Here is an 87856-nt window from a genome sequence, read left to right as displayed (position 1 = left end):
GGATCGACGGATCTGACTTCCGCTGGGGCTCAATGGAGGCGACGGCATGATGCAAACCGCTTACCAACATTGATCCCACTGGGAGCGTCCGAAGCGTGGACGATGGTCTGGAAGAAGCCGCAACTGACTGCTGCGCCCCGAGCGCGCCCAAAAGCGAGGCTCTCCATGCCTGTCCGACCAATGCGTGCAGCGTGCCGTGATTGATGAGCCGACTGCGGAAAGAAGCGTGACCCGCGCAAACGACGTTTCCGAAACCGAACCATCGGAGATCGGCCCTTGACATCACCGCCCAATTAAAGAAGCGAGTCGTTATGACCTCCACGCGGCGTATCCGCAATCGCTCGTTGCTCGACCCGACCGGATCGAAGTCGCGGAGCGTGTCCGATTCGACGGCACGGTCCAGACCCGTCTGGACGAGGACGCCGTGCTCAAGGCGCTTTCACAGCTACGAAACCGCGACGTCGAGGCAGTGGTAGTTGGTTTCCTGCACGCGCACGTTAATCCTGCCCACGAACTGCGGGTGCGCGAATTATTGGAAGGTACGGGTTGGCGCGTGTACACGGTTCTTTCGCACGAAATCCTGAACTCCGAAGGAGAATACGACCGGTTCTCGACGGCAGCGGTCAACGCCTATGTAGGCCCGCGGCTTAACGGCTATTTCAGCCGATTTGAGAATCGCATGCGTGAGGCGGGAGCCACGTTTCCGATCATGATCATGCAGTCGACCGGAGGCCTCCTGCCGATCGACCAGGCCGGCGCCTACGCAGTCGGATGCGTGACCAGCGGACCCGCTGGTGGGGCGATGGCTAGCGCCTTGTACGCTCGCTTAATGGACGCCCCTCTGGTTGTCACATATGACACCGGGGGTACCACAACGGACATCTCGCTGATCGAGGCCGGTACGCCTCTCGAGCGCCGCAAAACCGAGCACGAAGAATTGAAGATAGCGGTGCCTTCGATCGACATCAGCGTCGTGCCACTCGGCGGCGGGAGTATCGCGCGGCTCGATTCCGGCGGCATCCTGACGCTTGGTCCCCAAAGCGCGGGAGCCGATCCTGGGCCGGCCTGCTATGCACGAGGAGGCACGCTCCCCACCCTCACTGACGCGAACCTGGTGCTGGGGCTGCTCTCACCAAAGACTTTCCTCGGTGGCCGGATGGGACTGAGCATGGAACTCGCCCGCGCGGCGGTCGAGACTCTCGCCAGGCCGTTGGAGCTAAGCATCGAACGAACGGCTTTGGCGATTCATGCGCTTGCCAATGTACGCATCGCAGAGTCAGTACGAACCGCCACGCTTAAAAAAGGAATGGATCCCCGCGATATGACACTCCTGTCGTTTGGAGGAGCGGGAGGTGTTCACGCAGCTTCAGTTGCCAGAGAGCTGTCCATCGGGCGGGTGGTCATTCCCCGCGAGGCGTCCGTTTTTTCCGCTTTGGGGTTTCTGTCAGCCGACGTGCGCCTCGACGAGCAGCTTCCGATTGGAGCGCAGCTCGGCGCCGAAGCGATCCCCAAGCTCCTGGCTGCCCTGGATAAGCTGAAAGATGTTGCCGCCAGGCGTCTTGAGGCGTGTGGCTTTGGGCCCGAAAGGTCTCGCCTCACGCTTTTCGTAGACTGCCGCTACAAACGCCAGACCTCAACTCTTGAAGTTGCGATTCCTGCTGATATAGCCGACGCGGACCTTGCCGAGTTGATCCGCCAGTCTTTCAGTCAGCGATATCAGCAGTACTTTGGCCACATCCATGCGGACGAGGAGCCGTTCATCGACGTGTGTCGGGTGTCAGCCTATGGTGTCGTTGGTCAGAACAATCGGCTGGACGAGGGAGGGAGTGCAGGAAACAGTCTGCCGCGTCCTGGCGGCTTTTCAGAAACGCGCGACATCTTCATGGACGGTTGGTCTACCGTGTCCGCTCATTGGTTTGACGAACTCCTGGTCGGCACAAAGATCTCCGGACCGGCAATTATCGAGTCCGCTACAACGGCGATTCTTGTGCCGTCTTTCGTGGTTGCAAACGTGGATCGTCTCGGCAGCCTTGTGATCGAACAAACAGCAAAGGGAGGTCGCTCCTAATGGATGCAAACTCGAATACAGTTGACCCGCTAACTCTCTCGGTCGTGCGACACAAACTGATCTCTGTTGCCGAAGAGGTCGTGGAAGTGATGACCCAGACCAGTTTTTCGCCGATTCTCAATCAGTCGCGCGATTTTTCGTCCGCAGTCCTGAGCGGAAAAGGCGAAGTCCTGGCGCAGGCTGAGAGAGTGCCAATCCACATGGGTGCGCTGTCATTCGCCGTGCAGGCGATGATTGAGGCCTTCGACGGAGAGGTTCGCAACGGCGACGTTATCGTTTGCAACGACCCATATTTCGGTGGTAGCCATTTACCTGACGTCACACTTGCAGCACCGGTCTTTGTCGACGGCGTGCTCACGATGTGGATTGCGAACCGGGCTCACCAGGGCGATATTGGCGGAATCTCTCCTGGCGGTTACAGCCCCTCCGCAACGGAAATCTGGCAGGAAGGGCTTCGGATCCCGCCAACAAAAATGGCAAGCGGCGGAGAACTTCGGACGGATTTCGTGCGCATGCTTTGCGTCAACTCGCGCACCCCCGACGACATGCGTGGCGACATGATGGCCCAACTGGCGTCCGTACAGCGAGGGGCTGCACGAGTGAGCGAGCTTTATGCGCGCTACGGTCTGCCGACAATGGAGGCAGTCTGCACTGAAATCCTGAACGCGGGTGAACGCTCCATGCGCCGCCAGTTCGGCGAATGGAAACGAGGCACATTCGAAGGAGTTAGCTATCTGGACCCGTTCACGTCGAACGATGATCCGGTGCCAGTTAAAGTAACAGTGACTCTTGATGGAACGTCCGCTGCCGTGGATTTCAGCGAATGCCAGGACCAGTTCGGTAACTTCATCAACAGCCCCTTGGCAAATACCATTGCCGCAGTCAATGTTGCCTTCATGTACCTCAGCGAAGCGCGCGAATCTCTCAATGACGGTAGTTCCAGAGCTGTCTGCGTCAAGACTCGCAAAGGAAGTTTCGTCGATCCTAGACCTCCCGCAGCAGTGGCCGCATGCACGACCCTGACTGCAAGCGTGATCATTGAAGCAGTGATGGATGCGATGGCCGAAGCTGTGCCTCACCGTGTCGTTTGCGGCTTTGCCAGAAGATTTCGAGTCGCCATCAGCGGAACAGACCGCGCTGGGCGTTCTTTCATCTGGCACAGCTTCGCGAACCGGGGTGGTGCAGGAGCTCACCAGGGCGGAGACGGCTGGTCCAACATTGGCGTTGTTCACAACCCGGGCGGCGCACCGTCTCCGAGCGTCGAGCGCACAGAATCGGCTTACCCATTTGTGGTGGAGGCCTATTCGCTCCGTCCGGACTCCGCGGGGACTGGGCAGTTCCGCGGCGGGCTCGGAGGTGTATATGCAATACGCTACGAGGGAACCACGCCAGCGCGCATCACGCCCACAGGAGACGGTGAAGTGATTGCACCGTACGGCCTTCGTGGCGGACAACCGGGTGCAGTGCATCACTACACCATCGAACAGGGCGGGAAGACGGCCACCTTAGGCAGCAAAGACGCAAACGCGACCCTGATGCCCGGAGCGGTGCTGACGCTGCGTTCAGCGGGAGGAGGAGGATTTGGCGATCCGAAACTCCGTGAGCCGTCCCTGGTGAAACAAGATCTCGAATATGGCTACGTAACCGGCTAAGTCCCGGTCGAGTATGTGCAGATGCCGGCCAGAGTATGGCCGGCTTTTACCTAAAGATTCGAAATGAAGAAGGTATTTTTCTTAATGCAATTGGCGTGCTAACAAACGTGCGAAGCATTTCAATTGCCGTGTCACTGCGACCACGCCACAGCGCGTCGCGCACCTTGACAAGGAGACGCCCTATCGCCGGATAATTTCCGGTAGGTTAGAAAAACAGCTGTACGCTCAAAGGGAAGATCGTATGGCGTGCATCTTCATGCTGATACGGAACCAGTCAAGAATCCTGGGTGACACCTGAGGGGCTATCGTGTGACCAGCGAGCGCATTCCACGAGCACTATCCGAAATCACGTCGATTATGGTCGATGGAACCCAGCCGCATTGGTCGAGCGCACCCGCCACCTGAACCCGCGTCAAGCTCGGACACTGCAAGGCAGACACAAATCTCCGGGCCATTTGACCGTCGCGCTCGCAGCGCTGCCAGGAGTTGACGACCTTCGGCAGAGACAACCCGAAATCGGCGCGGGTGGCGCCATTCACTGGACGTTTAACGGAGCCAACGGGGACTGTCTCGTCCGTTCCCTGTCGTTGCAAAAAAATTTTCCAACGCAGTTCCATGGCCGTCTCCCCAGTAGGTCAACCACTGCAGTTTAGACCAGGCGTGCCTCCCCCAGATTCTGTCCACTCGCAACGACATGGCCAGCGGCAATTCTGAACACCAACAGCAGCTGGCAAAACTGGAAGCGTGTCTGGGCGTTCCCGTACTCACCCGCGTAGGCAACCGGCTGTTTTTCACGCCCGTCGGCGAGACACTGACTAAGCGCGCTCGCGAGGTGTTTCATGAGCTCGAGCAGGCGCGTTTCGAAGTGGATGCGTTGACAAGCGGCATATCCCGAAAGATTTCCGTCGGCGCGGTCGCGACGGTGATGCCCGTCTTCGCGCCCGAACTCGTGATCGAACTGAAAAAGCGTGCGCCGCATGTGAACTTGAGCTTTTAGGAGGCGACCAGCGACCGGCTATTTCCGATGCTCACTGCCGGCGCGCTCGATTTCGCCTTGAGCCGCACTGCCCCGCCGCGCGCCGAAGCGGCGGCCTTCGCTTCGCATGCCGTTCTCGACAATCCATCGTGATGGTGTGCGGGCGCGATCGTCCGCGCGCTGTGCGCCGCACGATCGGCCCTGCTGACCTCTCCGGACTGCCGTGGATTCTGCCGCCGTGCGGAAGCGCTAGGTTTCTCGCGCCCGAGGCGTGGATGCACGCGCGCGGACTCGAGCTTCCCGATGGATGCGTGCAATCGATCTCGTTGCAAGCCAATGAAGCGATGATCGCGGCGTATCGGTTTCTCGCGTTGATGCCACTCGCAGTGGCGCGTCATGGCGTGAATAGGGAGAAGCTCGCAATCCTTCCGTTGGAAGGGACACGTTTTCTCGAGACAGTGCAACTGTTCTATATCGAGACAGTTGAAAAGCAGCTCTCAACATTGCTGCTGACGCAGGAGGCTGAGCCTCGCAATGGAGCGCGACTGGGTCGGGCAATCCGGCAACTCCGTCGCGGACAGCGGCTGACCCGGCGCGGCCGCTGACAGGCGACGACACGCGGCATGAGCCGGCTGTGAGTCACCAGCTTACCAAGCGAGGAAAACGTCATTGACAGCGCAAGTGCGTGTAAATTCGGATCCAGTGGCTTGCGACCCGCCACCGCGTCTTCGAATCGGTCGCCATCGAGTAAGTCCTGCAGTCTTACAGGAGCCGGTATGAACACGAAGCACAACAAAAGAGAACATCTCGAAGCCGCAGCGTCACATCACGAGAAGGCAGCGCGATATCACCGCGAGGCGTCGCGTCATTTCGAGGCCGGCAAAGACTATGCTCACGCCGCCCTCCAGTCGATGATGGCCCAAGGCCACACGTTGCACGCGATCGCTCAGGCACACGATGCCGGTGCACACAGCGCCAGTACCCCGCCGGCAACGCCTGCATCGGCCGGCTCTGGCAAAAGCAGTGAGATCGCGGCAAAACATCATTCAACGGCAGCGGAGCTTCACGACCAGGCCGCGCAGCATATGCGCCACGCCGTCAAGCTCTTCGATCAGGACCGCAGTGCAGTCGCCCACGACGCGCAGCTAGCGCTCTCCCTTGCACTGCGTGCCTTGTCCCATGGCAACGAAGCAGCCAAGCTATTTGTGAACGTCGCTTCCGTCGGAGCTTCCTGAGTGATGTTGTATGAACTGAAACCGTCACATTGTGTCTGACCGAGTGTTTCGGATGGAGCGGTTCCGTTGGTCTCGCTTATTGAGCATAGCGAAGGCTGAGCCGCTGCCTTCCCCGGCACCGGCGCCATATAGCATTGGGTTGTCTTGCAAATCGGGGGCGCAGACCAGCCATAAAAGATCCGCGCACGGCAAAATCCAGCGTTCCACTCACCCGGGCTATGCCTTTTCGTCCAGCCAGTCTGCCGCAATGGACTTCGCATGAGCGACGGCCTCGTGCGCGTTAAGGAACACGCCGAGCTGTTCCCAATTCTCTTCGGCCGCGTAAGTCCCCTTCATACCGAGTGCCCTTTGCACGCGTAACTGCGCCGAGTACCTGCCGTCCTCCAGTGGTCGAGCAGTTGCGATGACTTTGTGCGGGAGACCTGATCTCTCCGGCTGAATCAACTCGACAGGACCGCCCGGCACGCCAATGTTCTTCAGCTCGTTCCTCACTTTGCAGTCTGGGCAGTAGAAGCACCACCCCTCGTTCTCGCGAATGGATCCGACCTGCCCGCGGGCCAGCACGGCACGACATTCGACGTTTTCGCAGATGAACGGCATAGCAGTCTCCGGAGTTGTTTGCGAGAAAATCCTAGCATGAGCACCATCGCCCAACCATCGGCATTGTTGCCGTGCCTGTTCCGCGTGCTAGCGGCCGAAATCAAGCCCGGCGCGTTGTCTAAGCGGCCGGTTTCGGGCAGGCCTGAACTCTCGACCCCGAAAGCGGCATGTAGCCCGGTCGGCGGCGTGCGCGCGTTTGTCACTCTTACACGCTTCCCAGGAAAACCCTCAAGCGCGGGTGGGGGTGATCGCGGTACGCGGGCGCAGCGTTGCCATGATCAAGTACATTCCGCCGCCGATCAGCACGCCGAAGAACCACCCATAGCTATTCCACCAGACCGGCAGCAGGTTGGTGAAGTTAGGCAGGAAGGTAGAAAACACGCTGCCGACCGCGGCGGAGACCAACGCGTTGACGTTCCAGCCGCCTTCGTAGCGGTACTCGCCGTGCTCCTGGTAGAGCGCCGCGACGTTGATGTTGCCCTTGGCCACCAGATAGTAGTCCACCAGGATGATCCCGAGCAGCGGACCCATCGTGGCACCGATGGCGTTGACGAAGTGTGCGGCGTTGCCTTCCCACGGCGCAAATGGGTAGAGCACCAGCGCGATGATCGCGGCGATGTAGCCGCCCTTCTTGAAGCTTATCTGCCGAGGGAACACGTTGGAAATGTCGAACGCCGCCGACACGAAATTGGCGACTACGTTGATGCCCAGCGTGGCGACCGCGAAGGTCAGCGCCGCGATGAATGCCAGCAACCAGCTATCGAACTTGGCCGAGATCTGCTCGGGGTGCAGCAACACTTCGCCGTAGACCTTGAAGGCAGCGATGGTGGTAACGCCGGCGACCAGTGAGAACGCGATGAGGTTGACCGGCAGGCCCCACAGATTTCCTTTCTTCACTGCATCGCGGTTCTTCGCGTAGCGTGAAAAGTCGCAGAAGTTCAGGTACAGCGCCGCGAAGTAGGTGATCCAGGTCGCACCCACTGCCATCAGCGCCCAGAACGAGCCGGGCTCGCCGCTGACGCCGGCATCGCGGGTCTTCTCGAGCAGCACGTTCATCGGAATGCCATGGTCGAACGAGAAGCCTCCGGCCTGGACGCATAGGCCGATCGCCAGGATGAGCATCGCGAGCCACACCGCCGGACCGGCTTAGTCCTGGAATTTGCGCACGGTTTCCATGCCCTTCTGGATGATGAGCAACTGCAGCGCCCAGATGATCGCATAACAGATGACCTCCAGCCCGGAGTGGCCGAGGAAATGCGTCCCCTTGTGGAACGCCATCATGCTGTCGCTGCGGATCAGCAGCGCGACCACCGCACCCGATGCGGCAGCCGTCTGTGCGCCGTACCAGAAGCAGGCCACCACGGCGCGAACCAGTGCTGCCAGGTTGGCGCCCCAGACCCCGAAAGAGGCGCGCGCCAGCACGGGGTAAGGCACGCCGGTCTTCTCGCCGGCGAAGCCAATCAGGTTCATCAGCGCGAAGATCACCAGCGAGCTGAGCCCGATCGCCAGCAGGAAGTTTATAAAGCTACCGCACAGCAGGAACAGGCTCGCGGCGAGGTAGTAGCCCCACAGGCTGTGCACGTCCGAGGTCCAGACGTTGAAGATGCTGAAGGCACCCCAGTTGCGCTGCCTGGCGGGCGCGAGATCTTCGTTATAGAGGCCGGAGGAAGGATCGCGGATTTCCATCTGTCATCTCCTTTGATCACGTCGAACCAAGGAAGCACCGCCGGACACACCTGGGCGGAGATGCCCCGCGTTTGAAGCCAGCTGGCATGCAGCATACTGTATGTCCTTTGGCGCAGCGTCTCGAATGGGTTAACCCTGATCGAGACGTATGCTGGCATCCCTTTGTCTTCATGGTCTTCACAGAACGGGATACAGGTAGACGGATAACACGTCTTAAGAACCCTGCACCTGCTCTGACGCCGTCACATCCAGAGTAGAAGGCCATTTGATACGTGACTGGCAGATGTGTGGCGGCAAAACAAAGTATTTGCCGTGTGCGCCGGCCCAAGCGAACGCAGTTGCGTTATTGGCGACGCTTTGACAGCGTTTCGCACTGGCGAAGCTGTCGGCTACTTGTTGCAGAAACAGCTAGACAGAAGAGTGCGACTTCATCAAATCGAATATCGATTCTGTGGGCCACGGACATATTGCGTTTTCGCGATCTCAAGTAGCCTCTCGCGAAATTCGTCAAATGCCACAAGTACCGACTGTTCGTCGGATCCCAGTGCCGGTTGCAGGCCTTTTAGCGTTGCGCTGCCGACCTGAAACGTGATTTCCCGGGAATCGTCATATCCCAGTACGCAGCAGCCATACGGGGCTTCCGCGGGCACCGGCACGTTATCGGCCATGGCGCTGCCCTCGCAACACACTGTGCTCGATCGAGAGCTAGGGCCGTTCCGCGACCCCGCAAGTCTAAATGGACGTTCGAAGGGGCTTACAAAATCATGCTAAAGAAAAATATGTCGGCAGCCGTTAAAACGATCAGCGCTCAATATCGGCCGTCAGAAGCGGCAAACCGGTGATAATCGCCTTCCCGGTATGGACTTCTAGTTCGCTTGAGCGTGCGCGACGCGGGCTACGCGAAGACCATCAATAAACGTCGAAAATAAAAAGCCACCGCGATCGACCATGAGACCAGAAATACTGGGGCACGCAAGCGCGCCCACCATCCCGAGCAGCTCTGCTGACACGGCGGTCGTATCGCTTCCATTACCCGTCGTTCAACTGACGCCAAAACAGTTGAAAGTCGAGATTGCGTTGCGTGTCTGTACCGCGACCGCGCTTTCTATATTTCTCGCTTCCGCGATTGTCCAGTTGATGAAGGATCCTTCGCGAATCACCTTGCTGCTTTTTGCATTCACCGCGCTCCTGGACATGGGATTGGTCGTGTCCACCCGCATCGCGCGCGAGCGGGACTGGGCGCCACTCAGCATGGTGATGACTATGTTCGGGACCTTCTATTACGTCGCCTTTCGATTGGAGCCAGGCACTCATCTAATTCCTGAAGTGGCAGCCGCCGGATTGCAAATCACCGGCTGGGTCATCCAAATCAGTGCAAAGCTCGCGCTGCGGCGCTCATTCGGGCTTCTGCCCGCAAATCGAGGAGTTGTTGTACGCGGGCCTTATCGCGTAGTGCGCCATCCGATGTACATCGGATATTTGATTACAGACGTCGGCTTCCTACTTCCGAACTTCGGAATTCAGAATGTCATCCTGATCGCATTGCATTTCGGCGTGCAGGCTTGCCGAATCATTCGGGAGGAACGTGTGCTCTCGAAGGACCGCAGTTATCGCGAATACATGAGCCGCGTCCGGTATCGGTTGATCGTTGGTGTGTTCTGAGAATGCCGGCGAGGAGCAAGCAGGCTGCAAGCTGATTCGCTCGAGCCACGTTGCCAGGGATGCGACGATCCCAAGCAAGCGCATGGGCCCGGTTTGCCTGATAGTCTGGAGATCCGCTATTTCGCCGGATTTGCCTACTGATGGTGGACGACGCCCGTCCAAGCGCGCTGGCCACCGAACGGAATATTCGCGTGATCGATTCTCACACAGCGTTTTCCAGATCATCAAATATCTTACGAGCAGGAGTTCATCACGTAATTGCAATCTCATTTGAACTGTCCAAAATCTCATTTAAAGCGGCGGGATCTCAACTATTGAGTCGTCTTATGGCAAAGACAGTGGCGGCGGACGGTTCCCTTCCGACCCTTCTGTACCGGACATCATCCTTAAATCCGTACAGGTACTGTACCGGCAACGCTCGCTAGAATGCTCCAAAGTCCCCGCCCGACCCCGGAGTCCGTCATGTCTTACTTCACGCTCAGCGCGCTGCCCGCCGGCATTCTGTTCGCCCTCGTCACCACCATCACGCCGGGCCCGAACAACACGATGTTGCTGGCCTCGGGCGTCAACTTCGGTTTTCGCCGCACGCTGCCGCATCTGTCGGGCATTAGCGTCGGCGTGGTGCTGTTGATGCTGTCGGTAGGTATCGGCCTCGGCGAAGCCTTCATTCATTTTCCGGTGCTCTACATGGTGCTGGAAGTCGCGAGCGTCGCTTACCTGCTCTATCTCGCGTGGAAGATCGGCACGTCCGGCGAATTGAAGGTACGGCAGGGCGAGCGTCGTCCGATGAAGTTCTACGAAGCCATCGCTTTCCAGTGGGTCAATCCGAAGGCGTGGATGATGGTGCTGACCGCCGCCACCACGATTCACCTGAGCGAGAGCTACAGCATGAACGCGATTGCAATGGCTGCGGTGTTCTATGTGATCGGCTTTCCATGCATCTGCCTGTGGGCGGGTTTCGGCACTGCGATGCGCCGTGTGCTGTCCGATCCGAAGCGTCTACGCGTGTTCAACATCGCGATGGCGCTGCTGCTGGTGTGCTCGCTCTATCCGATCGCACTGAAGCTGATCGACGCAACGAGCGCCTGAGCACCTGAATGCCCGAACGCGGCTAGATCGCTCCACGCCCTACCTGTTCGATGAAGCGCCACAACGCGTCGTCGGTCGAATAGGGGGCGTTGAAGCGGAACCATGCACTCGGCGCGTCGTCGGGACGAAAGTAGGAGCCGGGCGCGAGCCAGATGCCGTGCGTGAGCGCGGCGGTCGCAACGTCGCCAGCGCGCGTGGGATCGACAGGCAGGCGCGCCCACAGAAAAAGCCCCGCTCGCGGGCGATGAAACACTTCGAGCCCAAGCGAATCCAGCCGCTCCTCGACGGTTGCATGCGCGAGCTTCAGCCGCTCGTTCACGGCTTCCACGTGACGTGCGTAGCGCCCTTCGAGCAGCACCTTGTCGACGATCCGCTCGATCGCTTCCGACGACGTCAGCCCCACCGCCATCTTCGTGCGCGCCAGTTCGCGCAGCACCGCGCGCTCAGCGACCACGTAGCCGCAGCGTAGGCCCGGGGTGACCGTCTTCGAAAAACCGCTGACGTACAGCACGCGCTGCAACCCCTCCATCGCGGCAAAAAGCGGCGCGCCGGGCGGCGCGAGTTCGCGGCTCACGTCGTCCTCGATCACCCACATGCGCTGACGTTCGGCGATCTGCAGCAAGCGAAACGCGGCCGACATGCCGAAAGTCGCGCCGGTCGGATTCTGCAGCGTCGTGTTGACGAAAATGGCCTTGGGCTTGTGCTGCGTGACGAGCGTTTCGAGCACATCGGTATCGACGCCTGCGGGCGTGCGCGGCACGCCATGCACGACAAGCCCCGCGAGCTTGAGAATTTGCAGCAGATTGCAATAACCCGGATCTTCGACGATCACGGAGTCACCCGCGCGCAGCAACGTACGCACGATCAGATCGAGCCCCTGCGTCGCGCCTTGCGTGAGCAACACATTGGAGACGTCGACCGGCAAGCCGCGCCGGTCGAGCTGCTCGGCGATCCGCTCGCGCAACGGCGCGAACCCGTATGGATGACCGTAATCGCCGAGCCGCGCCGCCGGCACACGGCTCATCGCGCGCAGCGCGTGTTGCAGACCTGTTTCGTTGATCCACTCGTTCGGCAGCCAGCCCCCGCCTGACTTGATCGGCACCGAATGATCGGCGAACACGTCGGACAGCAGCCATGTCGCGGTGAGGCTCGGCGGCTGCCAGTCGGTCACCGCGGCCCGCACGGGCGACGAGCGCGCCGCCACCCGATACCCGGAGCCGCGCCGCGCGACCACGAGCCCCATCGACACGAGACGGTTGTACGCCTCGGTGACCGTGAACGTGCTCAGTTCGTGACTCTGCGCCAGTTGCCGCACCGACGGCAACAATGCGCCCGCGCGCAGCGACTGCGCCTCGATAGCCTGGGCGAAGCCTTGCACGACCTGGTCGACGAGTGTCGGGGCGGCGCGCCGGTCGCGCTCAAGGTTCAATTCGATCATGGTCAGGACGAAAAAGCCGGCCGCGGCGAACGGCCCCGAGTGAATGACACGGAATGAAGCGCGCGGCAATCTGCTGTTCGACGCCCCACCCGCGCGATGCCGTCGACACAGTTGCCGCGAATCCACCAACACAGTTAGCGCGACACTGCGCCAACTGTTTATGCCGCCATTAAACCGCGAACGCTACAGTTTTGGCTATGCCCACGGAAAGTGCCTTGGGGACGCCCGAACCATACGCTCGGGCGCCCCACAGGAAGTGTCCTTGGGGAAACCACTTCGAGGAGAAACCCCCATGACTTCGCGCCCCGTCATCGACGATCTGTCGTCTTTCTGGATGCCCTTTACCGCGAACCGCCAGTTCAAGGCCGCGCCGCGCCTGCTGGAATCGGCGAAGGGCATGTATTACCGCAGCACGGACGGCCGCGAAGTGCTCGACGGCTGCGCGGGTCTGTGGTGCGTGAACGCGGGCCACGGCCGCGATGAGATCGTCGCCGCGATCACGCAGCAACTCTCCACGCTCGACTTCGCGCCGACTTTCCAGATGGGCCACCCGCTCGCATTCGAAGCGGCCACGAAGGTCGCCGAACTGATGCCTGATGGCCTCGACCGCATCTTCTTCACGAACTCGGGTTCGGAATCGGTCGACACCGCGTTGAAAATTGCGCTCGCCTATCACCGCTCGCGCGGCGAAGCGCAGCGCACACGTCTGATCGGCCGCGAGCGCGGTTATCACGGCGTGGGCTTTGGCGGAATTTCGGTCGGCGGCATCGCGCCCAATCGCAAGACCTTTTCCGGCGCCTTGCTGCCGGCGGTTGATCACCTGCCACACACGCACAACCTCGAACACAACGCTTTCTCGAAGGGTCCGCCGGCTTGGGGCGCGCATCTCGCGGAGGAACTTGAGCGCATCGTCACGCTGCACGACGCGTCGACGATTGCGGCCGTGATCGTCGAACCGGTCGCCGGCTCGACGGGCGTGCTGATTCCGCCGCAAGGTTATCTGCAAAAGCTGCGCGAGATCTGCACGAAGCACGGCATCCTGCTGATTTTCGACGAAGTCATCACGGGCTTTGGCCGCATCGGCAAGGCCACGGCGAGCGAATACTTCGGCGTCACGCCCGACCTGATCACAATGGCCAAGGCGATCAACAACGCGGCGATTCCGATGGGCGCGGTCGCGGCAAGCCGCACGGTGCACGACACGATCGTCAACGCGGGCGCGCAAGGCGCAATCGAGCTCTTTCACGGCTACACATACTCCGCGCACCCGGTTGCCGTTGCCGCGGCCATCGCCACGCTAGACCTGTATCGCCGCGACGGACTGTTCGAGCGCGCCGCATCGCTCGCGCCAACTTTCGAAGCCGCGGCTCACTCGCTGCGCGGCGCAAAGCACGTGAAGGACATCCGCAACCTCGGCATGATCGCGGGCATCGAACTCGAATCACGCGACGGCGCGCCGGGCGCACGCGCCTATGAAGCATTCGTCAAATGCTTCGAAGCGGGCGTGCTGGTGCGCTTCACCGGCGACATCCTCGCGTTCTCGCCGCCGCTCATCATCAATGAAGAGCAGATCGCGCACATCTTCAAGACGGTCGGCGACGTGCTGGCTACCGTGCAGTAAGCCGCATCGGAACAAGACCGGCTCAATGATGCGCGCGCGCAGCCCGCGTCTGAGCCGCCTTCTTGGCCGCAGCCGAACGGCCGGCCGCACCCTTGGTCGCAGCGGCTTTCTTTGCTGCCGCCGAGCGGCTCGCCGCCGGACGCTTCGCTGCCGCCGACTTTGCCTGTTTCGACATCGCCGAGTGCGATGCGCCCGCCTTGCTTTCGCGCTTCAGTACGTTGGTGGTGGTACGTGAGCGCTTCGCCGTCGACTCCTTGCTGGCCGTCTTTTTTGCAGCACCCTTCTTCTGTCCCGCGGCGCTGTCCTTTTCCGCCTTCTTGCGCGTAGCCTCGCTCGCGGTGCCCTTCTTCGGCGCCTTCAGATCGACGCCCGCGCGACGCGCTTCCGAGAGGCCAATGGCGATCGCCTGCTTGGGCGACCTGACGCCGTGCTTGCCGGCGCGCACCTTGTCCACCTGCTCCTTGACGAACTCTCCAGCTTGCGTGCTCGCCGACTTGCCGGCGCGTTTGTCGGCTTCGGCACGCCTCACGGTTTTCTTTTCGGGCATGACAGTTCTCCAATTGACTGTGGCCCATGTCATTCAGCAATGCTTGTGCCGGGGTCCTAACGCGACTTGCCAGGACTCGCGCCGTTCACGTGGACGGCGTATGGTGTCGTCAAGGGTCGGCGCTTGACCGGCCCGAACGGGAGATATCCATGAAGATCCCCACCGTGCGCGCGGGCGCGCATATCGAAGGCGTGCATTGGATCGCCGAATACGCGGAAGATGTCCACGAGATTCGCATCTTCCGCGAGGGGCAGGAAATCGACGTGCACGACGCGCCTTCGTCCCTGTTCGGCGACGAAGAGAACGCAGGCTCGAAAAGTACCGCCGATCATCGCGCGGTCGAGGCAGCCGTGCTGGCGTATCTGAGGCGCTTTGTGGCCGAGCACGACGCCGAGGAATAGTGCCTTCACCTATGCGCGGCCGCCGGTGAAACGTCCGGCGAACTAGCGCCTCGCAACGGCATCGGCGTCGGCTTTCGTGGACGCCTGCGGCATGGGCCGCCGCAGGCGTGGCGGCACGCTAGCGCCGCAAGAACAGGCTTATTCGGCGGGCCGCAGCTTCTTCACCTCGGCGTCAGAAGGCTGCACGCTCGCGCCGTCGATGTAACGATACGACGTCATCACGCCCTTGCCGTCCTTCACACCGGTCACGCCGACGTAAGCGCCCATCGTCGACTGATTGTCCTGCGCGCGATAGGTGATCGGCCCGAACGGCGTCTCCACGCCAAGGCCCTTGAAAGCCGCCGCGAGCTTGTCGGTATCGACGGAACCGGCCTTTTTAATGCCGGCCGCAATCGACATCAGCGCCGAATAACCGACCACCGAGCCGAGCCGCGGATAGTCGTGATACTTCGCCTGATAGGCGTCGACGAACTTCTTGTTGGCCGGCGTATCGATCGAATACCACGGGTAGCCCGTCACGATCCAGCCCGTCGGCGCTTCGGCGCCCAGTGGATCGAGATAATCCGGCTCGCCCGTCAGCAGCGAAACGACGCTGCGGTCCTTGAACAAACCGCGGGTGTTGCCCTCACGCACGAACTTGCCGAGATCGGCGCCGAACAGCACGTTGAAGATTGCGTCGGGTTTCGCATCGGCGATCGCCTGCGTGACGGCGCCCGCATCCACGTTGCCGAGCGGCGTAGCCTGTTCGGCCACGAACTGCACGTCAGGCTGCGCGGCGCTCAACAGCTTCTTGAAAGTCGCGACCGCCGATTGCCCGTACTCGTAGTTCGGATAGACGAGCGCCCAGCGCTTCTTCTTCAGTTTGGCGGCTTCCGGCACGAGCATCGCAACCTGCATATACGTGGAAGGACGCAGACGGTACGTGTACTTGTTGCCGTCGGCCCAAACGATCTTGTCGGTCAACGGTTCGGCGGCGAGGAAAAATATCTTCTTCTGCTTCGCGAAGTCGGTGAGCGCGAGTCCCGTGTTCGACAGGAAACCGCCGAACAACAGTTGCACCTGTTCCCGCGCGATCAATTCCTGTGCGACGCGAATCGTGTCGCCGGGGTTGCCGTTATCGTCGCGTGAAACCACTTCGAGCTTTTTGCCGAGCACGCCGCCCGCGGCGTTGATCTGTTCGAGCGCAAGATTCCAGCCGTTCTTGTAAGGCCCGAGAAAGGCGGGCTGCGCCTTGTAGCTGTTGATTTCGCCGATCTTGATGGTCTGCTGGGCGTTCGCGCCGAAGGCGGCGAACGACAGCACCGTCGATAGCGTAAGGCGAGAGATCCATCCTGCGCGCGTAGTCATGCGTTTCTCCGTATCAAAGGGATTGCGGGAATGCGTTGGTTTTCTATCAGGCGTAGCAGCGGCGCTCAAGCGAACTGTTGGCCGGTCGCTGCGTTGCGCGCTCACTCGATGCGCGGCATTGCGCGAATCCGGGCGACGCTCGCGGCGACGTCCTGCCAGGCCGGCTTGCCGCCCGCGAACTGCTGGCGCAGATACGACACGAGTTCGGCGACCTGGGCGTCGTTAAAACTGTCGCGGTAAGCCGGCATCGTACCGAGTTCGGGCCGCGCAGGCGAGCCGATGCCGTCGAGTATCACGCGGATCAGATTATCGGGCGTCGCGCTGTGCACATTCGTGTTGAGCGCGAGCGACGGATGCGCGCCGAACAACTGCGGCCCGCTGCCCGTGTGATGACACGCGGCGCATGCGCCGTCAAAAAGCCGCGCGCCGACGCCGGCCGGCATGCCGGTAATCGCGCTCGCGTGTTCGTATTGACGCGCCATCGCGGCGGCATCGACATTGGCTTCCACAGGGTTGAGCGACGCGAGATAGTTTGCCATCGCGCGAATATCGCTGTCGGGCAACGCAGCGAGGTCGGCGACGACGGGCGCCATCGGCCCCGCCGCGACGCCGTGCAGCGGCGCGTGGCCAAAGCGCAGGTAGCTGAACAGTTCATCCTCGGTCCAGGGCACCGGCGAGTTCGAGAGCGACGACAACGCGGGCGCTTCCCAGCCTTCCGCACTGCCGCCGCCCATGAACGCCGCGCCGGTTTTCTCGGCGCCGAACGCGTTGCGCGGCGTGTGGCACGCGCTGCAATGCCCGAGACCGTTGACGAGATACGCGCCGCGATTCCATTGCGCGCTTTGCGTTGGGCTCACGACGAAGGTATTGCGTCCGAGAAAGAGGCCGTTCCATGCGGCCATCAGCGGACGCGCACTGAACGGAAACGGCAGCTTCGTTTCCGGTGGGCGAAAGCGCACCGGCGTTGGCGACATCAGGTACGCGTAGAGCGCCTTGAGGTCGTCGTCGGAAGTGTTTTTGAACGACGTGTACGGAAACGCCGGATACAGCCGATGTCCGTCACGGCTAACGCCCTCGCGCATCGCGCGAACAAACGCTTCGAGCGACCATGAGCCGATGCCGGTCTGCACATCGGGCGTGATATTGGTGCTATAGACAGTGCCGAACGGCGTCTCGAGCGGCTTGCCGCCGGCGTTCGGCACACCGTTGCGCGCGGTATGGCACACCGCGCAATTGCCGAGTGACGCCAGCAATTTGCCGCGCGCGATCAATTCCGGCGCGAAGGTACTCGCGAGCGGCGGCACAATCGGCGCAATGGCCTGCGGCGCCAGCGACAACGCACCAAGCCAGCCCGCCGCGCCTGCTGCAAACGCGCCCAGAAAACCGAGCCGCCAGCGCTTTTTCTTTCGCGCTGCGGCGTCTTGAGCCTGAGCATCCGCGAGCGCCGCGCGGATCGTTTCCGGCGTGAACGGGGGCCTGCGAAAACGCACGCCGGTCGCGTCGTACAACGCGTTGGCAATCGCCGCCGCGCCGGGCAGCGACGCCGACTCGCCCGCGCCCATCGGCGGCTCGCCGTGACGCGGCATCATCACGACATCGATGACAGGCACTTCACGGAACGTAAGGATCGGGTACGCGCCCCACTCCTGGCTCGTCACCGCGTTCCGGTCGAACGTCACGCGTTCTTTCAACGCGCGGCTCGTCGCCTGAATCACGTTGCCGTGAATCTGATGACGTACACCGTCCGGGTTGATCGTCGTGCCGTTGTCCTGGCCGACCACCACGCGCGTCACCGCGAGTTCGCCGCTTCGGCGATTCACTTCCACATCGGCGACCCACGCGCACCACGCCGCGCCGAAGCCAGGAAACTTGCTGTGCACATAGCGCGCGTAGGCAATGCCACGGCCGCGCGCGATGTCGCCTTCTTCGCCATGCCCGTTTGTTCCGGGCTCGCGCGGCTGCCAGCCGGCACGCTCGGCGACCGCCTTGACGAGCTCGACCGCACGCGGATCGCTCAGATGCTTCAGACGAAACTCGACCGGATCGGCGCCCGCTTCCACGGCTAGTTCGTCGATGAACGACTCGTGTGCGAATGTATTCGGCAACGCGGACACACCGCGCAGCCACGACGCCCGCACGATCGGCGGCGTGTCGTCGCAAACCACGCGCATCGCCCGATAGTCGTACGGCGGCATGGCCGTGCGGTCGCCCATTTCGAACACCTGCGGCTGAGCGGACAGCGTGCCGGTGAGCAACAACGCCAACGTAGGCGCGTCGTTCGACGGATAACGTGTCGCGAAGTCGTAAGCCGCGAGTTCGCCTTCGGCACTCAACGCGCCGCGCACGTCCATCAATTGCGCCGCGCCCTTCGGCTCCCATGCATGTTCGTCCTCGCGCGACAGTTGCACGCGCACCGGCGCGCCGGTCGCACGCGAAAGCAGAGCGGCGTCGGCGGCGACATCGTCTGCGCAATTGCGGCCGTAGCAGCCGGCCGCATCCATCCTCACGATGTCGATGTGCGCTTCGTCCATCGACATCAGCAATGCAAGGTCCGCGCGCAGCGAATGCGGATTCTGCGTGCCCGACCATACCTTCAACGCGCCCTCGCGATGATCGGCGACCGCGCACGAAGGGCCAATCGACGCGTGCATCTGAAACGGCCATACGTAGGTACGATTCAGCGTGCGAGCCGGGTCGCGCGAAAGCGCCGCATCGACATCGCCATCGATCACGAGGTCGCGCCGTTTCGCCGGATTCGCACGCAACGCGGCTTCCACTTCGTCGCTGGTTTCGAGCGGCGGCAACGGTTCGGTGGCTTTCCATTGCACATTGAGCCGCTTCGCGGCCTCCTGCGCGACTTCCTCACGCTCCGCCACAATGCCGACAAAGTCGCGTATCACCACCACCTTGACGATGCCCGGCAAGTCGCGGATCGACTCTTCGTCGACATGCAGCAGGCTATTGCCGACGAAAGCGCCCTGCGCGATCCCCGCATACGGCGGACGCACGACGCGGCCATGCAACATGCCAGGCACGCGCACATCGTGCACGAAGCTCAATTCGCCCGTTGCCTTCGCGGGAATATCGACGCGTGGCGTGCTCTTGCCCACGACCTTGTAGGTGTCCGGAGATTTCAAAGGCGCGTCGGTAGCGAGCTGTAATTCGATGCGCTGCCCCGCGATCAAGTCGCCATAGCCGACGCGTTTTGCTGCCTCGACGGCGCTGCCGTCGTCGCGTTGGAACACGATGCCGTCACGCACATCGAGCTTGTCCACGCCGACCCCGAGCCGCGTCGCTGCTTGTGCAAGCAGCCATTGACGCGCCTGCGCCGCCGCATGCCGCAACGGCACTGCCGTTATCTGCATCGTGGCGCTTGCAATCGTCGGTCCCTGATTCGGCGTTTCGCTAGTGTCGCCGAGTACGATCGACACGCGCGTCAACGGCACGTCGAGTTCTTCTGCGACGATCTGTGCAAGCGCGGTGCCGATGCCAGTGCCGAGATCGACGTGGCCGTTGAACGCGATCACGCTGCCGTCGTCGCGCACGGCAAGAAACATATCGGGCTCGGTCGGCACAAACGACGATCGCGCGCCAGGCTGACCGACAGCTGGCTTCACCGGCGCTTGCGGCGCACGCGTGACGATCAGCACGCTCTGCGCGTCATACAACTGCTTGCGCGATGGTGCCGCGGCCCGACGATCCACACTGAAGTCCGGTCCTGTCATACGCGTGCCCCTTCAGGACCATTTTTCTGTATCGCCAGCAACTCAGCGGCGCGCTGCACAGCACGCACGATTTCCACATGAGTGCCGCAGCGGCACAGATTGCGCGACAACTCGCGTTGAATTGTTTCGACACTCGGATGCGGATCGCGATCGAGCAGCGCCTTCGCCGTCATGATCATGCCGCTCAGGCAATACCCGCACTGCGCGGCCTGTTCTTCGATAAACGCCTGTTGCACCGGATGCAGCGCGGCACGCGTGCCCAGTCCTTCGAGCGTCGTGATCTCGTGGCCTAACGCTACTCTCGCAGTCGTCACGCATGCACGCGTCGGCGTGCCGTCGAGCAGCACGGTGCATGCGCCGCATTCGCCGAGTCCGCAGCCGAATTTCGGACCGTTGAGTGCGAGGTCGTTGCGCAGAAGGTACAGCAACGGCGTGTCCGCGGCGGCGCTGACAAGATGCGTCGCACCGTTGACTTTCAGCGTGAGCGGTGCCGGCCCGTTCATGAGCGTACCGTCCGCGCCAAATCGCGCGTGCTCACAGCACTACCGGCACTTCAGTCGCGGGCGGTGTATTACGACTGCGCCGGCAGCGGATCAAGCCGTCGATCATCACCATGCCCACGCCCGGAATATCGCCGAGCTGCACGCTTTCGAGCAGCGTGTCGGCAGCCGTGTGTTGCGCGCGGTCCATGAAGACGAGATCGGCGGGACGACCCACTTCGATCAAGCCCTGGCGCAAGTTGCGTTGACGCGCGGTGTTTCCCGTCGCGAAACAGAACGCGATTTCGGCGGGCACATCCGCGAGACTGGAAATGAGCGCGATCATCCGCAGAATGCCGAGAGGTTGCACGCCAGATCCCGCGGGACTGTCGGTGCCGAGAATGATCCGGTGCGGGCATTTCAATTCCACGGCATGACGCGCCGTCAGCAATGCGATGCGTTCGTTGCCGTTATGGACTATTTCGAGCGCGCGGCTCGACTGCTCGCATAAATCGCACACGTGCCGGTAAGACAGCGACGTATGTCCGCCGTTGATGTGACCGATCACGTCAGCATCAGCCTCCAGCACAACGTCGCGATCGATCAGCCCCGAGCCTGGAATCGATGGGCCGCCCGTATGAATCGTGCTCTGAATGCCGTATTTACGCGCCCACGCGACCATCTGCGCGGCTTCCTCGCCGGCCTTCACGCTGCCGAGCCCGACTTCGCCGAGCAGCTTCACGCCCGCTTCCGACAGCTCCTTGAAGTCCTCTTCGACCATGCCTTTTTCGATCACCGGCGCGCCCGCCATCACCTTGACGCCGCCGCCGACACCCGCGCCGCGCATGCCTTCGAACGAGCGCTGCGCAGTGATGGCCAGCGCCTTTAAGCCAAGCACATCTTTCGGACGACCAGGTAAATGCACTTCGCCGGCGGAGATCATCGTCGTGACGCCGCCGTTCAAGTTCGATTCGATCCAGCCCATCTGATTCTGGCGCGGCGTCCAGTCGCCGAACACGGGATGCACATGCGAGTCGATCAGACCGGGCGCGACCGTCGTGCCCTTGCAATCGATGGTGGTGCGCGCGCCCTCCAGGTCGCAGTCTTTTTCCTTGCCAACCGCGACGATCACGCCGTCTTCAATCACCAGCGTGTTCGCGTCCATAATCGGCTGATCGATGTCGCCGGATAACAGCAGCCCGATGTTCGTTACCGCGACCTTGCCCGACAAGCCTGTCAACGTCTCTGCTGCCATCTGCTTCTCCTTTCGCAACGACTGTCCGAACCGCACGCTGAATCGCGCGTTGATCAAACGCTCAGATAAGCGCGCCTCACTGTTTCGTTCCTTGCCAATTCGCCGATGGTGCCGCTAAAGCGGATCTGCCCTTTTTCAAGCACATACGCGCGGTCGCTGACTAGTTCCGCGAAGTGCAGGTTCTGTTCGGATAACAGAATGGACAGCCCTTCGCGCTTGAGTTCCAGAATCATGTTTGCCATCTGTTCGACGATCACAGGCGCCACGCCTTCGGACGGTTCATCGAGTAGAACGAGGTACGGATTGCCCATCAACGTGCGCGAGACAGTGAGCATCTGCTGCTCGCCGCCGCTCATCTGGCCGCCGGGCCGTTTCGGCATTTCGCCGAGGTTCGGGAACAGACGAAACAGCTTTTCCGGCGTCCATTGCGGCGCTCCCTCGCGTGGCGGCTGGCGCCCAGCGTCCAGATTCTCCATGACCGTTAGATCGGCGAACACGCGCCGGTCTTCAGGAACGAAGCCCATGCCCATACGCGCGATCTTGTACGGCGCGAGCGCCGTGATGTTCTGCCCGCGAAATTTGACCTCGCCCTGGCGGCGCGGCAGCAGGCCCATTACCGCTTTCATCGTGGTCGATTTGCCCGCGCCGTTGCGACCCATCAACGCGACGACTTCCCCGCGCCCGACTTCCAGGCCGACATCGAAAAGAATATGAGCGCGGCCATAAAATGCGTTGAGGCCCGCGACTTTCAGCATCGGCTCGCTCATTGCAGCGCTCCTCCAGCTGCGTGGCCACTCGCCATGTCGTGCAGCGGCGCGTGCGGCTGAAAGGTCTTGCCCGTGCCGAAATACACTTCCTGCACACGCGGGTCGTTGCGGATCGTATCGCCATCGCCCTCGGCGATCAGTTTGCCGCGCGCGAGCACGATCATGCGGTCGGCGTAGGCGAACACCACGTCCATGCTGTGCTCAGTGAACAGCACGCCGATTTTCTGCTCGATGACGAGCCGCTTGGTCAGCGCCATCAATTCGTTGCGCTCCTTCGGCGCCATGCCGGCAGTGGGCTCGTCCATCAATAGAAGCTTCGGCCTGTTTGCAAGCGCTATGGCAAGCTCGACGCGCTTCACGTCGCCATACGCGAGCACGCCGCACGCGCGTTTGGCGTCGGCGGACATGCCAACCTGTTGGAGCAGCGCGAAGGCTTCGTCGGCATAGCGCGAGCCTGCGGGCTTCCACAGGCCGAAGGTTTTACGTTCGCGTGAGACAAGGGCCATCTGCACGTTTTCGAGCACCGTCATTGAATTGAAGGTCGCCGCGATCTGGAATGTACGGCCCACGCCGAGCCGCCAGATGTCGCGCGGACGCATGCCGACGAGTTCGTGTCCGTCGAAACGGATAGAGCCGGACGAAGGAGGCAATTGTCCGTTGACCATGTTGAAGCAGGTGGACTTGCCGGCGCCGTTCGGACCGAGCAATGCGAGAAGCTGGCCGGCTTCGAGCGTGAACGAAACGTCGTCGACCGCTTTCAGACCGCCGAACGATCTGGACAATCCGGCTACATGCAGCAAGCTCATAGCCCCTCCTTGATCGCAGTGCGTTGCGACGGCTGTGCGGCGTTGCTCTCAACGTTGTCGGCAGTGTCGTCGCCGAAGCGATCGCGGATAAAGCCCACGATGCCCTGCGGAAATGCAATCACCAGCAACAGAATTGCGAAGCCCAGCAATGCCTGCCAGTAATCGGTCTGCCGCGCGACGGTGTCCTGCAACCATGTGAACACGGCTGCACCGACAATCGGCCCGGTGAGCGTCTGTAAGCCGCCGAGCAACACCATCACGAGGCCATCGACGGAACGGCTCACGCTGATCACCTCCGGCGAGATCGTGCCTTTGGAGAACGCATACAGCGATCCGGCGAGTCCACAGAAGAGCGACGCGATCACGAAGGCCGCCCATTGCACGCGCTTAACGTCAATGCCGATGGCTTCCGCGCGCAGCACGGAATCGCGCGACGCCCGCATTGCATAACCGAGCGGCGAGAACAGCATGCGGCGCAAGAGCCATACGCCGATCACCGCACATACAAGCGTCAGGTAATAAAAAGCCACCGGCGACGACAGCCAGTTAGACGGCCACAAGCCCAGAATGCCGTTGCTGCCGCCCGTCACGTCGTCCCACTGAAAGACGACCGACCACACGATCTGTGCGAACGCGAGTGTCAGCATCGCGAGATACACGCCAGAAAGACGCACGCAGAACCAGCCGAACACGAGCGCGCCAGCGACGGCCAGAAGCGGGCCGAGCAGCAATGCGGCTTCCATCGGCAGATTCAACACTTTGAGGAACAGCGCCGCGCCATATGCGCCGAGCCCGAAATACGCAGCATGGCCGAACGAATGCATGCCGCCCGGCCCCATGATGAAATGCAGGCTCGTCGCGAACAGCACGGCAATGAGAATTTCCACGAACAGCACCGGCATATACGGAAACGCATTCGCCGTGAGCGGCGCGAGCAACAGGATTAGCAGCGCAATCGCGGCGAGCCATTTAAGCCGTTTGCCTGCGGGACGCAGAGGCGTTTCGGGCGCAGCCATGCCGCGCACCGCGGCACTCGCGCGACCGAGCAAACCCCAAGGCCGCACCACGAGCACGACTGCCATTACGACGAATTCCGCAACCAGCGTGAAGCGGCTCAACGAAAGACCGACGCCGAAAACGGTCACATGCCCTATGCCGATGCACAGCGCCTTGATCTCCGCGATGATCAGCGCGGCGACGAACGCCCCTGGAATCGAACCCATGCCGCCGACCACCACGACCACGAACGCATTGCCTATCGTCTCGAGATCGAGCGAGAGATTCGCCGACATACGCGGCCCTTGCAGCGCGCCGCCCAAACCCGCGAGAAATGCGCCGACGAAAAACACGCCTGTAAAGAGCCACGCCTGATTGATGCCGAGCGCGCCGAGCATCTCGCGATCCTGAGTCGCGGCGCGCACCAGCGTGCCCCAGCGCGTGCGCGTCAACGCATACCAGAGCAGCAGCAGAACCACAGGGCCGATCACGATCAACGCGATGTCATAGGTCGGCAGCGGATGGCCGAGGAAATTCACCGCGCCCGCAAGATGCGGCGCACGCGGTCCGAACAAGTCTTCCGGTCCCCATAGCCACAACGCGGCGTCGCGAAAAATCAATACGAGCGCAAACGTGGCAAGAAGATGGAACAACTCCGGCGCTTGATAAATGCGCCGCAACACGATCACCTCGACGAGCGCGCCGAGCACTGCCACAACCAGCGCGGCAGCCAGCACCGAAAGCCAGAAGCCGCCCGCCGTGTGCCCAAAACGGCTCGCGATGCTGTAGGCGATGTAGATGCCGAACATGTAGAACGAGCCGTGCGCAAAGTTGACGATGCGCGTCACGCCAAAGATCAACGACAAGCCCGCGGCGACGAGAAACAGCGTCGACGCATCGGCGAGTCCGTTGACCAGTTGTACCAGCAAATTCGAAAGCATCGAGACCCTCGGCAGCTTGCTGTCGATCCACGCGCAACCGCGCATGAGGTTCGAACAGCAGACGTTGCGGCGCGTGCGGCACCATGCTCGCACGCATCAACGGCAGCACACTACCTGAAAGAAAGTCCCTTTGGGGACCAACGAAATAACCGCATGCAACCTTCAGCGCAATCCATCTTCGCCCTTGATCTCACTCGCCTGCAATCCGCCGACGCGCGGCAACGGCCTGCCCGAAGCCGTCACGGCGACCGCGACCACGATTTCATTCGCGCGCGGCGCGTCCGACACCCGCGCCTCGATTGCATCGAAATGACTGCGCACGAAAGCGGCGTCCTTGTGGCCGAGCGGCACGTCGATGGCGGTGCCGAGCGTGCCCATTTTTTTTGCCGACGGCACGAGCGCCGCGCCTTTTTGGACCGCCGCGCGCAGCGGCGCGCCGAGCTTCGGATGCAGAATCGCGGCGGCGTGTTCGAGTTCGCCCGCCTCGCCGACAATTGCGGCCTTGCCATAGCTTTGCGCGTCGCCGGGCTCGATGCCGAGCGCTGCGACGCACCGGTTGCCGAGCAGCGCACCCAGTTCCTCGCCGGCTTCGATCAGCGCGTCGAGCTTCGCTTCATAGCGGCCCGCGTACGGATTGTCGATCACCGCAATCGCCACCGCGCGACGTGCCGGCGGATCGACGTTCTGACCCATTTCAATGCGTGTTTCGTCCACTTGCACGACCAGCTTGCGAAGCTTGATTGCCATTTCGCTCTCCGAGTTTCGATGCCTGCGTTGCTCTGTGTTTCCAATTCACCCGTCGCAATCTTCAGCGTCGTTCAGCGCAAGCCGTCCTTGCCCACAATCGCTTCTTTCGCGAGCCCGCCGACGCGCGCATGCACGCGCTGGCCCGTGCTCATCGCGAGGATGTAGACCACCTCGTCGGCTGCGGGTGCGCCGGGCACACGCACCTCGATGGCGTCGAAATGGCTGCGCACGTAGCTTGCGTTGACGTGCGTAAGCGGCACGTCGAGCGCGGTGGACGGTGCGCCCACTTTTTTCGTCGAAGGCACGATTGCGTTGGTCGGTACGCCGTTTTTCTCCAGCAGTTCGCGCATTGCATAACCGCCGGGCACATGCCACAACGCGCCGTGTTCGAGCTCGCCGCGCGAGCCGACAACCGCGCCCTTGCCATAGCTTTCGATCGACGCATGCGGAACCGCCATCGCCGCGAGCAACCGTTGCGCCATGTCGAAGCCGATGGGTTTGAGCGCTTCCATCGCGTGTTCGATTTTCGCTTCGTAGCGGCCGGCGAACGGGTTCGTCATCACGGCGGCAATCGCGCCGCGTCGCAGCGGCTGCGCCGGCGCTGGGCCGAACTCGTGGAAGATGTCCTCGACGTGCGTCAGCACGCGGCGTATTTCGAACACGGAGCCTCCGTTGTTGTGTGAGCGCGATGCGAGAGCAACGCGCTTTTTTCATGCATACCGGCGATTCGCACGCGTCCTTGCAAAAACAATGCGGCGCCTTCTATCAACCCTCGATCGAGCAAACGCCGTGCGGCTTCCACGCCGCGTGCAAGCGCGAAATCGATCAGCGGCTGCGGCAGCGAAGGGACATCGACGGTAACAAGCCGGTCGCCCAGATCGGCGTCGTCCTTCAGCGACGATGCCGGCATGCGTACGATGCCTTCATGATCGAGGTTCACGGCGTTGGCAATCATCGTTGCGGCCGCGTCGGCGCTTGCCGCGTTGCGTGCGAGCACCGTCACACTATCCGCAATGCCGAGACTGAAACTGCGGCCGCGCCAACCGCTTGTGGCAATGCCGCGAATGGGCATGCTCGCGTCGATCGTGAGATTGGCGTCGAGCGCCTGACCGTCTGCGAACTGCATTTTTTCGAGCGATTGCGAGAGGTCCGCAAACACACCGACGTGGTATTGCCGACCCTCGGTCAAATAAAGTGCAATGTCGCCGCCATTATTGATGAACGCGCGAGAGATGCCTTCGCGTGCGAATGCGCCTATCAGTTCGTCTGCGACGCTGCCTGCAACGGCTGCCATCGGCGTGACAAAGCGCGTGCGATGAGGATGACACGCGGACCACATGCGACGCGCAACGTGACCTTGCAGCGCACAATCATCAAGCGATGCTTCGGCTCGCACCGGCTGCCGAAGCGTTTTCAATTCACCCACCAGTTCCGGCAATACGCTGACGAACCGCGACCAGCACGCCTCATAGGCGGCTTGCAGCGCGGCGGGCTCGCCGTCGGCGCTCAGGATCAGGTCAATCGGCCCATGCTGCCAATGCCAGCGGGTCGCGTCGATGGGGGTGCGGGTCGGGTTCATTGCGCTGCGGCGTGCATGGTTGCGTATGTGTTTGCCGGGGTCATGGCGTTATGTGACAGCGTGGTTAGCCGAGCATCGGCGGCATCGCAGGCGGCCACGGATTGTCGGGATTGCGGGCCAACACGCGGCGCGCGAGCGGCGCGCCTTCCGTATGCTCGGGACCGTTCGCCAACACACTCTCCAATGACCGCACTGCATCGAGATGGCCGCCGAGGTCGCGATATGCGTCATATGTCATGGTGAACTCGATCGGCGCGACAATCGCGGGCGTCGGCACTGTACCGAACGACCGGTCGGGCATGCGCGCTACGTCGACCATCACAGTGATGCCGCCGCCTGGCCACACATAAGCCGGTGCGCCGCCGCACGTCACGTTGACAAGCTTCCGCTTGATGGCTCGCGTGAGCAGCACGGGGTTCTCGGTCGCCCCCGCGCGCAGACTGCCGCCCGCTCCGCCGAGAAACAACACGGTGGCAAGCGACGGCTCGCAGTTTTCGCCGATTCGCTCCACCGTTCTGCGCACGGCAGCCGGCATTTCGGCCATGCGCGGCACGAGATCGCGATCGAGTTCGTACCACTGCGCATGTTCGCCTGTTGTCGACACCATTAGCAGACGCATGCCGGGTTTCGCGACCGCGGGATCGAACCCTTCGATAATTGCAAGCGGGTCCTGAATGTCCGTGCCGCCCCAGCCAATGCCCGGATTCGCCACCTGAAAATATCGGCCGGGCGTCGACTTGCGTCCGCGAATCCTGATGCCCGAGCGCGTCATGCCGAGGCAGCGCCCTGCCTGATGTTCGGTCAGCACGCCGGTAATGTGATCGTCCACCACCACCACTTCATCGGCATGACCGAACCATTGTTTAGCGAAGATACCGATAGTCGCGGAACCGCAGCCAACACGCATGCGCTGTTCTTCTACACCGTCGACAACCGGCGCGGCGCCCGCGCGAATCGCGAGACTCGCGCCGCCGTCTATGCTCAATTCCACCGCCTGCTTGTTGCCGAGCGCGAGCATCATGTCGCACGTCACGCGGCCTTCTTTCTTGCTGCCGCCGGTCAGATGATGCACGCCGCCGAGACTCAACATCTGCGAACCGTATTCGGCCGTCGTCACATGGCCGACGATCTCTCCCTGGCAACGCACGTTCGCCTGCTCGGGACCGAGAAAGCGGTCTGTGTCGATTTTTACCTTGAAGCTGCAATAGCTGAAGATGCCTTCGGTGACGACCGTAATCATGTCGACGTCGTCGAGTTTCGAGGCAACGATAAACGGTGCCGGTTTGTAGTCGGGATAAGTAGACGATGCGCCTACGCCGGTCACGAAAAGCGCCTCGTCGGCGACATGCTCCTGCGCTTGCGACGACGCAGCGAATTCGACCGTGGAATCCGCACTGTTTGCGCGCGACAGGAATACCACGGGATCGACGCGAATCAGCCGTCCGTTCGCGTTCGCATAGCGATCGCACGCACCGGTGCGGCCTTCCGATATCTGGCAGAGCACCGGGCAGGCATTGCATTCGATCTTGTTCGACGCCATTCGCTCGCTGCGCGGCGCCGCCTTCTCGAGCACGGTGGGACCGGGCGTCGAGGCGGTTTCGCCGTCGACGCGCTCCGCACCGAAATCGACCTTCGTATGCTCTGTCATGGCGGGGTTCCCATACGACGACATTACAATCGGTCCAGCCCGGCTGACGAATAGCCCTTGTTTCAAGGTACTTTCGTGTGACTCGCGAATTTCATGTTGCGGTCACTTACCGTTCGTGTAGTATCCGCTACACCAAACTTGTTGAAAATCTACTCGATCAAAATAGACTGCGCAATGTGTTTCCCATCGGCATACAGATGGTGCAACGCGTCATTGAAGCACTGACACGAGCTCCGATCGGCTTTCAATTTACGCCGAAGCTGGCCGGCGCGCAGCGCTCGCAACATGCAGGCGCCGCATGCAACGCCCACTGTATGATGAGAGCGTGCGTGCCCCGCCGAGCCGTGCGCGGAAANNNNCAAGCCGGTTTCAACGACGCCAACAAAGAGATATCAGACCGCCATGAGTTCCACCGCCGCTCGCAAGCCGGGAGCCACCGGCATCCGCGCGAAACAGGCGCAAGACACGCGCGCCAAGATACTGAAGGCGGCGATCAAGGTCTTCGCGAAGCAAGGCTATGCAAGCGGGCGCGTCGAAAGTATTTCAAAGGCTGCACGCTCGCACGACCGCATGATCTATTACTACTTCGGCAGCAAGGAACAGTTATTCGTCGAAGTACTCGAAACGATCTACACGCAGTTCAACGAAGCGGAGAGCAAGCTCGATCTCGATCTGGACGATCCGGTGCACGGGCTCGAACAGATGGTCGAATTCGTCTGGCAGTATTACCTCGATCATCCTGAGTTCGTTACGCTGCTGTCGAGCGAGAATCTGCATCAAGGCAAGCACGCGAAGAAGTCTTCGAAGCTGAAGGAGATTTCCGGCTATGCGATTTCAGTCGTGCAAAAACTGTTGGATGCGGGCAAGGCGCAAGACGTTTTTCGCGCCGACGTGAAGGCACGCGACGTGTATCTAATGATCGCATCGCTCGGCTATTTCTATAACGCGAACCAGTACACGTTGGGCGCGTTTCTCGGCGAGCCGCTGATGGACAAGGCGGCGCTCGCACATTGGCGCGAAGTGATCAAGGACACGGTATTGCGCGCAGTGCGGCTGCAATTGCCAACGGATGCGCACGCTAGTGCGAATGCGAAAACCGATGCAATCGACGAAAGCGAGCCGGCACGCCCCGCAATGTAAAAACGCGCGCCGTGATAACGGCGCGCGNCTTATTGTCAACGCATGACTACATGCGGAAAAACTCACGGCTTTGCAGCGGCGTCTTCCTCGCGGAACAGCTTGTCGGCAAGATGGAACGCGGAGTTCGCCGCCGGCACGCCGCAATAAATCGCGGTTTGCAGCAACACTTCCTTGATCTGCTCGCGTGTCACGCCATTGTTTTTCGCGGCGCGCAAATGTAATGCAAGTTCTTCACTGCGATTTAACGCAACCATCATCGCAATGGTTAGCAGGCTGCGTGTGTGCCGCGGCAAACCATCGCGCGTCCAGATTTCGCCCCACGCATAACGCGTGATCAGATTCTGAAACTCGTCAGTCAGCTCAGTGCGATTGGCAAGCGAGCGGTCCACGTGCGCATCGCCCAACACTGCACGGCGCACTCCGAGCCCGGCTTCGTAGCGGTCTTCGTCGTTCATTTGGGCTCCGTCAAAAAGTCGATGACTGTCTTCGTGAAAGCATCGGCCTTCTCGATGTTCGAAATATGCGAGGCATCAAGCTCGACATAACGTGCACCAGAAATCGCCTGCGCCAGTTCGCGGCCTTGCGCGGGCGTCGCGGCGACGTCGTGCGTGCCGCTGATCACCAGCACCGGCAGCTTGATGCCGTGCGTTTCGGGGCGCAGGTCAGTGGCGTCGATCGCGTCGCAATTGGATGCGTAACCTTCCTTGTCCGTATGCACGAACACGTCGCGGATCATCGCCAGCACCACCGGCTCGCGCTCGATGTAGTCGGCGGTGAACCAGCGCGGCAACACTGCGTCGGAGAGCGCGAGCATGCCTTCGGTGCGAGCGCGCGCGGCGCGCGGCACCCATACCTCGGGTGAGCCGATTCGTGCCGCCGTATTCGCGAGCACCATGCGCTCAAAACGATTCGCATGACGCGCGGCCAACGCGACGCCTGTCAGTCCGCCCATCGACACGCCGCAAAAATTCGCGCGCGCGATCTTCAGCGTGTCCATCAGGCCAAGCACGTCGCCGCTCAGCTGCTCGATTGTGTACGGGCCTTTCGGTGCTTCCGAATGGCCGTGACCGCGCGTGTCGTAGCGCAACACGCGAAAGTGCTTCGACAGCGCCGCGACTTGCGGCGTCCACATGGACAGATCGCTGCCGAGCGAATTCGACAGCACGATCCACGGCGCGTTACCGTGACGGTTGCCGTCGATTCGATAGTGAAGCTCCGTGCCGTTGACTGCGGCGTAAGGCATGCCGGTTACTCCTTCGAAGGGGCGCGCTGCGAACGCGCGGTATGAAGCGCCAGCGCGGCGTCCACATAAGCGTGCGCCTGGCCGACGTATTGAGCGGGATCGAGCAGTTGTTTCAGTCGATCGATCGAAAGATGTTGGCTCACGGCTGCGTCTGCTGACAGCACGTCGAAAAGCGTCTGGCCGTCGCGAATCGCCGCTTTGGACGCGCGCTCCACGAGGTGATGCGCGTCGAGCCGCCCGATGCTGTCGCCGAGCGCGAGCATCACCGCTTCACCGAGAATCAGGCCGTGCGTAACGTCGAGATTCGCGGCAAGGCGGGGCACGTTCACGTTCAGCCCGGCCGCGATCTGCTCGATGTTCGCGAGCGCGCCGCCCGCCAGCCGCGCTAGATCGGGGAGCGCGTCCCATTCGGCTTGCCAGCCGCCAAGCGCGCGTTCGTGTTCCTGCACCATGCCGGCGAACACGGTCGCAACGAGCCCCGGTGCGCGCGTCGCGGCGGTCAGCACCGCAGCGCAGCCAACCGGATTGCGCTTATGCGGCATCGTCGACGATCCGCCTTTGCCCGCAGCGGCGGGCTCGGCGAGTTCGTCGATTTCGGTTTGCATTTGCAGCGAAATGTCGCGCGCGATCTTGCCGAGCGTGCCGATCAGCATCGCGAAGAACGATGCGGTTTCCGCGATCCGGTCACGCTGCGTATGCCACGGCAAGGTAGGCACAGTGAGGCCGAGTTCTTTCGCGAGCGCTCGCGTGACTTGCGGTGCTGCATCGCGCAGGCTCGCCAGCGTGCCGGCCGCGCCGCCGAATTGCAGCACCAGTACACGAGCATGCAATGCGTCGAGCCGCTCGCGGTGACGCAGCAACGCATCGAGCCACTGCGCGAATTTCAGGCCGAGCGTGATCGGCAACGCCTGCTGCAACCACGTACGGCCGATCATCGGCGTCGCGCGATGCGTGGCCGCAAGTTTCGCGATCGCGTCGCAAGTGGATTGCAAGCCGCTGTCGAGCAGATTGAAGGTGTCGCGCAGTTGCAGCACCGTTGCGGTGTCGATGATGTCCTGGCTCGTCGCGCCCCAGTGCACGTATTTCGACGCTTCGGCGTCGGCCGCTTTCACGCGCGCGGTAAGTTGCTTGACGAGAGGGATCGCGAGATTGCCGCCAAGCGCGGCGTCGCGGCAGAGCGCATCGGCGTCGAGTTGATCGGCGCGGCAGGCGGCTTCAATTGCCGGCACCGCCGTGTGGGGAATCACGTTGTGCGCTGCCGATGCGCGCGCGAGCGCCGCTTCCACATCGAGCATGCGTTGCAGCGTGGCATGCGGCGCCCAGATGTCGTTCATCGGCTGCGTGCCGCAAAGAAGGCCGGTCAGGCGGCCGCTGGAGTCGAGCATGATGACGTCGATGATCGGATGATTCTGTTGAATGTAGCACTGCGCGCGGCACTGCGGGGCACGCGGCGGCACGCGGAGCGCCGCGCTGATACATCACAGCCCGCATCAAACTCCGTCGGCGCGCATCGCGCATCGCGCACGCCGCGCTCACACAGCGCGTGCGGCCTGCGTACCGTCGATCAGCGGCACGCCCGTGAGTTTCAGCAGCGCATCGAAGTCGATGTCCGAGAAAATCTCGCGCACCACGAGGCCCTGGTCGGTCACATCGATCATGGCGAGATCCGTGTAGATGCGATCGACGCAAGCGACGCCCGTCACCGGATACGTGCATTCGGCGGCGATCTTGCTCTCGCCCTGCTTGGTCAGATGTTCCATCATCACATAGACCTGCTTCGCGCCGATGGCGAGGTCCATCGCGCCGCCCACAGCCGGAATTGCATCCGGCGCGCCGGTGTGCCAGTTCGCGAGGTCGCCCTTGGCCGAGACCTGGAATGCGCCGAGCACGCAGAAGTCGAGGTGGCCGCCGCGCATCATCGCGAACGAATCGGCGTGGTGGAAAAACGCGCCGCCTGTCAGCAGCGTGACATGCTGCTTGCCGGCGTTGATGAGTTCGTCGTCTTCCTCGCCCTTCGCGGGCGCAGGGCCCATGCCGAGCAGACCGTTTTCGCTGTGCAGGAAGATTTCCTTGTCGGCAGCGAGGTGGTTCGCCACCAGCGTCGGCACGCCGATACCAAGGTTCACATACGCGCCTTCCGGAATATCCAGTGCAACGCGCTTGGCCATTTCATCGCGGGTCAGTTTCTTCATGTCGGTCTCCGGTTCAGGCGGCAGCGTCGCGCGGATTGGGCTGCGGGGCATGTGCCGCTTGCGGCACTTCGATCACGCGCTGCACGAAAATGCCCGGCGTCACGATGTTTTCCGGATCCAGTGCGCCGAGCGGCACGACTTCCGACACCTGCACGATGGCGGTTTTCGCCGCGCTTGCCATGATCGGCCCGAAATTGCGGGCCGTCTTGCGATAAACGAGGTTGCCCCAGCGATCGCCCTTATATGCCTTGATGAGCGCGAAATCCGCATGCAGCGGCGATTCGAGCACATAGTGCCTGCCGTCGATCAATCGCGTTTCCTTGCCTTCCGCGAGCTTCGTGCCGTAGCCGGTCGGTGTGAAGAATCCGCCGATGCCCGCACCCGACGCACGAATGCGCTCAGCCAGATTGCCCTGCGGCACGAGTTCGAGTTCGATCTCGCCGGCGCGGTACAGCGCGTCGAACACGTACGAATCCGTCTGGCGCGGAAACGAGCAGATGATCTTGCGCACGCGCTTCGCCTTGAGCAGCGCCGCGAGGCCGATGTCGCCGTTACCGGCGTTGTTATTGACGATGGTGAGTTCGCGCGCGCCCTGCTCGATCAGCGCGTCGATCAGCTCCGACGGCATGCCGGCCGTGCCGAAGCCGCCGATCATGACGGTCGCGCCGTCGTGGACATCGGCGACGGCCGACTGAAGTGACTCGAAAATCTTGTTGATCATGTCGAATTTCCTTGTGAGGCGCTGCGCACGCCGGCCTTCGCCGTGATGGCAGCCTTCGCGGGCAGTCTCCAGGCCAATGCGGGCGGCAGCAATCCTGTGTCCCAGCAGGCCGGCGCTTCCTGCCAGTTCGCCACCGGTTGGTTCGTTGACTCGGCGCGCCGATCCTGCTTAAGGCAAACCACCTGTCAACTCGCTGCGCGTTGTTCGTTTAGCGAACAGTCATTCGATTAGCGAACGATTCGGCGATTATGGTTGCGCTTCGGCTGCATTGTCAAGGCGCGGACTTTCCCTTAATCATAGGTTGCTGCCGCACAAGGTGCGCGCCTGTTGGCCGTCCTCGGACGCCTTTGGTTTCGAAAGAAAAGGAAACCCCACTATCCCGCGCAACGATTCTTCGGCTACCCTTTATCGACATATCGAATAGCCTCATAGGCCTCGCCGGTCGGAAAGCATGTCGGACACCAACCTTGATTTAAACCTGATCCCGTACCTCGTTGCGATGGAAGACACCCGCAACGTCAGCCGCGCGGCCGAGCAGCTCGGTGTGAGTCAGCCGCGCGTGAGCACGGCGCTCGGGCGGCTGCGCGAGTATTTCGACGATCCGCTGTTCGTACGCACGTCCAAAGGCATGGAGCCCACGCCTCGCGCGCTCGCCATCCTGCCCGCCGCGCGCGACGCGCTTTTGCGCATCGAGAAAGGCATGCTCGACGCGCAGGAGTTCGACCCGGACACGAGCACGCATACGTTCTCGATTGCGCTTTCCGACGTCGGCGAGATCGTCTTTTTGCCACGGCTCCTGCAACTCTTCGCCGAATGCGCGCCGCATGCGAACCTGCGTTCCGTGTCGCTGTCACCGGCGCATGTCGAACGCGGGCTCGAATCGGGCGACGTCGATCTCGCCGTCGGCTATTTCCCGGATCTCTCTGGCAATAACTTCTTTCAGCAGCGGCTCTTCACACACCGCTTCATCTGCCTGATGCGCGCGGGTCATCCCCTTTCAAAGACGCCGCTCACGCTCGCGCAATACGTCGCGTCGGGGCACGCGGTCGTGCGCGCCGAAGGACGCAGCCAGGAAGTCCTCGAACAGTATCTGGTGAAAAAGCGCATCAAGCGGCGCGCGGTGCTGGAAACGCCGCACTTCATGAGCCTGCCGTTCATCCTCGCGCGCACCGATCTGATCGCGACCGTGCCGCATGCGATCGGCTTCGCGTATGTGTCGGAACATGCGTCGATCACGCTCGTCGAACCGCCGCTCCCGCTGCCGCGCTTCGATTTGCGGCAGCATTGGCATCGCAAGTTTCATAACGACCCACGCGGAAGCTGGCTGCGCGGCGTGGTCGCGCAACTCTTCAATGACGCACTGGACGAGTGGCCGAAATGAAACCGTCAGCCCCGCGACGTCGAAAGGGGCATCGGCACGATCCTGTGTAAACATGGAACAATGACTGTACTCATGAACCCGCGCGCTCCATCCTGGCTCGACGCGCGATCCCGGAGGAGCGACGGATGACCATCAGCAAGACAGAACAAAGCACACCCGCGGCCACAAACGGCCGGCCGAGCCGTGAAGAAGCCGAAGCAGCCGTTCGTGTGCTGCTACGTTGGGCCGGCGACGATCCACAGCGCGAGGGCCTCGTCGACACACCGGCGCGCGTGGTGCGCTCGTATGAAGAGTTCTATGCGGGCTATCAGGTCGATCCTCGGGAAATCCTCGCTCGCACATTCTCCGAGGTGGATGGTTACGACGAGATGATCGTGCTGAAGGACATCCGCTTCGAAAGCTATTGCGAACACCACATGGTGCCGATCATCGGACGCGCGCACGTTGCGTATTTGCCGCAGCATCGCGTGGTCGGCATCTCGAAGCTCGCTCGCCTCGTCGACGCATTCGCGAAGCGCCTGCAGATCCAGGAAAAGATGACGGTGCAGATCGCCGATACGTTGAACGATGTGCTGCAACCGGCAGGCGTCGGCGTGATTCTCGAAGCCGCGCATCAGTGCATGTCGACACGCGGCGTGCACAAAGCCGGCGTGACGATGGTCACGTCGCGCATGCTCGGCACGTTCCGCACGGACCCGTCCACGCGCCGCGAGTTTCTGTCGATAGTCGGCAATCCCGGCGCCGTGGCCGTGCCGAACACGTAAGAACAGAGTCAGCCGAACGCGCGCGGCACGACGCGTGCCTCATGCCGCCTTGCGCGCGCTGAGCGTTTGCCCGAACGTCGCGAGCATCACAGCACCCAGCACGCAGGCAACTCCCGCGAGTTGCGCCCCGCTAACCGGCTCGCGCAACAGCAGCGCAGCCAACGCCAAGGCGCTGACCGGCACGAGCGCGGTCGTCAAGCCGGCCTCCGCGCCGCTGACGCGCGCGGCGCCCTCATACCAGAGAACGAAACCGACCACGGTCGGCACCAGCGCGTAATACAGCACCCCGCTCACGGCGCTGACGTCGAGCGGCATGCCCCACGGTCTTTCGAAACAGGCCGGCACGATCGACACGACAAAGCCGATGCCGCACATCAACGCCGACAGCGGCAGCGGCGCCACCGGCGTGCGCAGCTTGCGATTGAGCAGAATAAAAAGCGCCTCGCAGACAATCGCACCAAACACCAGCGCGTTGCCGAGGATAGAACCGCCTGCATGCGGCGCAGCGCTCTCGCCGGGATGCACGGTGCAGGCAAGCACGCCCGCCGTGGCCAGACCAATCGCACCGAGCAGCGCCGGTGACGGCCGTTCGCCCAACGTCAGCATCGCGACCACCGCCGACACGGCCGGCAACGTGCCCGCGATCACGCCGGCATCGCCGGCCGAGGCGAGTTTCATACCGCTGATGAGCAACACCGTATAACCGACGCTGCCCGCCGCGGCTTGCGCGATCACCAGCGCGATATCGCGCCGGTCGAGGCGCGGCCAGCGCACGCCGCGCCAGCGCATGATCAGCGCGAACAGCGGAAACGCAATCGCGAAACGCAGCGCGGTCGCGCTGAACGGCGGCAATCCCGCCGCAATGGACTTGCTTACCACCACCGTGCTGCCGACGCCGATCATCGCCAGCGCGCAGCACATATAGCCGATGTACCGTGAATTCATCGTGCATCTCCGATGCAAAGGGACGAGCACGCAGCTTAAATAGGCGGTAGCAGGCAGTCTTGAACGAAATTGCAGCGCGTTGCACCGTGGCCCCCGCTCGCGATCCATCGAGTATCCTGATTGAAGGGAAAGCCCGAGCGCGACGGGAACGGTCTTTGCATCAATGGACCGGCCGGGCAACAGTAGCCGCGCCGTCAGTTTCCCAACAAAAACAGGAGCCGCTCAATTGGTAGAGTTTCCGTCGTCGGCGGTATCCACTTGGGGCGGCGCGGTCGTCTTCGGCAACGTGCTGTTGACGCGCCTCGGCGTGCCGATTCCCGCCGTCCCCGTGCTGTTGTTCGCCGGCTCGGCGATCGCGGCGGGCAGCTTGTCGTTCTGGCCGGTGCTGGGCGCCGCAGTGCTCGCCGCATTGATCGGCGACGGCGTCTGGTTCACCGCCGGCCGCCTGTATGGCCGCAAGCTGCTCGGTGTGCTCGGTCAGATGCTGCCTGCCGTCGATGCTCGCGTCGAACAGGCGCGCTCGATGTTCGAGCGCTTCGGCGTGCCGCTCGTGTCGATTTCGAAGTTCGTCCCCGGCCTCGCGCTGATTACGCCACCACTGATGGGCACCACGGCTGTCGACGCACGCATCTATGCAATCTGGGACCTGACCGGCGCAATGGCGTGGGCCACGTTCTGGCTGCTCGGTGGCGCCGCGGCCGAACGGCAGTTGCATATGCTGTTCGAGTTCGTCAGGGCGCAAGGCGGCACGGTGATCGACCTGCTGATAGGCGCCGCGTTGTTGTATCTCGCGTATCGGCTCGTGCAGCAGCAGCGGGCACGCCGGCAATCGGCGCATGCCAATGCGGCCGCCCAACCGCAAGCGCCGAGCCGTGTGACGGGCCGCAAGCCGACGCCCAAAGTGCTCGACGCCCGTCCGCAAGGCGCGGCCCTCGACGCTGCGCCGCCGATTCCCGGCGCATTCGCGCTCGATCCGCATTCGCCCGAACAGATCGACTTCGCACTGCGCGCTTACGACATGGTGATTTACTGCGTGTGCCCGGACAGCGCCACAGCCGCCGAGATCAGCGTGCGCATGCGCAACTATGGCTATACGCGGATTCGTGCGCTGCGCGGAGGGCTGGACGCGTGGCAGCGGCGCGGCTTTCCGGTGGGCTTGCTGCTTGCCGACGAGCCGGGGCCGGGCAGGCTCGCGCAGCCGCTCGGTGGGTTGCGTGGCAGATTACGTGAAGAGACGGGAAACGCCGTGACACTGCGCGGCTTCGCGCCGCGGCGCCGCGTGAATCCGTGAGTGCGTGAGTGCGTGAGTGAAATACTCGCCCCGATATCACGCGGCATGTACGCTTGTACGATCAGCGCGATAGGCCGTATGCGCGCGTCATAGCTTGCGCAGCAGTCCGGCCGCCGAACGCATCCGGCGTTTGCGTTCCTTGCGCAGCCAATGCATCACGGCCTCGGTATCGCCCGCACCGGCGAGCAAGCCCGCATTGTCTCGCAACAACATTTCACTTGCGACAATATCGTTTAGCGTACCGAAACGTTTTTGCACCTGCTTCAGCCGCTTGAGCGTGCGCTTATGGCTACCGCTCAAAACCGGCTGGAAGAATTCGAGCAGATAGCGCAGCTTTTTGCCGGCTTTCCTGACGTCGTGAAAGGCAGCGTAGTTCGAACGTTTCGCGCGGCGCGCGCGTTTGGCGCGCTTCATCAGCGAACGCTCAGACGCTGCTACACGCTTGCTCGCGAACTTGCGTAGCGGCACGCGTTCGTGCGTCGTGTTGATTTCCGTCGATGCGCTCGTCAATGCATCGCGCAACAGGTGCTTGACGTCGGCGTTCGACAGCGTCTCGCGGCTCGTTGCGAGCGCATCGCCGCGGGCTTGTTCGAGCTTCGGTGCGAGATCGCGGGCACCGCTGTCTTCCCCGGTAAGCAGTTCGATCAGGATGTCCCAATCGCGCGTCTTGCCGGCTGCGGTGGCCAGATACTTGTAGAGCGCGCGTTGCCGCGTGTTTTCGCCCTTCTCCAATAGCGGCGCGAAGGCCCACCACAACGAACGCAAACGGCGCAGCGAAACCCTTAGCTTGTGCAGCGCATCCGGCGATGGATCCTCGCGCACCGCATTGGCGTACGCAATCGCATCGCTCACGAGCGGGGCCGCATATGACGCGAACGCTGCGTGCGCCGTGGGCTCCGGGGCGGTCGGATCGGCGGCCGGCGGTGCTCCGTCTGCCCTGCGGCCTTCCTTGCGGCTGTCGCGCTTCATCGAACCTCCGTTGAAAAAGGTGGTGCGCCTCGTCCAGCTTAGCAAAAACGATTCCCGTCTGCCGCGCCGCTCATGCCCACTGATGCGCGCTGATGCGCGCCGTTGTGCGTCGGCGCAATGCAGCTGTCATCGTACAGACACACGCGCCTCGCAGGATCGGCAGTTCAGCAACATTACTTGAGGGGCACACGTCATGCCGGAACTTTCGTACCCGCAACCCAGTGCGGCAAGCGGCAAGGGGCGCAATCTCGGTCTCGTGATTTTCCTCGTCGTGATCGTAGTTGGCGTCGGTTATTGCGGCATGCAGCTAGCGGGCGATCTGCAACCCGTGCGCGAGGGTTCGGTTCTGCCGTATCTGCTGCTCGGTGTCGCGCTGCTGATTGCACTCGGATTCGAATTCGTCAACGGCTTTCACGACACGGCCAATGCCGTGGCCACTGTCATCTATACGCATTCGCTCGCGCCGAATCTTGCGGTGGTGTGGTCGGGCGCATGGAATTTCCTGGGCGTGCTGAGTTCGAGCGGCGCGGTCGCGTTCGGTATCCTGCAACTGCTGCCCGTCGAACTGATTCTGCAAGTAGGCAGCAGCGCCGGTTTTTCGATGGTGTTCGCGCTGCTGATCGCGGCCATCATCTGGAATCTCGGCACCTGGTATTTCGGCTTGCCGTCGTCGAGCTCGCATACATTGATCGGCTCGATCATCGGTGTTGGCCTGATGAATCAGCTGATGCACGGCGTGAACGGCACGAGCGGCGTGGACTGGAATCAGGCGCTCGGCGTCGGCAAGTCCCTGCTGTTCTCACCGCTCGTCGGATTTCTCGCAGCCGGATTGCTGCTGATGATTCTCAAGGCCGTTGTACGCATTCCCGCGTTATACGCCGAGCCGAAGGGCAAGGAGCCGCCGCCGTTCTGGATTCGCAGTCTGCTGATTCTGACGTGCACGGGCGTGTCGTTTGCGCACGGTTCGAACGACGGCCAGAAAGGTATGGGCCTCATCATGCTGATCCTGATCGGCACGGTGCCGACGGCATATGCACTGAACAAGGCCGTCACGCCGGCGCAAACGCAAACGTTCGTCGCGGTCGCGGAGCAGACTTCCGCCGCGCTTGCGAAGTACACGAACGGCGCGCCGCCTTCCGTCAATCCGCGTGCCGATGTGGAAGCCTATGTGCGCACGCATCAATTGACGCCCGCGACTTTGCCTGCGTTGAAGCAACTGACGGATGTAATCGCGCACCAGGTCAGCGCATCCGGTTCGATGGCGGCCGTGCCGCAAGGCATCGTCGACAACGTGCGCAACAACATGTACGTCGCGTCCGAAGCGATTCGTCTGATGGACAAGGCGAAGCAACCCGTCTTCGCGCCGGATGACGCCAAGGCCATCGACAACTTCAAGGCGCAGACGGACCACGCCACCAAGTTCATTCCGACGTGGGTGAAAGTTGCGGTGGCTATCGCGCTGGGCATGGGCACGATGGTCGGGTGGAAGCGGATCGTCGTGACTGTCGGCGAAAAAATCGGCAAACAGCATCTGACGTATGGACAGGGCGCGTCCGCCGAACTGGTTGCAATGGTGACGATCGGCGCGGCCGACATGTACGGCCTGCCGGTTTCCACCACGCATGTGCTCTCTTCGGGCGTGGCCGGCACGATGGCGGCCAACGGCTCGGGCTTGCAATGGGCGACCGTGCGCAGCCTCGTGCTTGCGTGGGTGCTGACGCTGCCGGCGTCCATTGCGCTCGCGGCCGGCTTGTACCGGGTGTTTCGCGCGGTGTTTTAAAACGCTTCGTTCGTGGCCGGTCATGCACAGACACAGCATGCAACCGGCATCATGAGAAAAGCGCGGCACGTGCCGCGCTTTTCCGTTTCTTCGACTCGAACGACAAAAGCCGCTCGAACCGCTCAATACACCTCGGGCACGATCATCGACGCAGGCACCGGCTGACGGCTGTACTCGTCGTGATAAACACGCGCCGGCAATTCGACACGCGGATGCTCGATCTCGTGATACGGCACCTGGTTCAGCAGATGGTGAATGCAGTTCAGGCGCGCGCGTTTCTTGTCGACGGCCTGCACGACCCACCACGGCGCCTCGGCAATATGCGAGCGTTGCAGCATCACTTCTTTCGCCAGCGTGTAAGCCTCCCAACGGCGGCGGCTTTCCAGGTCCATCGGGCTCAGCTTCCACTGCTTCAGCGGATCGTGGATGCGGTTCTGGAAGCGGATCTCCTGCTCTTCGTCAGTGATCGAAAACCAGTATTTGACGATCTGCACGCCGCTGCGCACGAGCATCTTTTCGAACTCGGGCACCGAGCGAAAGAATTCTTCGTATTCTTCGTCGGTGCAGAAATTCATTACGCGTTCGACGCCCGCGCGGTTGTACCAGCTGCGGTCGAACAGCACCATCTCGCCGCCAGCCGGCAGCTGAGAGACATAACGCTGGAAATACCATTGCGTGCGCTCGCGGTTGTTCGGTGCGGGCAGCGCTGCAACGCGGCACACGCGCGGATTGAGCCGCTGCGTGATGCGCTTGATCGCGCCGCCCTTGCCCGCGGCGTCACGTCCCTCGAAAATCACCACGAGACGATGCCCCGTCTGCACGATCCAGTCTTGCAGTTTGACGAGTTCGCCTTGCAAGCGGAACAGTTCGCGAAAATACACCTTGCGTGCTTCGCGGTGCTCGGGCGTGAAACCCTCCGCACCGTCGAGGATGCGGTCGTCGACCTCCATTTCGAGTTCCTCGTCATACGCGTCGATGAGGTCTTCCTCGAAACGGCGTTGCCGCTCCACCAGCAACTCGGCTTCAGGTCTCGGATCCTGCTCTTTCATTGCGGCTCTCCTGGCAACGGAAATCATTAGGCGCGCGGCGGCAAAAGCGACGCGGGCGCGCCCGATTATCGGCGCGTCCGGTGTCAGGCGTGTTACCGCGCAGCCGATTCATGATAGCGAGTTTCACGCGGATGCCGCCCGCTAACGCAACGGTTTGGCGAAGCTGAGCTCGTGGCCGTCCGGATCGGTGATGTGAAAATAGCGCTCGCCCCACGGCGCGTCGGAGGGTTCGAGCGACGGCTGGAATCCGGCCGCCAGCGCCTTGCGATATATCGCGTCGACATCGGACACGTAGACGATCACGCGCCCCCACCAGTTGACCGGCGCCCGCGAATCGGCGATCAGGTTCAAGTACGTGCCGCCGAACGCGAACGACGTAAACGCAGATTGCACACCGCCGAATTTGAGCGGGAAACCGAGGGCTTCATAGAAATGCACCGCCTGGCGCATGTCTCCGGTAGCAAGCGTGATCGCGCTGAGCGACTCGATTTGCGGCTCGGTCTGCCCGGATTCGGGCGATGAAGACAACAAAGCAGAAGCATCGGATGAAGCGACGGACGGATTCATGACGGCTGTCTCCCTAGCATGCGGCCGCAGTCGGCTCGCTGTTAGCGGAAAGTGTCTCACAACAGCGTTGCGCGCTTAGCGTCCGCTGCGGTCCGCGTGCGGAAACACTGCGCCAATAAAAAAAGCCCCGAACTCTGCCGAGCGCGAGGCCTTTTGTCATAAACGGCGCATCGCGAAGACGCACCGCCTGCACCGTTCGAAGAACGCTTACTGAATGACCCGCGTCACGCCACGGCCGCGCGGATCGGCTGCGGGCTCGGGCGTCTTGTCATTGATCTTGATCGCCTGAATGTCGCCGTTGAAATTCTGCGCCTTCAGCGTATAGCCCTTCGCTTCGACCTCTTTGGCGAGTTCGCCGTCGATCGGCGCATAGGGCTCCCAGAAAATCGTATTCGGCGGCAGCAACTGGTGATGGAAGCGCATCGCGGCGACCGCGTCCGGCAGCGGCATATTGAAGTCGTATATGTTGTTGATCACCTGGAAGATCGACGTGAAAATGCGCGAGCCGCCCGGCGTCCCGATCACGAGCGACACCTTGCCGTCCTTCGTGAGGATCGTCGGGCTCATGGATGACAGCGGGCGCTTCTTCGGTTCGATCGAATTCGCGTCGCTGCCCACCACGCCGAACATGTTGGCCACGCCCGGCTTTGCGGAGAAGTCGTCCATCTCGTCGTTCAGCACGATGCCTGTGCGATCCGCGACCACGCCCGAGCCGAAATAGCCGTTCACCGTGTACGTGTTCGACACCGCGTTACCCCACTTGTCGATCACCGAGAAATGCGTGGTTTCCGCCTTCTCCGGCATCGACGTGCCGAGTCCCGGCTGTACGCTCTTCGTGTCCGACGGCGTTTGCGGATTGACTTCGGCGGCGCGTTTCGCGATGTACGCGTCGTCGGTCAATTGCGCGACCGGCACCTTGTAGAAGTCGGGATCGCCGAGATATTGCGCGCGGTCGGCGAACACGCGCTTTTCGATTTCCGCGATCAGATGAATGTATTGCGGGGAATTAAGCGGAACGTCCTTGAAGTCGGCTTCGCGGTCGGCCTTCATCTTCAGCAATTGCACGAGGCCGATGCCGCCCGAGCTCGGCGGCGGCGCGGTGTACACGCGGTAGCCCTTCCAGTCGGCCTGGATCGGCTGGCGCCATACGGCCTTGTACTGCTGCAGATCGGCCTTGGTGATGAGGCCATGACCGCGCATGGACTCCGCGATCAGGTCGGCTGTCTTGCCCGAGTAAAAGTCTTTCGCGCCTTGGTCCGAAATGCGCTGCAACACAGCGGCCAGATCGGGTTGCTTGAAGTTCACGCCCTGCTTCAGGTTGCCGAAGTAGGTGTCGAAGTTCGTCTTGCCGGCAAACTCTTTCGCGGCCGCGTCGCGGCGCTCCTGCAATTGCTCGCTGACTGTGAAGCCGTCGCGCGCGTAGTGGATGGCCGGTGCAAGCACCTGCTTCCATTTGAGCTTACCGAAGCGGCGCTGCGCCTGCCACATGCCGTCCACGGTACCGGGCACGCCCACCGCACGGTAGCCGTACAGGCTCATGCCCTTGATGACCTCGCCCTTGTCGTCGAGGTACATGTTCTTGGTGGCCGCCAGCGGTGCGCGCTCGCGGTAGTCGAGGAAGTACGGCTTGCCGCCCACGTACAGCGTCATGAAACCGCCGCCGCCGATGTTGCCCGCTTCCGGATAAGTCACGGCCAGCGTGAAGGCGATAGCGACCGCGGCATCGACTGCATTGCCGCCTTCCTTGAAAATCTGTTCGGCGGCCTCGGCGCTGTATTCGTCGGCGACCGCGATCGCGGACGCCGTGAGTACAGCCGGCTGTGTTTTCGCGGGCGGCTTCGCGATGGCCGGCGTGGCCTCGAAAAAGCCGACGGAAACCGACAAGAGTGCGGCCAGCGCAAATCCACTGGCAGACGATTTAGCGTTGCGGAACAACCTCATTGAAATCCCCCAAGACGACTGTTTCACCTGACGATAACTTCAGTTCCCTTGGGGCTTATAACATGTGAAGCGCCTCTTTGCGAAGCCGCGGCGTTCCGTAAGGCGACTGCTGCGGCACACAAAGAGGCGGACAGCCTCGGTCAGACCGAAGCCGCCGGGGAGAGCACCTGCGAGGCCACATCGTCCACGGCCGCGCGAGCGAGCTTCACGATTTCGTCGACGTCGCTGCGCGAAGTCACGAGCGGCGGCGCGAAGCCGAGGATGTCGCCGTGCGGCATCGCGCGCGCAATCAGCCCGCGTTGCAGCGCAGCAGCCGACACCCGCGGACCGACCTTCAATGCCGGGTCGAACGGAAGGCGGCCGTCTTTATCGGCCATGAATTCGAGCGCGGCCAGCATGCCGACGCCGCGCACTTCGCCCACCAGCGGATGGGAGTCGAACGCGACATGCAACTGTTCGAGCAGATACGCGCCGGTTTGTGCCGCGTTCTGCGTGAGATTCTCGCGCTCCAGGATATCGAGGTTCGCAAGCGCGGCGGCCGCGCAGACCGGATGCCCCGAGTAGGTCCAGCCGTGCCCCATTGCGCCCATTTCCTGCGACGCCTTATCGATCACGTCCCACACACCCTCGCTTACGATCACCCCCGACAGCGGCGCATACGCGCTCGTCAGCCCCTTGGCGACGGTGATCAGATCCGGCGTAATGCCGTAGTGCTGCGCGCCCATCTTCGAGCCGAGCCGGCCAAAACCGCACACCACTTCATCGCAGATCAGCAGAATGTCGTGCTTCTTCAGGACCTGCTGGATCGCTGCCCAATATCCCGCCGGCGGCGGCAAGATGCCGCCCGTTCCCATCACCGGTTCGGCAATGAATGCAGCAACCGTGTCGGCGCCTTCGCGCGCGATCAGTTGCTCGAGTTCTTCTACGCAGTAAGCGACGAACTGCGTTTCGTTCATGCCGGCCGGCGCATGTCGATACCAGTGCGGGCACACCGTGTGTTTGACGCGCTCGACAGGCAGATCGAAGCATTGATGGAAGCTCGGCAGGCCCGTGAGGCTGCCCGTCACGATGCCCGAGCCGTGATAGCCACGCTGGCGAGAAATGATCTTCTTCTTGTTCGGCCGGCCCTTCACGTTGTTGTAGTACCAGACGAGCTTGACCTGCGTTTCGTTCGCATCCGAGCCCGACATGCCGTAATACACTTTCTTCATGCCTAGCGGCGCCCAGTCGATAATCCGCGACGACAGTTCGATGATCGTATCCGTCGAGTGGCCGACATACGTGTGGTAGTACGCGAGCTTCTTCGCCTGCTCGTAGATCGCCTCGGCAACTTCCGTGCGGCCGTAGCCGATGTTCACGCAATAGAGGCCCGCGAAAGCGTCGATAAACGACTTGCCCTGATGATCTTCAATTCGGATGCCTTTCGCTCCCGTCACGATACGGCCGGGCAGCGCACCGCTCGCATGATCGTGAGCGTGCGTCGAAGGATGCATGAAATGCGCGCGGTCGGCGTTGAATAGTTGATCGAGTTGTTCGAGTTGAGTCATGAAATGCTCCTTCGTTGAATCGATGAATGAGGTTAGGCGGCGGCTGCAACGCTGCGAGCGGCAATGCTGTCGGTCACCGGCAAGCCGAGCTGGCCAAGGCAGAAATAGCGCGTCTCGACAAAAGGTTCGAAGCCCTCGGCGCCGCCTTCGCGGCCAAGGCCCGACGACTTGATGCCGCCGAACGGAATCGGAGCGCCCGTGAATTTCGCGCCGTTCACGGAAACCATCGCGAACTCCAGACGGCGGATCAGTTGAAAGACCGTATTGAGGTCACGCGCGCAGACGTATGCGGCCAGCCCGTACTCCGTGTCGTTCGCGCGCCGAATTACTTCGTCAAGCGAATCGAATGGTGTTATGGCGGAAATCGGCGCAAAGTTTTCTTCGTCGTAAATGCGCATGCCGGGTGCGGCGTCGGCCACTACGGTCGGCTCGAAGAACCAGCCGCCGCGTTCATGCGCCGATCCGCCGACGGTGATGCGAGCGCCCTGCGCTTGTGCATCCGCGACGCGCTGCACGGTCGTGTCGAACGCGGCCTGATGCATCAACGGGCCGACGTCCACGTTCGCTTCGAATGCCGAGCCCACTTTCAATGCGCGAACCGCATCGCTGTATTGAGCGACGAAAGCCTCGTACACCGGACGCGCGACGAAAATGCGATTGGCCGCGCAGCAGTCCTGTCCCGAGGTTTGAAACTTCGCCGCGACTGCAACGCGCACGGCCTGATCGAGGTCTGCGTCTTCGGTCACGATGAACGGCGCATTGCCGCCCAATTCCAGCGCCGTTTTCTTGATGCCGGCTTTGGCGACGGCCTGCATCACGAGCGCGCCGACACGAGTCGAACCAGTAAAGCTCACCGAGCGCACGCGCGCATCGCCCACCAGCGTTTGCATCGCCATTTGCGGTTCGCCGAGCACGACGTTGAACACGCCTGCGGGAAAGCCCGCTTCTTCCGCGAGTTGAGCAAGCGCGAGCGCCGAGAACGGCGTTTCATGTGCGGGCTTGACCACCACCGTGCAACCGGCCGCGAGCGCGGCGGCCGCCTTGCGCGTGATCATCGCGCAGGGAAAATTCCACGGCGTGATCAACGCGGCGACGCCCACCGGTTCGATCACCGTGCCGAGTTGCGCACCGTCGATATGCGTGGGAATCGTGCGGCCATTCAAGCGCCGCACTTCATGCGCGAACCATTCGACAAAGCTCGCGCCATACGCAATCTCCCCGCGCGCTTCCGCAAGCGGCTTGCCCTGTTCGAGCGACAGGATCGCGGCCAGATCGTGCTGATGCCGCAAGATCAGTTCGTGCCAGCGCAGCAGCAGCGCCGAGCGCTTCGCGACCGGCAACCAGCGCCATGCGGAAAACGCGCGCTGCGCGGCGTCGACCGCTTCGGTGATCTGCGCGGCGTCGAGCATCGGTACATGTCCGAGCACCTGCTGATCCGCGGGATTGCGCACGGCGACGCTGGCCGCGCTCGCGCTATGCACCCAGCGCCCGTCGACGTAGCACAGCGATTTGAACAGAACCGGATGACCCAGCAACATGACGACCTCCTGTGGGCGATGTATGTCTGTCACTGTACGGTCAGCGGGCTTGCGTTTCTTTCTGTTCCCGCGTGTTAAAGCAGGCGTTTTTTCCATAATTCGCAGCCGCGCATGGCATTTTTTCGGTTGCGTCGGCGCGTGCATCAACTGTCGTCGCCGAGGGTTTCGCCAGCCCAGTCCGGCACGCCTTCCGGCATGCTCTTCACGACTTTCGTGACGATGTACGTGAAGTACTTTTCGATGCCCAGTTCGTCAGTGAGCAGTGAATCGATAAAGCGTTGATAGTGGTCGATGTCGCGTGACATCACGTGCATTACGTAGTCGACGCCGCCGCCCGTTGCATGACACTGCGCGACCTCGGGGGAAGCTGCGATCCGCTCCTCGAAGCGCCGCATGTCCTGCGCGGTGTGCCGCGCAAGCGTCACCTCGACCACGACGCGAGCACCCTTGAACGCGCGCAGCCAGTCGATGTCGGCGCGATAACCGCGAATCACGCCGCTTTCTTCCAGGCGCTTGACGCGCTCCCACGCCGGCGAAATCGACAGGTTGATTTCCTCCGCGAGACGCGACTTCGTAATGCGTCCGTCACGCGCGAGAATGCGCAAAATCGCCAGGTCGTAGCGATCGAGTTTCATCGCGCTCAAAAGCTCACCGGTATGCCGCGTTCGACGACATCGGCCACCACCGCGACCGTATCGCCGATTCGCACCAAACCCGGGAAACGACGCGCCGCCAGCATGCCGCCACGGCGCGCGCGATATTCGACCGGCGCAGCGCCAGTACGCGACGCGTCGTAAACCCGCGCGATCACCTCACCGCTTTCGACCATCTCGCCAAGGTCCTTGCAGAGTTCCAGCAGTCCGTCGTGTTCGCTGGTCGTGAAGCAGGTGCTGTCGGGCATGTCGAGAAGTGTTGTGGTGCGCGTGGCTTCGATGCCTGGTTCGTGGCTTACGTCATGGCGCGCCTCCTGCGTGAGAATGCCCGCGTGCTGCAAGAAGCCGCGCACGCCGCGCGAGGCCACTGCCACGCTTTGTGCCGTGGCCGTCCCACCGCCGCCAAGTTCCGTCGACACGAATACTTTGCCCGCTTCCTCAGCCGCGCTATCGAAAAGGCCCACGCTATCCAGTTCCAGCATTCGCATCGAGTAAGGCGCGCCGAACGCGCGCATCGCCGCTTCGCAGCGCGCCTGCTGACGCTCGTCCGGCAGCAGATGAATCGCGGCGAACGGGACGAAGTCGAGCGTGCGGCCGCCCGCATGCAGATCGAGCACGTAATCGGCGAGCGGCAGCAGATAGCGCTGGAAATAATCGGCGATCTTCTCGGTGATCGTGCCGTCCGGCTTGCCGGGGAAACTGCGGTTCAGATTGCCGCGATCGATCGGCGACGTGCGTGTTCCCGCACGAAACGCAGGAAAATTCATGAACGGCACGATGATGACGCGGCCCTTCACGTCCCCGGCTTTCAGCGTCGAAGCGAGCTTCGACAGCGCGATCGGCCCTTCATATTCGTCACCATGATTGCCGCCGGTGAGCAACGCGGTCGGCCCGTCGCCGTTGCGGATCACCGTGACCGGAATCATCTCGGCGCCCCAAGCGGAGGCGTCGTGCGAATGCGGCAGTTTCAGAAAGCCGTGCTGTTCGCCGTCTGCGTCGAAATCGACGGTCGGCTGAATGGGCGATGCGCGCATGTGCACTACTCCTTCACGAACAGCTTGCGCGGCGTATTGCAGAACGTCTCGACGCCGTTCTCCGTAATCAGGATGCTTTCGGTGATTTCGAGTCCCCAATCGTCGAGCCAGAGTCCCGGCATGAAGTGAAACGTCATGCCGGGTTCGAGGACAGTCTTGTCCCCCGGGCGCAGGCTCATCGTGCGCTCGCCCCAATCCGGCGGATAGCTCGCGCCGATCGGATAGCCGCAGCGGCTGTTCTTTTCAATGCCGTATTTGTGCAGCATCGCAAAGAACGCGTTGGCAATGTCCTCGCAGGTGTTGCCAGGTTTGGCCGCCGCAAGACCGGCTTCGATGCCTTCGACAACCGCGCGCTCGCCGTCGATGAAATGCTTCGGCGGCTTGCCGAGATACACGGTGCGCGATTGCGGACAGTGGTAGCGCTTGAAGCAACCGGCAATTTCGAAGAACGTGCCCGCGCCCTTGACGAACGGTGTGTCGTCCCAGGTGAGATGCGGCGCGGCGGCATCGGCGCCGGTCGGCAACAACGGCACAATGGCCGGATAGTCGCCGCCGTAACCTTCCACACCGCGAATGCCTGTCGAGTAAATTTCGGCCACGAGATCGTTCTTGCGCATGCCAGGCTCGATGCGCTCGACGATGCGCGCATGCATCGCTTCGACGATGCGCGCCGCCACGCGCATGTATTCGATCTCGCGCGGCGATTTCACTGCGCGTTGCCAGTTCACGAGGCTCGTCGCATCCTGCCATTCTGCTTTCGGCAGATGCTGGACGAGCGAACGATAAGCCGCCGCGCTGAAATAGTAGTTATCCATTTCCACGCCGATCTTCAACGCGCCCCAGCCGCGCGCCTCGATCACTTCACGCGCGAGGTAATCCATCGGATGGCGTGCGGCTGACTGCACGTAATGATCTGGATAACCAACTATCTGATCGTGCTGCATGAATACGGTGCGCTTTGCGCCATTCGCGTCCTGGCCGCGTCCGAACCAGACCGGCTCGCCATCGAGCGCAAGCAGCACGCATTGATGCACATAAAACGACCAGCCGTCGTAGCCGGTCAGCCACGCCATGTTGGTCGGGTCGGACACGATCAGCAGTTCGATCCCGGCGGCCTGCATCGCCTTGCGCGTTTTAGCAATACGTGCGTCGTATTCCGCGCGTTCGAACGGCAAACGCGCGGCCGGCGCCTGATCGCTCACATTGCGTTCCAGTTGCTTTGTCTCTGACATCGTCCCCTCTCAGCGCTTCACATCGTTACGAAAAATCATTCCTGCCTTCGCGGCGCGCGCTCGCTGCAATGCAAGCGCGGCGATAGCCGTGTCCTGCGCGCCGGTGCCGGTAAGATCGCAGATCGTCATGTCGCGATCGTTCACGCGGCCCACGGCCTTGCCCGCTATCACCTCGCCCAATTCGGCCATCGTGGCGTCGGCCTGGATCGCGCGGGCATTCAGCGCGTGATGTAGTTCGCCGAGCACACGCGTCTGTTGCACGCGGTCGCAGATGTAGCGCCCCGCCGCCAGTGCGGCCGGCGCAATTTCGTTTTTGTGCTCGGCGTCCGAGCCCATTGCGGTGATATGCAAACCGGCGTGCAGATGCGCGGCTTCGATCAAGGGTGTGCGGCTCGGCGTCGTGGTAATGGCCACGTCCGCTTCGGCGAGCGCGTGGGCGACATCGCGCGCGGCTTCGCAGCGCACGCCGAATGTCGCGGTCACTTCTTCTGCAAAGCGTTCCGCGTTGATGCGATTGCGAGCCCACACGCGCACCTGTTCGACGCGGCGTACCAGCATCAACGCTTGCAGTTGTAGACGCGCCTGTTCGCCTGCGCCGAGCACCGCGACTTGCGGCGTATGCTGCTTCGCGAGCCAGCGTGCCGCGACGGCGCCTGCGGCTGCCGTGCGCACCGCAGTCAGATAACCGTTATCGAGCAGCACCGCTTCGGTCAGCCCCGTCTTTGCCGACAGCACCAGCATCAGCCCGTTCAAACTCGGCAGACCAAGCGCGGGATTGTTGAAGAAGCCGGGACTGACCTTGATCGCAAAGCTGTCGAAGCGCGGCAGATACGCGGTCTTTACATCGACCTCGCCGTTCTGCACGGGCAGATCGAGCCGCAGGATCGGCGGCATCGCGACATCTTCGGTGGCCAACGCGAGGAAAGCCGCTTCGACCTGATCGATTGCCGCGAGATCGAGCGGCACCAGTTCGCGAAGCTGCGCTTCGCCGAGCAATGTGACGGACGTCATGGCGTTTCCGGGGAATGGGACTGTGCGGGCATCGCATTGACGATGCGGCGATGCAGATCGATGTCGATGTTCGAGCCGGTCACGATGAGCACCACCGGACCGCGCGGCACACGCACGTCGTGCAGCCTGCCGTCGAGCAGTGCGGCGATGCCGACTGCCGCTGCACCTTCCACGACGAGCCGCTCGTGCTGATACGCATGCACGATGCCGCGCGCAATCGAGGCTTCGTCGAGCAGCACGGTATCGTCAATCAGATCGCGTGTGAGCTGATACGTGTAGCGGTTTTCGAGGCCGATGCCGCCGCCCAGCGAATCGGCCAACGTCTCGACTTCATCGACAAGCACGGGCCGTCCTGCCGCGAGACTCGCATGCATTGCGGCACCGCGCGCCATCGTCACGCCACTCATGCGGATCGCGCTATTCGCGCTTTTGGCGGCGAATGCAACACCGGCGAACAGACCGCCGCCGGACAACGGCACGACAATATGCGCAACGTCCGGCAGCGCTTCGACGATTTCGAGTCCGATGGTCGCCTGCCCCGCGATCACATTGAGATCGTCAAAGGGCGGCACGTACGCGAAGCGCTCTTCGCGCACGAGCCGCAACGCTTCGTGCTCGGCCTCGTCCTGGCTCTTGCCGACAATGCGCACCTGTGCACCGAGCGCGCGCACCGCTTCCACCTTGTTCCGCGGCACGAGCGCGGACAGACAGACGGTGGCTTCGATACCTAGCGCGCGAGCCGCATGAGCCACCGCGCGGCCATGATTCCCAGTCGATGCGGTCACGACTTTGCGGCAACCTTGCTCGCTCAGTTGAGCAACAGCATTGGTCGCGCCTCGCAGCTTGAAGCTGCCAGTCGGCTGCACGGTTTCGAGCTTGAGAAAGACCGGCGTGCCGGCGATGGCCGAGAGGCTCGGCGATTCGACAAGCGGCGTGCGGCACACGCGCCCTTCGATACGGCGACACGCGCGATAGACATCGGCCAGCGACAGAACGGACATGAACGGCCCTGCACGAAAGGGTTCAATTCGATGCCGTCGCTGCTTTGCGATGACTGAAGCGTCATGCTGGCTGCGGCCGCATCGTTTTCAATGCAGCCCAGTCTAATGTTCTAAAAAACGATTTCTATTGTCCTAGTTCATTTCGCCCACGCTGCTCGCAGTGCGATTAGCGGGTCACGTGAAATCGTGCACTTGGGGATACTGCTCGAAGACCTCGCGCATCGTCTCCAATGCGGCTTTATACGTTTCGTCGCTCACTTCGGCGCCCACGCAAACCCGTACCGCATTCGGCCGGTCCGCGCCGCGCACGAGAAACGGATCGGCGGAAGTCACGGCAATGTCGCGATTGCGCAATTCCCTCACGAGCCGGTCCGCCTGCCAGTGCTCGGGCACGCGCAGCCATGCGGACAAAGCCTGTGGATGCGCGCCGAGCACATAGCCGCCGAGCGTTTGCTGCAACAGCGCCTGGCGCCGGCCCAAACGTTCACGCTGGATCTGCACGAGACGCTCCGCGGTGCCGTCGACGATCCAGCGCGTTGCGACTTCGGCCATCGGCGACGTGGCCATCCAGCTGCTCACGCGCAACACGCTTTCAGCACGCAGCGCGAGCCGCCGTGGCGTAGTCAGATAGCCGATGCGCAAACCTGTCAGTACCGACTTCGTCAGACTCGTGCAATAGAACGACAACTCGGGGATCAGACTCGCGATCGGCGTCGCGGCCCTGGCGGGCAATGGGCCGTAGACATCGTCCTCGATGATGTATACGCCGTAGCGCTCCGCGATGCGCGCAATCGCGCGGCGCCGCGAATCGGGCATCATCGCGACGGTGGGGTTGTTGAGCGTGGGCGTGCAGACGAGCGCGCTGATCCGCTCGCTGTCGCACATCTCCTCGAAATGTTCGGGGTGTATGCCATATTCGTCGATTTCGAGGCCCTTCAGCGTGAAGCCGAGCACATTAGCCGAGCCGATCACACCGTGGTCGGTGAGGCTTTCGCACAGCACGGTGTCGCCGGGGCCCACGAGCGACGCGAGCGCGAGGAAGATGCCGTGCGCGGCGCCATTCGTGACGAGCAGCGTATCAGCGGAAGCGGGCATGCCCAACGAGGCAAGCCACGCGACGCCCGCCTGCCGATGATGCTCGAAGCCCGCAATCGGACGGAATGCGCGAATCCACGGCTGGTCGTCGAGTGTGGACAGCGTCGCGCAGACCTTGCGCCACATCGCGTCGTGCTCCGCCGTATGGATGATGCGCGCAATCGAAAAGTCGACCACCGAGCGCTCTGCCGTATCGAGCATATAGTTCGACATGGTCTCGGTGACGCGCGCCGCAACGAAGCTGCCGCGCCCCACCTCGCAGCGGATCAGCCCTTGCCGCTCCAGTTCCTTGTATGCGTTGGTCACGGTCTGAACGCTGATTGCCAGCTCGCCGGCCACATCGCGCTGCGGCGGCAGACGCGCGCCCGCGGGCAGCGAAGCGCTTTCGATATCGCCCGCGATGGCCTTCACCAGCCGTTTGTACTTCGACTCCACGCCGTGCACCGCCCGCACTGCGTCACGCCACTGCTCGATCACCTGCGCCTCCACGTTCTGCTGTTGCAAGCCCATGTTATGAGCTACTGTCCTGTCGTCGTTTACCCTTGCAGCCGGTTATGTCTACAAGCCCACGATGCGACGTGCCAACGCCTCTCATACTGCCGCCAAACAGGCCGGGAAAATTATTGTCCTAGAGCAATCGCAACAAAAAATTGGCTTTGTATGCTGCATTCAGGGTTACGGCGCGAGGCTAGTGAAGCGCGGATATCGCCGGCCCTTCGCGTTGCCGCGCGCATGATGCGCCGCGACATTCATCACGCCACACCACGGAATCGATATGAAAGCGAAGCGCACTTCAGGATTGCTGGGAGCCCTCTGCGTCGCGGCGGCGGCTCTGGCCATGCCGGCACAACATGCGTCGGCCGAAACGACGTTGCAGCGCATTCAACGCACCGGCGAAGTGCGCATCGGCTATGCAAATGAAGCGCCGTTCGCGTACACCACGCCGGACGGCAAGGTGACCGGCGAGTCGCCGGAAATCGCCCGGAAAATTTTCGGGAGAATGGGCGTGAAGAAAGTAGATGGCGTGCTGACCGAATGGGGCTCGCTCATTCCCGGTCTGCGCGCGGGCCGTTTCGACGTGATCGCAGCGGGCATGTACATCACGCCGGAGCGTTGCAAGCAGGTCGCGTTCGCCAATCCGCAGTATCAGATTCAGGACACGCTTCTGGTGCTCAAAGGCAATCCAAAGAATCTGCATAGCTACGGCGATATCGGCAAGCAGCCCGACCTCAAACTCGCCGTGATGGCCGGTGCAGTGGAACTCGCCAATTCGCGCGATGCCGGCGTGAAAGACGCCCAACTCATGCAGGTGCCCGACACGACCGCGCAACTGCAAGCCGTTCGTGCACGCCGCGCCGACGCCGCCGCCGGAACCGCGCTCACGATGAAGGGTCTCGCCGCGAAAGCATCTGACCAGGTCGAGGCCGTCGCGAAGTTCACCGACGACCCGAAGCACACCGGCTACGGTGCTCTCGCATTCCGCCCGGAAGACGGCGATCTGCGCGATGCGGTCAACAAGCAGTTGCAGGAGTGGCTCGGCACGGCCGACCATCTGCAAACCGTGGCGCCGTTCGGCTTCGACAAAACGAATCTGACGACGCGCACCGCCGCCGAGATCTGCGGCAAGTAAGCGAAGCCACACGCATCGCAAGCGAATCGACATCGCGCCGGCAAGCGCCGGCACTCAAGTTACAGGCGCGTGCAAGCGCACGCACCGTCATGCAAGCGAGGAACCGCCATGCGTGAACTATTTCCCCTGCTGCTCCAAGGCACGCTCGTGACGATCGAGATCGCCGCCTGCGCAACCGTGCTCGCGATCGTGATGGCGTTCGTCGGAACAGCCGCGAAGCTCGCGCCGTGGGCGCCGCTGCGCTGGCTCGGCAATGCTTACGTCGAGATCTTTCGCGGCACCTCGTTGCTCGTGCAACTGTTCTGGTTTTTCTTCGTGCTGCCACTGCCGCCGTTTCGCATCGAGATGACGCCGTTTACCGTCGCCATCGTCGGACTCGGTTTGCACTATGGCGCGTACGGCTCGGAAATTCTGCGCGGCGCACTGCGTTCGGTGCCCGGCGGACAGTTCGAGGCCGCGCTCGCGCTCAACATGTCGCCGCTTTCCAGAATGCGCCGCATCGTGCTGCCGCAAGCGATGATCAATGCGCTGCCGCCCGCCACCAATCTGATGATCGAACTACTCAAGGGCACGTCGCTGGTATCGCTGATCACGCTGTCGGACCTGACGTTTCGCGCACGGCAACTCGACGAGGCGACTTTCAAGACCGCCGAGATTTTCATGCTCACGCTGGTTATCTACTTCGTGCTCGCGCAGATTCTCGTTGCGCTGATGCGGCATTTCGAGCGCCGCGTGAGTCACGGCATCATCCAGAGGGCCGTCCGATGAACAGCTTTTTCGACCTGCATTACGCAGAGCAAATCCTGCCCGCGCTGTTGCGCGCGTCGATGTACACGATCCTCATTACGTTGATCGGTTTTGCAATCGCGTTGGTGCTCGGGCTCGTGCTGGCCGTGCTGCGGCGCAGCCCGGTCAAGGCGGTGTCGCGCACAGTTGGGTTTATTGTCGAGTTCATTCGCAGTACGCCGTTGCTGATTCAGGTGTACGTGCTGTTCTATGTGCTGCCGGTGTATGGCATCACGATGTCCGCTTTGACGGCGGGCACCGTGGGTATCGCGCTGCACTACGCGTGCTACACGTCGGAGGTGTATCGCGCCGGCCTGAACGGCGTGGCGCGCGGTCAGTGGGAAGCGGCCTGCGCGCTGTCGCTGTCGCCGTGGCGCACCTATAGCGGCGTGATTCTGCCGCAGGCGATTCGCCCGGTGATTCCCGCGCTCGGCAACTATCTGGTAGCGATGTTCAAGGACACGCCCGTACTCTCGGCGATTACCGTGGTCGAACTGATGCAGCAGGCGAAGAACATCGGCTCCGAGACCTTCCGCTATCTGGAGCCGATCACGCTCGCGGGCATCTTCTTCCTGCTGATCAGCGTGACGTTCGCGCACCTCGTGCGGCGGCTCGAATACGGCCTGAGGTTGCCATGACCGTGAAGACCGACCTCGATGCCCCTACCCCGCCGCATTCGGCTTTATCTGTGGAGAACCCGATGAAACGAGACGATCCCGCTTCCCTGCTAGACCCGAAGGCCGGCACGCCGGGCGAGGCGCCGATGGTGCGCTTCGCCGGCGTGACGAAGCGCTACGGTGCGCTGACCGTGCTCGACGAACTCAATCTGGAGATTGCCCGCAACGAGAAAGTAGCGATCATCGGGCCGAGCGGTTCGGGCAAATCGACGCTATTGCGCGTGCTGATGACGCTCGATCCGCTGACGGGCGGCATGATCGAAGTGGATGGTGAGCCTCTTACGCATATGCACAGGAACGGCGTGCTGGTGCCGGCATCGCTGAAACATTTGCGGCGCGTGCGCAGCAAGATCGGCATGGTATTTCAGAGCTTCAATCTGTTTCCGCATATGACGGCGCTCGCCAATACGATTGAAGCGCCAATGCAGGTGCTGGGCCTGTCGCGCAAGGAAGCGACCGAGCGTGCTCGCGATCTGCTGTCGCTCGTCGGGCTCGAGGATAAATGCAATCACTATCCGTCGCAGTTATCGGGCGGCCAGCAACAGCGTGTGGCGATCGCACGCGCGCTTGCCATGCGGCCTAAAGTCATGCTGTTCGACGAAGTGACGTCCGCGCTCGACCCCGAGTTGTGCGGCGAAGTGCTGAACGTGATCCGGCGACTCGGCAGCGAACACAATCTGACGATGCTGATGGTCACGCACCAGATGGGTTTCGCTCGCGAATTCGCGGACCGTGTGTGCTTTTTCTCGCAAGGCAAGATCATCGAGCAAGGGCCGCCGCAGCAGTTCTTCAGCGCGCCTCAACATGAGCGCACGCAGCAGTTCCTGCGCGCCGTAAAAGAGGCGGTGTGATCTGCTTAAGCTTCGCTTCTTGCTGTCACGCAGTGCTGCGACGGCCGCGGGCGATTTCATCGCCCGCGTCATGCGGCAAACGTGCTGTCACCGGAATCGACAGGAACGAGAACAGGCCGACCACTACAAACGCCGGCCAGAAGTCCGAGAACACGATGCTCGAATGACCCTGCACGTTGTGCGAGATTTGCAGCACGATGCCCGCGATGGTCACGCCGAGCCCGAGCGAAATCTGCTGGATCACGCTCGCGACGCTCGTCGCGCGGCCGACGTCGCGACTCGGAATATCGGCATACGCCAGTGTATTTAACGACGTGAACTGAAGCGACGGAAAGAAGCCGCCGACCAGTACCACACACCAGATCAACCAGTGCGGCGTGCCGGGAAAGAACAGGCCGTAGATCGCGATAGCAACGCCCGCACAACCCGCGTTGAGCATCAACACAGTGCGAAAGCCGAAGCGCCGAAGTATGCGCGAGGTCGCCGCCTTCATGAAGATCGAGCCGAATGCGGACGCGCACGTAATCGATCCCGCCACGAACGCGGTCATGCCGAGGCCTTCCTGTAACGCGAGCGGCAATAGAAACGGCACCGCGCCGAGCCCGATGCGAAAGAGCGACCCGCCCGCCACGCTCGCATGAAAGCTCGGAATACGCAGAAGGCGCAAATCGAGCACTGGCAACTCCACACGATTCGCGTAGAGCACGTAACCCACCAGCAGCACGACACCGACAGCGCACATGCCGAACGACACGGTGTTTGGCACGAGTTCGCCGCCCACCAGCGAGAGCCCGAGCATGAACAGCGACGCGCCGCTCGCAGACAACAGAAAGCCGGTCCAGTCGAGCCGGCCAGGATGCGCTTCGCGCACGTTGGCGATGTGCTTATTGGCGAGCCAGATACCGAACAAACCGATCGGAATATTGACGAAGAAGATCAGGCGCCAATGCAGATAGGTCGTGATAAAGCCGCCGAGCGGCGGGCCGACCACGGGGCCGAGCAGCGCGGGCACCGTCAGATAATTGACCGCGCGGATGAACTCGGATTTCGGCACCGAACGGAAAATGATGATGCGACCCACTGGCACCATCATCGCGCCGCCAATGCCTTGCACGAAGCGCGCAGCCACGAACATGCCAAGCGAAGTCGATGCCGCGCACATCAGCGAGCCGGCCATGAAGATGCCGATGGCCGTGCGAAACACCGTGCGCGAACCGAAGCGGTCTGCGACCCAGCCGCAAATCGGAATGAATACGCCGAGACCGATCACATACGCGGTGACGGCCAGCTTCAGCGTGATGGGGTCCTGACCGAGATCGCGCGCCAGGACGGGCAGCGACGTCACGATGACCGTGCCGTCCACGTTTTCCATGAACATCGCACACGCAACGATTAGCGGAACAATGAAAGCGCCTAAAGCGAAAGGCATTAGCAGAGCGACGGTTGGCAAGGCCGTCGAGATAAAGCGTCGATTATGGCATTGCAGCGGCAACCTAGGTTATTGCGCGACGCCTTGAATAACCGTTGAACGACGCGTTGAACGACGAAGAGCCGGCATGGAGCCGGCTCTTCGTGGCACGCCGCGCGTGTTGCATAACGCTTGATGCACGACGCGTGACGCGCGGTGCAGCTCAGCGCGACGCGCTAACCAGCGGTTGCAACTGCGGCAGGATTTCGGTGGCCGCACGCGCGACGTCGTTCGGGAAGTCGATCTCGATCCACGGTGCGCCGGTCACGTCGGCGGTATCGAACACCTGGCTGCGCTCCAGCAGCAGATCGCGCACGGCTTCTTCGTGCGGCAAGTTGGCCCGGCCGCTGTCGATATAACCCGCCACGATTTGCGCGAAGCGCTGCGCCGTTTCCTGGCGGAAGCGGAAAAAGCCAACGGATTCGCCGATGGTGTCGTACTCCAGATTCACCGCGAGTTGCTTGCGCAATTCAACCGGTACACCGTCTTTCAGACACAGCTTCACGGGTTCATCGCCGGCTTCGAAATCGCGGTCGATCAACAGACGGTTGACCGTTTCGCCGGCGACCAGCGCGGCCAGAATGCGCTCGTCGTAGAGCACGTCGGCGTCCATCAGCAGCACGTCGCCGCCGCGTGTCAGCGCCTCGGCCACCGTGTGCACCGTCAGCACGCTGCCCAGGTCGTAGCGCGTGTTCAGCACCGTTTCGACTTTGTGCGGCCAGTTGATGCGCGCCAGTTCCGCCTGCACCGACTCGGGCTGAAAACCGAGCGCCAGCACGACGTCCGTCACGCCGGCGGTTTCGAGCATCTGCAAGTGCCGCTCGAGCAGGCTCATGCCGTCGAACTGCAACAGGCACTTCGGGAACTGGGCTTCCGGCGGTTGCTGGAGACGCAGGCCGAGGCCCGCAGCGAGGATGATGGCACGCATGCGCGGTCCTTTGAAAAGATACGGAGTTTAATCGACAGCGGGAACGTGCCCAAGAGCACGCCGCCGCTGCCAGCTTCGTTCGCTGAAGTGCAAGACCAGCAGACCTGGCAAGCCTAGCAGGATTTCGCGCGCGCGCTTCGCGAGCGACAACGCCAGCGCCGCATCGGGCGGCAAACCCACCAGCGGCGCAAGCAGCAGATAGCCGCCTTCCTGCACGCCGAGCGAGCCGGGGATCATGAAGGCCGCGCCACGAATGGCCTGACCGACGCTTTCTAGCAGCAGCGCGTCGATCCAGTCGACGGGATGGCCGAGAAAGCGCAGCGCGAGCCACACTTCCACCGTGCCGACGACCCAGCCCGCAAGACTCAGCACAAAGCTCGCCGCCACGCGGGCGCGCTCGCGGTACATGGCCTGGACGGCGGCATCGACGGCTTCGGCGCGAGTCATCAGTCCGGACCAGTCGCGCTTGCCGAAGACCCTCGACAGCACGCCGAGCAGCCGGCCAAACAGCCCGCGCCGTTGCGCATAATAAAAACCGACGATCATGCCGCCAAGCAAGGCCGTTGCAATCAGCGTAGCGGTTTGCAGGTCGTGCAGCGCGCCGTGCGCCGCGTAGGCGCCGAACATCAGCAGCCCGAACAGCGCGAAGATGATTTGCGCAAGCGCCTGAGCGGTCGTGCTCACGGTGATGGCCGCGGCCGCGTCGCGCATGCGCATGCCGCGCTGCGAGAGTTGCCGCACCATCACGACCGGCCCGCCGATCTGGCCGGCCGGCAACAGACTATTCACGGACTCGCCGATCCATCGCGCGAACAGTGCGTCGCGCACCGACAAGGGGTGATGGTGACGATGATCAGGTGCTCCGTCGCGGCGGCGCGGCAACAGCACGGAAATCGCGCCGGCGTCGAGCGCGAGCGGCACGACGTGAAACGCCGCGACGAGCGCGAGCCCCCAACCGGCCGCGAGCAGCGTCGACACAACCGATCCGAAACCCTGCCAGGCGAGCAGGCCGACAAACAGCGCCGTCCCGATCGACAGCAGAATCAGGGCCGCGCGAGTCATGCGCGGTCCTTGCCGCCGGTTTTCGCTCGAGTCATCTGGCGAAACACCTGGCGAAAGCCGAAATACGCGATTGCATCTTTCATGTTGGAAATCAGACGGCGCCACGGACGCATGTTCGGGTCCGTGACGTATTCAAAAGTGAGCGACACGCGCATCTCGTTCGGGCCGGCCGGCGTGATGCGATGACGCAGCTTGTCGCCGTCGAAAAACACGAGGCCGCCAGGCGGAATCTGAACCGAGCCCGGCTGATCCGGTACATCCGGATTGCGCGTGTGCAATTCGTAGTCGAGCCGGCACGACGATTCGTCGATCACGCCTAACAGCAACGTGTAGCGGCGCCCGTCATAGTACGAAGTGTCGTAGTGCCAGCCAATGTGATCGCCCGGTCGCGTGTAGTAATACAGCGCGTACGCGTGCGGATCGTCCGCCGGCGACACTTGCAGCTTGTCGCCGCTCAGTTGCTCGAGCCAGCCGATCAACTCCTTCGAACGATACAGTTCGGCGATGAACGGCGCGAGACGGTCGATCGTATGACGGCTCACGCTGCCGCCCTGCTTGTGGCCCGGCAGGTAGTTGCGGTTCACTTCGTCGAGGAGCGCGCGCGCGCTGTGCACGAGTTGCGCGGTCACTTCCGGCGCGAGGAAATCTTCCAGATAAAGGAAGGCGCCCTGGTCCGCGAAGTCCTTGCGCAAGCGCAGATTATCGAACGTTCGGGTGCGGCTCGCGACCGCGCGCTCGGCGTCCGGCGCGGCGGGCACCGTCTGCATGGCAGACACAGTACGTTCGGTGGAAATCGATGCGGCCACGTCGTCTTCGGCGTGTGTACTCATTTGCCGGCCAATACCTGATGGGTTTCTGGAGCGCCCGAGCCAGCCACGGCGGGCTGCACGCTGCGGCGCGCCACGCGCCAGTAGTCGATCATGACCCAGACCGCGAAGAGCGGCGCGCCAATCGAGGCAACCACGACGAACGGCAGGACGACGCTCGTCAGCGTGACGATGGGTAGCAGATACAGCACGTCTTCCGTTTCGAAGCCGCCGACGGCGGCCTGCTTCGTGCCCGCCTTGCCGGCCATTTCCTCGATGCGCATGCGCAGGAAAAAGATCAGCGCGACGGCAATGCCGGCGACAGCACCGAGCCAACCCGGCGCGACCGTGAGGCCGCCGATGCCCACGTTCGAATCGCCCGCGCCTATACCCATGCCGATAAACAGCATGACAGTGACGAGCGCGTCGCAAGCGAGGTCGTAAAAATGACCGATACGGCTCGACTTTCCGCCGATGCGCGCAAGCTCGCCGTCGGTATGGTCGACGAAGTTGGACAGCACAATGAGAACCGCGCCGGCATTGGCCCACGCGAATCCGCCGCGCGCGAGGCATAGCGCGCCCGAGACGCCGATCAGCAGGCGCAGCGTAGTCAGATGATTAGGCGTAACGCGCGTATTGACAAGCGGTGTCACGAGCCGGCGGGCCAGCCGCGCGTCCCAGGTTCTGGGCGGCGGCACGTTAATAGGAGTCTGGGGTCGCGAATTCATAACCCGGAAATATATACGGGATCGAGAAAGATTGCTTTCTTCCCGTTAGTTTCTTTGCGGTTCGTCGGGCTCGCCGCTTTGTTTGCTAGCCGCATCCATAAAGCAGGATTGGCCGAATCGCGATAAAGTGCGAATCCTGTTGCGCCTGCCCCGCCGGATCACTTCGATGCGCAACGCCTTTGCAGGTTGTGCGGGCCGCTGCTTCTCGCCGCGCCGCCCGTTGCGAACACACTACATCGCGCTACATCGAATATGCCGTTCTCCATGCTATGAAACGCTTTCTTTCGTCTGCCGCATCGCGTGCTTTCTGCGCGGCCGCACTTGCTGTCGCGAGCGGCGCGTTGCCGCTTGCCGCTCACGCGACTGCTCTTGATGCGCCGCTTGCCTGCAACGAAAGCGGGCATCAGTTCATCGCCGATCTTGCGGGACAACAACTAATCGATCCGAAGCCGACGCGCGTCGAAAGCAACTCGATCAATGCGTTTTCTCCCGCGCAAGGGGCGGACCTGACCGCGTTCGGATTTCACATTTTCGCGGTGGTCGGATACGAGAAGGACGACCCGATGTTTCGCGTCGGGGAAGGCGAGCCGGTCGCGCGCTCGGCCTATGGCGTGGTGGTGTTCGGAAGCGAATCGAAGGTACGGTCCGCGGTGACGGCAGCCGGCGGCACGGCAATCGTCCACCGCGTGGCGCCGCTCATCACAGCGATCTTCTGCAAGCGCAGTTGAGGCGGCGCTTCACTATCCGCCGCCTACCGCCGCGTTATAACCTGATCGACGTCGGATCGGCCGTCAGATAGCCGACCGTCGCGCCAAAGCGATCCTTGTAGTTGGCTCGCACCAGCGGATCGAGCGTGGCCTTGACCTTGTCGTGCAACGGACTTTCCCAATCGCCGACGTGCTGGAAGTTGCTCATCACATAGGTCCAGCCGTTGATTTCGTCGACGGCATGCAGGCCCGTCGACTCCGCGCCCGCCGGACACGACAGCACGCGCGACAGCGTCTTGGTGTCCACGTTGTACGCCCACAGGAAGTTATTCACGTGCATGCTGCTGTCCTCGCCGATAAAGAGCGTGCGCAGCTTCTCCGAAAACTTCAGGTTGTCCGGGTTCGCAATGCGCTCGGCGTTCGCCGTGTTGCCGAGCGCGTCGGCGGCTGATAGATCCTCGCCGACCAGCGCCGCGGGCGCCGCCATATCGACCGGCACCCACTCGCTATTGATCGCGCCGCCGCTGCGGTCGAGCTGGCCGCCCTTCATATTGAGCGCATAGACCGCGCCGGCACTGATGGCTTTGTCGACGGCCACGTCCGTCGATGCGGCGTTGCCCCGCACCATCGATTTCTCGACACGCGACATCGCCGAATACAGCACCTTGTCCTTGATATTGACGGTCGTGCCTTCGAGCTTCGTGAAGCCCATGCTGCCGCCCGCGAGCGCCGCGTAACGATGCGTCTCGAGGAAAGTCGCCGCTTTGATCATGCCCGGCTTCACACGGATCCAGTGGAACGTGCCGTTGAAGTTGATCTTCGTGTAGGACGTGTCGAGCGGATCGGCGGTCTTGACGTCCATGATGTCGGCCGCGGTCAGTGTGTTCGCGAGCGACTCGATTTCGGCGCTGGTCGCGTGGCCCAGGTTGATCCACGAAAGCGTCGCCGCGCCCGCGCCGCTCGACGACACCTGCGTCCATTTTGCGACGTACAGAGTGCCCGCCGACAGGTCGGCCTCGCGGTCGGCAATGAACATGAAGAGGCCGCCGTTGGTCGCGTCGTCGCCCATCAGCACGGTGCGCTTGTCCGGCATCACCTGAACCAGTTCGTGCGAGATGCGGCCAAGGCAGTAGTGCTTCTTGATCGAGCCGGTGCCGTCCGGATTAACGGTGACTTCGGGCAGGTGGCCATAGTGATATGGATTCGCCGTCGTTTCGCTGCCGTACAGGTTGCGGCTGAAGCCCTTGAACTGGCTATTGGAGCCGATGGTCGCAGCGTCCGGCTCGTACTCCTCGCTCGACAGGTGCGTGTTCCACGGCGACAGGCTCGCGCCGCAGGTGATCCACAAGCCGTGCACCTTCGAGGTATCGACGTTGTGATAGCCGATTAGCGTGAGCTTGCCGGTGGCGGGATCCTGATCGAGCGTCAGCACCGCGATTGGCGACGGCAGCTGGCCGTACATCGACACGAGGCTCTGGTCGCGCGTCGCGTACTCGAACTGGACGACTGCGAACACCGCATTGCCCTTGACGCCCTTCACCGTGGGATTGTCGAGGCGGATCAGCGAACTGCCGTCCGGGCAATCGGAGTAGAACTGACGCTCGTTGCCCGCAACCGATTTGTCGATAATCGGCTGATTGTTGATATCCACATAGCCGCCCGCGAGAATCGTCCCGCCCTGGATGTTGGGCACCATGTCGCCCGTAATGAAGAACGGCTGGTACGAGAGCTTGAATGTGCGGCTGCTGCCGTCGCTCAGTTGCACGGTCAACGTGGAGCCGACCGTTGTTTTTGCCATAGCGGCAGGATCGGCCAGCGTAGGTGCGGCCATCGCGCTAAAAGCCGCGGACACGAAATTGGCAACCGGCTTGACCGGCGTCGCCAGATCGTCGCTGCCGCCTCCGCAGGCGCTCAACATCGAAGCCGTGGCGAGACCGCCTAACGGCAGCATCGGTACACCGGCGAACAGTTTCAGGGCCTTGCGGCGGGAGGGGTCGAACGGCTCAGCCATGTTGTCGTAATCCTGTGTGGGTGGCGTGGGTGACTCACAGCCGGCACGACTCGGATTCGAACCGCATGTTGACGCTCGCGCCGCTATGACGCGAGGATTCTATGAAGTGAATGTGAAAGTATATTGACAGCGTTTGGTAATACTTTAGCTCCAACCACTCCCGAGGTTAGAAACTGGCCTCAGCCCGGCCGCCGGAATTCATTCTCGACCCATGCCGAAGCGCTCGCTTTGCTGAGTTTGAAATTGGGCGCCACCTGCACTTGCGCGAGTTGTTCGCCGAATGTATCGAGCGCGGTGAGCAGCGCGTACGGTTCGTCTTCATCCGGCACGATGTCGAGCGTGATGTCGAGTTCGTCGTTGCCGTCCGCACTGGCCACACGCACTTCCTTATGAAGTTGCGCGCGCAACTGCTGCTCATGACGGCGCAACACTTCAGACGCGGTTTTCACGAGCGTGTTGAATGCGCCGGTGTCGAGCGGCTTCGGGTCTTTCTTGTTGCGGCCCATTGTCCACGGGCCGACAAGCGCGGGCTCCGCTTCGCCGTCCTTGATCATTTCGACGGCCCAGCCTTCGTCGTCTTCATTCTTGATGACGCGCGCGGTCCAGCCGTCGTCGCGCCAAAGACGCGCTTCGTGCACCGCCTCGAATTCGGCGTCGAGCGGCATGCTGTCCGCTGCAGGCAGATCTTCCGCCGCGGGATCAACAGCCTTGTCGGACGATGGAAGGGTTGGATCGGTCATTACAGGTTCGCTCACTTTCGCTGCTGGGCTTAAGACACATCTCGAGCATGCAATTCTACCCGGCTCCCGTGCGCCGGACACCGTGCCCTGACGAACGGACAAGTCGTCGCGGTCATTTCGTGCAGTGACATAATGCTTTTCGCCAATTAGGCGGAACTTATAAAGCCGCAATAAAATAACAAAAAAACGCGGCCCGAAAGCCGCGTATAAAAGATGAAAAAGACACCCTTTTGTGGGGCAAGCGGATTGTAGAACTACTGGAGAATCGAATAGAGCGCGACAGAAGGAACTAATCATTGCGCGATCCGAAGAGAATCAGAACGCACGCTCGCCAGCGCCGCCTGCTTTGGCAATAAGGCCGCGAAAGCCGTCGCGCGCGGACAACATCGCAATGATTTCCAATACGGCTCTTATTCACGTGAATTGCAATTTCATCTTTATTTATCCGCACTTACGCTATTCGGATCGCTTCATTACGGATTCCGGAAATGACTGTTGCGCTATTCGCGATTAAATAACGGAATAGCGGGAATACACTTCGCAGCGGATCGTCACGCGGCCGGCGCAACCGGCGCAATCCACGGCCCGCACCCGAATGCGATTCTCGATGCATTGTCCCTGGAGTCATGAAATGAAAAGAACCCTCATCGCAGCAGGTCTCATGGGCGCATTCGCGCTCAACGCACACGCACAAAGCAGCGTCACCTTGTACGGCACGCTCGACGCCGGCCTCGTGTACTCGAACAACCAGGGCGGCCACAGCAACTGGCAGCAAGGTAGCGGTTCGGTGTCGAACACGTACTTCGGCTTGCGCGGCAGCGAAGACCTGGGCGGCGGTCTGCACGCCATCTTCACGTTGGAGAACGGCTTCAATCTGAATAACGGCCAGTTCTCGGAAGGCAACACGATGTTCAACCGCCAGGCTTTTGTCGGGCTGAAGAGCGACCAGTTCGGCGCGCTGACGCTCGGCCGCCAATACGATTCCGTGGTCGACTATCTTGCACCGCTGTCGGAGGCGGGCGCTGGCTACGGCAACAATCTCGCGGCCCACCCGTTCGACAACGATAATCTGGACAACTCGTTCTCGATCAAGAACGCGGTCAAGTACACGAGCGCGAACTACGCGGGCCTGAAGTTCGGCGGTCTGTACGGCTTCAGCAATTCGGCCGGGCAGTTCTCGAACAATCGCGCGTGGAGCGCGGGCGCTTCGTATGACAACGGCCCGCTGAGCGTTGCCGCGGCTTACCTGCAACTGAACAAGTCGGGCAGCTCGAACCTGAGCGGCGCGGTGTCGCAAGGCGACGGCACGGCGCAGGTCGCGGCGAACCTGCAGCGCACGTTCGGTGCGGGCATCAACTATTCTTACGGTCCGGCAACAGCGGGCTTCGTGTACACGCATACCCAACTGGACGGCATTACCGGTATCGACGTCGGCGGCGCGACGCTGCCTGGCATCGCCGGCACCAACCTGCATCTGGACAACTACGAAGTGAACGGCCGCTACGCGCTGACGCCGGCCATGAGCCTCGCGGCTTCGTACACCTTCACGGACGGCAAGATGTCAGGCTCGAACGGTTCGGGCGATCCGAAGTGGCATACGGTGTCGCTGCAAGGCGACTACTCGCTAAGCAAGCGTACCGACGTCTACGTGGAAGGTGTGTATCAGCACGCGTCCGGCGAACTCGGCAACTTCGGCGCGAACGTGGCGGCGATCAACACGCTCGCGCCGTCGTCGACGGGTAATCAGGTGGCCGCCGCTGTCGGCCTGCGTCACCGCTTCTAAATTTTCACGCAGTGTTTGCAGCGCGGGTTGACCGATCCGCTCTGCCCGCTAACCCGCGCGCGACACGATCGCGCTGCGGGTTTTTTCATGCACGACGTTTCAGCTTGTAACGAAACTGACGGCGCAAGCGTGCGCTCGTTATACTCGGGCGTCCGCATTTTTCATCGCGATTGAGCGTGTTTTCGAACTCTGTTTGCAGGCTGGGTTCGCAAGCAATGTTCGCAGCACGATCGCAATGTGAAAGGCGGCTTTGTCGCGAAGCATGGCACTGCGTCGATCGCCGTATTGGTCGTCGCATCGAGCGCGTTATGCTTCGCCCGCGCACCAGGTTCCCGCACATGACCGGGGACGCCGACGACCTCACCATGAAACGAACCTTTCTGCTTGCTCCAGCCGCGGTTGCCATTGCCACTCTCGCGGCTTGCGGTTCCTCCAGCGGACCTTCCGCGCGCGACGCGTCGCAGCCCATGATCTACGTGTCGTCGCAGCGAACCCCCGCGTATATCGCCAGTTGCCTCGAAAGTCGCTTGTCGCGAGTGCGCCTGTCGCGCACGGGCAGCGCGACGGAGATCGCGGTCGGCTCCGACTCGAACAATTCATACTTCGTCACGCTGACGTCGTCGAACGCCGGCTCCGTTATCAAGGTCATGCATCCGGCCAACGCGCCCGACGATCCACCGGAACCGGAAATGCGCTTCAATATTGCGCGCTGCGCGACGTGAGCGTTGTAGTCGGCGCGCAGTTCGTTCGCGTTAGATGAACCTTCGATTCAGCCATGACATGCGATGCCGGGACATCAATTTTTTAATCGACCTCCCGGCTATTTTTTCGCCCGCCCATCTGCGAACATAGCCGCCCTGTTCTTCATGCGGCGCGGGCGCGTCGTAACTTTCAATGGCATCCAGCAAAGCACATCACGCAACCGGTTTTGCGGCGGGCGTCATCGCGGCGGCGGTTGTAGCGCGAATCGGCGGCGGCAGTCATGGCGGCGCGTTTTATGTCGGCGTACTGATGAGCTTTGTCGCAGGAGTCGGGGGAAGCACGGCGCCGGACTGGCTCGAAGTCGCGTGGTGGTCAGGCTCACGCCGGCTGTGGATCGCGCATCGCACATTGACGCATTGGGGCATCGGCTGGATCGCGCTGCTCGCGGTTTCGTACCGCGAACTCGGGCATTCCGTCTATGCAGCGCCCGCGTTCGGCTTCGGATGCGGCGGCCTGATGCATCTGCTCGCCGACTGGCCCAACCCGCTCGGCGTGCCGTGGATCGCCCGGCGGCATTCGTTGAACCTATGGAATAGCGGGCATTGCGATCTGATCGTGGTCGCGGCTTCGTGGGCCGCGGCCTGGTTTGTCGGTCGGCATATGGGATTGCCCGACATACATGGGCTCGATCTGTTGCAGCAGCTGCGCTTGTGATTTGCGCGTCGATGAGTGCAGCATGCACTCGCGTCAACGCATCGCCGCAGCGTAGTTCGCAGGCGTGACGCCGAGCAGACGCACAAAAGCCCTCGTCATGTGACTCTGATCGGCAAAGCCTGCAGCGGCAGCCGCGTCGGCGAGCGATACGCCGCGCGCTATCCATTGCCGCGCCAATACCACGCGCCGCTGCATCCGGTATGCATGCGGCGGCAAACCCATTTCATGCGCGAAAGCTCGCAGCAATTGAAAGCGGCTCATTCGAGCTTCGTCGGCGAGATCGGCGAGTGTCAGCGGCGCAGATGGATCGTCGTCGATGCGCGCTTTCGCGCGCGCAATCGGCCCCGCTGGACGCGACGATAAAGCGTGCGCCTGACTAGTCCCTTGACTCGTCGCTTGACTGGTTGCATGAGCGGCAAGAAGATGCGCGAGCAGTTCGAGCAGCGCCTGTTCACGCGCGAGGACGTCCTGGGCGCACGGCGCCTCTACCGCCACGGCAAATAATCGTTCGAAGAGATGCTTGAGCAATGGGTCATGCACTACAGGCTCTGTGAGTTCAACCTCACGCGCCACCGCCCCGCTCAATTCGGCCGCCGCGCTTACCAGCATCGACGGCTCGAAATACAGCATGCGCCACGCGCGGCCGCGCTCATCGAGCGGACTGCCGTCGTGCACTTCGCCGGGATTGACCATGATCGCGTCGTTCGTGCGTGCTTCGACGATGCCGCGACCGCTCGCCGATTTATGCCCGCCGCTGACGATCACGCCAACGCCGAACCGGTCGTGCGAATGGCGTGGAAACGCGTGCGCGGTCTCCGCCACCGTTGCCTCGACGCCTGCAATCGCGCAACGAGGCATGTGGACGCGGCCACGTGGCGCGTCGCGCCCGCGCATCAACGCCGCCCTTCTTCGCCGCGCTCGCCTTCGCGGACCTTGCCCTGCGACACGCTGCTGCCCGGCGGCACGCTATGCGTGAGCCACACATTGCCGCCAATCACCGAGCCGCGCCCAATCGTTACTCGTCCGAGGATTGTCGCGCCGGCGTAAATCACTACGTCGTCCTCGACGATCGGATGGCGCGCATTGCCCTTGATCAGCGCGCCATCGACATCCGCGGCGAAGCTCTTCGCGCCGAGCGTCACCGCCTGATACACACGCACGTGTTCGCCGATGATCGCCGTTTCGCCGATGACGACGCCGGTGCCGTGGTCGATGAAGAAGCTCGGGCCAATCGTCGCGCCAGGGTGAATGTCGATGCCGGTTGCCGAGTGCGCGATCTCGTTGATGAAGCGAGCGAGCAACGGCACGCCGAGACAATGCAACGCATGCGCGAGACGGTGATGCGTCATCGCCCACACGCCGGGGTAGCAGAGCAGAATTTCGGTGATGTGCTGCGCGGCGGGGTCGCCTGTAAACGCCGCCTGAATGTCGCTGACGAGCAGCGCGCGAATGCCGGGCAACTGCGTGCCAAACTCGCGCGCGACGTCGAACGCACGCTCGCGCAGTTCCGCCTCCGGCGTTTGCGCGTGTTCGGGCAGAAACCGCAGCGCGCGGCGAATCTGTTCCGCAAGCAGACGCAACGTGCTTTCGAGCGTGTGGCCCACGTAGTAGTCGACGGTTTCGTCAGTCAGATCGGGCGCGCCATAGTGCGTGGGAAATAGCGCGGCGCGCAATCCGGCGACAATGTTCACCACCGCTTCGCGCGACGGCAATTCGCGAATGCCGAGCGGATGCCGCGTGCGATGCAATTCTTCGCGCGACGCGCGCAGGTCCGCGACGATCTGTTCAAGGCCCCAGTTCTGGGAAGGCACGTTAGGCATAGAAGGACAGCGCCGCGCGATGGGCACGGTATCGAGTGATTGTCCCGAGAGATTACCGCGTTTTGCCGCGGCTCGCGCAGCGTTGCGCGAAGCCCAGGGCGAAGCGAAGCATGAGCTCAGATGGTCACGCTGCTCGCGTCGATCCAGCGCACCGCCCAGTCGCGGGCATGTGCGATTGCAGCGGCTTCGTCGGGGAAGCACAGATCGGTTGGGAAAAAGCGGTTGGCGACGAGTTCACCGTCGCTCGACCGCGAAATGACCACGTAAGGTTGCCAACTGCCATCGCCGGCACGAGCCGGTGCGCAATTTAACAAATAGCCGCGATGTGTGAATGCAGCATCGAAGTGCATGTGTCACCCGCCCTGACGGCCCCGTAGAATGTTTTGAGTGAGCCCGTGTTCGTTGCAACGGTGTTCGAGAGACAGCGGTGAGAACCCGCGGTAACTATGTAGCGACTACTCGGCGACTACTCGCCCACTGCCCGCCAATACCCGATTAACCGCTTTTGAACCGCGCTCCGCTCGCCGGAGTATGATCATACTCTGTAGAAAATGCGCGTTCATTAAAAAAAACGAAAGACGCGCGAACGCAATCGCCTTGAAAAAGGAACGGACCTTGCTGTCCCGAACCTGACTTCTTGAAAGGAGAATGCATATGAGCAACGATATCCACAGACCAGCAGACGCAGGCAAGCCAGGAGGCGCGAGCGGTCCGCGCACCGCGGAACTGCATAACGACCGCACGCACGACAGCACCGTCGACACCGACGGCAAGAACCACGAAGCCGCACGCATCGCGGGCCACAGCCCCATTGCGGTCGACGAAATCACCACCAGCAATGCGACGCTCGCCAACAGCGTGCCGGAAGCGCTCGACGGCATGGCGGGGTTCGATAGCCGGGTCGGCGGCAACCATCTGCTGCTCGCGCTCGAACCGGGCTATACGGTGGTCGACAAAGGCATGATCGAGCCGCAAGCGCTCCATTCGACGGATCAGCTGTTCGACTATTCGCGCCCAGGCGAAAACCGCCATGAACGCGGCCGCGTTCATTACGCCCTTAATCATTTGCGGCCCACGCGTGTGATCGAAATACATCGCATGAAATAATCGGCCGATTTTCACAGGCGTTTGGATTCAGGCGACAGGCCGATTTGTCGGTCGATAACAGGACGCGCACCGTTTAAATAACGATGCGCGCTTTTTATCGCTGTCCTCGATTAGAAACCGACGGTTGCAACACCTGCTCCCCGCCAGGGCTTTTTCCTCTTGCCCGACGCGACGCACAATCGATGCACATCAAACTCAACGGAGCGGTAAATGAAAAAGATCGTCGTGATTGGCGCCACAGGCACGCTGGGCGAGGCAGTGAGCGCGGAATTGAAGGCTCGCCATGAGGTCATCGAAGTGGGCGCGACTCGCGGCCAGTATCAGGTGGACAGTACGGACCCAGCGAGCGTCGAGCGGCTCTTTCGCGAGATCGGCAGAGTGGATGGCGTCGTCACCACGACAGGCAAACTGCATTTCGGCCCGCTTGCGCAGATGAGCATCGAACAGTTCTGGGTTGGGCTGCGCGACAAGCTGATGGGGCAGATCAACGTCGTACTGGCTGCACAAAGCCACGTGAACGATGGCGGCTCGTTCACGCTGACGAGCGGCATCGTCGGCGACGAGCCGATTCGCGAGGGCGCGAATGCGACCACCGTTAACCTCGCACTCGAGGGCTTCGTGCGCGGCGCGGCGATCGAGCTGCCACGCGGCATCCGCATCAACGTCGTGAGCCCGACTGTGCTCACCGAATCAATGGGCGCTTATGCGCCGTACTTTCGCGGCTTCGAGCCGGTCACCGCGCAACGTGCCGCACAAGCGTATTTGCGCAGCGTGGAAGGCGCGCAGACGGGCCGCGTCTATCGCGTCGGCTACTGAGCGCCCGACTTCGCGAGACGCGTTGCGCCGCTCAATGCTTCTGCTCCTTCACACGCGAGACGATCTGTGTCGGACTTACGAACTGCAGCGCGATCAACACCCAGACCAGCGTGATCGCCATGTAGATCATCGCCATTGCATCGATGGATTGCGGGGCGCGCACGCCGGTTGAAAACACCGCGTAGTACAACGCGACCACGAGCGTTTGCGTCGCGGGCCCTGCCGTGAAAAACGTCAGTTCGAACATGCCGATGGTGCGCACCAGCACCAGAAGCGCCGCGGCCAGCATGCCGGGCACGAGCAGGGGCAGCAGCACGTAGCGGAAATAACGGAACGTGTTCGCGCCGAAAATGCGCGCGGCCGCTTCGAGATTCGGATCGATCTGTTCGATGAACGGCGTCATCACGAGAATCACGAATGGCAGCGCGGGCACGAGGTTCGCAAGTATCACGCCGCTCAGTGTGCCGGCGAGACCGATCTTGTACATCACCGTCGCCATCGGAATGCCGTAGGTGACGGGTGGCACCATCAACGGCAACAGGAAGATCAGCATCGCGATGCGCTTGCCGCGAAACTGCACCCGAGCGAGCGCATACGCCGCTGGCACGCCGAGCAGCACCGATAGCAACACGACCGCGCCGACCACTTCCACCGTCACCCAAAGCACGCTCGCCAGCTGAAAATCTCTCCACGCCTGTGCATACCAATGCAACGTGAAGCCTTGCGGCAGCAGCGTGCCGAACCAGCGCGTCGCGATTGAATTCACCGCCACGGTTGCGATCAGCAGCACGACGTTGGCGAGGAAAAACACCATCGCGCCCCACACGATCACGCGCCACACGCGGCCCGACACGCTGGCTCGCTGCTTGGCGCGCCTCGGCTCGCGCGCGTCGTCGCCCTGCTGTTTCGATTCTGACGCGGGCCATGAAGCCGGCGCGCCGCGATGCTCGGTCGTCATCAGCCTTTGCCTCCGGTTGCGGGGCCGCTATAGAAGAAGCGGCGCGCGCCGAGCATGGCGGCGACCACCAGCAATTGCACGAAGCCCATCACCATCGCAATCGCGGACGCGAGCGAATAGTCATAACTTTCGAACGCGGCTTCGGCTGCGGCAATCGACATCACGCGCGTCGGTCCAGCGGGCGCGCCGAGCAGTACCGCCGATGGAAACACCGAAAACGCCTGCACGAACGAGAGGCACGCGGCCATCGTCAAGCCCGGCACGAGCAGCGGCAAATAGATGCGGCGAAACTGCTCCCACGGACTCGCGCCGAGAGTCGCGGCTGCGCTCGCGAGCGTCGGATCGATGCCGGTCACGTACGACAGCGTCAGCAGAAAGGCGAACGGAAAGCCGGACACGATCAGCGAGATCAGCACGCCCCAGAAGTTATGCGTGAGCCGCACTTCGCTCGTATAAAGATGCATGCCTTGCAGCGCCTGCGGAAACCAGCCGTTGGGTCCAAAGTAAGTGAGCATGCCGTCGGCGATGAGCACCGTACCAAGCGTGACAGGAATCACTAACAACGTGGTGACGAACTTCTGATAACGCGAATGCCGGCGCAACGCGAATGCGACCGGCACCGATACGCCCACATTAATCAGCGTGGCCGGCACGGCGAGCTTGAGCGTGACGATGATGGTGGGCCACATCGACGTATCGGTGAAGAACGTCAGATAGTTGGCCCATGCACTGCCGCCGTTCATCGGCCGGAACGACAGCGCGAGACCGTACGCGAACGGATAGATGAACAACGCGACGATGAAGAGCAACGCCGGCGTAACGAGCCACGCCTTGCCGTCGCGCTGCGCCGCGGGCGCGACAGGCGTTGACGGCATGGGCGTGCTCATGCCGCCTCTCCGTCATAGACAAGCGTGCGCGATGGCGGCACACGCAAGCTGATATGTTGTCCCTCGATGAACTCACCGGCGACGCGCGCCCACAAATCGCCGAACGCGGTCTTCACGCGCAACAGCGAACTATTGCCGCCGTATTCGACGACGGTCACCAGCGCGTCGAACGCGTTCTCCGTACCGGGCGCCGTGCGTTCCATGTCCTCTGGACGCAGTGCCACGCTCACACGTTTACTGTTGAAGCCCGCCATCGGCGTGCCGATCAGACGCACACCGTTCGCGCTCACCGCAACGCCCTCGCCTTGCATGCCTTCGAGCGTGAACTCAGCGACGTTGCGATAGCCCATGAAACGCGCGACATGCAGATTCTGCGGGCGCGTATAGACCTCTTTCGGCGTGGCGACCTGCTGCACGACGCCCTCTCTCATCACGACGATGCGGTCGGCCATCGAAAGCGCTTCGTCCTGATCGTGTGTGACGTACAGCGTCGCGCGTTCGAGCTGGCTGTGAATGCGGCGGATTTCGGCGCGCATCTCGATGCGCAACTTCGTGTCGAGATTCGACAGCGGCTCGTCCATCAGAATCAGCGGCGGCTCGATCACAATCGCGCGTGCAATCGCCACGCGCTGTTGCTGACCGCCCGACAGTTGGCCAGGCAGCTTGCGCTCATGGCCGACCAGTTGCACGAGTTGCAACGCTTCGCGCGCGCGCCGCATTATTTCGCTTTTACCGACGCCGCGCATCTTCAGGCCGAAGCCCACGTTGTCGAGCACGCTCATGTGCGGAAACAGCGCGTAGTTCTGAAACACCATGCCGAAGCCGCGCTTTTCCGGCGGCAATACGTCGATGCGTTTGTCGTCGAGCCAGATGCCGCCGCCGCTCAATGGCTGCAATCCGGCGATGCAGTTCAGCGCCGTCGACTTGCCGCAACCCGAAGGCCCAAGCAACGCGATGAATTCGCCGCGCCGGATGTTCAGATCGAGCCCTTGCAGCGCGGCGATCGACTGGCCTTCCGCATTCGTGAAACTGCGGCTCACGGAGTCGAGCCGCAACTGTTCAAAGTGATGCTTCATGGCGGTTCCCTGATGCGCGTGATGCGTCACGCGCGAATCGCACTGGCATGAATGGACGCGGCTATCGGGTCCCGGCTATTTGGTCTTTTGAGCGCCGACTTCCGTGTCCCATTTCCTGAAGGCGGCGACCATTGCGGCCGCGCTGAGCGGCAACACGTGCGGACGTTCCGCCAGCAGCTTCGCGTACTCGGGCCGCCCGTATTTCTTCAGGACTTCCTGGCTATGCGCGGGCGCCTGCTCGACTGTGACGCCTTTGATCGCAGGGCCCGGATAGAAATAGCCGTCGTCGTAAGTCATGGCCTGCTGCGCGGGCTCGAGCATGAAGTTCATCAGCTTGTAGATCACGTCGAGCTTTTCCTTCGGCACGCCCTTGGGAATCACCATGTAGTGCGCGTCGTTCACCCACGTCATGTTGTCGAACGCCTGTACGCGGAAATCGGCCGGCACGATGCCGAGCGCGCGCGGATTGATGTCCCAGCCCGTCACCGTCACGGTCATGTCGCGCGTGCCTTCGCCGAGTTCCTTCATCACCGCCGACGTGCCGCCCGGATAGTAGGGAATGCATTCGTTCAACTGCTTGAGGAAGGCCCAAGTCTTGTCCCAGCCGTTGATCGGGTCTTGCGGATTCTTGTCGCCGAGCACATAGGGCAAGCCCATCAGGAACGTGCGGCCCGGTCCTGAGTTTGCGGGCCGCGCATAGATCAGCTTGTCCGGATGCGCCTTGCACCATTGCAGCAGTTGCTCGGGCGTCTTCGGCGGATCGCTGACCTTTGCGGGGTTGTATTCGAGCAGCGGTCCGGCCGGCATATACGCGACCTCCAGACCGTAGCCTTGTGCCAGTTCCTGCATCTTGCGTGGGCCAGGCGCGTATTTGTCGAGCACGCCGGGGAATTGCGCCGCGTTGTCGGGCAGCAGCTTCGTCCACAGATTCTGTTCGATGCCGGCGGCGAGTGCGTCGGTGCCGGTGAGTACCAGGTCGATGTCGGAGCGGCCCGCGCCCTGCATCGCCTTGATCTTGCCGGGCAATTGCGGCGCGGGCGCGTTCGTGTAGGTGATGTTCGCGACCAGGTTCGGGTACTTCGCTTTGAACGCCTCGAAGCCGTTGCGCGTGAGTTGAAGATCGCCGGCCACGTCGACGATATTGAGTGTGACCGGATCAGCCGCGTGCGCGGCAGACCCGAATGCGGCGCTCGCCGCGAGACATACCGACACCAGCCTGAGCGCCAACCTGTGCGAAACAGTCATTGCGTCTCCTCGCTTCTTGGTATGAAGTCCGCCGGTCGAATGCTCCGGGCGTCTCGTTCAACCTTTGCAACATAGCGAAGCCGAACAGCCGATGTCAAGCAAATACTGGTGCTCGCGTTTTCCCCGAGGTTTGTGCCATTTTGGCCCGAACGCCTTTGGCCTCAATGATTTGACGCGCTTGTATAGAAGGGCAAACCCCGAGCCGCTTGACCGCGCAACAAGCGCTTGTCAGGCAACTATCGCAGAGCGCTTGCCGCTGCGGCCTGCCGATCAACCGCCGCGTACGCCCTGCGTGTTCACATACAGCGAATAAAGGCCGTGGCTCGCGGCCATGAAGAGCCGGTTGCGATGACGTCCGCCGAAGCACACGTTCGCGCAGCGCTCGGGCAACGCAATATGGCCGATGGGCTCGCCCTGCGGTGTGAAGACGCGCACGCCGTCGAGTTCGTCATTGCCCATGCCCCAACCGCACCACAAATTTCCGTGGATGTCGACGCGAAAGCCATCCGGTGTGCCTGGACCTGCGTCGATCAGCACACGGTTATTCGATAGCGCCGCACCATTGCCGCCGACGTCGACGTCGACATCGAAAGCGCGAATCTTGCGCGGCTCGCCGCGCGATTCGACGATGTAGAGCACTGACTCGTCCGGCGAGAAGGCAAGGCCGTTCGGTCCGAGGATGTCGTCGGCGACTACACTGACCTCGCCCGAGTGGCCGTCGATGCGGTACACGCACGCCGGCAGCTCCGACTCCTGCCGCTCGCCTTCGTAGAAGCTGTCGATGCCGAACGTCGGATCGCTAAACCAGATCGAGCCATCCGATTTGACAACGACGTCGTTCGGCGAATTGAAACGCTTGCCGCGGTAGCGATCCGCGAGCACGGTAATCGAACCGTCATATTCGGTCCGCGTAACGCGGCGCGTCAGATGTTCGCAAGTCACGAGCCGGCCTTGCCGGTCGCGCGTGTGGCCGTTCGCATTATTCGACGACTGGCGGAACGTGCTGACCGCGCCGCTCGCTTCGTCCCAACGCAGGATGCGGTCGTTCGGAATATCGCTCCACAGCAGATAGCGGCCGTCGCCGAACCAGACCGGCCCTTCGGACCAGCGCGCGCCTTGATACAGACACTCGACAGACGCCGACGCAAGAATCAGCGACTTGAAGCGCGGATCGAACACGCGCACGGAAGAATCGGGGTAGCGTCGGCTGTTGTCGGTCATGCTGTCTCTATGTGGATGGGTTAAGTGGTGCGAGCGCGCTCATGCTCTCTTTCGAGCGCGAGCAACGTATGCGCTGCGTCGGCGATCTTCGCATGATGTTCGGGCGGCGTCGAACTGAGGAGCGGCAGAATGGGGCCCATGTCGGCGATCTTCGAGAACGTGACCGCGTCGTGCAGCACGCGGATCAGCGAGATGTCGTCGCGCAACGTTTCGAGCGGCAGAAACGCGTCATATAAGCGTTGCGCGGTGTCGCCGTCTCCGGTTTTCACCGCATGGAGCAAGGCCGTCACCATGCGAGGCGCGATACAGCCGGAGCCGGTCGTCCATGTCGCGAGGCCGAACTCGCGCAGATGTACGAGCGCCGGGCGCTCGCCCATGCCGGACACGATCTTGCCAGGCGGCACGTGTTGCAGCAGGCGGCGCAGGTAGGGATCGTCCGCGGGATCCTGGCGGACGATCGCATATTTCACCGCGAGCAGCGTGCCGCGCTCGACGAGGCGCGCAAGCGTCTCCACCTCAACACAGTCTTCGCTTTTGATGTACAGCGTAAGCGGAATGCCGGCTGCATCGACGATCCGCGTCAGGCCCGCTTCGACGCCCTCTGACGTCGTAAAGCCAGCGAGCGGCAGCACCATCGCCGTGCGATAGCGAGTCTGCGCGAGGATGCGCGCCTGATCGAGCATTTTTCCGTAGTCCGGCCCGATTGCCGGAATCACTCGCGTGTTTGGGCTTGCGGCATCGGCCAGCAGGTCCAGCAAATCGATATTCGCTGACCGCAGTGTGATAGAGGTTCGCGTTCCCACCGTAAAGCAGCGTTCGCACGCCGCCCGCCTCGATATGGCGGATCAGCGTGGCATTCTGGTCGGCGTCGAGTGCGTGATCGGCGCGGCGCGCCAGCGGCGGCACGGCCATGATCGAGGCCGCAAGTTCGCTGTCTTCAAACGGAGATTCATTCATCAGGCGCACACCGAAGTGAGAGTAGGCGCCTACGGTAGCATCCCGCGCAAAAAGTTGTCAAACAACTCTGGCCAACGGACAGTGGGTGCGAAAGCGTCGCATGAGCGACGAAAGGTAAAAGCGCTGTGAAGCACTTTTTGTATGACAATAGCGGACAGCAAGCCGAATAACGCGCGCCGTAATATGCGCGATGCGGGTTCGCGCTTCAGGAAAAAAAACCGCGGGTATGGCGAATAAGGCGGTTTTGCCCGTTTATTTGGCGTTGGGAAGCCGCAGTACAAATGAAGCAATTAACCGCTAGGCGGCCAGAAGCGTTGCTGCATGCGGATTGCAGCCTTATCGGCGCGATAGACCAACCGCGTGGATGGTAAATGTCAGCCTGCAGCTTATTCATGCACAAGCCTAAAGGTTAATGGCTGCACATAAGTCCGACGGCGGCTCCGGCTTTGCAAGACAATGTTTAGTGATAGATTGTCCGGATTAAAGCGGTCGTACATAAAACCCTACGCAAATAACCACAGTGGAATATTTGCGAGCCTGAGAGAGCCGAAATTGTCGCTACACTTTATCGAGCAGATGGCACCGCTACTGGACGCCGCCGACGAAGCGGAATGGTTCGATGCGGTCGCCAGTCTTGCCGAGACCTGGGGATTCGACCGGCTTCTGATCGCGATGCTTCCGCGCCCAACGATTCGGCTGGAAGACGCCTACGTTCGCAGCACCTACGCGCCCGCGTGGCGCCGTACCTACGACGAGCAGGGCCTCGTGCATATCGACCCGACGGTCGCGCATTGCGCGACGCGCTCAACGCCGCTCGTCTGGTCGCCAGAAATTTTCACGACCGCGCCGCAGCAGTCCATGTACGAAGAAGCGCGCGCCCACGGCTTGCGCGCCGGCGTCACGCTGCCGATTCACGGTCCGAATCAGGAAGCCGGCATGATCTGCTTCGTGAACGACGCCAATCCGACCGACACGTTCTGGCGTCATATTGACGTGGTGTTGCCGAATCTGGTGTTACTGCGCGACCTGGTGATCGACACGAGTCAGCGCCATTTGCGCACGCACATGCAGACGCTATTGCCCAAGCTGACGCCGCGCGAGCGCGAGTGCCTTCAATGGACCGCGCGCGGCAAATCCACGTGGGAAATTTCCCATATCCTGAACTGTTCGGAAGCCGTAGTGAACTTCCACATGAAGAACATCAGGACGAAACTCGGCGTGAATTCGCGGCGCGCGGCAGCCGTGATCGCGACTCAGCTCGGGCTTATTGACCCGGGTTGAGCAACGCGGCGGCGTCGCGGCTGTGCAGCACCCGCTCGGCGCGGCCGAGGTCGGCGTCGGAAACGGTTTTGGTGAAGTAGAGGCCCAGCAGGATCGAGACCGGCGCCGGAATTTCCGCCCCGGATTCAAAGCGGCTGCCGCGCGACTGAGTGACGCCGAAGCGCGCCCAGAAACGACGCTGGCTCTCTTTTTTCCTTTTGCGGTAGGCGATGATCAACACGCGGTCCACCGCCGTGGACGGCTCCGTCGAACGCGTTTGGACGCCGGTTTGCGGTTGCCAGTGATTGTCGAGAAGTTCCATTTTCGTGTCCCGTCGGTTGAGTGCTGTTCCTGTCTCAAATTCTCCGTTATCCGATAAGCATGCACACCTATCCAGGTAGATAGGTGGCGGAACGATTCAGAATGCATAAGTTTTCCTGCGTATTGGTTTTCCAACACGTTCAGGAGAACGTCATGCAAACAGCGATCCGGATTGGAATGCGTCAAGAGTTCGACAACGAGGACATCAACGAGATGTACCGCCTGCGGGCGCGGGTGTTTCACGGCCGGCTGGGGTGGGATATTCCGACCATAGCGGGCATGGAGATCGACGGCTACGATGCGCTTGGACCGCATTACATGCTGATTCAGGGCGACGACCGGCGCGTGCGCGGATGCTGGCGGCTGATGCCCACCGAGGGGCCGAACATGCTCAAGGACACTTTCCCGCAACTGCTGCATGGCGCGGCGGCGCCGGTCGGGCGGCATATCTGGGAGCTGAGCCGCTTCGCGATCGACACAAGCGGCGAGGAAAAGTCGTTCGGCTTTGCGGACGTGACGATGCAGGCGATTCACGAGCTAGTGACCTTCGCGGACCGCATGGGCATCACGCGCTATGTGACGGTGACCACGACGCCGATTGAACGGCTGTTGCGCAAGACCAGCATCGAAATCAGCCGGCTCGGCTCCCCGCTGCAGATCGGTGTGGAGCGCGCGGTGGCGCTGGATATCGCGGTCAGTCCAAAGACCCGCACCGCTCTGTTCGGGCCGATCGCCGCAGCGGCTTAGCTGCTCTTCGCTGCTTGCTCTTCGCTGTTGGTCTTCGCGGCTCTTCGCCGCTCGTCGACAGCCGGGGCTTCACGATGGTGGCAACGGCGGCTCAGCCCGCGCAGGCCGAGTCATGCGAAGGCTTCCCTCACGAACCAAACATCCGTTCGAGCGCATTTTCCAGGTGCGCTCGCATCGCCTGCCCCGCCGCCTGCGGGTCCTTGCGGCGGATCGCGTCGAGCACCGCCCTATGTTCCGCCTGCACGAGGCGCTGGCGCTCGACCGTCTTCACGAGCGAAAGATTGCGCGACAAATTCATGCTGAACACTATCTGTTCCTCGATGAACGACATGACCGTGATGAAGAACGGATTCCTCGATGCGCGCGCCACCGCGAGGTGAAACATGAAGTCGTCGTGCGCGCCGATACCGCGCGTCTCAATGATTCGCTCAAGCTGGTCCCATGCGTGTTCGATCGCGGCAATGTCGTCCGCGTCGGCTTTCAGCGCCGCATGCTCCGCCGCGCCCGCCTCCGTGACGATACGAAATTCATAGCAGCGGCGGATGTCGGACAGCGTTTCGAGCGGCGCGAAACGCCGCACGTCCGGATCGGGCCGCCGCGCGACGGTTGTCCCCGAGCCATGACGGGTCACGATGATGCCGTCGGCCCGCAACCGTGCCAGCGCCTCCCGCACCGTGGGCCGCGACGTCGCGAAGCGCTCGGCAAGCGCATGCTCGGTGGGCAGCCGCTGGCCCTCCTTGTACTCGCCTTCGAGAATGCGATTCAGGATGTCGCCGTAAATCTTGTCGGGCAAGCCCGTCGGTTTTCGCTCGTTCATCGGCCGGGCGGATGCAGCTTGTCAGAGTAGATTCCGATTGTAAGGCAAACCGGCGCGACATCGGCTGCGCTTCGGGCTCGTCACGTGGACCGAAAAGCCGCAGGCGCCTCACGGAGAACAGGCTGCCGCGCTATTTGCAGCAACGTCAAAATTTGTGAACCGGTTGATTTACATCCTAGCTGAACGCAAGTTTCTGAACGATGATTAAAGCTCGCAACCTGACGTGGAGTGGATATGTACACACGCATTCTTGTAGCGGTCGACGGCAGCCAGACTTCGCGCCGTGCTTTTGAGGCAGCGCTCGCGCTCGCCAGATCCACGGGTGCCGTTTTGCAGCCTTGCTACATCGTCGAAAATACGCCGATGTATTTCGAGGCGCCGGGCTACGACCCTTCCGTGCTTCGCAACCGCCTCATCGAAGAAGGGAAGGAGCTCGGCGTGGAATTCGCGCGCGAAATGGACGCGCAAGGGGTAAAGGGAGAGATCGTCGTGAGCGAAGTGCCGTCCCTCGACGATGTGTCGACGGCCGTGCTAAAAGCGGCGGCCGACCTCAATGCGGACCTGCTCGTCATGGGCACGCATGGCCGGCGCGGATTCCAACGCCTGATTCTCGGCAGCGTCGCCGAGCGCTGCGTGCGCCAGGCTCGCTTGCCTGTGCTGCTGATTCCGTCCGCGGCAGGCAAATCAGCCGCCGACGCGCAAGCGCAAGCCTGATACGCCGCGAATCGTTGAGCCTCGCTAACGCGCAATGCATGATCGGCGCTACGTCGGTGCGCCTCGCTGCAATGCGCGATGAGTGACGTGATCTTCGAGCAGGCGCCGCATCGTGGCCAGCAACGCGGGGCCGTCCACCGGCTTGCGCAGGAACCCGTCAAAGCTGACGAAGGCGGGAGGGCTCGGCTCTCCCGAAACGAGTATGAACGCGACGTCGGCGAGACCCGGCAGCGTGCGCAACCGGTGGCACAACTCGCTGCCCGACATGGTCGGCATGCGCCAGTCGGCAACCACCACGTCGACGGGCGAAGCCATGAACTGGGCAAGCGCCGACTTACCGTCCAGCGCAGTTTTTACTTCGTAGCCCTCGGCGGCGCAGATTGTGCTCCATGCGTCCAACGCCTCGGCGTCGTCATCTACTAGCAGTACGGTTGCCATGTGCAATTGTCCTATCGCTTCGACAACCTGCTTCGCAACGCGCATGCCAACGCGCGCTATTCGCTGCCGCCAAACGGCTTACGCGCGGCGAGCGGAAAGCGAAGCGGGAAATAGCGAGGCGACCGCGTTTCAGCATGATCATTGCCGCACACGACAACCTCGCCTTGCTGTTAACAATAGCAACTGAATTGCAAGTCGGTGGGCAAGCTGCTTGACGCCGCAACTTCAGGCCCGTGACAACGCGGCCGTGACCAGACGCTGCTGTTCTTCGCGGTGCGCGCGTATCGACGAATGCGCGCCCGATGGACTCTCGCGCCGGCACACGTCGAAAACGCGGCAGTTCGCCGGGACCGCTCTCCGTATGTCATCGCGCACGAAATGCCATGCGCCATGCTTCTTTTCTTCTTCCTGCGCCCACACGGTTTCCGCAAGATTCGGATAAGCGGCGAGCGCAATGGCAAGCTCGCTCGTCGGGAACGGGTATAGCTGCTCGATACGGATGAGCGCCGTTTGCGTATCACCGCTAGCATCGCGCGCCGCCTGCAAGTCGTAGAAAAACTTGCCGCTGCATAGCACCACACGCGTTACGTCTTCGGGCAACACCGCGTCACTGTCTTGCAGCACCGGAGCAAACGCACCGCCGATCAACTCGCAGAGCGGCGAATGCGAACGCGCATTGCCATACAGCTGTCCCTTCGGCGATATCACGACAAGCGGCTTGGGATCGACGTTCAACGCCTGCTCGCGCAGCATATGGAACCACTGCGACGACGTGGACGGCATGACGACCTTCATGTTTGCGCCTGCGCACAGTTGCAGAAAGCGACTGAGGTACGCGCTCGAATGCTCGGGGCCGACACCTTCGTGGCCATGCGGAAGCAGCATCGTCAGACCGGACGCTTCGCCCCACTTGTACTCTCCCGCGGCAATGTATTGATCGATGATGACCTGCGCACCGTTCACGAAGTCGCCGAACTGCGCTTCCCAGATAGCGAGGCGCGACGTGGACTGCACGCTATAGCCGTATTCGAAACCCAGCACGGCCTCCTCGGTTAGCGGCGAATTGATGATGTCGAACTCGCCTTGATGCACGCCGAGATTTTGCAGCGGGACATAAGGCTCGACGGCATGAGACGCGTCGCCTTGCGAGTGCCATATGGCGTGCCGATGCATGAATGTGCCGCGGCCGACGTCCATGCCCGAAATGCGCACACTGTGTCCGTCATCGAGCAGGCTTGCATAAGCGAGGTTTTCCGCGAAGCACCAGTCGACAGTAGCGGTTTCATCCGCAACGCTCCTGTGCCACTTCGCGGTGATGTCGCGCACGAAGTCATGCAGCCGCAACCGAGGCGGCGTGCGGGTCAACGCCGCGGTGAGCGATTGCACGCGCGCGAGCGACAAGGGCCGCGTGCGCTTGGTACGGTTCCTAGCGTTCGTGCGGTCGGGGCGCCGCCGCGACAACGTTTGCGTCGGCGGCGCCTGAAGGTGCGTCAACGCATCCGCGCGCAGCTCATCGAGTGGCGTTTCTTCGCCGATGGCCGCGTGATACAGCTCGGTGACGGTCTGATGCGCGGAAATCGCCGCTTGCTGCGACGGCTGCGTGAGAGCAGGAATGTCATGCTCGGAATGGCCTAGGCGCCGATAGCCGATCAGATCGATCACCACATCGGCTTCATGCTCCATGCGGTACTGCAACGCCAGCTTCGCAGCGCGCAGCACCTCGTCGGGACGGTCCCCGTTCACACGGATCACGGGCGCATCGATCATCCGCGCGACGTCCGTGCAATACGAATGCGCTTCGGCGTCCATCCGGTTCGGCGTCGTGAAGCCGATCTGATTGTTCACGATCACATGGACCGTGCCGCCCAACGCATAACCGTCCTTGCGCGTCATGTTCAGCGTTTCCATCACGATGCCCTGGCCCGCGAACGCCGCATCGCCATGCACGACCACCGGCAGGCATCCAAAGCCGCGGTGTTCGTCCTGATACGCGCGCGCCATGCCGCTCACGACCGGATACACGCTTTGCAGATGCGACGGGTTGTGCGCGAGAAAGATGGCGACGTCGCCGTCGGGTGTCCGTCTGACCGTGCTGCCGCCGAGGTGATAAGGCAGATCGCGCTGCACGGCCGCAACATCCGAATCGGGGTCGAGGCAATCGACGAGCTTCGCCGGATCGAAGCCCATTACGTTGACGAGTATGTTGAGCCGCCCCCGATGCGGCATGCCCGCGAACACCTGCTGAACGCCTTGAGCGGCAGCGTTATCGACGAGCGCTTCGAGAAGCGGCACAAGGCTCTCACAACCTTCGAGCGAAAAGCGCTTTGCGTGTTCGAACACCCCTGCGACGTGACGCTCCCACATCTCGGCGGCGATCAGGCGGCGTAAGAGTGCGCGGCGCTGCTCGCGGGCCGGCAACGGCGCAAGCTGTTCCGACTTGAGCCACGCGGACAAACGTGCGCGGCGCTGCGGGTCGCGAATGCCGGTCAGATCGAGGCCGATCGCGCCGCAATAGACACGCCTCAGTTGCCGCTCCAGTTCATGCACCGCAGCCGACGGCGGCAGCAGCGGATTCTCGGCGCCGATCGGCTGCGCCGGGTCCAGTCCATGAAACACGGGGTCGAGCTCGGGCACCTCGGGCATGGGCGCGAGGCGCAGCGGGTCCAGCGACGCCTGACGGTGGCCGTGCTGACGAAACGCTTCGATGAAGCGCCGGATCTGCAGCGTCCGCGCTACCGGCGACAGGTCGCCTGCCAGTTCGATAACCGCGCTGGCCGGAGAGCGTGAAAGAACAATCGATTCGGAAGAGACGTGGGACATGTTGGATAGCGTGCGGAAGAAACCGTTAATTGGATTTCGCTGTCCGCATTCGGATGCTCGGGGCGTGGCCCCTCGACGGCAACTCGACGGTTGGCCGCGATCTTCGGCAGACAGCGAAACGGAAAGGAACGCGATGCGGATGCGGGCTTGCAGAGCGCTCGGTCTTCTGTTTGTTATCGAGCCGGTCCGCGCGACCGGCTCGTGTCTCCGTCCGTTGCCTGCCTCGACTTCTACTGCGGCGACATGCGCGCGTTAAGCCACGCGCCCGACACGCCCGCCTCGCTCATGCCGTCCGCGCGATGCGCGTGCGGCTCGCGTGCGGCGCGCCGTTGTTGCGACGCGTCGTCGTCGAGCTTGAAGGTGCTGACCGTATCGGNGAGCTGTTGCGCCTGATCCTGCAAAGCCTGCGCGGCAGCGGCGCTTTGCTCGACGAGCGCGGCGTTTTCCTGGGTCACCTTGTCCATCTGCGTGATCGCATGGTTGATCTGCTCGATGCCTTCGCTTTGTTCCTTGCTGGACGAACTGATCTCCGCAACTATTTCCGTCACGTGGCGAATGCTCTTGACGACTTCGCTGATGATCTGCCCGGCTTCTTCCACCATCTTGCCGCCGGTGCCGACCTGGTTTACGGAGTCGGCGATCAGTTCCTTGATCTCCTTCGCCGCGACGGCGCTGCGTTGCGCGAGCCCGCGTACTTCGC

80 protein-coding genes and 2 pseudogenes are annotated in these 87856 nt (G+C 62.2%); 27 read left to right on the top strand and 55 right to left on the bottom strand.

Translation table 11 applies throughout. The features are described from left to right. The first annotated feature begins 292 nt into the window (after positions 1–292). The 5 genes from F759_RS38425 to F759_RS42890 all read left to right on the top strand — a co-directional run bounded on the left by F759_RS38425 (position 293) and on the right by F759_RS42890 (position 5931). Positions 293–2068 (top strand): hydantoinase/oxoprolinase family protein, encoded by a 1776-nt coding sequence (locus F759_RS38425; RefSeq protein WP_274533487.1) that lies wholly within the window; start codon positions 293–295, stop codon positions 2066–2068. Next, entirely contained in the window at positions 2068–3720 is a 1653-nt protein-coding gene (locus tag F759_RS0124255) for a hydantoinase B/oxoprolinase family protein (RefSeq protein ID WP_027802149.1), read from the top strand. Before F759_RS38425 ends, F759_RS0124255 begins: the two co-directional genes overlap by 1 nt. Positions 3721–4414: 694 nt before the next feature. Then, positions 4415–4717: a LysR family transcriptional regulator gene (locus tag F759_RS44290; protein WP_244438899.1), complete on the top strand. Its 303-nt coding sequence runs from the start codon at positions 4415–4417 to the stop codon at positions 4715–4717. Between the two features lie 131 nt (positions 4718–4848). After that, on the top strand, positions 4849–5301 hold the full coding sequence (locus F759_RS44285) for a LysR substrate-binding domain-containing protein (protein WP_244438900.1): 453 nt from the start codon (positions 4849–4851) through the stop codon (positions 5299–5301). A gap of 171 nt (positions 5302–5472) precedes the next feature. Continuing rightward, complete coding sequence (locus F759_RS42890) at positions 5473–5931, top strand: hypothetical protein (protein ID WP_027802148.1); 459 nt, start codon at positions 5473–5475, stop codon at positions 5929–5931. A gap of 216 nt (positions 5932–6147) precedes the next feature. Here F759_RS42890 and F759_RS0124240 read toward each other — a convergent pair whose 3' ends face one another. The 3 genes and pseudogenes from F759_RS0124240 to F759_RS0124230 all read right to left on the bottom strand — a co-directional run bounded on the left by F759_RS0124240 (position 6148) and on the right by F759_RS0124230 (position 8885). Next, positions 6148–6531, bottom strand: coding sequence for a hypothetical protein (locus F759_RS0124240; protein ID WP_027802147.1), 384 nt, complete (start codon positions 6529–6531; stop codon positions 6148–6150). A gap of 228 nt (positions 6532–6759) precedes the next feature. Beyond that, a pseudogene (locus F759_RS38415) lies at positions 6760–8217 on the bottom strand (NCS1 family nucleobase:cation symporter-1). Between the two features lie 431 nt (positions 8218–8648). Further along, positions 8649–8885, bottom strand: a complete 237-nt coding sequence (locus tag F759_RS0124230; protein WP_027802146.1) for a DUF1488 family protein — start codon at positions 8883–8885, stop codon at positions 8649–8651. 280 nt (positions 8886–9165) lie between these two features. Between F759_RS0124230 and F759_RS0124225 the strand changes: the two genes are divergently transcribed. After that, positions 9166–9879 (top strand): methyltransferase family protein, encoded by a 714-nt coding sequence (locus tag F759_RS0124225; protein ID WP_244438898.1) that lies wholly within the window; start codon positions 9166–9168, stop codon positions 9877–9879. Positions 9880–10341: 462 nt separating this feature from the next. After that, on the top strand, positions 10342–10968 hold the full coding sequence (locus F759_RS0124220; RefSeq protein WP_027802144.1) for a LysE family translocator: 627 nt from the start codon (positions 10342–10344) through the stop codon (positions 10966–10968). Between the two features lie 22 nt (positions 10969–10990). Here F759_RS0124220 and F759_RS0124215 read toward each other — a convergent pair whose 3' ends face one another. Continuing rightward, complete coding sequence (locus tag F759_RS0124215; RefSeq protein ID WP_027802143.1) at positions 10991–12406, bottom strand: aminotransferase-like domain-containing protein; 1416 nt, start codon at positions 12404–12406, stop codon at positions 10991–10993. Positions 12407–12698: 292 nt separating this feature from the next. Here F759_RS0124215 and F759_RS0124210 point away from each other — a divergent pair, with 292 nt between their 5' ends. Next, positions 12699–14027, top strand: coding sequence for an aspartate aminotransferase family protein (locus F759_RS0124210; protein ID WP_027802142.1), 1329 nt, complete (start codon positions 12699–12701; stop codon positions 14025–14027). Between the two features lie 22 nt (positions 14028–14049). Here F759_RS0124210 and F759_RS0124205 read toward each other — a convergent pair whose 3' ends face one another. Next, positions 14050–14574 carry a DUF6496 domain-containing protein gene (locus F759_RS0124205; RefSeq protein WP_027802141.1) on the bottom strand — a complete coding sequence of 175 codons (525 nt, stop codon included), beginning with the start codon at positions 14572–14574 and terminating at the stop codon, positions 14050–14052. Positions 14575–14723: 149 nt separating this feature from the next. Here F759_RS0124205 and F759_RS0124200 point away from each other — a divergent pair, with 149 nt between their 5' ends. Beyond that, positions 14724–14975, top strand: a complete 252-nt coding sequence (locus tag F759_RS0124200; protein ID WP_006049586.1) for a hypothetical protein — start codon at positions 14724–14726, stop codon at positions 14973–14975. A 138-nt stretch (positions 14976–15113) separates the two neighbouring features. On the opposite strand, the gene F759_RS0124195 is transcribed toward F759_RS0124200, so the two are convergent. From F759_RS0124195 to F759_RS0124145, 11 genes are all read right to left on the bottom strand, one after another. Further along, a complete protein-coding gene (locus F759_RS0124195; RefSeq protein WP_027802140.1) occupies positions 15114–16322 on the bottom strand; it encodes an ABC transporter substrate-binding protein in 1209 nt (402 codons plus the stop codon). Between the two features lie 101 nt (positions 16323–16423). After that, positions 16424–20047 carry a molybdopterin cofactor-binding domain-containing protein gene (locus tag F759_RS0124190; RefSeq protein WP_027802139.1) on the bottom strand — a complete coding sequence of 1208 codons (3624 nt, stop codon included), beginning with the start codon at positions 20045–20047 and terminating at the stop codon, positions 16424–16426. Further along, positions 20044–20550 carry a (2Fe-2S)-binding protein gene (locus tag F759_RS0124185; protein ID WP_027802138.1) on the bottom strand — a complete coding sequence of 169 codons (507 nt, stop codon included), beginning with the start codon at positions 20548–20550 and terminating at the stop codon, positions 20044–20046. Before F759_RS0124185 ends, F759_RS0124190 begins: the two co-directional genes overlap by 4 nt. Positions 20551–20581: 31 nt before the next feature. Further along, a complete protein-coding gene (locus tag F759_RS0124180; RefSeq protein WP_027802137.1) occupies positions 20582–21781 on the bottom strand; it encodes an amidohydrolase family protein in 1200 nt (399 codons plus the stop codon). 53 nt (positions 21782–21834) lie between these two features. Beyond that, on the bottom strand, positions 21835–22548 hold the full coding sequence (locus F759_RS0124175) for an ABC transporter ATP-binding protein (RefSeq protein ID WP_027802136.1): 714 nt from the start codon (positions 22546–22548) through the stop codon (positions 21835–21837). Further along, a complete protein-coding gene (locus tag F759_RS0124170; protein WP_027802135.1) occupies positions 22545–23354 on the bottom strand; it encodes an ABC transporter ATP-binding protein in 810 nt (269 codons plus the stop codon). The genes F759_RS0124175 and F759_RS0124170 overlap by 4 nt, the downstream gene beginning before the upstream one ends. Then, positions 23351–25291, bottom strand: a complete 1941-nt coding sequence (locus tag F759_RS0124165) for an ABC transporter permease (protein ID WP_027802134.1) — start codon at positions 25289–25291, stop codon at positions 23351–23353. The genes F759_RS0124170 and F759_RS0124165 overlap by 4 nt, the downstream gene beginning before the upstream one ends. Before the next feature lie 162 nt (positions 25292–25453). Beyond that, positions 25454–26038: an amino acid synthesis family protein gene (locus F759_RS0124160; protein WP_027802133.1), complete on the bottom strand. Its 585-nt coding sequence runs from the start codon at positions 26036–26038 to the stop codon at positions 25454–25456. Positions 26039–26109: 71 nt separating this feature from the next. Then, positions 26110–26700: an amino acid synthesis family protein gene (locus F759_RS0124155; RefSeq protein WP_027802132.1), complete on the bottom strand. Its 591-nt coding sequence runs from the start codon at positions 26698–26700 to the stop codon at positions 26110–26112. Beyond that, positions 26676–27617 carry a UPF0280 family protein gene (locus F759_RS0124150; protein ID WP_027802131.1) on the bottom strand — a complete coding sequence of 314 codons (942 nt, stop codon included), beginning with the start codon at positions 27615–27617 and terminating at the stop codon, positions 26676–26678. The genes F759_RS0124155 and F759_RS0124150 overlap by 25 nt, the downstream gene beginning before the upstream one ends. 64 nt (positions 27618–27681) lie before the next feature. Continuing rightward, complete coding sequence (locus F759_RS0124145; protein WP_027802130.1) at positions 27682–29265, bottom strand: hypothetical protein; 1584 nt, start codon at positions 29263–29265, stop codon at positions 27682–27684. Between the two features lie 402 nt (positions 29266–29667). On the opposite strand from F759_RS0124145, the gene F759_RS0124135 reads away from it, so the two are divergent. Continuing rightward, complete coding sequence (locus F759_RS0124135) at positions 29668–30405, top strand: TetR family transcriptional regulator (RefSeq protein WP_027802129.1); 738 nt, start codon at positions 29668–29670, stop codon at positions 30403–30405. A gap of 62 nt (positions 30406–30467) precedes the next feature. Here F759_RS0124135 and pcaC read toward each other — a convergent pair whose 3' ends face one another. The 5 genes from pcaC to F759_RS0124110 form a co-directional block, all read right to left on the bottom strand. After that, complete coding sequence (gene pcaC, locus F759_RS0124130; protein ID WP_027802128.1) at positions 30468–30860, bottom strand: 4-carboxymuconolactone decarboxylase; 393 nt, start codon at positions 30858–30860, stop codon at positions 30468–30470. After that, positions 30857–31648: a 3-oxoadipate enol-lactonase gene (pcaD, locus tag F759_RS0124125; RefSeq protein ID WP_027802127.1), complete on the bottom strand. Its 792-nt coding sequence runs from the start codon at positions 31646–31648 to the stop codon at positions 30857–30859. Before pcaD ends, pcaC begins: the two co-directional genes overlap by 4 nt. A 5-nt stretch (positions 31649–31653) precedes the next feature. Next, on the bottom strand, positions 31654–33033 hold the full coding sequence (locus F759_RS0124120; RefSeq protein WP_027802126.1) for a 3-carboxy-cis,cis-muconate cycloisomerase: 1380 nt from the start codon (positions 33031–33033) through the stop codon (positions 31654–31656). Between the two features lie 147 nt (positions 33034–33180). Beyond that, positions 33181–33840 carry a 3-oxoacid CoA-transferase subunit B gene (locus F759_RS0124115; protein WP_027802125.1) on the bottom strand — a complete coding sequence of 220 codons (660 nt, stop codon included), beginning with the start codon at positions 33838–33840 and terminating at the stop codon, positions 33181–33183. Between the two features lie 13 nt (positions 33841–33853). Next, positions 33854–34561 carry a 3-oxoacid CoA-transferase subunit A gene (locus tag F759_RS0124110; protein ID WP_027802124.1) on the bottom strand — a complete coding sequence of 236 codons (708 nt, stop codon included), beginning with the start codon at positions 34559–34561 and terminating at the stop codon, positions 33854–33856. A 451-nt stretch (positions 34562–35012) separates the two neighbouring features. Here F759_RS0124110 and F759_RS0124100 point away from each other — a divergent pair, with 451 nt between their 5' ends. Beyond that, on the top strand, positions 35013–35942 hold the full coding sequence (locus F759_RS0124100) for a LysR family transcriptional regulator (protein WP_027802123.1): 930 nt from the start codon (positions 35013–35015) through the stop codon (positions 35940–35942). A gap of 125 nt (positions 35943–36067) precedes the next feature. Continuing rightward, positions 36068–36706 carry a GTP cyclohydrolase I FolE gene (folE, locus tag F759_RS0124095; RefSeq protein WP_027802122.1) on the top strand — a complete coding sequence of 213 codons (639 nt, stop codon included), beginning with the start codon at positions 36068–36070 and terminating at the stop codon, positions 36704–36706. 39 nt (positions 36707–36745) lie between these two features. On the opposite strand, the gene F759_RS0124090 is transcribed toward folE, so the two are convergent. Continuing rightward, positions 36746–37651 (bottom strand): DMT family transporter, encoded by a 906-nt coding sequence (locus F759_RS0124090; RefSeq protein ID WP_027802121.1) that lies wholly within the window; start codon positions 37649–37651, stop codon positions 36746–36748. Between the two features lie 226 nt (positions 37652–37877). On the opposite strand from F759_RS0124090, the gene F759_RS0124085 reads away from it, so the two are divergent. After that, complete coding sequence (locus F759_RS0124085; protein WP_027802120.1) at positions 37878–38942, top strand: VTT domain-containing protein; 1065 nt, start codon at positions 37878–37880, stop codon at positions 38940–38942. An 87-nt stretch (positions 38943–39029) separates the two neighbouring features. Here the strand turns inward: F759_RS0124085 and F759_RS0124080 are convergent, their stop codons facing one another. Continuing rightward, positions 39030–39911 (bottom strand): CHAD domain-containing protein, encoded by an 882-nt coding sequence (locus tag F759_RS0124080; protein ID WP_027802119.1) that lies wholly within the window; start codon positions 39909–39911, stop codon positions 39030–39032. Between the two features lie 193 nt (positions 39912–40104). On the opposite strand from F759_RS0124080, the gene F759_RS0124075 reads away from it, so the two are divergent. Beyond that, on the top strand, positions 40105–41691 hold the full coding sequence (locus tag F759_RS0124075; RefSeq protein WP_027802118.1) for an inorganic phosphate transporter: 1587 nt from the start codon (positions 40105–40107) through the stop codon (positions 41689–41691). A gap of 122 nt (positions 41692–41813) precedes the next feature. On the opposite strand, the gene ppk2 is transcribed toward F759_RS0124075, so the two are convergent. The 11 genes from ppk2 to ehuR all read right to left on the bottom strand — a co-directional run bounded on the left by ppk2 (position 41814) and on the right by ehuR (position 54836). Further along, complete coding sequence (gene ppk2 / locus F759_RS0124070; RefSeq protein ID WP_027802117.1) at positions 41814–42740, bottom strand: polyphosphate kinase 2; 927 nt, start codon at positions 42738–42740, stop codon at positions 41814–41816. Positions 42741–42881: 141 nt separating this feature from the next. Continuing rightward, positions 42882–43307, bottom strand: coding sequence for a VOC family protein (locus F759_RS0124065; RefSeq protein ID WP_027802116.1), 426 nt, complete (start codon positions 43305–43307; stop codon positions 42882–42884). Between the two features lie 207 nt (positions 43308–43514). Beyond that, positions 43515–45248 (bottom strand): gamma-glutamyltransferase, encoded by a 1734-nt coding sequence (gene ggt / locus F759_RS0124060; protein WP_027802115.1) that lies wholly within the window; start codon positions 45246–45248, stop codon positions 43515–43517. A gap of 140 nt (positions 45249–45388) precedes the next feature. Next, positions 45389–46795, bottom strand: a complete 1407-nt coding sequence (locus F759_RS0124055; RefSeq protein ID WP_027802114.1) for an aspartate aminotransferase family protein — start codon at positions 46793–46795, stop codon at positions 45389–45391. 32 nt (positions 46796–46827) lie between these two features. Beyond that, positions 46828–48333, bottom strand: a complete 1506-nt coding sequence (locus F759_RS0124050) for an NAD-dependent succinate-semialdehyde dehydrogenase (RefSeq protein ID WP_027802113.1) — start codon at positions 48331–48333, stop codon at positions 46828–46830. Positions 48334–48476: 143 nt separating this feature from the next. Then, on the bottom strand, positions 48477–48968 hold the full coding sequence (locus F759_RS0124045) for an Lrp/AsnC family transcriptional regulator (RefSeq protein ID WP_027802112.1): 492 nt from the start codon (positions 48966–48968) through the stop codon (positions 48477–48479). A gap of 5 nt (positions 48969–48973) precedes the next feature. Continuing rightward, the gene (gene doeB / locus F759_RS0124040) at positions 48974–50020 is read right to left on the bottom strand and encodes a N(2)-acetyl-L-2,4-diaminobutanoate deacetylase DoeB (protein WP_027802111.1); all 1047 of its coding nucleotides are present in this window, start codon (positions 50018–50020) and stop codon (positions 48974–48976) included. A gap of 5 nt (positions 50021–50025) precedes the next feature. Further along, complete coding sequence (gene doeA / locus F759_RS0124035) at positions 50026–51252, bottom strand: ectoine hydrolase DoeA (RefSeq protein ID WP_027802110.1); 1227 nt, start codon at positions 51250–51252, stop codon at positions 50026–50028. A gap of 9 nt (positions 51253–51261) precedes the next feature. Beyond that, complete coding sequence (locus F759_RS0124030) at positions 51262–52263, bottom strand: cyclodeaminase (RefSeq protein ID WP_027802109.1); 1002 nt, start codon at positions 52261–52263, stop codon at positions 51262–51264. Then, the gene (gene eutB / locus F759_RS0124025) at positions 52260–53264 is read right to left on the bottom strand and encodes a hydroxyectoine utilization dehydratase EutB (RefSeq protein WP_027802108.1); all 1005 of its coding nucleotides are present in this window, start codon (positions 53262–53264) and stop codon (positions 52260–52262) included. The genes F759_RS0124030 and eutB overlap by 4 nt, the downstream gene beginning before the upstream one ends. A 174-nt stretch (positions 53265–53438) precedes the next feature. Continuing rightward, entirely contained in the window at positions 53439–54836 is a 1398-nt protein-coding gene (gene ehuR / locus F759_RS0124020; RefSeq protein WP_027802107.1) for a MocR-like ectoine utilization transcription factor EhuR, read from the bottom strand. Between the two features lie 298 nt (positions 54837–55134). On the opposite strand from ehuR, the gene ehuB reads away from it, so the two are divergent. From ehuB to ehuA, 4 genes are all read left to right on the top strand, one after another. Next, on the top strand, positions 55135–55989 hold the full coding sequence (gene ehuB, locus F759_RS0124010) for an ectoine/hydroxyectoine ABC transporter substrate-binding protein EhuB (protein ID WP_027802106.1): 855 nt from the start codon (positions 55135–55137) through the stop codon (positions 55987–55989). Positions 55990–56097: 108 nt separating this feature from the next. Further along, positions 56098–56757 (top strand): ectoine/hydroxyectoine ABC transporter permease subunit EhuC, encoded by a 660-nt coding sequence (gene ehuC, locus F759_RS0124005; protein ID WP_027802105.1) that lies wholly within the window; start codon positions 56098–56100, stop codon positions 56755–56757. Continuing rightward, positions 56754–57413, top strand: a complete 660-nt coding sequence (gene ehuD / locus F759_RS0124000; RefSeq protein ID WP_027802104.1) for an ectoine/hydroxyectoine ABC transporter permease subunit EhuD — start codon at positions 56754–56756, stop codon at positions 57411–57413. Before ehuC ends, ehuD begins: the two co-directional genes overlap by 4 nt. 62 nt (positions 57414–57475) lie before the next feature. Further along, complete coding sequence (gene ehuA / locus F759_RS0123995) at positions 57476–58303, top strand: ectoine/hydroxyectoine ABC transporter ATP-binding protein EhuA (protein ID WP_027802103.1); 828 nt, start codon at positions 57476–57478, stop codon at positions 58301–58303. A gap of 25 nt (positions 58304–58328) precedes the next feature. Here the strand turns inward: ehuA and F759_RS0123990 are convergent, their stop codons facing one another. The 5 genes from F759_RS0123990 to F759_RS0123970 all read right to left on the bottom strand — a co-directional run bounded on the left by F759_RS0123990 (position 58329) and on the right by F759_RS0123970 (position 63295). Further along, on the bottom strand, positions 58329–59753 hold the full coding sequence (locus F759_RS0123990) for an MFS transporter (RefSeq protein WP_274533486.1): 1425 nt from the start codon (positions 59751–59753) through the stop codon (positions 58329–58331). 181 nt (positions 59754–59934) lie between these two features. After that, positions 59935–60699 carry a phosphocholine cytidylyltransferase family protein gene (locus F759_RS0123985; RefSeq protein ID WP_027802101.1) on the bottom strand — a complete coding sequence of 255 codons (765 nt, stop codon included), beginning with the start codon at positions 60697–60699 and terminating at the stop codon, positions 59935–59937. A 27-nt stretch (positions 60700–60726) separates the two neighbouring features. Then, the gene (locus F759_RS0123980; protein WP_027802100.1) at positions 60727–61761 is read right to left on the bottom strand and encodes a lysylphosphatidylglycerol synthase domain-containing protein; all 1035 of its coding nucleotides are present in this window, start codon (positions 61759–61761) and stop codon (positions 60727–60729) included. Further along, entirely contained in the window at positions 61758–62591 is an 834-nt protein-coding gene (locus F759_RS0123975; RefSeq protein ID WP_027802099.1) for a HalD/BesD family halogenase, read from the bottom strand. Before F759_RS0123975 ends, F759_RS0123980 begins: the two co-directional genes overlap by 4 nt. Next, a complete protein-coding gene (locus F759_RS0123970; RefSeq protein ID WP_027802098.1) occupies positions 62588–63295 on the bottom strand; it encodes a CDP-alcohol phosphatidyltransferase family protein in 708 nt (235 codons plus the stop codon). The genes F759_RS0123975 and F759_RS0123970 overlap by 4 nt, the downstream gene beginning before the upstream one ends. Before the next feature lie 269 nt (positions 63296–63564). Here F759_RS0123970 and F759_RS0123965 point away from each other — a divergent pair, with 269 nt between their 5' ends. Further along, the gene (locus F759_RS0123965; RefSeq protein ID WP_027802097.1) at positions 63565–64023 is read left to right on the top strand and encodes a hypothetical protein; all 459 of its coding nucleotides are present in this window, start codon (positions 63565–63567) and stop codon (positions 64021–64023) included. Between the two features lie 34 nt (positions 64024–64057). Here the strand turns inward: F759_RS0123965 and F759_RS0123960 are convergent, their stop codons facing one another. Both F759_RS0123960 and F759_RS0123955 read right to left on the bottom strand, forming a co-directional pair. After that, a complete protein-coding gene (locus F759_RS0123960; protein WP_027802096.1) occupies positions 64058–66013 on the bottom strand; it encodes a PhoX family protein in 1956 nt (651 codons plus the stop codon). Positions 66014–66192: 179 nt separating this feature from the next. Further along, positions 66193–66753, bottom strand: a complete 561-nt coding sequence (locus F759_RS0123955; protein WP_027802095.1) for a hypothetical protein — start codon at positions 66751–66753, stop codon at positions 66193–66195. Positions 66754–67384: 631 nt separating this feature from the next. On the opposite strand from F759_RS0123955, the gene F759_RS0123945 reads away from it, so the two are divergent. From F759_RS0123945 to F759_RS0123935, 3 genes are all read left to right on the top strand, one after another. Further along, positions 67385–68536: a porin gene (locus tag F759_RS0123945; RefSeq protein WP_027802094.1), complete on the top strand. Its 1152-nt coding sequence runs from the start codon at positions 67385–67387 to the stop codon at positions 68534–68536. A gap of 365 nt (positions 68537–68901) precedes the next feature. After that, the gene (locus tag F759_RS0123940; RefSeq protein ID WP_027802093.1) at positions 68902–69258 is read left to right on the top strand and encodes a hypothetical protein; all 357 of its coding nucleotides are present in this window, start codon (positions 68902–68904) and stop codon (positions 69256–69258) included. Between the two features lie 172 nt (positions 69259–69430). Then, entirely contained in the window at positions 69431–69952 is a 522-nt protein-coding gene (locus F759_RS0123935; protein ID WP_027802092.1) for a metal-dependent hydrolase, read from the top strand. 33 nt (positions 69953–69985) lie between these two features. On the opposite strand, the gene F759_RS0123930 is transcribed toward F759_RS0123935, so the two are convergent. From F759_RS0123930 to F759_RS0123920, 3 genes are all read right to left on the bottom strand, one after another. Further along, positions 69986–70846: an AraC family transcriptional regulator gene (locus tag F759_RS0123930; RefSeq protein ID WP_027802091.1), complete on the bottom strand. Its 861-nt coding sequence runs from the start codon at positions 70844–70846 to the stop codon at positions 69986–69988. After that, positions 70846–71772: a serine O-acetyltransferase EpsC gene (gene epsC, locus F759_RS0123925; protein WP_027802090.1), complete on the bottom strand. Its 927-nt coding sequence runs from the start codon at positions 71770–71772 to the stop codon at positions 70846–70848. Before epsC ends, F759_RS0123930 begins: the two co-directional genes overlap by 1 nt. Positions 71773–71888: 116 nt before the next feature. After that, a complete protein-coding gene (locus tag F759_RS0123920) occupies positions 71889–72122 on the bottom strand; it encodes a hypothetical protein (RefSeq protein WP_027802089.1) in 234 nt (77 codons plus the stop codon). Between the two features lie 304 nt (positions 72123–72426). On the opposite strand from F759_RS0123920, the gene F759_RS0123915 reads away from it, so the two are divergent. Continuing rightward, on the top strand, positions 72427–72879 hold the full coding sequence (locus F759_RS0123915; protein ID WP_027802088.1) for a DUF3005 domain-containing protein: 453 nt from the start codon (positions 72427–72429) through the stop codon (positions 72877–72879). Between the two features lie 210 nt (positions 72880–73089). Beyond that, complete coding sequence (locus F759_RS0123910; RefSeq protein WP_027802087.1) at positions 73090–73695, top strand: short chain dehydrogenase; 606 nt, start codon at positions 73090–73092, stop codon at positions 73693–73695. Between the two features lie 31 nt (positions 73696–73726). Here F759_RS0123910 and F759_RS0123905 read toward each other — a convergent pair whose 3' ends face one another. The 6 genes and pseudogenes from F759_RS0123905 to F759_RS38410 all read right to left on the bottom strand — a co-directional run bounded on the left by F759_RS0123905 (position 73727) and on the right by F759_RS38410 (position 80039). After that, positions 73727–74653 (bottom strand): ABC transporter permease, encoded by a 927-nt coding sequence (locus tag F759_RS0123905; RefSeq protein ID WP_027802086.1) that lies wholly within the window; start codon positions 74651–74653, stop codon positions 73727–73729. After that, positions 74653–75540: an ABC transporter permease gene (locus tag F759_RS0123900; protein ID WP_027802085.1), complete on the bottom strand. Its 888-nt coding sequence runs from the start codon at positions 75538–75540 to the stop codon at positions 74653–74655. The genes F759_RS0123905 and F759_RS0123900 overlap by 1 nt, the downstream gene beginning before the upstream one ends. After that, positions 75537–76616, bottom strand: a complete 1080-nt coding sequence (locus F759_RS0123895; RefSeq protein ID WP_027802084.1) for an ABC transporter ATP-binding protein — start codon at positions 76614–76616, stop codon at positions 75537–75539. The genes F759_RS0123900 and F759_RS0123895 overlap by 4 nt, the downstream gene beginning before the upstream one ends. Before the next feature lie 75 nt (positions 76617–76691). Further along, the gene (locus tag F759_RS0123890; RefSeq protein ID WP_027802083.1) at positions 76692–77861 is read right to left on the bottom strand and encodes an extracellular solute-binding protein; all 1170 of its coding nucleotides are present in this window, start codon (positions 77859–77861) and stop codon (positions 76692–76694) included. A gap of 270 nt (positions 77862–78131) precedes the next feature. Next, entirely contained in the window at positions 78132–79082 is a 951-nt protein-coding gene (locus F759_RS0123885; protein ID WP_027802082.1) for an SMP-30/gluconolactonase/LRE family protein, read from the bottom strand. A 20-nt stretch (positions 79083–79102) separates the two neighbouring features. After that, positions 79103–80039: pseudogene (locus tag F759_RS38410) on the bottom strand (dihydrodipicolinate synthase family protein). 576 nt (positions 80040–80615) lie between these two features. On the opposite strand from F759_RS38410, the gene F759_RS0123875 reads away from it, so the two are divergent. Next, the gene (locus F759_RS0123875; RefSeq protein ID WP_027802081.1) at positions 80616–81320 is read left to right on the top strand and encodes a helix-turn-helix transcriptional regulator; all 705 of its coding nucleotides are present in this window, start codon (positions 80616–80618) and stop codon (positions 81318–81320) included. Here F759_RS0123875 and F759_RS0123870 read toward each other — a convergent pair. Beyond that, positions 81304–81621, bottom strand: a complete 318-nt coding sequence (locus F759_RS0123870) for a helix-turn-helix domain-containing protein (protein ID WP_027802080.1) — start codon at positions 81619–81621, stop codon at positions 81304–81306. The genes F759_RS0123875 and F759_RS0123870 overlap by 17 nt on opposite strands. 152 nt (positions 81622–81773) lie before the next feature. On the opposite strand from F759_RS0123870, the gene F759_RS0123865 reads away from it, so the two are divergent. Then, positions 81774–82367: an acyl-homoserine-lactone synthase gene (locus tag F759_RS0123865; RefSeq protein WP_027802079.1), complete on the top strand. Its 594-nt coding sequence runs from the start codon at positions 81774–81776 to the stop codon at positions 82365–82367. 127 nt (positions 82368–82494) lie between these two features. Here the strand turns inward: F759_RS0123865 and F759_RS0123860 are convergent, their stop codons facing one another. Then, the gene (locus F759_RS0123860) at positions 82495–83184 is read right to left on the bottom strand and encodes a FadR/GntR family transcriptional regulator (RefSeq protein ID WP_027802078.1); all 690 of its coding nucleotides are present in this window, start codon (positions 83182–83184) and stop codon (positions 82495–82497) included. A 234-nt stretch (positions 83185–83418) separates the two neighbouring features. Between F759_RS0123860 and F759_RS0123855 the strand changes: the two genes are divergently transcribed. Next, positions 83419–83898: a universal stress protein gene (locus F759_RS0123855; RefSeq protein ID WP_027802077.1), complete on the top strand. Its 480-nt coding sequence runs from the start codon at positions 83419–83421 to the stop codon at positions 83896–83898. Between the two features lie 48 nt (positions 83899–83946). On the opposite strand, the gene F759_RS0123850 is transcribed toward F759_RS0123855, so the two are convergent. The 3 genes from F759_RS0123850 to F759_RS38405 all read right to left on the bottom strand — a co-directional run. Beyond that, a complete protein-coding gene (locus F759_RS0123850; protein WP_027802076.1) occupies positions 83947–84336 on the bottom strand; it encodes a response regulator in 390 nt (129 codons plus the stop codon). 225 nt (positions 84337–84561) lie between these two features. Beyond that, the gene (locus F759_RS0123840; protein WP_027802075.1) at positions 84562–87156 is read right to left on the bottom strand and encodes a 2-oxoglutarate dehydrogenase E1 component; all 2595 of its coding nucleotides are present in this window, start codon (positions 87154–87156) and stop codon (positions 84562–84564) included. A 230-nt stretch (positions 87157–87386) separates the two neighbouring features. After that, a partial coding sequence (locus tag F759_RS38405; RefSeq protein WP_036025110.1) for a methyl-accepting chemotaxis protein occupies positions 87387–87856 on the bottom strand: 470 nt, incomplete at its 5' end.

Origin of the sequence: Paraburkholderia dilworthii (assembly GCF_000472525.1) — a bacterium.
GTDB lineage: Bacteria > Pseudomonadota > Gammaproteobacteria > Burkholderiales > Burkholderiaceae > Paraburkholderia > Paraburkholderia dilworthii.
The sequence above is the reverse complement of the archived record's forward strand: the minus strand, read 5'-3'. Positions and strand labels throughout refer to the sequence as shown.

Bases quoted from the DNA above. Each gene is read 5' to 3' on its own strand.
- F759_RS0124255 (WP_027802149.1), top strand. From the start codon at position 2,068: ATGGATGCAAACTCGAATACAGTTGACCCGCTAACTCTCTCGGTCGTG.
- F759_RS44290 (WP_244438899.1), top strand. From the start codon at position 4,415: ATGGCCAGCGGCAATTCTGAACACCAACAGCAGCTGGCAAAACTGGAA.
- F759_RS44285 (WP_244438900.1), top strand. From the start codon at position 4,849: ATGGTGTGCGGGCGCGATCGTCCGCGCGCTGTGCGCCGCACGATCGGC.
- F759_RS42890 (WP_027802148.1), top strand. From the start codon at position 5,473: ATGAACACGAAGCACAACAAAAGAGAACATCTCGAAGCCGCAGCGTCA.
- F759_RS0124240 (WP_027802147.1), bottom strand. From the start codon at position 6,531: ATGCCGTTCATCTGCGAAAACGTCGAATGTCGTGCCGTGCTGGCCCGC.
- F759_RS0124230 (WP_027802146.1), bottom strand. From the start codon at position 8,885: ATGGCCGATAACGTGCCGGTGCCCGCGGAAGCCCCGTATGGCTGCTGC.
- F759_RS0124225 (WP_244438898.1), top strand. From the start codon at position 9,166: ATGAGACCAGAAATACTGGGGCACGCAAGCGCGCCCACCATCCCGAGC.
- F759_RS0124220 (WP_027802144.1), top strand. From the start codon at position 10,342: ATGTCTTACTTCACGCTCAGCGCGCTGCCCGCCGGCATTCTGTTCGCC.
- F759_RS0124215 (WP_027802143.1), bottom strand. From the start codon at position 12,406: ATGATCGAATTGAACCTTGAGCGCGACCGGCGCGCCGCCCCGACACTC.
- F759_RS0124210 (WP_027802142.1), top strand. From the start codon at position 12,699: ATGACTTCGCGCCCCGTCATCGACGATCTGTCGTCTTTCTGGATGCCC.
- F759_RS0124205 (WP_027802141.1), bottom strand. From the start codon at position 14,574: ATGCCCGAAAAGAAAACCGTGAGGCGTGCCGAAGCCGACAAACGCGCC.
- F759_RS0124200 (WP_006049586.1), top strand. From the start codon at position 14,724: ATGAAGATCCCCACCGTGCGCGCGGGCGCGCATATCGAAGGCGTGCAT.
- F759_RS0124195 (WP_027802140.1), bottom strand. From the start codon at position 16,322: ATGACTACGCGCGCAGGATGGATCTCTCGCCTTACGCTATCGACGGTG.
- F759_RS0124190 (WP_027802139.1), bottom strand. From the start codon at position 20,047: ATGACAGGACCGGACTTCAGTGTGGATCGTCGGGCCGCGGCACCATCG.
- F759_RS0124185 (WP_027802138.1), bottom strand. From the start codon at position 20,550: ATGAACGGGCCGGCACCGCTCACGCTGAAAGTCAACGGTGCGACGCAT.
- F759_RS0124180 (WP_027802137.1), bottom strand. From the start codon at position 21,781: ATGGCAGCAGAGACGTTGACAGGCTTGTCGGGCAAGGTCGCGGTAACG.
- F759_RS0124175 (WP_027802136.1), bottom strand. From the start codon at position 22,548: ATGAGCGAGCCGATGCTGAAAGTCGCGGGCCTCAACGCATTTTATGGC.
- F759_RS0124170 (WP_027802135.1), bottom strand. From the start codon at position 23,354: ATGAGCTTGCTGCATGTAGCCGGATTGTCCAGATCGTTCGGCGGTCTG.
- F759_RS0124165 (WP_027802134.1), bottom strand. From the start codon at position 25,291: ATGCTTTCGAATTTGCTGGTACAACTGGTCAACGGACTCGCCGATGCG.
- F759_RS0124160 (WP_027802133.1), bottom strand. From the start codon at position 26,038: ATGGCAATCAAGCTTCGCAAGCTGGTCGTGCAAGTGGACGAAACACGC.
- F759_RS0124150 (WP_027802131.1), bottom strand. From the start codon at position 27,617: ATGAACCCGACCCGCACCCCCATCGACGCGACCCGCTGGCATTGGCAG.
- F759_RS0124145 (WP_027802130.1), bottom strand. From the start codon at position 29,265: ATGACAGAGCATACGAAGGTCGATTTCGGTGCGGAGCGCGTCGACGGC.
- F759_RS0124135 (WP_027802129.1), top strand. From the start codon at position 29,668: ATGAGTTCCACCGCCGCTCGCAAGCCGGGAGCCACCGGCATCCGCGCG.
- pcaC (WP_027802128.1), bottom strand. From the start codon at position 30,860: ATGAACGACGAAGACCGCTACGAAGCCGGGCTCGGAGTGCGCCGTGCA.
- pcaD (WP_027802127.1), bottom strand. From the start codon at position 31,648: ATGCCTTACGCCGCAGTCAACGGCACGGAGCTTCACTATCGAATCGAC.
- F759_RS0124120 (WP_027802126.1), bottom strand. From the start codon at position 33,033: ATGCTCGACTCCAGCGGCCGCCTGACCGGCCTTCTTTGCGGCACGCAG.
- F759_RS0124115 (WP_027802125.1), bottom strand. From the start codon at position 33,840: ATGAAGAAACTGACCCGCGATGAAATGGCCAAGCGCGTTGCACTGGAT.
- F759_RS0124110 (WP_027802124.1), bottom strand. From the start codon at position 34,561: ATGATCAACAAGATTTTCGAGTCACTTCAGTCGGCCGTCGCCGATGTC.
- F759_RS0124100 (WP_027802123.1), top strand. From the start codon at position 35,013: ATGTCGGACACCAACCTTGATTTAAACCTGATCCCGTACCTCGTTGCG.
- folE (WP_027802122.1), top strand. From the start codon at position 36,068: ATGACCATCAGCAAGACAGAACAAAGCACACCCGCGGCCACAAACGGC.
- F759_RS0124090 (WP_027802121.1), bottom strand. From the start codon at position 37,651: ATGAATTCACGGTACATCGGCTATATGTGCTGCGCGCTGGCGATGATC.
- F759_RS0124080 (WP_027802119.1), bottom strand. From the start codon at position 39,911: ATGAAGCGCGACAGCCGCAAGGAAGGCCGCAGGGCAGACGGAGCACCG.
- F759_RS0124075 (WP_027802118.1), top strand. From the start codon at position 40,105: ATGCCGGAACTTTCGTACCCGCAACCCAGTGCGGCAAGCGGCAAGGGG.
- ppk2 (WP_027802117.1), bottom strand. From the start codon at position 42,740: ATGAAAGAGCAGGATCCGAGACCTGAAGCCGAGTTGCTGGTGGAGCGG.
- F759_RS0124065 (WP_027802116.1), bottom strand. From the start codon at position 43,307: ATGAATCCGTCCGTCGCTTCATCCGATGCTTCTGCTTTGTTGTCTTCA.
- ggt (WP_027802115.1), bottom strand. From the start codon at position 45,248: ATGAGGTTGTTCCGCAACGCTAAATCGTCTGCCAGTGGATTTGCGCTG.
- F759_RS0124055 (WP_027802114.1), bottom strand. From the start codon at position 46,795: ATGACTCAACTCGAACAACTCGATCAACTATTCAACGCCGACCGCGCG.
- F759_RS0124050 (WP_027802113.1), bottom strand. From the start codon at position 48,333: ATGTTGCTGGGTCATCCGGTTCTGTTCAAATCGCTGTGCTACGTCGAC.
- F759_RS0124045 (WP_027802112.1), bottom strand. From the start codon at position 48,968: ATGAAACTCGATCGCTACGACCTGGCGATTTTGCGCATTCTCGCGCGT.
- doeB (WP_027802111.1), bottom strand. From the start codon at position 50,020: ATGCGCGCATCGCCCATTCAGCCGACCGTCGATTTCGACGCAGACGGC.
- doeA (WP_027802110.1), bottom strand. From the start codon at position 51,252: ATGTCAGAGACAAAGCAACTGGAACGCAATGTGAGCGATCAGGCGCCG.
- F759_RS0124030 (WP_027802109.1), bottom strand. From the start codon at position 52,263: ATGACGTCCGTCACATTGCTCGGCGAAGCGCAGCTTCGCGAACTGGTG.
- eutB (WP_027802108.1), bottom strand. From the start codon at position 53,264: ATGTCCGTTCTGTCGCTGGCCGATGTCTATCGCGCGTGTCGCCGTATC.
- ehuB (WP_027802106.1), top strand. From the start codon at position 55,135: ATGAAAGCGAAGCGCACTTCAGGATTGCTGGGAGCCCTCTGCGTCGCG.
- ehuC (WP_027802105.1), top strand. From the start codon at position 56,098: ATGCGTGAACTATTTCCCCTGCTGCTCCAAGGCACGCTCGTGACGATC.
- ehuD (WP_027802104.1), top strand. From the start codon at position 56,754: ATGAACAGCTTTTTCGACCTGCATTACGCAGAGCAAATCCTGCCCGCG.
- ehuA (WP_027802103.1), top strand. From the start codon at position 57,476: ATGAAACGAGACGATCCCGCTTCCCTGCTAGACCCGAAGGCCGGCACG.
- F759_RS0123985 (WP_027802101.1), bottom strand. From the start codon at position 60,699: ATGCGTGCCATCATCCTCGCTGCGGGCCTCGGCCTGCGTCTCCAGCAA.
- F759_RS0123980 (WP_027802100.1), bottom strand. From the start codon at position 61,761: ATGACTCGCGCGGCCCTGATTCTGCTGTCGATCGGGACGGCGCTGTTT.
- F759_RS0123975 (WP_027802099.1), bottom strand. From the start codon at position 62,591: ATGAGTACACACGCCGAAGACGACGTGGCCGCATCGATTTCCACCGAA.
- F759_RS0123970 (WP_027802098.1), bottom strand. From the start codon at position 63,295: ATGAATTCGCGACCCCAGACTCCTATTAACGTGCCGCCGCCCAGAACC.
- F759_RS0123965 (WP_027802097.1), top strand. From the start codon at position 63,565: ATGAAACGCTTTCTTTCGTCTGCCGCATCGCGTGCTTTCTGCGCGGCC.
- F759_RS0123960 (WP_027802096.1), bottom strand. From the start codon at position 66,013: ATGGCTGAGCCGTTCGACCCCTCCCGCCGCAAGGCCCTGAAACTGTTC.
- F759_RS0123955 (WP_027802095.1), bottom strand. From the start codon at position 66,753: ATGACCGATCCAACCCTTCCATCGTCCGACAAGGCTGTTGATCCCGCG.
- F759_RS0123945 (WP_027802094.1), top strand. From the start codon at position 67,385: ATGAAAAGAACCCTCATCGCAGCAGGTCTCATGGGCGCATTCGCGCTC.
- F759_RS0123940 (WP_027802093.1), top strand. From the start codon at position 68,902: ATGAAACGAACCTTTCTGCTTGCTCCAGCCGCGGTTGCCATTGCCACT.
- F759_RS0123935 (WP_027802092.1), top strand. From the start codon at position 69,431: ATGGCATCCAGCAAAGCACATCACGCAACCGGTTTTGCGGCGGGCGTC.
- F759_RS0123930 (WP_027802091.1), bottom strand. From the start codon at position 70,846: ATGCGCGGGCGCGACGCGCCACGTGGCCGCGTCCACATGCCTCGTTGC.
- epsC (WP_027802090.1), bottom strand. From the start codon at position 71,772: ATGCCTAACGTGCCTTCCCAGAACTGGGGCCTTGAACAGATCGTCGCG.
- F759_RS0123920 (WP_027802089.1), bottom strand. From the start codon at position 72,122: ATGCACTTCGATGCTGCATTCACACATCGCGGCTATTTGTTAAATTGC.
- F759_RS0123915 (WP_027802088.1), top strand. From the start codon at position 72,427: ATGAGCAACGATATCCACAGACCAGCAGACGCAGGCAAGCCAGGAGGC.
- F759_RS0123910 (WP_027802087.1), top strand. From the start codon at position 73,090: ATGAAAAAGATCGTCGTGATTGGCGCCACAGGCACGCTGGGCGAGGCA.
- F759_RS0123905 (WP_027802086.1), bottom strand. From the start codon at position 74,653: ATGACGACCGAGCATCGCGGCGCGCCGGCTTCATGGCCCGCGTCAGAA.
- F759_RS0123900 (WP_027802085.1), bottom strand. From the start codon at position 75,540: ATGAGCACGCCCATGCCGTCAACGCCTGTCGCGCCCGCGGCGCAGCGC.
- F759_RS0123895 (WP_027802084.1), bottom strand. From the start codon at position 76,616: ATGAAGCATCACTTTGAACAGTTGCGGCTCGACTCCGTGAGCCGCAGT.
- F759_RS0123890 (WP_027802083.1), bottom strand. From the start codon at position 77,861: ATGACTGTTTCGCACAGGTTGGCGCTCAGGCTGGTGTCGGTATGTCTC.
- F759_RS0123885 (WP_027802082.1), bottom strand. From the start codon at position 79,082: ATGACCGACAACAGCCGACGCTACCCCGATTCTTCCGTGCGCGTGTTC.
- F759_RS0123875 (WP_027802081.1), top strand. From the start codon at position 80,616: ATGGCACCGCTACTGGACGCCGCCGACGAAGCGGAATGGTTCGATGCG.
- F759_RS0123870 (WP_027802080.1), bottom strand. From the start codon at position 81,621: ATGGAACTTCTCGACAATCACTGGCAACCGCAAACCGGCGTCCAAACG.
- F759_RS0123865 (WP_027802079.1), top strand. From the start codon at position 81,774: ATGCAAACAGCGATCCGGATTGGAATGCGTCAAGAGTTCGACAACGAG.
- F759_RS0123860 (WP_027802078.1), bottom strand. From the start codon at position 83,184: ATGAACGAGCGAAAACCGACGGGCTTGCCCGACAAGATTTACGGCGAC.
- F759_RS0123855 (WP_027802077.1), top strand. From the start codon at position 83,419: ATGTACACACGCATTCTTGTAGCGGTCGACGGCAGCCAGACTTCGCGC.
- F759_RS0123850 (WP_027802076.1), bottom strand. From the start codon at position 84,336: ATGGCAACCGTACTGCTAGTAGATGACGACGCCGAGGCGTTGGACGCA.
- F759_RS0123840 (WP_027802075.1), bottom strand. From the start codon at position 87,156: ATGTCCCACGTCTCTTCCGAATCGATTGTTCTTTCACGCTCTCCGGCC.